We start from the raw sequence: 115,343 nt of genomic DNA on the forward strand, positions 1-115,343 counted from the left end.
GTTGAGGTTGATGAAGCCGATGTTGAAGTAAATAATGAGGCTAAAACAACAGATTCTATGGAAAAAAATGAATCTCAGTTATTGAAAGATATGCTCTTTTGGGTCGACTGGTTGCCAGTACGCATGGTTGCTTTTGGTTATATGCTGGTAGGACACTTCTCAAAAGCCATGCCGGTATGGTTAGAAAATTTATTTGATATCAACAAGCAGCCCAACCAAATATTGATTAGCGTTGCGCAAAAGTCTGAAGACTTTATGGTTGACCCTGATGACTGTACTGCGGAACCTTGTTTATTAGTGAGGTTGGCAAAGCGGACTCTGTTGTTATGTCTAGCTGTTATAGCGGTATTAATATTAACAGGTATCCTTAACTAATCTCTTTTTTAAACTTTTTGGATGGCACCTCGTGACATCCTTTTTCAAGTACTGAGCCAACCACATAGTGATATTTTTGCATAAGCGTTAGTATCACTATTAATTTGAACGTGTTCAATCACCAGTAAAATATTACCCTGCCTTTTTAAAGCGCGTCTTTCTTTTTGATTTTCGCTTAAAAGGCACTTTGGGTAATTGCTCAAAAGACTGTTGTTCCAAGCCTCCCTTTAATCGTGCAGTTGGCATTTTGGCCATTTTGGCATACCTGTCCTTTGACTCTGCTAAAATTCGTAATTCACCGATAAACGTACTGTTCTTGGTGTTTGCCAACTAGTTGGTAAACCGTAACTCGCGCTCTTTAATGGCGAAGTTACCGCTATGGTATTATCTTCATCGTCCCACATTTCATCCACTTGGGTAACACTGGCTGAATTTAACAGGTTGAATACTTCGACACGTAAAATAACAGTAGAGTCGTCTAAGTCAAACTGATAGCTAGCAGACACATCAAGGGTCATCACACTGTCGGTCCGACCTTTTGAACCGCGGGGTACTAATTGTCCTTGGGCGTAAAACGATTCAGCGCTATAGGCTTGTGCACTTTCATCCGTTGGGTGATAACCAAATGCGTTTACAGGCCGACCCGATTGATAACTGAAATTAGCCGCTAAGTTTAATTGCTCAGTGATTTGATACGCCCCGTATATCTTAACTTGATGACGGCGGTCGTTGGGTAAATCACCGTAGGAGCCATCCATTAGACCCGGCAGGTCATATTGTGGCGTTATTCCAGTATTGATGCGAGTGTTGTCTTGGCGGTTGTCTGAGCGAACTAAGCCTTCATAATTACCTTTTGACTTCGACCAAGTATACGTGGCATTTAACATCCACAGTCCGTCCCATGCATGTTCAAGTGAAAAACTCATCGCCGTATATGTGCGCTCGGGCTCTGCGTAGCCTAAGTCGGCGGCTGAAATAGTATATTCTTGATATTGGAGTGGCCCGTCATCGTCTGGGTTCGCCTTGATGGTCACATCCTGCCCTGGGTTGGCCAATATATAGTAATGAAACCCCGAACATTGGGTACAACTGGCATTAAATTCTCGCTCAAGATAACGATTAAAGCCCGCGTCTACGCTTATATCTTCAACCGCCATAGCTAAATTACGGTAAGTACCTTCAACAGTCAGCAGCCAGTTGTCTGTGACGGGCATTTTAAAACCAATATTAACGTTGTCAGACGTCATTGGTTTTAAATCTTTATCGGCAATGTCGTAGTTTTCAGGAGGAGACCCATAATGATAATAGTCAAAGTGATAGATTGGAGTGCTAAGATTGGGGATTTGTAAAATCGGATCGGCGAAGCCATCAAAGGCATAATAATCTTGCCTGTAGGTTTCACTCCCTCCGAGTCGCAAGTTAGCATTCATTGGAATAGGTGAGTAAAAGCGACCAGCATTTAGCCAAAGTCGCGTTCGGCCATCTGCTGATAAGTCATAAGTTAGGCCCAAACGTGGCGCCCAATGGTTATCCATGGTTGAGAAGTTTTCTCCGACTCCATCAGCATTTTTGAAGGAGTCGCTGCGCAACCCAAAGTTTACTGTTAACAGGTCGGTGGCTTGCCATTTGTCTTCAAGGTAGTAGGCGATATTTTCCGACTCATAGCTACCGCCCGATTCATATTGACGGTGACGGACTTGCCTGAATTGGGGGGTGTCGGGATCGGTATAATCGTCGACGTAAAGTAAGTAATAAGCGCCACCCGAGTTGATGGTACGCTGGTTTGCTGTTAATTTCTCGGCGTCGAGTCCAAAACTTAACTCGTGACTACCGAGCGTCCAATTAATATCAACACGAATAGTCTGGCGTTCATCGTCTCCTTCATCAATTAGAAAATTAAGAAATTGGCCCTGTTTAACAAACTCTCCGGCACTTTCATAAAGGTAATACACCACAGGGTTGTCATCCAGTTCATTTTTACTGGTACGTTCAGCTTCATGGACACCATACTGGACGCTTAACGCGAAATCATCGGTGATAATCGAGGTATATTTTAGCGTCCAATTTGTGCCTCCCGTGTAGTCAACCCCATTGTGCGACTCTATCGTGTCGCCATGGGGGCTGACGATTTGGGTGGCGTTATTACTGCTATCGGAAAACAGCGTGAATTCCAGCAGATTGTTATCGGTAATATAGCCGTCGAGCTTCATTCCCCAATACGGATCTTCTTCCGTGACTTGATATCGGGCTTTATTATTCGGCCCCGGATTAATCGGATCGCTCGCAAAATTACTATACTCCACTTTTCTAGGGTTGAATAAAACATAGAAAAATAGCTGATCTTCAATCAATGCACCCGACGCCCAAAGATTAGTGTCTATATTTGAGTATTCACTGGCCCGATTGTCAATAAAATATGAGCCATCCGCTAACGTAACTGATGGGGACGACTCTCGAAGAAAATCAGGTTCATAATTCAGGTTTATACCCGCCTTAAATTCGTTACTCCCCGATTTTGTTTCAGCGTTGATCATGCCACCGTGATAACGGCCGTATTGAGCGGAATAACCATCGGTTATAACCTCGACAGACTCGAACATATCAAAAGGTACAGTCGCAAAACCGGTATTATTTCTAACATTGGTGATATTAAGGCCATTGACATAAAACACATTTTCAGCGACAGAGGCGCCATTAATAGCGGGTAAATTTCCAAACGCGGTGTCGCCTTTTACGGTACCTGGTGTGAGCATTATCACGTCGGTGAGTGAACGACCTATTGGAATTTTATTGTTGACCAAGTTATTTGTTGATTGGTCTAATGCATCGACTACCTTATTACTAGATCCGTCTTTTGTGACCGAAGAGAGAGTCTGTTTTGCATGTTTGTTGATCATTTTGCTGGCGATGATATTATTTGCGAATGCAGAACTATGACAGACTATTGTAAAGGCCATTGTAACGGCCACCGTAACTAGGTTTTTATTAAACTCTTTCATTTACGATCCCTATAATTTGAGCTTATTTGTCTTTGATTTGTACTTACTTACGGAGCTTGAGAAAGTACTAAGACTATTATTATTAACTATTAACTCTAGTTTGCATTATGGGTATTTATTGTGCAAGTCTCTATTTTTTAATAAATATTTGACTAACCCTTTTACTGTTTTTGTAGTATTAAAATTTCCCCAGTATGATCTTCCATTATAACGGTGAGGCCTAACTTTGCTGTAATATCCAATAATATAGTTAACTACTGAGTTTTCAGCTTCAAAAAATGAGCGATAACCCGTTGTTGGTATTCATTGTTTTTTAAACGTCTAAAAACCCTTTCATTGAGCTATTATCGCAACAGTTTCCACGACGACTCATTGCTCATTTTATCAGCTCTCCATGAGTGTCAAATTAATATTCGCACTTCATTTCATTGCTTTAGTCAGTAATGATATTATTGATATAGTCATAGCAAGATAGGGTTAAAATTAAATACAGATACTTAATAAACTAACGAGTCTACTCTAGACAATTAGCTTTAATAGATGATTTTTATGTTGCTCGCTTTCTATTTCTTTTTTTAGTAAATCTTCTTGGGGTATTGGATTGGGGCAAATCAGTAAATGCAATATCTTTAACTTCAAGGATGAGTTGTTGTAAGTTTTTTTCAACACCTTTAATAAAGAACTGGTAGTTGAGTGTTTTATTACTTATTGATTCTAGCTGTGACTCCCATAGTGCTGTCATGTCAGGCTGGGAGATTTGAACGGGTAAAGAGGTAATGAGTTTTTTCCCAATCTCTGTTGCTCTTATATCCTTTCCTTTTCTCACTAAAAATTGACGCTTAAACAGGAGTTCTATAATACCAGCACGTGTTGCCTCCGTACCTAGTCCATCAGTATCTCTTAGTAACTTTTTTATTTCAGCATTCGTCACATAACGAGCTATGCCGGTAAGGGCACCTAATATCGTTGCATCAGTAAAGTATTTAGGTGGGCTAGTATTTTTTTCTACAAGCTCGCCATGTAAACAATGCACGCAATCACCCGCTATAACATTGGGTAACTTAATCGCAGAAAATTCGGAATTATCTTTACTTTTATTAGAGCTAGGAAATAAATCTTTCCAGCCATTTTTAATGATATCTTTTTGCTTACTGATAAATAAACCACCATCAATAATAGTGTCTATTTGCTTGTCCATATATTCAAAATTTGAATAAAATTGTGCAATATACTGCCGAGATATTATTTCATAAATTTTAGCTTCATCATTTGATAGTGCGCCAGTTGGGGTGTTTTTAGCTGTGGGTATAATAGCATGATGAGCACTGACTTTTTTATTGTTCCAAGCTCTACTTCTTATCTTTAAATCTGCATTTTTTAACATATCGGCTAATTTCTCAGATACGTTACTCATAGCGTTGGTTACGGCAGGTACATCATTGAGGTGTTCGGTCGGTAAGTATTGGCAATCTGATCTAGGGTAAGTTATTAATTTGTGCTTTTCATAAAGTTGCTGACAGATATCTAATACTTGCTTTGCACTCATACCAAAAGCTTTAGCGGCTGATATTTGTAAGCCAGATAAACTGAAAGGTAATGGTGCTACTTGCTGTTTTTTATCCTGTGTAACCTTTTCAATTTTTGCCGGTTTGTCATTAATACGATTGACTACATTTTCAGCTAGCTTTTTTGATAATATGCGTTTCTCTTCATCCATGAAAGGCTCACAAGCCTTACTTGGCTTCCACTTACCCTGATACTTTTCACCGTTTTTTGTCGTGATATGAGCAAGTACTTCATAAAAAGGCTTTGAGATGAAATTTTCTATTTCAATATCTCGGTTTACCACTAAACCTAATATCGGAGTCTGTACCCGACCAATTGATAATACGCCTTGATAGCCTGATTTCTGCCCTTGTAAAGTACAAAGACGAGTCATATTTAAGCCATAAAGCCAATCAGCTCTAGCTCTTGATAATGCTGAAACAGCAAGAGGGATATAATTTTTATTAGGTTTTAAGTTATCTACCGCTTTTTTAACCGCATTAAAATTCATATCGGTTATTAGACACCTCAAAGCATTATCTATTTTGGATTTAGATGCTCCGCTAAAGCTAATCGCTTCATCAACTAATATTTGACCTTCACGATCCACATCACCAGAATTTACGATGGTATCAGCTTGTTTTATTAGCCTTTTTATAACGGTCAGTTGTTTTCGAGTTTTTGGTTTTGGTTTTAACTTCCATTGCTCAGGAATTATGGGTAAATGTTCAACTACCCATTTTTTATATTTAATATCGTAATCCTCAGGTGGAGCTTGTTCTAATAAATGTCCTATGCACCAGGTAACGACATCGCCATTACCTGCTTCTATATAACCATCATTTTTTTTATGAGGTTTAGGTAGTACGTCTACAATTGCTCTTGCTAAGCTAGGTTTTTCTGCAATAAATAATTTCATAAATATTAAGCCTGGTCTAACAGAGGGTTGTGATTGTCAAACAGAGTCAAGAACAAGCTCTTTTTTTGTATGTATTTGTCAATAATAGTGAGGCTTTTTTTCAACGTTTTTAGCTTGGTAACTGCGTCAAGCTTATATCGTGATAATATGACCTTGTTTATTGAATTATATAATAAAAATATAGTGTCAAACTTATGGTGATTGATTGTTACATCATTGCCGAGCGCTATATAGCCTTGTTGACTTTTATGGGGGTTGGGTAAAGCTGCCGCAATGGCACGTCCTAAACTTGGCTTTTCGGCAATATATAGTTTCAATAGAATTTCCAAGGGTTCAATACAGACCATTAGAATAAGCTTAGCACAATAACTGGTTTTTTATACAGTACTCATTCTCGGTTATAGTCAAATTGTTTCATCCGTAACTAGGTTTAGTTAGGAAGCGGCCCACTCATTCACTATGTGGTGAGTAGGTCATTATCACAGCGGTAGGATAAAAGTAGTTTTACTTGTCTTTAGGTAAATATTTAAAGCCGTGGATCATTGAAGAAACAATAGAATGTTTTTCACGTCGTTCAGCAAAAAATACGGCTAAAATATGTAGTGGGATCAACAGCAACAAAAAGTAAAAGCTATAAACGTGAGCAGTTATAAAAGGCTTTCTTACATTACGCATTTCTTTATAAGCATCTGCATCAACATTTTCTTTACTGTAGGGCTTAATTAAGGCTACTTGGCTTTTATCTTGAGCTATGCTGCTAGCAAAGTATTGCCCAAAAGGAGGATAATAAATGTCAGTACCCGCGATCACTAAACCTGAAATCATCTGAATAGAAAGACTTAACATTAAAGCGCCAACCATAAGTTTCCCCAGTGGACTATGACCTTTAAATGTCTTATTTTTATCTTTTTTGAAATCGGCTAGTTCTTGTTTAAAGACTTTATTAAAAGGCAGTGTTTGTCCCCAACGTTCATATCCTTTACCAATAAAACCAAGAATAATTCTAAAAATTAAATTTGCAGCAAAAACATAGCCCACACATACATGTATTGTTTTAAGCAGTATTTTACCTTCTGTTGAGATACCTAGATCTTTACCAAAATAAATAACGCTACCAATAACAATAAGCAAAAGTACTGACAAGACATTCAACCAATGAAATAAACGAATGTTTCTACTCCAAACAAAAGTTTTTACTATAGTGGAAGTGATATTTACTGGGTTATCTTGCATGATGATGACTCTTTTTATTTGTTAACATTTTGTCTGTTATTTTAATAATAACCGAAATATTTATCCGCTTCTAACACTAAGTGATAGTTATTTGGATTAATGGTTACAAGATATCTTAAAGTAGCTGTGTGTCTTTTCAATTAAGCGGCGTTATTTTAGTTTACTGATGATTACCTAGCAGATAATTTAATTTAATTTTCCGCAAGTGTCAGCGTTTTTCAAGATAAGTTCCTGTAAACTAGCCAAACAGCCGTAAAATAATTCTGTGTATTATAGTATGTATTATGGACACCCATTTAATATTTATTCACTTGTTGAAGGAAATGCAGCGAATAAATAACCAAGGAAATTTAGCATGAAGAAAATTGTCTTATATAGTATGAGTAACTGCCCTCATTGTGACACGGCGAAAGCGTACTTAGATAAAAACAACATTGCTTATCGTTTATGTAATGTAAAAACAGCCGCGGGACAAAAAGAGTTTCGCAGAGCAAACTTTAGATCCGTACCGGTAATAAAGATTGGTGAAGAGTATCTGCAAGGATTTAAAGTGGCGGCTTTTAAAGCGCTTTACGAGGATTAATATTGGTTAATATATCGCTGATGATACAATTTTATGGCTTTAACTCGTTTTAAAAAAAGGTCTATGTTAAGGTTGAAATACTTACATGAATTAACAAGATCATTAATTACGGATGTGTAATGAAATTTGATTTTTATCGGTTTTTTTCGGTTGTTGTTATTATCTTTTTTTTTTCCTGTAGTCAATCACAGGCAAATAGTAGTGGCCAATTAGCGGTAGAACAAACCGATGAGCTAAATCGCTTATTGAACATGGATGAAGAAATACGCCAACAACCTCTGCAATCTTATCAACAATTATTAAACGCAGAAAAATCTTTTTCAACTATGCCAAAACTACAACAATCTTGGTGGTTGTTACGTAAAGCTCAAGCAGAAAATTTACTCTATTTTTATGAAGACTTTAATAAGACCATCGCACAAGCCGTAGCGCTTATCGACGACAAAACCCCATTAAAAATTCAAAGTCACCTTTATATTTATCAGGGGTTAATTTATCGTCGCCATGCTCAGTATGCAGATTCTGTACTTATTCTTCGAAAGGCTATGTCTATAGCAAAAAAAAATAATTTAACTTACCTTTTTATCCTTGCTAAACAAGAGCTTGCTTTTACAAAAAGTATCACTGAACTCTTCGAACTGTCATTGAATGAAATGCAAGAAGCTTACTTAGATGCTTATTCACTAAAAGAACACTTTCTAATTGCTGTTATCAATGAAACCTACGGTGCTATTTATGGCTATATGGACGATTATGAAAAATCGATAGAATATTACCAAAAAGCATTAAATACCTATGAACGTTTAAATTATCCAGCTCATGTTTCAGAGGCTATTTACGGCATTGCTATAACCTATCGATATTGGCAAAAATATGATTTGGCGATTCGCTACTTTGAGCTATATCAAGAAAAAATTGCCTATACCCCTAACACTGAAATTTCTTTTTTTTCAGCGTACGGTTTAGGTATGACACTGGCCGAAAAAGGCGATTGTGTTAAAGCTATCGATGTTATTAATCATGCTCTAACGTTAAATGGCTTGATTGATTATAATGCCGAATTATATAAGCAACAGGTTCACTGTTTTATTATCTTGGGTGAGTTAGAACAAGCGCAGGCATCGTTGACTAAAGCTGAAAATATATTCATGTCTTTACCTGAATTAGTCGGCACTAAGTGGCAATTAGAAGTTATAAAGCTCGGCTCAGAGCTTGCTCACGCAAGAAATAATGACAGTGAAGCTTTTCAATTATCTCGACAGTATTATCAAAAATACAATGAGTTATTGGTCAAAAATTCCAGCACACGATTAACTACAGCGCGCGCTGCGATGGAAAATGAGCGAAAATATGTTGAACAAGCACTTACCCTGCAACGAAAAAAGGTCGCCGCTTTAGAAAATGATTCCTATCATCAACAAAAATTACAGAACCTTTATCTACTGATTTTTATGTTATGTGCCGGCGTGGTTGTCATTATCGTGATAACCATTCAGTATAAAAATAATAAGAAAATGTATGCACTGTCAATTAAAGACCCATTATCAAATTTATATAACCGCCGCTATATTTTTGAGTACTTATCGAACTACCTGAACGATGTCTTAGTCGAAAAAACTGAACTTTCGGTGATTTTATTTGATATTGATGACTTTAAAATGGTCAATGATAAGTTTGGTCATCCTGTTGGTGATAAAGTTATTAAAAAAATAGCTGATCTTTGTCATGATGTCTTTCGTAATGGAGATGTCATTGGCCGTGTTGGCGGAGAAGAATTCTTATGTATTTTACCTCGTACCGACGAAAAGCAATGTAAAGTAATTGCTGAACGTTTTTTAAAAAAAATAAGTCAGCAAGTTTTCCAAGTCGAGCCAAGTTTACAGTTAACCGTAAGTATCGGTATAGCAACCTTGTCTCAACTTAGCCCAACGAGTGAAATGTTATACCTACATGCCGATGCTGCCCTTTACCAGGCAAAGCATAACGGTAAAAATAATGTGGTTATATATCAATAGAAAGCCATTATCTCATATGAATAATACAACACCGTTCGCCGTTCAAGCTATTATATTATTACAGAATTATATAAAACAGCTTGGCTTTACTCCTGTAATTCACTTTGAATTAGAAGGTTGTTATCAGCTCGATAGTAAAATAAAAAGATTTTCACTAGATTATCAAAGAATTAATCGTCAGTTAACGCATGCAGGAATTGACGGAGAATTAGTGCCAGAGTATTGGTATAGTCAGTGGGAGTATGTTTCTTTATTTAATGGCCAGTCGCCGTTAAAAGAGGCTAATAATTTAAGCCAAGCGTTACACCTTTTACCTCGTTTTTTTGCCGAACAAGGCATAAGTAAAACATTAATCAAACCGGTTGTTTGGTCTGGTGATAAAGGCAAGTTAGCCAGTGGTAGTGGTGATATTTTCACCACAGAAACACGGGCAGTGCATATCCCTAATGCTGTTCAAATGAATATTAGTGCGCTTGATAGTGAAGGTAAAAACATTATTATTGAACGCGGCTTTGGTGAATATTTACAGCAATGCTTTCTTGATACTAGTTTAAATTGTTGTTTGATTTATTTACCTGAAGAAGAAGCTTTTGAGCGACTAGCATTAAAAACTAAATACGGTTTAGCGGCTGAGTTATGTTCACCCGTGGATATTTCAGGCGGACACCAAGGCAGTATTGCCTTGTATAAAGAAGTGGGTAAACATAATCAAGCGATGGGCGAAGAGCCGGTACTTTATAATCACAAAAATGAAGTACTAGTTAAGCGACAAAATTGGCAAAAAACTGCTCGTATCGAGCACAGAATTGGTGCTTCAAGTATGCAATACAATGCTTATTTTAATATTATTTACTCTTTATTGAACTTAATTGACGCGCTTGAAGTATATAAGGTGGATAACTGTCGCAAATTGCTCCGTAAAGAAGTTCATCATCAAAATTTACCTTTTTCATTGTATGATAATACAGAGCAAGAAAAATTGGGCGCAATATCACTATTTGCAAATGATCACTGGTTAAGCGAAAGTTTAAATAAGCTATCGGGTCAATTTATAAATGGTGAGCAAATATCAGGGCAGTTGCAGTTAGGTGACAAATTAAAGCAAATGATTTTAGCGCCGTATCAACAAAAACTTATTCTCACTCATACATCATAATTAATTTAAAAATAAAATATGACTCTTATTAATAATCAAAATATTACCCCGCAGCTTAATGGTTTATCTATAGATGATAAACGCGCCGAGCTAAAAAGCTACTTCCATAATACTTGGACGACTTACGAGTCGTTGTTTGCTTTAATCAACAAAGATGAAGCCTATTATTTACGGCCTGAGACTTTACGCCATCCACTTATTTTTTATTTTGGCCATACGGCTACCTTCTTTATTAATAAATTACTTTTGGGTAAGTACATTAATAAGCGTGTTAATACCAAGTTAGAAGCTGTTTGCGCTGTTGGTGTTGATGAAATGAGCTGGGATGATCTCAACAGTGAACATTACGACTGGCCTAATGTTGATGAAGTAAGAGAATACCGTCAACAAGTTTTCACTGTGGTTAATAACCTTATTGATACCATGGAAATTAGCTTACCTATCAAACAAGATTCGTTAGCTTGGGTGATATTGATGGGTTGTGAGCATGAACGCATCCATCTTGAGACTTCATCAGTTATTATGCGCATGTTACCGCTAGATTGTTTAACACAGCCATCTGAAGTAGCGGGACAATGGACAAGTTGTGCTAATTTTTCAACGGCTCCAACGAACGAGTTACTACCTGTTACAGAACAATCTATTGTATTAGGGAAAAAGTTAACCGATGAAACTTACGGCTGGGACAACGAATATGGTGAGTTATCTGTTGAGGTTAGTGCCTTTTCAGCGTCAAAATATTTAGTCTCTAATCAAGAGTTTTTAGCTTTTATCGATGCAGGTGGTTACAAAAAACCACATTATTGGAGCGAAGAAGGGCAAAAGTGGCTAAGTTTCACTAAAGCTGAAATGCCGCGTTTTTGGCGAAAAAATAACGATGAATACGTGCAGCGTAACTTACTTAATGAAATGCCTTTACCTTTGAATTGGCCTGCAGAAGTGAACTACTTAGAAGCGAAAGCTTTCTGTCATTGGAAAAGTGAACAAACTCAAAAAAATATTGCTATGCCTACTGAAGCACAGTGGCATTGTCTAATCAATAATGCCAGCGATAATGAAGAACAAGTATTAGGTAATATAAACTTAGCCCGTTACGCTTCTTCATGCCCGATTGATGAATTTTCAACAGGGGATTTTTATGATGTTATTGGCAATGTATGGCAATGGAATGAGTCAGCAATAGATGGTTATGAGGGATTTAAAGTTCATCCACTTTATGATGATTTTTCTACGCCAACCTTTGATGGTAAACATAACTTAATTAAAGGCGGTTCATGGATTTCTACCGGCAACGAAACCATTCCGTCATCTCGTTATGCTTTTCGTCGTCACTTTACTCAGCATGCTGGTTTTCGTTATGTTGAAAATATCGATGGCAAAATACCATTAACGCCGGTTAATCGATATGAAACTGATCGTGAAGTTTGTCAGCAACTCGAAAGTCATTATGGTGATCAACATTTAAGTGTTGAAAACTATTCACAACAAGTTAGCCAATTATTGCTTAATAAAGTACGAGCTCTGGGCATTAATACCGACAAGTTATTGAACTTAGGTTGTAGTGTTGGACGAACCGCTTTTGAGTTGTCAGAGCATTTTCAGCATATTGATGCGGTAGATTTTTCTGCGCGTTATATTCAATTTGGTGTGCAACTTCAACAACAGAAAACACTCCGTTACACCAACGTTATTTCTGGTGACATACAGAGTTTTCACGAGGTGTCTCTTAAGGCCTTAGCGCTAAACAACAACGCTGACCATATTGTTTTTAGTCAGGGTGATGCGAGCAATTTAAAACCCATTTTTAACGGTTATGATGCGATTTTAGTTGAGCATGCGCTAGAAAAGAGTTATCAACCTAAACAGTTGTTAGCCACACTGTCTAAGCGACTTAATAAACAAGGTTTACTTTTTGTATTAACCGACCATCAATACTCAGCGAAACACACTGAAAAAGAAAACTGGTTGGGTGGGCTTAAAGTCAATGGTGAAAATGTTATTGGCTTTGATGGTTTACAGGAAAAACTAGCAGAAGAGTTTACTTTTTTAGACGCACAGCCATTAACGCGTGTGATTAAGCAAAATCAATGCACTTTCACCGTAACCACCACCGAAATGTCGATTTGGCAGCGGAAAATATAGCAAGGATGAAAAATATTTTACCGGCACATATCGCCTTTGGCCAACAGCTTGCAGAAAATCAAAAGGTCACAATTAAGCACAATTTGAGTAACTCTTGCGGACAGTCGTTGTCCGCAGCACAATTGTGTCTACTCGGTGAAACGAGTCTTGATAATCTACTGGGTGACCAAGCGTTATCCTATGCGTCGATAAGTGGCAGCCATTATTTGCGATCACTTATTGCCGGTTTTCATCAAGACTATAATCATCATCAAGTTGAGTTAACTGCTGACAATGTTCTAATTTTTTGCGGCGCTCAAGAGGCGTTGTCAGCTATTTACCAAACAGTACTTAGCGAAAATGAACGAACGCAAGGTAATACAGTTGAGCAACAAGCAGCGATTGAAATTGTTGTTATTACACCTTGCTATCCCTCTCTAGTGACGATGGCAGAGCAGATGGGGATTAAAGTAAGGTGCCTTACGGTTGATTTTCAACAAAACTGGCAAATTAACCAAGCGGCACTTTTAGACCTAGTAAACGAAAATACCCGACTAATTGTCTTGAATTCTCCCCATAATCCCAGTGGTAGCATAATAGACACTCAATTTTCGGAGCAAATATTAGCCATTGCAAAACAGTTCAATTGTTACCTTTTAGCCGATGATGTCTCTCAAGCGAGTAACTATAATGATCTTAAATTAGCTCATCGCTATTTAGATTATGATCGCACGATTGTTGTCTCGGTATTATCGAAAAGTTTTGGTTTGGCGGGGCTACGTATTGGTTGGGCAGTGTCTAAGGATAAATCACTGCTAAAAAAATTATTAGCGGTAAAAGCTCAAGGCTCAATTTGTACTTCAATCGTTGATGAAAAGCTGGCAGAGCTTGCTTTAGAAAACCATGTTGAAATCATCAGTAAAAATAATCTTATTATCAAAAATAATATCGCTTTATTTCAGCAGTTTATCGACAAAAACCAGTTGCATTTTAGTTGGTGCCCTCCTCAGGCAGGCTTACTAACATTAGTGAAGTGCCATAGTGATTTACCCATGCTTGAATGGGCAGAGCAACTCGCCGAACAAGCGGGAATATTCGCTTACCCATCATGCCTATTTGGGCTTACTGGGCCATATTTTCGTTTAGGGCTGGGTGCAAAAAACTTTTCAATGATACTGGAATCATTACAAGGGTTTGTTGATAGTCGCTTATCGTTGACTGTGAATTGAAAGTTGGATTGAAAGCTTAATTAATTTATTTTTGCTATGAACCTATTAATTAGTAGCCGCATTCTCCATTGCTAAGAAAGTTGACGATAACTCGAGAATCAAGCCTAAAAGCTGCAAAGGCGATAGCGTTTTAACGGCTGATCTAGGTATAAATTAATTTACCATCCTCACCAGCAACTATATCTCTGGTTATTTCTTTTGTCAGTCCTATCAGCGCTTATAAGTAGAAGTAGATCATAAAAAAGTGACATGCCGCGCCACCTAAAACAAATAAATGCCAAATAGCATGGTTGAAATGTATACGCTTTTGCACATAAAAAATAACCCCTAAACAATAAATAATACCGCCAAGAGCAAGTAGTGTTAAAGCTTGATTTGATAATTTGTCATTTAGCTGTTCAATAATGGTTATAGATATTAGTCCCATACCTAAGTAAGTGATCAGCGAGGTTTTTTTATAGCGGTGACCAAATTTCATTTTAAAAAACACCCCTAATATAGCCATACTCCAGATAATTGTCAGCATAATAGTACCGAGTTGGTCGTTTAAGGCAATCATCATTAAAGGGGTGTAAGTTCCTGCGATTAACAAGTAAATAGCACAATGGTCGAGTAATTTAAAAAGCCTTTTTTTGTCAGGATCTTGAAAGGCATGGTAAAAAGTTGAAGCGGTGAATAATAAAACCAAACTAGCACCGTACACGGCATAACTCACTATTTTTACTAATGAGTTATCAGTAAAAGCTGCAGTGAGTAGCATGTAACAAGCCATAACAGACAATATTGCGCCAAGAGCATGAGTCAAGGTGTTGGCTATTTCTTCATTTTTGCTGTAACTAGCTTGGCTTGTCATTTGTTATCCTGTTATTTTTCATTGTTTCTTTAAATTTGATTTCAGTGTACACGTGTAAGCTGAGATTGAATAATAACAGAAAAAACAATTGAAACAAGAGGTCAGACCAATGAATTTAAGGTATAAAAAAAGAGCTTAGTTAAGCTCTTGATTAGATGAAAAATAGTAAAGTTACTTTCTCAACGAATAATTGGAGAAGGGTAAATTTTAATGAAAAACGCTACAAAGCTAACTCAATCACCATAGCTTTGAGTTCTTCTTTGGAAATTGAATTATTATGATTAACATCAAATTTATTAAAAATACTCTCACACATACGGATGCCTTTATCTTGCAAAAGACAGTCAATTAATTCAACAAATTCACTTCGACTAATCGCACCGTCTTTATCTTCATCAAAAAATTCAAATAGTTCATCAACCCACTGATTAATGTCCATCAGTTATCCTTATTAGTAGTATTACATCTACTAAATACTTTATCTTTTATTGTGCTATTTGTGAATGATTAATTGCAACATTGCGTTAATAAGCGTGATTTATTATCTACTAGCGTAAAGTTTCTACACAGCACAAGTATCAAAGCTACATTTTCTAGTAAGTAGAGTATATACTTTAACATATTTAATCATGACTAAATAAAATGACTATTATTAGGCAAGAAACAAAAACACGAATGAGCCGCATCGTTAAGCACAATGGTGTTATTTATTTATGTGGACAAGTTTGTAAAGATGCGAGCCAAGGCATTGAAGAACAAACACGTTCAATGTTAGATAAAGTTGATGAATTACTTGAACAAGCAGGTAGCGACAATAAACATATTCTATCGGCAACTATTTATATAAAAGATATGAATGATTTTTCAAAAATGAATGAAATTTGGGATAATTGGATCCCTCAGGGGTTCGCTCCTGCAAGAGCTTGTGTCAAAGCTTCAATGGCAAGAAATGAATTACTTATTGAAATATCGGTAATAGCGGCCGAAATATAGTTATTTTTTAAACTTGTTCTCTAACATTTTTAATATATTAATCTACACTTCATTAGGTTAGCTTGCCTGTAAACGAATCGATTTTAATAAAAAAATTTTAATAAAACATAAGCACGTAAAAACATAAGCACGTAAAAATATAAACTCTAAGGTGGATAATATGAAAAGTAAAATAGCGGTACTAGCGCTTGCTAGTAGCTTTATTTCCTATACGGCTCAAGCAGATATCAATTTAAGTGGTTTTGCTTCAATAACAGGTGGTATCACTACATCGAGTGATGAAACACTGTATGGCTTTAATGATACTTTTGACTTTAAAAATGGTTCATTACTTGCCATTCAAGCATCAAGTAACATAGGTGAAGGCCTTGATATTACTGCACAAATTGTTTCTCGCGGTGAGAATGATTGGGATACTGAATTTGAGTGGGCCTACGTTAGCTATAACGTAAATGATAAATTTAGGGTTTTGGCTGGGCGTCAACGAGCACCTTTCTTTATGTACTCAGACTTTTTAGATGTTTCGTATGCCTACCCGTGGATAACACCACCAAAAGGTGTTTACGATTTAATTTTTAATACTTTTGACGGTCTTAGCGGCATATACAGCAGTACTCTTGGAGAATTTGATACGACTTACCACTTTATTGCGGGTAATAACTCCGATGAAATCGAAGTCTTTGGTGAAAAATCATCACCTAACATGGATAATATCTTAGGTGGCGCTGCAACCTTTAATAGAGATTGGCTAACCTTGAGAGCAGCTTATTTTAATGCTGATGTATCAATTCCTTCAACAGGGTTAGATGGACTTGCTAATAATTGGAATGCCTTTGGTTACGCTGCATTTGCAGACAATACTAGTATTTTTGAAGACAAAGCAACGTTCACTGAACTTGGCTTTCAAATTGACTATGAAGGCATCTTAGTTGTCGGCGAATATACTACGCTTAAAATAGATAATACGTTATTAGGTGAAGAAGAGTCTTATTATGTGATGCTAGGTAAGCGCTTTGATAATTACTTAGTACACGTTACTTACGGTGTTGATGAAGACACTGCGGCGAACGATTTTACTAGCGTTATACCGTCTGGAACTCCTCTTGATGCTTTAAAAGTACCAACACAAGATGTTATAGCTAGTCAAAAAAATGATTCAAGCTATGTTACTGTTGGTTTACGTTGGGATTTTCATAGCTCTGCATCATTAAAGTTTGAATATACCGGTTTTAATGATGACCTTAATGGTGCTAATGATGCTGGTTTATTCCGCACTTCACTTGTTACTGTTTTTTAGGGGATTGATGATGAAATATATAAAAGTCACTGCGATCTTACTTTCAATAGGCTTTAGTTTAACGGCTTCTGCCGATATTGCTGTTATTGTGAATCCGGCTAATTCTAGTGCGCTTACCGACAGAGACATATCTCGGATTTTTTTAGGTAAAAATAAGAAATTTACTAACGGTGCTTCTGTCATGGCAGCCAATTTAAAAGATGAAAGTCCCGCTCGAGAAGAGTTTGAAAGCAAAGTGTTGCAAAAGACTAGCTACCAAGTTAAATCTTATTGGGCTAAGCTAATTTTCTCTGGTAAGGCGAAACCTTTAGCAGAATTTGACAATGATGCCGATGTGTTAAGTTTTGTTGCTGATAACCCTGATGCTATTGGCTATATCGATGCTGCTAATGTCAGTGATAAAGTTAAAGTGATTAAAACCTTTTAAGTAACTCTGTTATTATAAAACGAGTATCAACAGTGATTTTCAATTGACTGTTGATACTCGTTTTTTTAATTCATTTATTTAATAGGTATTTCTTGTGTCATCTCTTGTTAACTCACTCAAGCAAATCTTTGGTTTTTATGCCTTTCGTGATGGACAGCAGCAAACGATTGAACAGCTCCTCAATAGCCAATCTTCTCTCGCTATATTTCCGACTGGCTCAGGTAAATCATTATGCTATCAATTAGCGGCTATAGAACTACCTCACTTAACTATTGTTGTTTCTCCCTTGCTGGCGCTAATGAAAGATCAATTAGCCTTTTTAGCGACGAAAAATATAGCAGCGGCAAGTATCGATTCAACATTAACGCCACAGCAAAATCAGCAAGTCATGGCGGATACGCGTTCAGGTAAAATAAAAATTCTTATGGTGTCGGTTGAGCGTTTTAAAAATGAGCGTTTTCGCCAATTTATTGAGTCTGTGAATGTATCTATGTTGGTTGTTGATGAGGCACATTGTATTTCTGAATGGGGGCATAACTTTCGACCCGATTATTTAAAACTCCCTAACTATCGCCAAGAACTCAACATTCCGCTGGTGCTTTTGTTGACCGCCACAGCGACCAAAAAAGTCAAGCAAGATATGGCCACTAAATTCGCTATCTTACCAGAGCACATCGTACAAACAGGCTTTTATCGTCAAAATTTAGATTTGTCGGTGTTAGCGGTTTCAACAAAAGATAAAAATCAACAATTGCTAACAAGTATCGCTGATCAAACCGGTTGTGGCATTGTATATGTGACTTTACAGCAAAGTGCTGAATATGTGGCAAACTTTTTGACGCAACAAGGTTTGAATGCGCAACCTTATCACGCCGGATTTATAAGTGAAAAACGACAGAAAATTCAAGAAGATTTTATGTCGGGAAAAGTACAAATCATCGTGGCTACTATTGCTTTTGGCATGGGCATAGATAAAGCAGATATCCGCTTTGTTATTCATTATGATTTACCCAAGTCAATTGAAAATTACAGCCAGGAAATTGGCCGAGCAGGGCGTGATGGTTTAGCATCAAATTGCATTACCTTGGCAAATTTAGATGGGCTAAATACCGTTGAAAATTTTGTTTTTGGTGATACACCCGAACTGAGTGGTATTGAATGTGTTATAAAAAACATTCAACAAGAATGCCAAAATGATCGCTGGGAATTACAAGGTTTATCGCTGTCAAATGCCAGTAATATCCGCCAATTACCCATGAGAACCTTACTTGTTCAGTTAGAGCTGCAAGGTGTTATTAAACCACTATTTTCATATTTTGCCGATTTTAAATATAAATTCACCACCAATAAAGACGAAGTGTTAAATTTATTTGAAGGTGAGCGCAAAGATTTTCTTGCGACTATTTTTAAATACAGCGGCTTTAAAAAAGTATGGGGAGAGCCAGACTTTGATGCACTATTTCAGCATTATGGCTGTGACCGTGGCCGAGTGATTGTGGCTTTGGAATACCTACAAGAGAAGCAATTAATCACCTTGGAAACAAAAAAAATCACTGAAGTATTTAGTGTTAACAAGGCCTTATTGTCAGCTAATATACTTGCTAAGTCACTACATGATTATTTTGTCGAAAAAGAAGAAAAAGAAATAAAACGTATTGCGACACTGGTGCGCTTCTTTGAATTATCCTCTTGCCTAAGTCGAAATTTATCCTTGTACTTTAATGATAAAAACACCCCTGAAAATTGTGGACATTGTTCAGTATGCCGTGGAAACGTTGCTAAGCTAAGTTACTCACAAGAAAGTATTCTGCCAGATGACACTGCGATAGTTGACATGCTAACGGCACTTATTGAACATATGTCGACCAAGCACAAAGGTGTTTTATCTTTAGAAACGATGTGCCGATTTTTAACTGGATTAACCGTGCCGCTTTTTAGCCGTAATAAAATAAAACAGTTATCTGGTTTTGGCTGTTGTGAAAATATTCGCTATCAAGAAGTGCGTGAAAAAGTGATCAGTGTGATGAATATTTAGCGGTAAATAATTAATAAAAAAGCGAAATATAAGTACTTATATTTCGCTTTTTATTTTTCAAACTCAGTATATATGAGGATTAGTCGTGGTTGTGGCCACAACCCCCTTCACCATGGACATGTCCATGTTTCAATTCATCTTCTGTGGCATCACGGACTTCTAAAATTTCTACATCAAACTTTAAATCAATGCCTGCCAAAGGGTGATTTCCGTCAACGGTTATTTCATCATCGGTGACATCTATAACAATAACTGTTTGCTCACCATCATCAGTCGTTGCACGTAATTGTGAACCAACCGCAAGATCTTCAACACTTTCGAACATACTTTTTGGTACGGTTTGTACAAACTCATCGTGGCGATCGCCATAAGCATTTTCAGCGCTAACTGCGACTTCGAATTTATCATCAACAACATGATCTGTTAAAGCATCTTCTAAGCCCGGAATGAGATAACCTGTACCGTGAATGATAGATAAAGGGCTGTGATCATAAGAGCTGTCGATGAGTGTATCTTCGCTGTCGGATACGGCATAGTGTAAAACGACAACTTTGTTTTCTGAAATTTTCATGATATGTCCTAAATTTTAAATAAATGTAACTCGCGACTATTCCGCTAAGTTATAAGGCAATTCTACTAAGCTTAATGCTGAGTTTTCGTGGTTTTTAATCCGTAAGTTTGTGGTGCTATCGATATCACTGGCTAAAACAGCCTGTAGATAATAAATGCCATCATCACTAATGTAGCTCGCTAAGATGTCACCAGCTTTACGCCAGTTTGCACCTAACTGTTGCTCAATAATATCACCTGCTTGCAAGGTTATTAACTCATTATTTGCTGATTTACTCTTTAACGAAAATAAAGCGCGTTTGTTTTTTCCTAAATACTGCATTCGAGCAACAGTCTCTTGTCCTAAGTAACAGCCTTTAGTAAAGCTTATGCCGTGAATTGCTTGTAAATTCAACATTTGTGGCACATAAGAAGCAACTGTTTCTGGTGCTAGTAAAGGAAAACCTTCATTAATTTCGATTAAATTCCACAGCGCTTGAGAATAAGTGACTAAGGCAAAGTCATTAATAATTTTTTCAGCAGTCTTCGCCTCATCAATTATAAGATAACGTTTTAATTTTCCTGCGAGGTAGACAATAGTGGTACTACCGACTTGTAAAACCGGTGTTAAACTATTAGGTAATTCAACAAACTGTTGATGGAGTATTTCTGTTGCCTTTTTTCCTGCAACCGCATAAAAAGCTAAATCTGTGGCTTGTTCAATGGTTACTTTGGCAAATACGCCAAATTTTTTCAGTTCGGCTAATGATTGGCTAATACTGGTTTTAGGTTGTAAAAGTAAATGAATATTTAGACGATTTATCAATCTAAATACTGAAAAAACTTTACCTTTAGCGTCGCAATGACCACCCAATAATAAATTATTATCTGTCAGTGTATTTACATCACAAGTCACTTGTCCTTGTAGGTATTTACTTTGTTCTGCTCCATGTACAGCAATTGCACCATATTCAGCTAAACTAATGATACAAGCATCAGGAAGGTTATCGTAACTAGGTAAGGTATTTTCAACAGAGATTGTCATAATTAAATTAGCATTTTTGTTTTATTGATAGCTTAAATAATGAGGACTTTCTTGTGAAATTCAAGGTGTATATGATATTCGTTAGTTTATTTTTCTAGATCTGATAAACAATATTGTAATGGCAAATGACTTTGTTAGAATAAGCCTAAATTTTATTTTACTGGGTGTTACATGTCTTTAACTGATAATAAACCGCGTTTAAGATGGGCTTGCCGTCGTGGAATGCTCGAATTAGATATACTTTTTATGCCTTTCGTTGAAGAGGCTTATGATTTGCTCTCAGAAAAAGAGAAGCTAGTTTTTGAACGTTTACTGGAAGAGCAAGATCCGGAATTATTTGCTTGGTTTATGGGGCATCAAGTTTGTGAAGACAAAGAACTCAACGCCATGGTGCAACTTATCCTTAAACGAGTTAAAGTTTAATATAGTTGTTGAGCATACGCATAATAAATTTAATTTTATGCGAATGTTCTATACTGAACCTAACAGTTTTACTCTTGATATAATGGGTGAATGCCAGTTTTCGGCTAAAGGTAAAAGACAGTTAAGCGCGTCTAGTCGTATTGGTTTTTGGGGGTGTTGGTTGGTCTTTGAAGATAATTTACCAGCACAAGTTATCTGGCTGAAAAATCATTTTTTAAAAAACTGTCTCGCGCAACTGAATTTACCCAGCTACTTTATTTTCAAAACGAGTTTGTCTGCTAAACATTATTCAAGGTTATGCCGTGTTATCGTCAAGTTAAATAACCCAACTTAGGGTGATTAAACCTTTGATAACTCAGCATAACACTTAATATTAAGGACGTAGAATAGTTGGGGTTGCTACCTGACTTAATTCAGGATAATCAAGCGTGTAGTGCAAACCACGGCTTTCTTTACGTTCCATCGCACATCTAATAATTAATTCAGCTACTTGTACTAAGTTTCTTAATTCTAATAAATTATTACTGACTCGAAAATTTTGATAGTAATCTTCTATTTCTCTTTGCAATAACTCAACACGGTGCAGCGCTCTTTCTAAACGTTTTGTTGTTCTGACAATACCGACATAGTCCCACATAAATAATCGCAGCTCATGCCAGTTATGTTGTATAACAACTTCTTCATCAGAATTTGTCACGCGACTTTCATCCCAAGCGGGTAACGCAACAATACTCTGTTGACGGTCAATTTTTTGTTCTATGTCTAATGCCGCCGCGCGAGCAAACACTAGGCATTCTAATAACGAATTACTCGCCATACGATTAGCGCCATGTAAACCGGTATAAGCGACTTCGCCAATAGCATACAAGCTCTCGATATCTGTTTTACCTTGCTTATTAATCATTACACCACCACAAGTGTAATGGGCAGCAGGTACAACGGGCATAGGTTGTTTGGTAATATCGATGCCTAAAGATTGAGTTTTTTCATAGATATTAGGGAAGTGTTGCTTAATAAAATCAGCAGGTTTGTGGCTGATATCTAAATACATACAATCAGCGCCGAGGCGTTTCATTTCAAAATCAATAGCGCGGGCAACAATATCTCGAGGTGCAAGTTCGGCGCGTTCATCGAAGCTTGGCATAAATCGACTGCCGTCAGGGCGACGTAAAATAGCCCCTTCGCCGCGTAATGCTTCCGTTAACAAAAAATTTCCTGCATCAGGATGGAATAAACATGTCGGGTGAAATTGGTTAAACTCCATATTAGCGACACGGCATCCTGCTCGCCACGCCATTGCTATACCATCACCGCTGGCAACATCAGGATTTGAAGTATATTGGTAGACCTTACTTGCACCACCCGTCGCTAAAATGGTTTTACGGGCAAATATACGTTCAACGCATTCGCTATTTCGGTTCCAAATGTAGGCACCAATGCAGCGCTTTTGCTGGTTATTGGTATCGTTTGGTTGTTCACAGACTAAATCAACAGCATTGTAGCGTTCAAAGATTCGAATACGGGGATGATTTTTAACTTGGTCGACTAACGTGGTTTGAATGGCTTGACCTGTGGCGTCAGCAGAATGAAGAATTCTGCGATGGCTATGACCCCCTTCACGGGTTAGATGGTAACGTAACTCACCTTTTTCATCTTCTTCTTGATCAAAGTCAACACCTTGGCCAATTAGCCATTCCAAACATGCTCGCGCATTTTCAGCGGTAAATTGCACTATTTCTTGGTCACACAAGCCTGCACCAGCAATTAAAGTGTCATTTACATGAGCAGCAACACTGTCATTCTCATCAAAAACAGCAGCGACACCCCCTTGGGCGTAAAAGGTTGAACCTTCATTAACCAAGGATTTGCTGAGTACAACGATATCGGCATTATTTGCTAAATGTAAAGCAAGCGTTAAACCCGCGGCACCGCTACCAATAATTAATACGTCACAGTTGTGTTGTTTGTTCATAAAGTTATGATTTTAATGTATTCTACATATAGCAGGAATCTTAACGGTTATTCACCTGTGGTAACAGATAAAATGGGCTGTATTTAGAAATAAACACGAAATTTGGATAGTTTTATGATTTATTTTAATTTTTTTCGAACTTTTTCAAACTAGTGTAGTCCTACTTGATGTGTTTACCATGAGCCAAATGTTGAACCGGATTTTAGAAGTAAGTAATAATTAGGAGTATTGGCTCAGATGAGCGAAATAAACGTTGACCAAAAATTGGTTGAACGAGTACAACGCGGAGATAAAAATGCTTTTAACCTTCTGGTGACAAAGTATCAGCATAAAGTAGCAAATTTAGTGTCGCGTTATGTAAAAAATCACAGTGATGTACCCGATATAGTTCAAGAAGCATTTATTAAGGCATACAGAGCTTTACCTAATTTTAGAGGGGATAGTGCTTTTTATACTTGGCTTTATCGTATAGCCGTTAATTGCGCAAAGAACCATATGGTGGCGAGTAATCGAAAACCACCGGGCTCTGATATAGAAGTAGAAGATGCTGAAATTTATGATTCAGGTGAAGCTTTGCGAGAAAATGCTTCTCCTGAAAAGTTATTATTAACCAATGAAATCAAAAAAGTTATTTTTGATACCATTGAACAACTACCCAATGATTTGCGAACGGCAATTAACCTTCGAGAGTTAGAAGGGTTAAGTTACGAAGAAATAGCACATATTATGGATTGTCCTGTTGGGACTGTCCGTTCGAGAATATTTAGAGCTCGAGACGCGGTAGATAAAAAAATTAGGCCATTATTACAAAGCTAGCTATTAAGAGTAGATTTTTGGTATAGAAGATAAAATTAATTTAATTCACACGAATGTAAGTGTTAATTTTTAAGGTGTATATATGAGTGAAGGTAAGTTTGAAACAGTGTCATCTTGTGTTGATAATTTTCAACATAATGATAAAACGTTTGATGATATTATCAACGATGAACATTTGTCGACTACTTGGGATCGTTATCATTTAATTGGAGATGTTTTACGTAATGACACTCCTGATGTTTTACAACTTGATTTATCTGCTGAAATAGCAAAAGCGATTGCCGCTGAGCCGACCGTTTTGGCACCGAAAACGACTAATGTTTTCATGCTTAAGTTAAAAAATAAAGTGGTCGAGTTTGCTAAACCCTTTGGCCAATTAGCGATTGCTGCTTCAGCCGCAGGTTTAATGGTTTTAGGTGTACAAAGTAATGTTGCACAAAATAATGAAACTATTTTACCTAGCCAAATAGTAAAAACTATTCCTATGGCAGGTTTCGCTGAACCGGTAAGCTTGAACTTTCAAGAACCAGACAGAGCTTCACAAAAGCAAGCTTTTATTGATCAACAACGTCGTTTTCATGCTTTGCTGTCTGATCACCAACAACAAATTAAATTAGGTTCACTGACAGTTGATACCACAAATACAGACAATGAAAGTGAAACAACTAGCATTGACAACAAAAAGGCAAATAAAAGTAATTAATGAAATTCTTAAGTTATGTTTTACTGCTGTTAAGCATCAGCTTTTCCGCGGTTGGTGAAGAAAGTGAGTCGGCAAAAGTTTGGCTCGAACGTTTATCTAGCGCATTAAATAAACTTAATTTTAGTACGTCTTTTGTTGTTGTAAAAAATAATCAAGCTCAGCCATATCACTGGTTTCATGGTGTCGATGAAAGTGGTAAAGAACTTGAGATACTTTCTTTACTCAATGGACCGCGTCGCGATATTTTACGCAAAGGCAACGTAGTTAGCTATATCGAACCTGAACTGCCTCCTTATTCAGTAACTTCTCAACAAATTAGTGGTCCTATTCCTGCTATTTTAGCGGGAGATATTTCTCGCTTAGAAAATATTTATGATTTTATTTCTGTTGGCCGAAGTCGTGTATTAGGCCGACCTGCACAATTGATCAGAATAGAAGCAAAAAATACCCACCGTTATGCCTATTGGCTTTGGTTAGACCAACAATCAAGTATGCTATTAAAGTTGTCTATTGTGACGAAACAAGGCCAACAATTAGAGCAGATTCAGTTTACGCATCTTGAAATTACAGAAAAACCTTCAGAAAGTGTCTTACAGTTAAATGAGACTGAACTTCCTGTGCTAGTTGATATTCCTGAAGAATACCAACAGCAAGAACTGCAATGGGATGTTAACTGGTTGCCAGAGGGCTTTACGCAAATTAACGCTAATCGACATAAAATATCACTAACAAAACAACCAGTTGAATTTATGCTGTTGAGTGATGGCTTAGTAGATATTTCAATTTATGTTAATGGTAGTCAAGAAAAACAACGCAATGCGGACTTTGTTATGGATGGAGCTACTTTGGTGTTAAACCAAGTGAGTGATGGTATTGAAGTGAGCATTGTCGGAAAAATACCGTTTAAAACAGCGAAAGCTATTGCCGACGCTATCACGATAAAGCCACCTCAAAAACCATGATTGAAGAAAACGCTACTGTTGTTGCCATAGAATTAACGGCGGATAAAAATGCCGGTCTAACCGCTATGCATAAAGTGACCGTGGAAAGCCAAATCAAATCAAGCTGCAGTGGCTGTAAACAGGTTGATAACTGTGGTAGTGGTCAAGTGGCTAAAGCTTTTCCACAAGCCAAACTTAGCTTAGAATTAGAAACTGAATTAGCGGTAAAAGTTGGTGACACTGTGGTCTTGGGTTTATCAGATAAGCATTTACTATTAACCGCTTGGCAAGTTTATCTATGGCCATTGTTGGGGCTAGTCATCGCGTCAGCATTTGGCCAATGGTTGGTTGAAAATAGCATATTTAGCCACGAGTTATTTGCGATAGCGTTAGGTGTATTGGGCGGATACATAGGTTTTTCGCTCGCGAGACACCAACAAAAACGTGGTAAATATTGTAATTTGTTAATCCCCAAAATTCTCCGTATACATAACTCGATGATTAATATTGTCGAAATTACTGATTAAAATTTTTGCGACTGATTCTGTGTCCAGTACAAGTCTTTAAAGTAGACGCTTCTGCGTAATAGATATTAGCCATTAAAGAACTATTATTTGCTACTAATGCCTAGTAATTTACCTATTTTAGACTTGCTTAAACCTCTATCTCGAAGTAGAACGGCTATATACACAAGTTAACACAACATAAAGATAGCCCCAGCGCGCTAAATTCGCTAAAATCTCACCCTATTGAATTAACCACAGCATTATTTGAACTTCCATTTATGAAAAATATACGTAACTTTTCAATTATCGCCCATATCGATCATGGTAAATCTACACTTTCTGATCGCTTGATCCAACATTGTGGTGGCTTACAAGAACGTGAAATGGAAGCACAAGTCCTAGATTCTATGGACATTGAGCGCGAGCGCGGCATCACGATCAAAGCGCAAAGTGTTACGCTTGATTACCTAGCCAAAGATGGTGAGACGTATCAGCTTAACTTTATCGATACGCCAGGTCATGTTGATTTTTCTTATGAAGTTTCGCGTTCACTTGCTTCTTGTGAAGGTGCCTTGCTTGTTGTGGATGCCGGACAAGGGGTTGAAGCACAAACCGTTGCCAACTGTTATACCGCCCTTGAAATGGATCTAGAAGTTATCCCAATTTTAAATAAAATTGATTTACCTCAAGCGGATCCAGATCGCGTCAGCGAAGAAATTGAAGATATCATTGGTATTGATGCGACAGGCGCAGTGCAGTGTTCTGCAAAAACTGGCTTAGGTATCGAAGATGTTTTAGAAACTATCGTTGCCAATATCCCGGCACCAACTGGCGATCCTACGGGTAACTTACAAGCCTTGATCATTGATTCTTGGTTTGATAATTACCAAGGCGTTGTTTCATTAGTGCGTGTGATGAATGGCGAAGTGAAAAAAGGCGATAAAATGGTGGTCATGTCGACAGGACAAGTTCACCAAATTGATAAAGTCGGAATATTCACACCAAAACAAAAAGAAACGGGTATTTTAAGAACCGGTGAAGTTGGTTTTATTATTGCTGGTATTAAAGAAATACATGGCGCGCCAGTGGGCGACACTATTACCATTCATAAAAAAGAAGCTGCAAAAGCGCTTGCCGGTTTCAAAAAAGTTCAACCGCAAGTTTATGCTGGGATTTTCCCAATAAGTTCTGATGACTACGAAAATTTCCGTGATGCGTTGAACAAATTAAGCTTAAACGATGCTTCTTTGTTTTTTGAGCCAGAAAACTCATCTGCGCTTGGCTTTGGCTTTCGTATTGGTTTCCTTGGTATGTTGCATATGGAGATTGTTCAAGAGCGTTTAGCACGTGAATATGACCTTGACCTTATTACAACAGCTCCTACGGTTAACTATGAAATTGCTTGTACCAACGGTGACGTTATATCTATTGATAACCCTGGCGATTTACCGGCTATCAACAGTATTGACGAAATTCGTGAACCTATCGTTGAAGCCAATATCTTAGTACCCCAAGAACACTTAGGTAATGTTATTACTTTATGTATTGAAAAACGTGGTGTGCAAAAAGATATTATTTATCACGGAAAACAAGTAGCGGTAAGATATGAGCTACCTATGGCTGAAGTGGTCATGGACTTTTTTGATAAGTTAAAGTCAACGAGTCGTGGTTATGCTTCACTAGATTATAACTTTATCCGCTTCGAAGCTGCCGACATGGTGCGCGTTGATGTGATGATTAATGGCGATCGCGTTGATGCTTTAGCAATGATCACCCACAGAGGTAACTCGGTTGCACGTGGCCGTATGCTCGTCGATAAATTAAAAGAACTTATTCATCGTCAAATGTTTGATATTGCGATTCAAGCGGCGATTGGTAATAACGTTATTGCCCGTACTACCGTTAAACAACTACGAAAAAATGTTACGGCAAAATGTTATGGTGGTGATATTTCTCGTAAGAAAAAACTACTGCAAAAACAAAAAGATGGTAAAAAACGTATGAAGCAAGTTGGTAACGTTGAAGTACCGCAAGAAGCGTTTTTAGCTGTACTTAAATTAGAAAGTTAGTAGGGAAGTTATGGCTGTTTATTTTTCAATATTTCTCGTTATTATTACTAGTATCACTGGCATTGTTTGGTTAGCTGATAAGTTTTATTTAGCGCCGCAACGTAAATTAAAATTAGCTGACGCTCAAGCCCAATGTCAAGAAGTATTGCCAGCTGAGGTTATCGCTAAATTAGCAGAGCCTTCAGCAATTGTTGATACGTCGGTACAAATATTTCCGGTTATCGCTTTTGTTTTGATTTTACGTTCTTTTTTATGGGAACCGTTTCAAATACCTTCGGGCTCTATGATGCCGACATTACTTGATGGAGATTTTATTTTAGTCAATAAATTTGTTTATGGATTACGCGATCCAGTTGCACGTAATAAATTTATTGAGATCGGGCTACCAGAACGTGGCGATGTGGTGGTATTTAAATATCCACAAGACCCAAAGATTGATTATATTAAGCGTGTTATTGGTTTGCCTGGCGATAGAATTATTTATCGTAACAAATCCATATATATCAAGCCTGCTTGTCAAGAAAGTGACGTTAAATGTCCAGACTTTGAGCAAGTAATCAACACCTTTAAAAAAGAAGATGAGTCACCTGACGGTTCATATGGCCTGAGTCGTTACACAGCTGATATGCCAAACAAGACACATGATATTTTAATGGATAATCAAATACTGCCACGCACGCAGCATTTTTATCAACAGAAAAATACCCAACGCGATGAGTTCTTTGTACCTGAAGGTCATTATTATGTGATGGGTGATAACCGTGACAATAGTCTTGATGGACGCTTTTGGGGATTCGTACCCGAAGAAAATCTTGTTGGCGAAGCCGTAGCAATTTGGATGAGTTTTGATTTTGATCGTGACGAAGATAGTTTTTTACCAAAGTGGATACCGACTAATGTCAGGTTTTCACGTTTGGGTGGAATAAACTAATCGTGAAAAGCTCAGCAGTCGCACTAACTAGACTCAGTAAAAAGTTAGGATACACCTTTAATGATAATGACTTATTGCTTCAAGCATTAACACACCGAAGTGCTAAAGGAACTCATAACGAACGTTTAGAGTTTCTTGGCGACTCCATTCTTGGTTTTGTCATTGCTGAAGTACTTTATCAGCAATTTCCTTCTCATGACGAAGGAGATTTAACACGCATGCGTTCGAGCCTTGTGCGAGGTGTTACCTTAGCTGAAATTGGCCGAGGCTTTAATTTAGGCGATTACTTAATTTTAGGCCCAGGTGAATTAAAAAGTGGGGGACATCGTCGAGATTCAATTTTAGAAGATGCCGTTGAAGCGATTATCGGTGCTGTTTATTTAGATTCAGATAACGACACGACTAAAGCATTAGTGCTTAGCTGGTTTGCTGAACGACTAGACATTATTAAACCCGGTAACGAACAAAAAGATCCTAAAACACGTTTACAAGAATATTTACAAGCACGTAAAATTGCTTTACCACTTTATGAAGTCATTCACACCAGTGGTCAGTCTCATAATCAACAGTTTACTGTGCGATGTACAACCAAGGTGATAAACACCGAAGTGGTCACTAAAGGCACTAGCCGTCGTAAAGCCGAACAAGCCGCAGCGCAACAAGTACTCGCGCTCATTTTTGATAAAAAATAACTCAGCGAAATATTATCATGACAAGTGAAAATAAACATTGTGGCTTAATTGCTATTGTCGGTCGTCCTAATGTTGGTAAATCAACATTGCTTAACAGCTTGTTAGGTCAAAAAATTAGTATCACCTCACGCAAGCCACAAACGACACGCCATCGTATTTTAGGAATTTTAACAGAAGAAAATAAACAAGCGGTATTAGTTGATACTCCTGGTTTGCATTCTGATGAGAAACGCGCGATTAATCGCTTAATGAATCGTGCTGCAAGTAGTTCAATAGCAGAAGTTGAATTAGTGGTTTTCTTGGTTGAAGGAACACATTGGACAACTGATGATGAACTTGTGCTTAGCAAGATAAAAAAATCTGGCGCACGTTGTATCTTAGTGATTAATAAAATCGATAATGTCCAAGATAAGGAATCATTATTACCTCACTTGCAGAAATTAGGCGAGAAGCACAACTTTAGTGATATCGTACCTATCTCTGCAGCGAAAGGCGATAACGTTGATACCATTCGTCAACTTTGTCTTAGTTCACTGCCTGAAGGTGATTTCTGGTTCCCAGATGATTATGTTACTGACCGTTCAAGTCGTTTTATGGCTTCTGAAATTATTCGTGAAAAACTTATTCGTTTCACCGGTGATGAATTGCCTTATTCAACAACGGTTGAAGTTGAACAATTTAAAATGGACGAAAAGGGTATCATCCATATTAATGCGCTAATTTTAGTTGAACGAAAAAGTCAAAAGCGTATGGTTATAGGTAATGGTGGAGAGCGACTTAAAACAATTGGTCAAGAAGCTCGTCGTGATATGGAAGCGCTTTTTGAACAGAAAGTGTTTCTTGAAACTTGGGTGAAAGTGAAATCTGGCTGGGCTGATGATGAACGTGCACTGCGTAGTTTAGGCTATGGGGATGAATATTCAGGTTAGACTTCGAACCGTCTACTGGACTAAAAATAATGGAAGAATTTGAGCAAAGTGCTTTTTTATTGCATTCACGACCCTATCGTGAAAATCAAATATTGCTTGAATTCTTAACCGCTCAACAAGGAAAAGTGTCTGCTATTTCTTATTTAGGTAAGTCCTTAAAATCTAATAAAAAAGCTTTATTACAACCTTTCTCTCCACTAAAAATTGTTTTGAAAGGTCAAGGCAGCCTCAAGTATTTACAACGTGTCGAACCCGAAAGAAAATCCTACCAGCTCAGTGGTAATTACCTCTACAGTGGCTTTTACCTTAATGAGTTACAAGTGCGTCTACTGGGTGAACATATCCCTTATGACGAACTTTTTTGTCAATATCAACAAAGCATTGAACAATTATCGGAACAACGTTCAATTGAATTTATATTGAGAAATTTTGAAAATAGATTACTAGAAGAATTAGGGTTAACTATTGATTATTCGCCGATATTTTCAGAAAATAATAATCGTTATCATTATTTCCCTGAACAAGGTTTTGTCCCGATAATAAGCAAGCAGGTACAGACTGGTTATAATGCTGAGCATTTAAAAGCGATAGCCGAAGAAGATTTATCATCTAAAGACGTAATGCAAACGTATAAAGTGCTGATGCGGCAAATTATTAATCATTTACTTGATGGTAAACCACTAAATAGCCGGAAATTATTTACAAAAAATTCATAAATTTAAGAGATATAAAAATGAGCGAACTATTATTAGGCGTTAATGTTGACCATATTGCTACCTTACGAGAAGCAAGGGGCACAAATTATCCTGATCCAGTCTATGCTGCATCAGTAGCAGAGCACGCTGGAGCCGATGGCATTACCGTCCATTTACGTGAAGACCGCCGTCATATTCAAGACCGTGATATCTATGTACTAAAGCAAACATTGCATACCCGAATGAATTTTGAAATGGCGGTTACTGATGAAATGTTGGCCATAGCCTGTGAGGTTAAACCGGTATTTTGTTGTCTAGTCCCTGAAAAACGTGAAGAATTGACGACTGAAGGCGGCTTAGACGTTGTTGGTAATTTTGATAAAATTAGCCGTGCAGTTTCACAACTAACTGCAGCAGGTATAGAAACAAGTTTATTTATTGATGCTGATAAAAGCCAAATTGATGCTGCTATTGCAAGTAAAGCTCCTTATATTGAAATTCATACCGGCCATTACGCTGATGCAAAAAATGAACAAGATCAAAAAATTGAATTGATCCGTTTAATTGAAGGCATTAAATATGCGCATGCCAATGGTTTGAAAGTTAATGCTGGGCACGGCTTAAATTACTTTAATGTTAAACCTATTGCGGCAATTGAAGAGATAATCGAACTCAACATTGGTCATGCTATTATTGCTCGAGCGGTGATTGACGGATTAGACAAGGCTATTCGCGATATGAAACAGCTAATGAGAGAAGCGCGTAGTTAACTTTTAGAGCACAGCGCTTAGACCCTACCCGGCAGAGCTAATAAAGTTCTGCCTTATTTAACGAAGTGAAGCTAAATTAAATGTTAAGACAACATTTATCTAGCGCTTAAAAAAGTGATTCATTATGTCTGTAGTTGGCATCGGTACTGATATTATTGAAATAAGCCGTATAGAAAAAATGGCGATTAAGGTGCGAGACCGATTAGCGCTTCGTGTGTTAACGCCAATAGAATATGAAAAATACCAATCGTTAAAAACCCCTGCATTATATTTAGCCAAGCGCTGGGCAGGAAAAGAAGCCGCATCTAAAGCGCTTGGTACCGGCATAGCCAACGGGGTTTCATTTCAAAATTTTGAAATAAAATCATTAGCTTCTGGTCAGCCACAACTACTACTAAGTGGTCGTGCAGCAGAGCTAGCAACTGAATTAGGGGCTGAAAACTGGCACATTTCGCTCTCTGACGAAGCATTATATGCTACCGCGTTCGTAGTACTTTCTCGCTAGTTAACGCAATAATAAAATCTTTGTTGGTAAAATCTGTTCTATACTTACGTTAGGCACCGCTGTTTATCTGGGCTATATTGATACAATGACGTTAGTATTTATTTAACGGGTGGGTAAGTTATGCAACAACAAAAGCAACCTTTCAATGAGAGAAGGCACGAATCTCCTGAGCATTCAGTTTGGTGGGAGAAGCTGACACTCGCTCAAAAATTTTCAGCAGGTAGTCTTGGTAAGTTTGGCTATGAATTGCTTTTTATACGTAATAATAATGGACGTAGCATTGCTGTATTATCAAATAATAGTGGTACTGTTATCATTACCGAAGATGGTGAAATTGACGGTTCACCCGATATCACTATTCGTTAACGTATCTATTTAAAGGCTCCTTAGTCCGCCAATAGCAATTTATTTTGCTTTTTTTTAACTTGAAAATGACAGCGTTGTCATTATTGGGTTTCAATGTTAATCTTATTAGTAGACAATTATCTTTTTTCATTTTAATGGAAATTTAATAAGGCGTATTCGACTTTAGTTGAGTAGTCGCACTAATTAACTTCCTATATGATGTTGTCACTGTTTTAAAAATAACCTCAAAATCTATTAGTGCTTAGATGAATATCAATAGCATTTAAGCAATAATCAACTTGATATAATATCAAGTCAGCAATGAAGGACTCAACATGAAAGAATTGAAAAGCTGTTATCCAGTTTTAGAACAAGCTAAAGCACACACTCATATTGATAGTGCAACATACGATGCGATGTACAAGCAATCGATTGAACAACCTGATGTATTTTGGGGTGAGCAAGCTGAAAAATTTCTTGATTGGTATAAACCTTGGGACAGTGTCAGTGATGTTGACTTGAAAACGGCTGATATTAAATGGTTTTCTGGTGGTAAATTAAATGTAAGTTATAACTGTATTGATCGTCACTTAGCTACTAAAGCCAATGATACAGCTATCATTTGGGAAGGCGATGATCCCAGCGACGACAAAAAAATTACTTATCAAGAATTACATGATCATGTTTGTCGTTTAGCGAACTTATTAAAAGCACGTGGTGTTAAAAAAGGTGATCGGGTTTGTATCTATATGCCGATGATCCCTGAAGTGGGTTATGCCATGTTAGCCTGTGCTCGGATTGGCGCGGTACATTCTGTTGTCTTTGGTGGTTTCTCAACTGAAGCTATACGCTCACGAGTTGCTGATGCTGATTGCCAAGTTGTTATCACTTCTGATGAAAGCTTACGTGGCGGTCGTGTTATTCCACTGAAAGTGAATGTTGATGAAGCTGTTGCCGAATGCCCCAATGTACATACGGTTATTGTTGTTGCTCGTACCGGTGGTGATGTCGCATGGAATGACAAAATAGACATCAGTTATGAAGAAGAAGTTGCCAAGCAATCAGCCGTTTGTGAACCAGAGGTCATGGATGCAGAAGATCCATTGTTCATTCTTTATACATCAGGTTCAACAGGCACACCAAAAGGTGTTTTACATACCTGTGGTGGTTATTCGCTCTATGCCGCGATGACTCATAAATATGTTTTTGACTATAAAGATGGCGAAATTTATTGGTGTACAGCAGATGCAGGTTGGATCACTGGTCACTCTTATATTTTCTATGGCCCGTTAGCTAACGGTGCAACTACACTAGTATTTGAAGGGGTACCTACTTACCCCGATGCTGGACGTTTCTGGCAAATATGTGAAAAACATAAAGTTAATATTTTTTATACTGCACCTACTGCGATAAGAGCCTTGATGAGTATTGGCGACGATTTAGTCCATCAATCAGATCTTTCATCGTTGCGTTTACTCGGTACGGTTGGCGAGCCTATTAATCCTGAAGCTTGGCATTGGTATTATGAAGTGGTTGGCAAGTCTAACTGTCCTATTGTTGATACTTGGTGGCAAACAGAAACTGGGGGTATTTTAATTACTTCATTACCCGGTGCTGTTGATATGAAACCAGGTGCAGCAGGTAAACCCTTTTTTGGTGTTCAGCCAGCATTGTTTGATAAAGAAGGTAATACACTTGCAGGTGCTGACCAAGGTTTGTTAATGATAACGGGTAGTTGGCCTGGGCAGTTACGCACAGTTTATGGCGATCATGATCGTTTTTATCAAACCTATTTAAGCCAATATCCTGGTAATTATTTTACTGGAGATGGTGCACGTCGTGATGAAGACGGATTTTATTGGATCACCGGGCGTGTTGATGATGTCCTTAATGTTTCGGGCCATCGTTTAGGTACTGCTGAAATCGAAAGTGCTTTAGTGCTTCATCCTGCTGTAGCTGAAGCTGCTGTTGTTGGTTATCCGCATGAAATTAAAGGCCAAGGTGTTTATGCTTATGTGACTTTAATGGCTAGTGCCAGTGAATCACCAGAGTTACTGAAAGAATTAACTGAGTTTGTTGCTAAAGAGTTAGGCCGTTTTGCAAAACCTGATTATATTCAGTATGCACCTGGCTTGCCAAAAACACGTTCTGGTAAAATAATGCGTCGCATCTTACGTAAAATTGCTGAAAACGATATTGATACCTTAGGGGATACATCGACCTTGGCAGATCCTAGCGTTGTAGAAAACTTAATAAGTAATCGAATTGTTCACGCTAGTTAGTCACTAACAAGCACTTAATTAAAAGCGCCTTAGGGCGCTTTTAATGTTTTTATTGGCGGGAAAGTGGCTTGAATACGTGCACTGATCTCGTCATTAGAACATGCTGCGAAAGGCCATGCTTGATTCACCCTTGGACGCTTCGCTCTGTATTCTAAATAGCCAAAGTTGTGAACAGTTACCTTCTTTACCGTCTCGGTAAATGCTCCTACGTTACTCTACTTCCTATGTCCATTTAGTCACGGCACCACGTTATACCGTTCACCCTCAACATAACCTAGAATAAAAACACTAAAACTACTGTACCTTCAAAAAAAACCCCTGTAAGATATTGTGTACAAACAGAGTAAATAATTCTTTACGATATGGCGATTAGCGGAACTATTATGAAAAACCAACAACATCGATATTATTACTAGCCCTTCTTTTGCTAAGTCACACTTAGTTCTTTTGTTCTATATTTACTTTAATAAACAATATTGCGATAAATGGAAAATACAATGTCTAACTCATTACCGAACGTTCAACCTAGTAAAGGTCCTCACATAAAAACCCTTAACGATATTCATGTCAATTCAGAAGATGTATTAATAACGCCTGATCAATTAAGAGATGAACTCCCCTTGTCAGAAAGTGGACGTAATTTCGTTAAAGCTGCCCGCAAGGTGATCGCTGACATTATTCATAAAAAAGATCATCGCTTACTCGTTATTTCAGGTCCTTGTTCTGTACATGATCTCGAGGCCGCTAAAGAATATGCCCAAAAGTTAAAAGCCTTACATGATAAGCATCAAGACAGCCTTTATATTGTTATGCGTGTTTACTTTGAAAAGCCTCGCACCACCGTTGGATGGAAAGGTTTAATAAACGATCCTCATATGGATGGTACCTTTGATGTTGAAACCGGTTTGCGTAAAGCTCGAGAATTATTGATTTACTTAACTGATTTAGGTTTGCCATTAGCCACCGAAGCGCTTGACCCCATTAGCCCGCAATACTTGGCTGAACTTTTTAGCTGGTCGGCGATTGGCGCCAGAACAACTGAGTCGCAAACACATAGAGAAATGGCGTCAGGTCTTTCTATGCCTATTGGTTTTAAAAATGGCACCAATGGTAGCCTAGATGTAGCTATTAATGCTTTGCAGTCAGCAGCGTCTTCACATCGCTTTATGGGAATAAACCGTCAAGGACAAGTATCATTGATTAAAACTTCTGGAAACCCTGATGGTCATGTTATTTTACGTGGTGGTAAGAAACCTAATTATGATGCTGCTAATGTTGCGTTATGTGAGAAAGAATTGAGTGTACAAGGTTTAGAGCCTGGTATTGTTATCGATTGTTCGCACGGTAATTCAAATAAAGATTACCGTCGCCAGCCATTGGTGGCAGAAAATGTATTTGACCAAATAATTGAAGGTAATAAATCAATTATTGGTATAATGTTAGAAAGTCATATAAATGCAGGTAACCAAAGCACTAATGGCCCGAAAGAGTCATTAAAGTATGGTGTTTCAGTCACTGATGCGTGTATTGATTTTAATGATACGGCACTTTTATTAGCAAATGCGACCGATAAACTTAATGGTGTTTTAAAGAAGCGTTTATCTTAAATCAGTATGAAGGCGAGTACGCGAAACGTAAATGAGTAAATTAATGGATAAGAAAAGTATTGCTCCTCAGTTAACCGCATTGAGAAATGAGATTGATGAGATAGATACTCAATTAGTCGAGCTATTAGCCAAGCGCCGCAGAGTTACCACTAAAGTGGGAGAGCTAAAAAGCCGAGTTGGTATGCCAATTTATGCGCCTGACCGAGAAGCTCAATTACTGACTATGCGACGTCAACAGGCGATGGAGGCAGGCGTGTCTCCAGAATTAATTGAAGATATTTTAAGACGGCTAATGAGTGACTCTTACATCAGTCAAGATGCGAGTGGCTATCAATGTGTCAATACAGAGAGTGGTAAAATAGTTGTTATCGGTGGTAACGGACAGTTAGGTAAAGTGTTTGTTGATTTATTTGAGCGCTCTGGTTATCAGGTAGCCGTTCTTGAACAAGATGACTGGCCAAATAGTGACAATATCCTTGCCCAAGCCGGTGTCGTTATTGTTGCTGTACCTATTCGCTTAACATCAATGATCATTCAAAAGCTTTCTTGTTTACCCAAAACATGCATTTTAGCTGATGTGACTAGCGTAAAAGAAATGCCACTTTATGAAATGATGAAAGTTCATCAAGGACCGGTTGTTGGTTTACACCCAATGTTTGGACCTGATGTGTCAGGGTTAATCAAACAAACAATTATTACTTGCGAAGGGCGTTTACCCGAGCAATATAATTGGTTGCTGAAACAATTTCAGGTTTGGGGAGCAAAGATTTATCCCGTCGATGCGTCGGCGCACGATCAAGCAATGTCTATGGTTCAAGTTATGAGACATTTTTCAACAATTGCTTACGGTTATCACTTAATGACTGAAGGGGCTGACATTTCTCAACTTGTTGAAATGAGTTCGCCTATTTATCGTTTAGAGTTAATTATGGTTGGTCGTTTATTTGCTCAAGATCCTGTGCTTTATACTGATATCATTTTTTCAAATCAAGATAATGTCGCGATGATGAAACGTTTCGCTTATCGGTTTCTAGAGTTGTTAGAAGATGTTGAAATGGGTGATAAAGATGCTTTTGTTACCATGTTTAGCCAAGTCTCCGATTGGTTTGGTGATTATGCTGATATCTTTTTACAAGAAAGCAAAGTCATGTTATTAAAAGCTAACGAATTAAAAAAACATTAAACATTACCGTGCTACTAAAAAATTGCTAAACAGCTAGGTTGCAGTCGCACGGATATAACATAAGCAGAGTCGCAATGATAAAAGTCCTACTCACAGTATTCACTATAGCTTTTTGCCATCTATTGTCATTATCAGTTCACGCGGAGGATAATAATGGCTTTGCCTTAGGTGTGATCAGTGAAGCTAGATTGTTGAGTGACTTTAGTGCTTTTAATAAAAACTTCAATGAGTCTTTAATTACTGAGCAAGAAAAAGAAATTGTTGCGCAGTGGCCTGAATCGTTAAAAATAGACATTTATTTTGCGACTTGGTGTCATGACAGTGAACGTGAAGTGCCTAAACTACTTAAATTACTGCAAGGCAATAAGCAAATTAGTGCGACACTTATTGCACTCGATTACCAAAAAGAAGACCCACAGCAATTAGCCAAAGAAAATAATGTCAAATACACGCCAACTATCGTTGTTTATCGAGATGAAAGTAAAACCGAAGAGCTGGGGCGAATTATTGAAAGGCCCAATACTAGTTTAGTTGCCGATATTAATCAGCTGTTACTTGATTAGCCTTTGAATATTCATAGCCTTTCAGGTCCTGCTATCAGCTTTAACCTGGTCACCTTTACCGAAGCGCTAACGCCTATATTTAACCTTAAGTAAGTCATTGAGCCAATAACCCTAGCGGTGTCACTTTTTTTTTAAAGCTAAAGTATTATCAAATAATTATTAGTGCTCAATGTTAGGCTTTTTATTAAAAACTTCTGGTGCTTGATTAATGACATTATCAATGTGTTCAAAGAATTCAAAAAATTCAGGTTCTAAGTCATCGATAGTGACACCACTTTTCAGTTCTGTTTCTATCTGATGAACAACACGTCCTAGGCTGGGTACACCCGAGTAACAGCAAGCACCGTTAAGCTTATGAATAAGTACTTTTAATTGCTCAACATCTTGCGAGGTCAATGCTTCAGAAATATTCAGTTTTGTTTCAGGCAGGCTTTGCACTAAACCTTTAAACATCTCTTTGGCAAGTTCTTCTTTATTGCCTGCTCGTTTTAATGCTAAAGGCCAGTCAATTACTTGATGGTTTCGTCGGTGCATAATCGTTGCGTTGTTAGTATCAAAAGCTTGTTGATTTAAATCTGTGTTATCGATATTTTTATTTTTCATTGTTTTAATATTTTGTGGCTGTGTTAAATCACAATATTCATAAATACAGTGACGTAACATAGCTTCGTCAATAGGCTTAGTCATATAAGAGTCAAAGCCCAGTTTCAACAGTTTATCTTTTTCTTCTTTAAGGGCATGGGCGGTTACTGCGATCACGGGAGTATTGTCATTAAAAGTGATTGCTTTAATGCTTTTTAGCGCGGAGATGCCATCCATTATCGGCATTTGAATATCCATGAATATCATTGCAAATTTTTCATGTTTACAAATATCTACCGCTTCTTGGCCATTGACGACAGTAGTAACCTCATTGACTTGTTCGAGTAAAAGTTCATTAATAAGCTTTAAATTGGCTTCATTATCGTCAACCGCCAAAATTTTAACTGGAATTTTATTGTCTTCTGACGTTGATCTCACGATATCTAGCAGGTGATTTCTCGGTAACAGTACCTTATTTAATCGCTCTGGCGTAATGGGTTTACTTAAACAGCTTTTCGCTCCACAAGCGATCAATGCTTCCTGTAAATTTGGCGAGTTACTGTTAATCGCTAAATGAATTTGAGTCACGTTTTTTGAGAGTGTGACGATAAGCTCTTTTAGCTCAACTAACGCTGTCGGCGTTATATCATGACTTATTAGAGCAAAATCAAAATGTACCTTTTCATTCAATAAATCGTTAACTTGTACTAAGTTTTGGACCGGATGAACAGCCAAGTTCCAATCGGTAAGAATTTCGCTGGTCGCAATACGGCTATGCGTATGAGGTTCAAAATAAAGAACACTTTTACCTGCTAACTCATGATTATCAAAAATATTATCAATAGAGATAGGATTTACTTCACAACGAAAAGTAAACCAAAATGTTGAACCTTGACCTTGCTCGGTAGAAAAACCCATATTGCCGTTCATTTCAGTGACTAAGCGTTGAGAAATAACTAAGCCTAATCCTGTGCCACCATAAAGCCGCGTAACACTTTTATCAGCTTGACCAAAAGCCTCAAAAATAGTTTTCTGTTGCTCATGGTTCATACCAATACCAGTATCTTTAATTGTTACTTTTAAAACCGCAATATTATTTTCAATGCGTTCGCTGTCGACATCAATATCAACAGAACCTTTGTCAGTGAATTTCATGGCGTTGCTGGTCAGGTTGATCAATACCTGCTTAATTCGCATAGCATCACCAATGAGAGCATCAGGTAATTGCGGATTAACACGTAAAGATAACTCAATATTTTTCTTATGAGATGTTGGCGCAAGCAATGTTAATGTTTCCTCGACCGCTGCTCGCATCGAGAAAGGAATGTTTTCGATAACCATTTTTCCAGCGTCTAATTTCGAAAAATCTAAAATATCATTAATAATGGCTAACAAGTTAGCTGAGGATCGCTCTATGGTTTGTAAATAATCGCGCTGGGTAATAGTCAGCGGTGTCTTTAATACCTGGCGAGTAAAACCAATAACACCATTAAGTGGTGTGCGCAGTTCGTGACTCATATTGGCTAAAAATTCTGATTTAACTTTATTCGCTTCTTGTGCTTTTCGTTTAGCGATATCAAGTTCAACGTTTTGTATTTCAAATTGCTCTAAACTTTCTCGTAAATCGGTCGTGGCTTGATCTATGCTGCCTTGCATTTCTTCTTGGTAATCACCTAATGATTGTGCCATCGCATTGACACCGTTTTTCAAAAAGTTTAATTCACCAATTAATTGTCCTGTGACTCGACTCTCTAGTTTTCCTTCTCTAATACGATCAACGGCAAGTACCATAGCGTCTATTGGACGCGTAAAGTTTTTAATCAATCGATAAGAGAAAAATGCACTAAAAACACTGCCAAGCAAGACAATAAGAAAAGAAAATAGCATCTGGTCTTGTTGTTTTAAACGTATATTACTGCTGTCAATCTGCATAGCAATATAGCCAATATTATCTTGAGACATTGAGCGAGTTGCCTCATTTATCAAAGTTTCATTAATAATAGGACTATGAAAAATAAAATCATCACCATTTTTAGAGAAAATAGTGCTGTTGGGAATAACTTGCCCTGCTTTTAGACGTAATAAATTGGCGTCACCGTGGTAAGAGCTGGTGACAAAAACTTGGTTATCTTTAGTAAAAACAGCAATACTTTTGATAATTGATGATTGACTGCGATGGGTGAAATTCATCAGATTACGCAGTTGAACACGATCTTTGTTTAACATACCTAAAGAGCTAGCAATTGCTAGGGGTTCAATAATACTTTGAGAGCGCTGCGTTAAAAACGTATTTAATTCGTCATAACGGCTATATGAAAAATAGCTAGCTATCGAGAAAGCGATCAAAGTGGTTGGCACTATGGTAAGTAAAATTACCCAATCTTTCAGACTTATTTTATGCATTATCTGCTGAACTTTAGTGTAAAATCATGACATTGAATAACCTTATCATGGCATATCGTCATATAAATTTATAGCACTTAACAGGTATATTTCGTTATGGCGAATTTTTTTAAAGCAACAGCTAAAAAACAAGAACTAGGTCAAGAAGTTAGTATCAAGGTTACTCGTCTTGATATTAACGGCTGTGGCGTAGGTTTACACAATAAAAAGCCTATATTTATTGATGGTGCTTTACCTGATGAAGTTGTAAAAGTGAAGGTTATTGAACAAAAAAACAAATATAGTCGTGGCAAGTTAATTGACGTATCCGTTGCTAATAAACGGCGTGTTGCCGCTAAGTGCCAGCACTTTCTCAGTTGTGGCGGCTGTGATTTACAGCATTTAGCCATTAGTACTCAGCTTGATTTTAAGCAGCAGAAGGTCAGTGATTTATTTTCGCGAAGCAACCACGAGCAGTCACTTCCTTGGCAAGCGCCTATCGTCAGCCAGCCTTGGCATTATCGCCGCAAGGCGCGTATTGGTGTGCAGTATAATAAAGCAGGCCAAGCCATTATTGGTTTTAGACAACGGGGCAGCAATCAGCTGATTAATATTAAAAGTTGCCCTGTACTTATCGAGCCGGTAAATAATATCTTTTTACCCTTAAGAACATTACTAAAAAAATTATCAGGTAAAAATGCTATCGGTCATATTGAAGTTATTGCCACAGAAAAAGTGACGGTAGTCGTGCGCCAGTTAGAGCCGCTGACCAAGCAAGATAAAAGTCACTGGCAAGCATTCAGTGATGATTTTTCTTGTGATGTTCTCTTTGACTTAGGTAAAGAGGTAGTAACGCTCGATAAAGCGACTTTAACTAGTTTGCACTATAGTTTAGCTGACAATATTGTTATTTCTTTTAGTAGCGACAACTTTATTCAGGTTAACCACCAAGTTAATAAAAGCATGATAAATCAAGCCATTCAATGGTTAAACTTGACCGAGCAAGATATTGTTTTAGATTTATTTTGTGGTTTAGGTAATTTTAGCTTACCAATAGCTAAAAAAGTTGCGCAAGTTGTAGGTATTGAAGGTGTTGAACTTATGGTCAGCAACGCGCATAAAAACGCTTTGCAAAATGGTTTAAGTAATTGTGAGTTTTATCAAGCTGACTTAAATAGTCATTGGAAAGAGGAAGCTTGGGCAAATAAAAAATATACTAAGCTGCTATTAGATCCCGCGCGTGCTGGCGCTTATCAAGCGTTACAACAATTAGTACATTTAAATATTAATAGCGTGCTATATGTCAGTTGTGATCCGGCAACCTTAGCCAAAGATAGTGAATTATTGCTAGCACAGGGTTATCGCATTGAAAAAATATCCTTAATGGATATGTTTTCTCAAACAAAGCATATTGAGACTATGGTATTGTTTGTGAAGTAGACATTCATTTTTTTTCTAAAATTTAGTAGGTTATTTTTATGGTTTCGGTACGTAAATCTCATCAAATATCGGAAATAAATTTTGAGCAATGGTTAAGTTCATTGGAGCTTAGTGAACAAAAAAATCAAGCACTTGAAAAGCTTTGGCAGCAAGTCAGTGATTTTTATGTTGACCAGCAAGAATGCCAGACTAAGTCTTTAGAGATGGTTGAGATCCTCGCCAGTTTGAATTTAGATCGCGATTCTTTATGTGCTGCATTTTTACTGCCGTTATATGAATACCAATGCATATCATTAGAATATATAGAAGAAAACTTTTCTAAGAAAATTCTAAATTTATGTAATGGCGTTAGCCAAATGCAAGCGATAAAGACATTACAGCAAGGCCAGTCTAATCAAGTGTCGGCCAATCAAGTTGATAATATTCGTAAGATGTTAGTTGCCATGGTTGACGATGTTCGTGCTGTTGTTATTAAACTTGCCGAGCGAGTCTGTTACTTAAGGCTGGTAAAAAATGCCGATGAAGAAACGCGAGTTTTAGCTGCCAAAGAAACCGCCAATATTTATGCACCTCTCGCTAATAGACTAGGCATTGGTCAATTAAAATGGGAGCTTGAAGATATTTCCTTTCGCTACCTTCATCCCAAGGTGTACAAAAATATAGCCCAACAATTAGATGAAAAACGCTTAGACCGTGAACAATATATGGCTAATTTTGTGAGTAATCTTAGTGGGCAATTACAAGATTTAAATATTGCCGGTGAAGTGTATGGTCGGCCCAAGCATATTTTTAGCATTTGGAAAAAAATGCAGCAAAAATCGCTTGGTTTTGAACAACTTTTTGATGTTAGAGCCGTGAGGGTTGTTGTTGATAAACTTCAAGATTGTTATGGCGCATTAGGTATAGTTCATACCAGTTGGCAGCATTTACCTAACGAATTTGATGATTATGTCGCCACACCAAAACCTAATGGTTATCAATCGATTCATACGGTTGTATTAGGTCCAGAAGGCAAATCAGTAGAAGTACAAATAAGAACTCAGCAAATGCACGATGATGCAGAAATGGGTGTTGCGGCTCATTGGCGTTATAAAGAAGGCAGCACTGGCAGTAAGAACACGGATAAAAAAACTGGTTTTGATGAAAAAGTTAGCTGGCTAAGAAAAATTTTACAATGGCAAGATGACGTCAGCGAAAGTGGCGATTTACTCGATGAATTACGTAGTCAGGTCTTTGAAGACCGTATTTATGTATTTACACCTAACGGCGATGTTATTGATTTACCTGCTGGCTCTACACCTTTAGATTTTGCTTACTATATTCATTCAAATGTAGGTCATTGTTGCATCGGCGCGAAAGTCTCTGGACGGATTGTACCTTTTACTTACCGCTTAAAAACAGGCGATCAAGTCGAAGTGTTAACCAGTAAAACACCTAATCCAAGTCGTGATTGGTTAAACCCTAATCTGCATTATACCCATGCACCTAGAACACGGTCAAAAATTCAACATTTTTTTAGATTACTCGACCGTGATAAACATATTGCCATAGGTAAAGAACAGTTAGAGACAGAATTATCTAAAATCGATTTGACCGAGACTGATTTAATGTCAGCGAGTAGGCGCTTTAATATAAAATCGATTGATGATTTATATGCAGCTATTGGCTCAGGTAATGCCCGTTTAATGCAAGTGATTAATCATTTGCAATATCATGACGAGAAAAACAAACCACCGGTAGATCTTGACCCACAAAGTTTGGTCAAACCTCAACAGGCACAACAAAAATCTCAAACCGATGCTAATGGCATTACGGTATCGGGTGTCGGTAATTTATTAACGCATATGGCAAAATGTTGTCATCCGGTGCCAGGCGATGATATTGCTGGCTTTATTACTCAGGGACGGGGTATCTCGGTGCATCGCAATGATTGTGACCAATTAGCGAATTCGTTAGTTCAGCAACCTGAACGAGAAGTAGAAGTACAATGGGGTGAGCAGAATCAACAGAGCTATCTAGCAACAGTGAAAGTTATAGCGAGTGACCGTCAAGGTTTAGTGCGTGATATTTCTACGATTGTTTCCAATGAACGGGTCAGTATTGTTGGCATGGAAAGCCGTTCTGATCCAAGCAAGCAAACAGTCGCTATGTTGTTAAATATTGAAATTCCAAATAATGAAATATTAGGACGTTTAATTGGCAAATTACTTCAACTTGATGATGTATTAGAAGTTAAGCGACTCTAGTTGTATTTTATCTACCTTATGGAAAATGTATAAATATGTTAACTGAACAAGCCTCAATGAATAAGCTACGTTGGATCATGACCGAGTTACGCGACCCTAAAACAGGGTGCCCGTGGGATATCAAGCAAGACTTTGCTTCGATAGTACCGCATACCATTGAAGAAGCCTACGAAGTTGCTGATGCGGTCATTGACGCTGTTGAACAGCAAGACTTCTCAGAATTAGAAAAAGAATTAGGTGACTTGTTATTTCAGATTGTTTTCTATAGTCAGCTCGGGCAAGAACAAAAACAATTTGATTTTGACAGTGTCGTCGCGGCCATTTGTGAGAAACTCATTCGTCGACACCCTCATGTCTTTGGCGATAAAAATCTAACATCTGATGCAGAGATTAATGCCAATTGGGAAAATGAAAAAGCGCAAGAAAGACAACAAAAAAACCTCAACGAACACATCAGTATTTTAGCCGATATTCCGCGAAATTTACCCGCACTTTCTCAAGCCGCTAAAATTCAAAAACGCTGCGCACATGCTGGTTTTGACTGGCATAACATTGAAGATGTCTTTGCTAAGGTTGTCGAAGAAGTCGAAGAAGTTCATCTTGAAATTGAGCAAAATAATCCGCAAGCGCTCGCTGAAGAATTAGGTGACTTAATGTTTGCCGTTGTCAATCTTTGTCGCCATGCCAAACAAGACCCTGAGCAGTTATTACGCCAAGCAAATCAGAAATTTACAAAACGGTTTCATGGTGTTGAAAAACAAGTGGCAAGCTCTGGCGTAGAATTTGAACAACATTCGCTAGAAAAACTTGAAGAATATTGGCAACAAGTCAAACTTGATGAGAAACAACGATGAAAGAAAATCTTCCCCAATTAGCCGACTGTCTACTCGCACTAGATAATAATATTGCTACGCTAACCTTTAATCGCCATGACGTACGTAATGCGCTAACAAGTACCGCAATTGCTGATGATATTGTTACCACCGTCGAGTGGGTTAATAAAACGGCTGATGTGGCTGTGCTGATTATTACCGGTGCCGGCTCTGCGTTTTCATCGGGGGGAAATATTAAAGATATGGCTGAACGTGGTGGTGATTTTGCTGGTGATGTACAAGAACTTGAAGCTCGTTATCGTCAAGGAATTCAGCGCATTCCACTAGCATTACATAAATGTGAAGTCCCTATTATTGCTGCTGTTAATGGTGCAGCAATCGGTGCCGGTTTCGATGTTGCTAATATGTGTGATATCCGAATAGCCTCAACAAAAGCTAAGTTTGGCGAAACATTTGCTAATTTAGGTCTTATTCCAGGGGATGGTGGTGCATGGTTTATGCAGCGAGTTATTGGTTATCAAAAAGCCGCGGAGTTAACTTTTACAGGCAGAATAATTAATGCCGATGAAGCGAAAGAAATGGGGGTGGTGTTAAATGTTGTTGATGCTGAGTGTTTAATGGATAACGTTATGGCTTTAGCAAATGATATTGCCAGTAAACCAACGGCGGCAATGCGTTTAACTAAGCGGTTAATGAAAATGGCACAACGTACCGACTTACCAGACTTTCTTGATATTTGTGCGGTATTTCAAGGAATGTGTCATAACAACCCTGAGCATTTAGACGCGGTAAACGTGATGATGGAAAAGCTGGCTAAATAAAGGAGCGTTCCCCTTTAACACCGATGTGAACAGCATATAAGGTTGATACATATTGATATAGTAGAAAACAGGATGTCTGATAACAGACATCCTGGACTTAATACTGTTGCAAATTACGACTCTGCAATATCGGCATTATGATAAACGTTTTGTACATCATCACAATCATCTAACATAGCGATAAATTTCTCGAAATTTGCTGTGTCATCTTCACCGGTAATTTCAGTGTAGGTTTGCGGTACCCAAGTGATTTCTTCAACTTCTAAATCAAACTCTGGCATTGAATTAGCAAATTCAGTTTTTATTTTGAAAAACTCAGTATGTGGTGCATAAACAGTAATGATACCGTCTTCAAGTTCAACATCTGTTACATCAATGTCAGCCATCATTAAGGTTTCTAATACAGTTTCATCATCTTCGCCTTGAAAAGCAAAGACAGCTTGATGATTAAACATATGAGAAACGGTGCCCGATGAACCAATTTTAGAATAGGTCTTGGTAAAACATTGGCGAACATCTTTAATCGTTCTATTACCGTTATCCGTTAAACAATCAATAATAACCATACAGTTACCTGGACCAAAACCTTCATACCTTGCGGCAACAAAATCTTCGCCTCCAGCGCCTGATGCTTTCTTTATTGCATTTTCAATGACGTGAGTAGGTACTTGATCTTTTTTAGCTCTATCGATTAAGCCACGTAGTGTTAGGTTACCATCTGGGTCAACACCGCCTTCTTTGGCACTTACATAAATTGCTTTACCGTATTTTGAATAAACTTTAGTTTTTGCGCCTGCTGTTTTCGCCATTGATAATTTGCGATTTTGGTATGCTCTGCCCATCTGAATGCATCTCGTCGTTCTTAATAAATTGATGGGCTAGATTCTACCCGCTGAAGTCAATTTTGACTAGCCTGTAGTGAATTAATCATCGATATTTTTATTTTGAACGCCATTAAATCATAGCTAAGGGACTTGAACTCTTGGTTAATTAGTGGAGCAAAATATTGCTAAAGATAAACTGACATGATTTTAGTAAAACCTTAAATAACTTCTGTCAGTAATAACAGTGAATATTGTCAGCCATTTAAATGAAATAGACACTAAGGTAATCTTTTTTTATTATCTTCATTGGAAAGTGTTATTTTTTTAGTAGTGTTTCTGCTTTTGCGCCAAGGTAAACATATAGGCCTAAACCAACAAGTAGGCCAACTGAAGTAGCCATCATAGCAACAGCATTAACTAAATATTCAGGGGAGCCAAGTACTGACTTAAACATTAGCAATAAAGCTTCTATTGAAACGGCAATTAAGATAGTGGCAATAAATCGAGTTATTGTTCGTCTTGTTGAACTATGGCGTAATATATCTTTTTGCATTAACACTTCTTCTTCTATCGTTGTTTTGCCTAAGTCGAAAATGGCCAGTGCTAAGGTCAGAAAAATAATAATACCAAAAGGTTTTATTTGTAGATCTTCAGGGGTTGGTGAGAGTAATAAATTAACTATTTCGCTACCGGCAGAATATAAAAGAATACCGACAATAAAGAATAGTCCAACGACAATACATGAATAGACACTGACGAAAAAAGGATGGAATTTTTTTCTTTTTACATCCCCCATTAAAAATTCAATGGCTTGAGCTAAGTTAATATCAATCACCAATACACCAATAACATCACCATTTTTATTAGCATATTTCATTGATGTAGAAATACATAGATTATGGCTAGAGGTTGATAAATAAGGCTCAGTAACAATGATGGTATTATTTTTATCTGCCTTTATATAATAGGGGCGATAAGAGCGGTCTATCCCAAGGCCTTCGGCAATACTTTTATTTATATTATTCTTCTTAGAAATATTTTTACTACTTTGAACGCCATCGCTATCTAAAGTGAACATCAACTCAATAAAAGGGTAATGTTTAGTTAGCCAGAGCATTGAAGTTTGTAGCAGGGTTTCGTCTTTAAAAAAGTTTTCATCAAAGGCTCCTGCGACGATTGACGCCATAAGTTCATGAATAGCATTGTGATATTCATGATATCTATCTATTACACTTATATAATTCATTAAACTCTACTTTGATGATAAATATTATTTAGGGGGGAGTAGCAAGTTGAATAGGGTTAACCTACAGGTGTTTATATTATGAATAAGCTGGGTGGGAAAGTAGCAACGCCATTGATATCCTGAAATATTTAGCGATTTCTGCTTGCGCTGCTACCGTTTATTAAATAAGCCATTCATTTACCTTGGTTGTCGAATTTCGTTAAAATTTTGGCTATTCTCTGTTTCTTCAATATCCCACTGACTCACAGATAAGTGCTTGATGTTAATGAGTAAACTGGTAAAAGATGAAATGCTATTTAGCATGCGTTTGATCATGATATATCTCCTGAAATCTAGTGTTAAGTTATTGATTAATCTGCAATCAGTGGTGAGGTTTCTGAAAGTGATGCCAATCGATATGCTTTTTGCTTGATAATTTTTAAGTTACCTAACGTAATTGTGTTTTCATCAATTAATATCGCTTGGTTTAAATCAGCTAGGGCACCGCTAATATCATTGTTTTTGTACCTTGAAATACCACGATTACTGTAACTTAATGACTTAAGGTAAAGTCCAATGGTGTTATTTAAGTTCATGGCCTCAATACTGTCGATTGCCGCAGTACATGCTAACTCTGACTGTTCTGCATTATCAGCTTGCAAATAGGCAACACATAAACTCATATGGCTGTTATACGAACTTTCATCTTGATGGCGTTTGGTGAGTTTCTTAATGCTTTTATTAAAATTGCCTTTAACAATATCTTGAGTACCTCTGGCATCTTTAACTACCGCAACTTTTAATGCGGTGTCACTTTCAAAAGCTGATACAGGGTTACTTACTAGTAAAGTTATCAATAATGGGGTTAATAAAGCTAATGTAGTTTTCATTTTTTTTCTCTCTATTTAAAAGCGCATCCGGTTGATGCAGGTCTACTATAGAAATTTTCATTTCGCGAGACAAACGATTAAAATCGACGTATTGAGTGAATAAATTTCATCTATCATTGGCATCGTTATTCGTTGTTATTGGCGAAGGTTTCTTTAACCCAGTCAGCAAATAAAGTTAGCTCAGTTTTATTTTCCATATTTTCATGTTGGATCAAATAGTATTTGTCATTGGTATTGAGTTCTTCATCGAAGAGTTTTACTAATAACTGTTCAGTAAACCATGTTTTACTGATTGGAAGAGGCACTAATGCTATGCCCATTCCTTGTTGAGCCGCTCGTGCAACGCCAAACATACTGTCAAACTGTATAATTTGTTTTGGATCAAAATCATTAATATTGACGTTGTCGGCCCATTGATGCCATGACCAAGGACGAGAGCGGTGTAAAATCAGTGGGGTATTTCTTAATGCCGAAGTCCCCATGCTTTTAAGTTTTTTATAAAGTTTTTTATTACAAGCTGGGGTATAACGCACAGGGAATAATTCATGAACAATACTCGCATTTGGCTTGCCATTCGCCAATACTATCGATAAATCAGCAATTTGTGAGGGTTCACTGCCTGATTTTATCGTTTCTAATTGTAAGTTTATTTCTGGATTTTTTTCAGACCATGTACTTAACTGAGGAATAAATAACTCACTGGCAAAAAACTCAGGCAAACTAATGACAATAGTTTTATTTTGTTGATTATGAGTGAACTCCGAAATTGTTGATTCAAGCTGATGAATTATCGGTTGAATAGATTGATAAAACTGTTTCCCTGAACTGGTTAGCTCTATTGAACGTGTTCCTCTTTTAAAGAGGTCAAAACCTAATTGTTCCTCTAGCTGTTTTATTTGATGGCTAACCGCTGAAGGTGTTAAAAACAATTGTGCGGCAGCATGTTTGAAGCTTAAACATTTTGAAGCCACGCAGAATGACCGTAAACCACGGATGGGTGTTTGAATAGGCATGTGAGTAAAATAAATTGATGAAGACAAATAGTAATAGCAATAGTTATACCGAAATGTAACTCATTGATATTATTGTTAATACGATTTTTATAAAACGGCCGTTTTTTTCGGTTTGCACCATGTTGGTTCATTTGCACTATAAGAACAATCTGTTTATAGAATTATAAGCAGAAAAAAAGGACATCAATGATGTCCTTAAATGTAGCAGTTTAGCAATACAAACAGGTGTTTTTAAAGAATCTATAAATTATTATTAGAGCGACTCAACAAACAACTGCATCGTAAATTGATTTATTAGGCACAGCAAACGAGATAAATTCATTCGATGGATCAATATTTTTCACCTATAAAATTAAATGGGAATAAATCATGCTATTAAAAAGGTATTTTTTACCCATCAACATAGTGTAATCAAGGGCGTTGTAAAATTATTAGCAAGTGTCAGTATTCAGTATAATTGAGATCAATAATGCTCATTCATTAGAAATTTATTCGCTAGGCACAGTAAGTAAGATCCATCTTATAAAAGTCAGCTTATTTAATCGCCTAGCTAAAAAAAAGCTAAAAAAAAAGGACATCAAATGATGTCCTTAAAATGAAACAATTTAACAATATAAGCAGTACTATTAAAGAATCGGGGAAGATTCAAAATACAAATGCATCGTAAATTGATTCGTCAGTCACAGCAAACGAGATAAATTCATCTGATAGGTTAACTTTTTTCATCTATCAATTTTTATACAATTAATAAGTGTTTTCGGGCTTATAGCCCTTATGGTATTCGCAACTTACGCGCTTTATTTACATTATAGATTGTTGCAGGTTATGTTCAGTTAATGACGCTATGACTACTGATAAATTAAACGTTAATATAAAATTTTTATATATTGATGATCAATATTTTGATTGGTACGTATTTTACTATGGTGTTAAAAAATTAAAAAAATGATTTAAAGGTCGAGGTAATAATGAAAAGTTTCGAAGTGAATTTTGATGGTTTAGTGGGGCCAACCCATAATTATGCGGGGCTTTCTGAGGGGAATGTTGCCTCATTATCAAATACTAATAACAGCTCAAACCCTAAAGAAGCAGCCTTGCAAGGTTTGAAAAAAATGAAAGCGTTGCACGATATGGGGTTAAAACAAGGCGTATTTGCTCCTCAAGAACGTCCTGACCTCTATACGCTTAAAAGATTGGGCTTTCACGGCAGCGATGCGCAAATATTGTCAGCAGCTTATAAAGCTTCGCCAACACTACTCGCCGCTTGTTGTTCTGCATCAACGATGTGGACAGCCAATGCAGCAACCGTTTCACCATCAGCGGATACGGTTGATAAAAAGGTCCATTTTACCTCAGCTAATTTAGCGAATAAGTTTCATCGTTCACTCGAACCTGAAACGACCAGTAAAATCCTTAAAGCTATGTTCAACGATGATAAGTATTTTCAGCATCATCAGCACCTTAACGATAATGAACACTTTGGTGATGAAGGGGCTGCTAACCATACGCGATTATGTGAAGGCTATGGAGATACTGGTGTAGAGATCTTTACTTATGGTCGCTATGCTTTTAATCGAAATAAACCAGCACCCGTTAAGTTTCCTGCTCGTCAAACGTTGGAGGCGAGTCAGGCGATCGCAAGATTACATGGCCTTTCTGAAGATAAAGCTGTTTTTGTTCAACAAAACCCCGATATTATCGATCAAGGTGTTTTTCATAATGACGTGATTGCCGTCGGTAACCAGAATGTTTTTCTTTACCATGAGCAAGCATATTTAAATACGGCAGAATTCAAAGCCGAAGTCACTCGAAAGTATAACGGCGATAAACTGCACTTTCTTGAAGTTTCAACCGAGCAAGTGTCGATTGAAGCAGCGGTTAATACGTATTTATTTAATACTCAAATTGTCACATTAGCTGATAATTCTATGGCTATTATTGCCCCGATGCATTGTCGGGAAAATAGTCAGGTTAATCATTACCTACAAACATTAATTGCTGGTGATAACCCAATAAATCATGTTGAGTTTTTTGATGTCAATGAAAGTATGAAAAATGGTGGTGGTCCGGCATGTTTACGCCTAAGAGTTGCGCTCACCGAGCAAGAGTTACTTGGGGTTAATCCTGACTGCTTGCTAACACCAGCATTATATAACCGATTAGTGACTTGGGTTAATCGTCATTATCGCGACAAATTAGTCATAGATGATTTACGAGACCCACAATTAATTATTGAGTCACGCACGGCATTAGATGAACTTTCACAAATCTTATCTTTAGGTGCAGTTTATCGTTTTCAACAATAATTATATACTTGCACAATAAGTGACTTTGAGCAGCCGTTTTTAACTAGAAACGTGCTGCTTTTAGTTAACCTAGGTATTTAAGACACAAATAGCTGATGCCAGCGATTAATGGTAAATAGACAAGCCTAATTCTTCTGCAATACCTTCTACTAACTTCATACCAACAACAGAATTACCAAAACTGTTTAACGGTGGGCTCCATGTACAGATCACGCCATAATTTGGCACGATAGCAATTAAACCACCACCCACACCACTTTTAGCTGGTAAACCGACAGAAAAAGCGAACTCACCAGATTGATCATACATACCACTGGTTGACAATATTGCATTAACGCGATGTGCATCTTTTGGACTACAAATAACCCGTTTCGTTAATGGGTCGACACCTTTGTTGGCTAAAAATAGTAAGCTTTGCGCGAGCTGCTCGCAACTCATGCTAATTGAACACTGAGTAAAATAATGGCTGAGTACATCTGGAATTTCGGCTTCAATATTACCAAAGCTTTTCATTAAGTAGGCTAGGGCGGCATTACGATTACCATGGGTGAATTCAGATTGATAAACTTCAAGGTCAACGCGAATGTCTTCATTATTTGCTAGCTTCCTAACAAAGCCTAAAAAAGCCAACTTACTTGCTGAGTAATGACTGGTTAATACGTCAGCCACTAATAAAGCACCCGCATTTATTACCGGATTTCTGGGGATACCTTTTTCCCACTCCAACTGAATAATAGAATTGAAAGGTTGACCTGAGGGCTCCATTCTTACGCGTTGCCACAAAGAATCACCTAGGCGATTCATCGCCATTACTAAACCAAATATTTTTGAAATACTTTGAATAGAAAAAGCGTGCTGATAATCACCGGCGCCAACTATTTTTCCGTCAATGGTCGCGACTGCTATGCCGGCAAAGTCGGCTTTTACACTAGCAAGAGCAGGAATATAATCGGCTACAGCACCCTCGACAAAGCTATCACGGTAAGAAAGCAGTAATGCGTTTAGCTTACCTTGTAAGTCAACTATGTTGTTTTTCATATAATGGCTCGATGTTAAAAGTGCAGAGGCGCTATTATGCACAAAATAAATGCGAGATGTTGCCTTAAAGAGACTTATTTAACGCTTTGATCTTAAATAAGTACTCAACAATTAATGAGCTAATCATGCACTTTAGCTTTTTCTTGAGTTTATAAAATATCAATAATCATTGATTATGGGCACAAGATTATTCATCTGTGCAATTTGAAAAAAATTTCATAATGCAACGTAAATTTAAAGATAAATAAGTGGTGTGAAAATAATAGAAAAATTATTTTTTATAATTTATTGGTTTTAATGGCCTTAGTGATATTACCCGCATTGAAATATCCTTTGCCGTTACTAAGCCAATAGCCACGGGGTAACTGAACCGTCAACATGGGGTATTTTGCTTTAGGCCTTGTCGTCCTAGTCACACGCCGATTTAACTTTTAGTATTGATGATTTTTATCGCATCATTAATACTAAAAGCCCTATTTTTATGATGTTTTATTATTTTTATTCATCCAAAACGTAAGTTTTTGGTGGAGTTTATTGATATCAATGGGTTTAGCCAGGTAGTCGTTCATACCGGCACTTAAACACCTTTCTTTATCTCCTTTCATCGCATTGGCAGTCATAGCGATAATCGCAATATCTTGGTGCGCTTTCCCTGCCTCTCCGGCTCGGATAGCTTTAGTTGTTTGATAGCCATCCATTTCAGGCATCTGACAGTCCATCAAAATTAAATCGTAACTAGACGAGTTTAGTTTTTCTAGCGCGTGAATACCATTTACGGCTATGTCGGCGCTTAACGTTAATTTGGTTAGAATTTTAGTGGCAACAATTTGATTTATTCTGTTGTCTTCCACCAAAAGTATTTTTTTAAAGGATAAGTTAACCGGGTTAATTGCGATGTCTGGCTCAGCACTGTCAGTAATATCATTTTCTGGTTTTTGATAAACTAAATAAAAGGAAAAGCAGCTACCTTTATTTAAGGTGCTTTTTATATCTATATCTCCGGACATAAGTTCACATAACTGTTTTACAATCGTTAAACCTAAACCTGTACCGCCATATTTTCGAGTGGTTGAATTATCAGCTTGAGAAAATGGAGTGAAAATATTCTGCTGCTGTTCTTCTGAAAGGCCTATACCTGTGTCACTGACTTTACACGAGAAGTTAAGTTGTTCTTTATTTATTTCTGTCAGTTCAACTTCAAGGTCAATAGTGCCTTGTTCAGTAAACTTAATGGCATTACTTAGCAGATTAATCAGTATTTGTTTAAGTCTTGTAGGATCGCCAATAACGGTCTTTTGTGAAAGTGACATCGACCTAATGTTAAGTACTAATGATTTTTTTTCAGCAAGTGCATTCATTATTATGACGACTTCGTTAATAATATCAGTGACATTAAAATGAATACTTTCTATTGCTAGTTTTCCTGATTCAATTTTAGAGTAGTCTAAAATACTATTAATTAAGGTCAACAATGATTCAGAGCTCGAATTTACCAAATTAATATATTCTTTTTGTTCATCGTTTAGTGGCGTGTTAGATAATAAACTCAGCATACCCACCACACCATTCATCGGTGTTCTAATTTCGTGACTCATATTTGCTAAAAACATGCTTTTTGCTTTAGTTGCCTGTTCAGCCCTTTTTTGTGATAGAACCAGCTGTTGATTTAATTGTTGTGACTGTAGTAATAAATCATTGGTTTGTTTGTTTTTTAATTGAAATATAGTCGCCGATTTCATTAGATGACCTATCTCATCTTTGCGATTAACGTTAAGTTCAAGCTTTTCATTAATTATTTTATTTTCAGCAAGTGCATTAAATACTTGAGTTACTTTTTCTATTGGAAATATAAGTCTTTTCAAAATATAGACAGTAATAAGACTGGTCAGGAAAATACCAAGAATAAACATAATATTGCCACGAATAACAGACTCTTCAACTAGGGTGTTCAGCTGAGCGTTACTTGAATCAAGATGGGTTAAAGCAACTTCACTTAAATTTTTTGCTAAATATAAAAATTCGTTAGCAGAGCCAGACATAACCACATTGACTAAGTAATTATAATTTCGGGTTACTTGCGTCAACAAATTAAAGTCACTAGATAAAGCGGTTAATGTTGAAGTAAAGCCATCGATATTGAGTGGCGCTGCGGTACTTTCTACTTGGCTAAAAATAGACTGAAAGTTGGTAATATTCTCAGTATTAGGTCGTATAAAATATTGATAAGCCGAAAGTTGTAAGGCCGAAGTCAGATCTGCAAGTTTCTTGGTTGTTACATGAGTCGTTTGAATAGATTGGTTAAGATGAATACCATTAGAGACCTCATCGGTGATGGTATTTAGATGGCTTAGGTGAGTTACTATGGTTTTATTAAATAATTCACTTTTTTTATCGATGAGTAAGACAACCGAATCAAAGTTTTCTCGATAAGCTTTTAAGTGATCACGCATACTCTCTATCGCGACTTGCTGATCGGTGCCAATGTTATTTTTTTCGATAAAGAGCGAGGTTATAGCTAATTTCCCTGTTACCGAACTCATCATGTCATTTAATCGTTTTAATACTGAAGAAGCTTGATTTTCTTTATAAATAAGCACATTGCGCTGTAAATCTAAAACATCTTTCTCTAATGCTTTAACCTGAACGACTCCATCAACTATTTCTTGATTAGAGGCTAAGCCCGTTACTAATCGTTTTTGGTTCTGATACGAAACAGTCTCTTGGCCGATAAAAAGTAAAATAATGAGGGCGAGCGAAAGCATCAATTGTGTTTTTAAACTTCGAAACATTACTGGCACCCTTGAGTTTGAATGCTTATTATATTGGCATAAAAATTTGATTGTTTAAGCATTAATAAATTCATACCACTTTTGCAGGCTATAGTCATAGGTTGGCATAACAGTATTCCAAACAGCAACATTGCTAAATCGTTTTTCATAACTGCCCCCGCGACGAATATTTCCTTTATAAACAGATACTTTATTATCAGTACCTTTTAAGTCGATCGCGGCGGGTTTTCCGTCATACCAGTAATCCCACTCTTGCGGAGAAAGGTAGCGAGCAGTACGCTCAGGGTTTGAAATATAATAGCCTTGTCTGGCAATGTAAGCACCTGGCCAACCAGACAGCCACCAATTCATATAATCATAGGCTGCGTCTTTTACCTTGCCAGTTGTCGCCTTAGATAAACACATGACTCCGTGCCAACCGCGATAACCCTCTTTAGGTGCTGCGTAAGTTACCGGTACATTCATGCCGTTTAGTGAGGCTACAGCAGGAGAAAACATGCTTTCTATCACCACACGACCCGATTTCATAAATTGAATCGACTCAGGCACCGAAGTCCATAAACCACTGAAGTGACCTGCTTGTTTCAAGCCTATTAATATACCAAAAAGTTTGTCTAATTCTGGCTTGGTCATGGCGCCAATATTATTAAATGACATTAGATTCTTAGCTTGTGCGGCGAGAGCTAAGTCAAAAAGACCTATGGTCGGCGCATTGATAATACCGACACGGCCACTGTATTTTTCATCTAATAGCCAGCCCCAACTTTCAGTCTCGTAAGGTATGCCTTTTTTAATAAAGTCAGTGTTGTAGCCAAAAGAGTCAACATTATGCACATAGGGTAAGAAACTTAAATCGTTGGTATGGTTTTCGCCTAATTGATTGTTTTTTTGTACGTGTAATATTTTATAAGGTGCATCGCCGTCACCGAGTTTCGCCGACTGCGTTATTTTTCCTGTTTTACTTAGGTTATTAATTTCATCCCAATGGGTTATTCTTCTTTTGTCTATCGATTGAATAGCACCAGAGCGCCAAAGCACATTAATACTGTTTGACCATTGCTCATAGAGATCAAATGACTGAGGAAACATTGACGCTTTTTGTAAAACTGCAGCGCTACCTTTAGGCTCAAATATCAAATTTATCCCTAGGTCTTCCATCGCTTTTTGTCGTAATTCTTCTTGTAATGTTACATGCGTACCCAAAATGCGTAAGGTCACCTTATTGCGCGCAAATACATAGGGCGCTTTGGCAATGGCTATGGTTGCCGCGCCGCCTAAGGCTATTTTCTTAATCACGCTTCTACGAGACTTATCCATTTGATTTTTCGCATATAATTTATTTGATATATCGAGTATAGATAATTAATCAAAATAATCTATTACGAATAGCACAATATTTACTTTTTAGTTAAAAATTTAAGCTACGCTCGTTAAGTGATTTTTTACCGCTGTAATAAAGCTATTAATATCTGCTTTACTAATATCTAAGTGAGTTACCAAACGCATGTTTTCACTGGGGGATATTAGAATTTTTTTTGTTTTTAGCGCGTTAGCCATGGTATTAATATCGATAGAACTGTCGACTTTTACAAAGACCATATTAGTGGTGACTTGCTCTACATTAACAGTAAACCCGCTTATTTTATTAAGTTGCTCTGCCAAGTAATAAGCATTTTCGTGGTCAACTTTAAGTTTTTCAACATTTTCGGTTAACGCTATTTTAGCTGCTGCACAGAGAATACCGGCTTGACGCATTCCGCCACCCAGTACTTTTCGCCATCTTCTTGCCTGCTTTATGATTTGCGTTGAACCTAGTAGTAATGAGCCAATTGGTGCGCCTAAGCCTTTAGATAAACAAATCGACATGCTATCAAAATATTGGGCTATCTCAGTGATATCTACGTCTAATGCGGTCGCAGCGTTATATACGCGCGCGCCATCTAAATGCAAACTTAATTGATGCTTATTAACAAACTCGCGCAGTTCTGCTAAATAGTGTAGCGGCAGTACTTTACCATTTATGGTATTTTCAATGCTAACCAGTTTTGTGTGAGCAAAATGTGAATCATCGGGTTTAATCGCTTGGGCAAGCTTAATTAAGCAAAGGGTGCCATCTTTCTCATTTTCTATCGGTTGCGGTTGAATTGAACCTAGTACTGCCGCGCCACCACCTTCAAATTTGTAGTTGTGGGCTTGTTGGCCACACAAATACTCGTCGCCTCGCTGACAGTGTGCCATTAAGGCGAGTAGATTTGCTTGTGTCCCTGAGCTACAAAAGAGTGCAGCATCAAAGCCATGACGTTTGGCAGACCATTGCTCTAATTCATTTACTGTTGGGTCGTCACCATAAACATCATCACCAACCTCTGCCTGCGACATTGCATTGCGCATTTTCAAGGAGGGTCTTGTTACGGTGTCAGAGCGAAAATCAATCATGTTAAATCCAAGTAAAATATTAATAGCAAGAAAGTATAAACGGTTATGCCGCCCTAAATATAGGTAATTAACACCATTTTAAAAAAGACATACATTGATAATTTTTTTTATTAAATACCAGATAAAAATCAATCATATTAATCTTTAATTGATCGCTATAAAATCCTATTTTATATGAATATTTTCCTTGGAATAGTCATTGAACTAATATGACTTTATTGTCGTATATCTTAATATTATTCTTATTATCCATTAAATAGAGGTTTTTATGTTGTTAAAACGTACCACCATCTCAGTTGTTTTAGGCGCTATGCTTGCTAGCACAACGGTATTGGCAGAAACAATAACTTTTGCAGATTCTGTTTCAACGGTTGCAGATACCTTAGTTATCTTTCACACAAAAGAGGGGAAAAATAGTGATTTCTCTGCATTCGATAAGGAAAGTCAAGGTCACTTAAGTAGAGCTGTGAAAGCAGAAGATTTCAGCAGTGAGTACGGTAGCTTTTTACAAGTTGTTGCACCTTATGGTTTACATTATGAGCGTGTGTTAATTGTTGGAACAGGCCCACAAGCACAACTGAGTAAAGATAAGTTGACCGCTTTGGGCGGTAACTTATTGGCTAAGTTAGACACTAAATTAACTCAGGTTATTAAAGTATCAACTGATGATTTAGTGTCTAGCAATACTGCCGCATCTTTATTGGCACATGGTGTAAGTTTACGTGCTCATCGTTTTGAGCAGTATCACAATGAAAAGCGTAGTGAAAAAACGTTTATGTTTGATGTTGAAAATGGCAAGCAAGCTCAAGCAGCGTATGCCCCATTAGCTAATATCGAGCAAGGTGTCTTTTTAGCGCGAGATTTAACCAGTGAAGTTCCCACTGAGATGACACCTGTTGCTTTTGCTAATGCGGCAAAAGAGTTAAAAAAACTCGGTGTTGAAATAAAAGTGTTAACGCCTAAACAGATTAAAAAATTAGGTATGGGAGCACTTGAGGCTGTTGGCCGTGGTAGTAAAGAAGGGTCACGTTTAGTTGTTGCCCATTATCAAGGTAACGATGAGGCACCGATCGCTTTAGTGGGAAAAGGTATTACCTTTGACTCTGGTGGCTATAGCATTAAAACCGGCGCATCTATTGCCCGAATGAAGTCGGATATGGCCGGTGCAGCTGCAGCGTTAGGGACTATTAAGGGACTTGCTTTAAATAAAGCTAAAGTGAATGTTGTTGCTGTCATGGGGATGGCGGCTAATATGGTCTCTCAATTTTCTATAGCACCCGGTGATGTTGTTAAAACAGCAGAAGGGCTAACGGTTGAGGTGGTTAATACAGATGCAGAAGGGCGCTTGGTTTTATCTGATGCACTCTGGTATGCGCGTCAATACTACAAGCCAGAAATTATGATAGATTTAGCCACTTTAACGGGCTCAAAAGTTCGAGCATTAGGTGATCGTTATGCTGGTTTATTCTCAGATGACGAAGCGTTAGTTACCGAATTAACCTTTGCAGGTAAACAAGTGAATGAAAATTTATGGCGATTACCGCTAGGGTATAAAGATATGCTTGAAACGGACATTGCTGATTTAAAGAATACCGGTTCAGGTGGGCCAGGTGCAACCACAGCAGCTAGTTTTCTCCAGCACTTTGTTGGCGATGTTCGATGGGCTCATCTTGATATTGCCGGTAATGCGCTTAGCAGTAAAGCAAAAGATGAAGTACCCACCGGCGGTACAGGTTTTGGGGTGAGGTTATTGTCTGAATGGTTAATGACTAAAGAAAAATAGTACAGGGTTATTAACTGAGCAATACAAAAATTGACTTTATTGAAAATAGACGGAGTAGGTCGAGGGTTAGCCACTTACATCCGTCTATAATTAATCGGTAGTTAGGAGGTTATTTCTCACCGTTTAATATTTTTTCTAACGTTAAATCTGTTAATTTCATGGTACTTTTTACCACATAGAACATAATTGCAATTAGCATCACCATTGAAGGTACGGCAATCACGGGATAACTTAACAGTGTCATTTCGCCAAGTTGCTCATTAAACTCTACTGTGCCAGCGGGGCTAATAACAATCCATTTAGCTAATAGGTAATTCATAGTGGCAGAAAAAACAAAGGTTGAAGCTAAAAGATGATTTGCCCACTGAATTCTTGCTTTAAACTGATCAGTTTTGTTTTTGCTTGCTAGCGTTTGATAGATTAAATCTAAATTAAATAACAGTGGATTTAACAATATTTTAGCAATTAAGGGTTTTCCCCAAAAACCAGATATCAGCACAACTATGCCGATAACAGATGGAATGGCAGCTTCTTTGATAGCGAGCCATTCAACGTCCAGTTCAAATAAACCTATGCCACCCGTTAACAAGGTACTGAAAAATCCTAATAAGGAAATAAAATTCATCGACTTGTTTTTAATAAAATCATACAAGCCATAACCGAGTGGAAACAATAAGGCAAAAATTAAGGCCGGTACAGTGCCTAAATACTCATCTGTCGAAAGTTTCATTAAAATAATCGATGGAATAGCAATATTATATAGGAGTTCTAAAAAGGTATTCGGGCGTTTAACAGGTGTTTGAATTGGCATTATATTTCATATTTAGGCACAACTGACCATCGCCAGTTTATTTAAGTCTGCCGACATTTTATCTAATAATAGCTAAAATGTCATATTATAATCTGCTAGTGCTCGCAAGCTTTACATTTACTGGCAAGCACTATCCATTATTCACTCCAAGTGCTGTTAATTAATGTGGCCTTATCGATGTGATGTTCACTAAGTAATGCAGCTAATTCTGATTTACATGAACCACAGTTTGTGCCACATTTTAACCCCTCTCCTAATTGTTCAACAGAACTACAGCCGCCTTTAATTGCGCCTACAATGTCTTTTTCACCAATATTAAAACAGCTGCAAATTTGTTTACCTTTGGAGAACTCTTCACTTGAAGTCCCTGCGAGTAAAGATTTAATATTAGCTTCGCTTAGAGATGACTGACCAAAAGCATAATTAAGCCATGCGCTTTCAATACGGGGCTGTGTTGTTGACACATAACACAAGAAAACTAATTTATTGGCTTGTAAGCAAATAATGTAAGAGGTGCCTGCTTGGCTAAATTGGTGCCACTCACCAGATATATGGCTGCTTGTTTGACACCAATTTAAAAGGTCACTTTCAAGTTCAATATTAGCAAATTGATAACTAAGGCCATAATGGGTGCGTGCTTTATTCCAAAAGTCATTACTCATTTGGCATTGCACGATAAATTCTTCGCTAAGATGAAGTTGACCAAACTGGACAAAGTCTGTTTTGCTTAATGCGATCGCGCCATGCTTCATTTCAGGTTGACCAGAAAACGGGTCGGTAATGCTCTCATATAAGTTGTTAACATTTGCGCTAGACGCAAATTGCTTATTCCAATGAATAGGCATAAAACATTCATTAGAACGCTGGTTTTTATCTAACTTTGCATGCACTTTTGCTTGCCCAGTGTTTGATGCAATATTGACTATCTCATCATCTACTATGCTTAATCTCGCCGCGTCATCAGGATTAATATAAAGGTAACATTTATCGGTATGAGCGGTGAGCTGAGGGGATTTGCCTGTTCGAGACATCGTATGCCATTGATCTCTTAATCGACCACTGTTTAACCTAAAGGGAAATTTAGCGGATAATTTTTGAGTTGGCTGGCGTGGCGTAATAGGAAAAAAGACAGCTTTACCTGAAGGGGTAGAAAAATTACCCTCTTCATAAACACGTTTTTTACCTTCAGGATAGGTATCATTAACTGGCCATTGTAGAGGCTTTAAACGGTTATACTGTTTTGGAGTAATGGCTGAAAATGCAGAGATATCAAAGACTCGTTTGCAATTGTTTTCAAAACCTGACAGTTGAGCGAACTCTCTAAATACCTCACTAACGTGTGAATAGTTAAAGCCTGAAAAACCCATGGCCGTGGCAACGTCCGCAATAATTTGCCAGTCGTGCTTTGCTTGTCCGCTCGGAGCTATAGCATTAGTTTGGCGCGAAATTCGGCGCTCTGAGTTGGTAACGGTACCGTTTTTTTCTAGCCATGGCGTTGCCGGTAGTTTTACATCAGCAAAGTCTAACGTATCATTGTTTTCAGCACAGTCTGAGACCACAACATATTCACATTTATTTAATGCTTGGGCTATTTTTTTAACGTTGGGCAAGCTTACCATCGGGTTAGTTGCCATTATCCAGACCGCTTTTATTTTACCTTCATCGATAGCGTCAAACAGATCAACCGCCTTATAACCTGCTTTAACAGCGATAGTGGGGGATTGCCAAAAACGTTGCACTGTTGAGCGGTGTTCAGGGTTTTCAATATCCATATGAGCGGCTAATTGATTAGACAAACCTCCCACTTCTCTACCGCCCATAGCGTTGGGTTGACCTGTGATAGAAAAAGGCCCACAACCGTCTTTGGCTATTTTTCCGGTGGCTAAATGACAATTAATAATGCTTTGACACTTATCAGTGCCTGAGTTTGACTGGTTGATGCCCATTGAATAAAAGCTGAGTACTTTTTCAGTGTCGGCAAATAATTGATAGACACTGGCAAGGGTTTGTTGGTCAAGATCGCAATAGGCTGATACTTCAGCGAGTGACCATTTTTTTGCTGCTAATAAAGCTTGTTCGAAACCTTGGGTATGCTGTGCAATATAGTCATTATTTAAGCCATTGTTAGCGCTTAAGTAGTTTAAAAGACCGTTAAAAAATGCGGCGTCAGTGCCTGGCTTTATCGGTAAAAAATAATCAGCTATTTGACAGGTTGCGGTTTTACGCGGGTCAATAACCACAATTTTCATCGCTGGATTACGTTTTTTAGCACGTTCAATACGTTGAAATAATACCGGATGGGTCCAAGCGGCATTAGAGCCGGTAACTAATAAAAGCTCTGTACTGTCTAAATCGTCATAGCTACATGGTACAACGTCCTCACCGAAACTGCGCTTATAAGCGGCAACCGCTGAAGACATGCAAAGGCGTGAATTGGTATCTATATTGGCTGAACCTATATAGCCTTTCATTAATTTATTCGCCAGATAATAATCTTCAGTCAGTAGCTGTCCTGAGACATAAAAAGCCACGGCATCAGCGCCATGCTCTTTAATAATTTGTGTAAATTTATCGGCAACATGATTTGTCGCTGTTGACCAATCAACCGTTTTATTATTTATTTGTGGCTCAAGTAAGCGGTTGGTTAAATCTGTGGTGGCTAATAAATTGGTACCTTTAACACACAGTTGTCCAAAGTTGGCTGGGTGCTCTATGGTGCCGACTAATGCACTGGCCTTGCCATTGTTAACCGTAATATCAATACCACAACCTACACCACAGTATGCACAAGTTGATTGAACAATATGTGATGATTGAGAACAACTCATAAAATTTACCTTTAAAACAGAGAATGATATACAGCCCGCTTTATATGGGATGTTTTGTTTATTTATTTATGTTCGAATTTTATTCGATGACATTTATACAAATATCTTGTTTAACTTTCACAGCACGGCTTGCAAATTCTGCCTCAGCCAGACTTTTCAATAAAGCGCTACAACCGCCACATCCGCTACTGGCTTTAGTACAAATTTTAATATCATCTAGGGTATAAGCTCCTTGATCGATTGAGCTGATAATATTGCTTTTTGTGACCTGATGACATGAACAAATAATCGCGCTATCAGGTAGTGCACCAACGTCTAATGTTGGCTTTTCACCTGATGAAGGCAATATCAGCGTTTCTGGTGATTCAGGTAAATCTATGGCATTAAGCATATATTGCAATAACGTGTCGTATTCACGGGTATCACCAATTAATACTGCGCCAAGCATTTTGCTTTTGTCACTAGAGATAACAATTTTCTTGTAAACGCCAGCCGGTTGATTTTGATAGGTATAGGTTATTGCCCCGGTTGTTTTTGCGTGAGCGTCACCTATTGAGCCTACTTCAACACCCATGAGTTTCAATTTGGTACTCATATCGGCACCGGTAAACAAGGTTTGTTCACCCATAATATGTTTTGCCGCCACTTTGGCCATCTGATAACCCGGCGCCACTAAACCAAAAATAAAGTTGTTCCAGAGGGCACATTCACCAATAGCATAGATATTTTCATCTGAGGTTTGGCAGTGGTTATTAATCACAATACCGCCTCGTTCCCCCATTTCAAGTGCGAATGATTTAGCTAGATTGTCATAAGGGCGAATACCAGCGGAGAATAAAATAAGGTCAGCTTCTAGCTCGGTATTATCACTAAAACAAAGCTTGTAACGACAGGTTTTGCCGTCTTCAATTACGCTGGTGGCTTTTGATGTATGCACCTCAACACCCAAAGCTTCAATTTTTTCTTTTAATAAGCGACCGCCACCAGCATCAATTTGCACCCCCATTAATTGTGGCGCAAATTCAACGACATGGGTTTTTAAGCCTAAGTGGCTTAGCGCATTTGCAGCTTCAAGGCCGAGTAAACCACCGCCGATAACCACCCCCACTTTACTGACCTTTGCGCTGGCCTGAATCTTATCTAAGTCATCTATGGTGCGATAAACCAAACAATGCTCGCGGTCTTTTCCTGGAATAGGCGGTACAAAAGGATAAGAGCCAGTGGCTAAGATGAGTTTGTCATAAGCGATAACTTGGCCGTTTTGCGTGACAACATGCTTATTGCTGCGGTCGATATCAACAACTTTGGCATTAGTTTGAAAATTTACCGTCCAATCTTGGTAAGTTTTTTCGTCAGCCATGGCCAGATCTGCCGCTGTTTTACCGCTAAAGTATGTTGAAAGGTGAACACGGTCATAAGCAAGGCGAGGCTCTGCTGACAAAACGGTTATCTCAATGGCTTGAGCAGCTGTGTTCATTTGAGCCAATTGCTCAACAAAATGGTGACCGACCATGCCGTTACCGACCACGACAACTTTTTGTTTCTCTATGATTTGTTGGTTACTTGAGCTAATTTTATTTACCTGCTGCAATAGTGATATGGGTTTACAATTTGTGATAACGCTTAACAAACCTGTAGAGCGTTATCATTATAAGTGTGTTTGGAGAGCTAAAAATTTGCACTTACCCAAAGCCAAATTTTATCTGTATCAACTTTACCTGCAGTAGAATCGCCTGCTGAGTAAGCCGCATATTTTAAGCCTGCCTTATAATTCTTAGCGAATTTTTTCGCGTAAACGGCATTAATTTCGCTGCCTAAATCATCAACCGTATTGGTTGATTCATCAGCAGAATAATCATGAATTGTCACTGTCCAACCGCCGCCGAATGCTTTACCTGACACAGAGGCATAAAGATCAACCAAGCCTTCTTTTGGTGTGCCTAAAAACTGATCTGTCCAACCATTGAATTTATGCAGTGTCGCCAGGGGTGTTGAAAACCCAACCATTGAATCATCACTGCCTAGAACTTCTGCACCTAATTTAAGAGTTACAGCATCAAAGCTATAGCCGCCTTCTATGGCCATATAGCTTGCAGAGTAGTCAGTTGCACCGCTTTCTGAATCTTGAGTAGCAAATTCGGCTGAATATGAAAACTTGTCTTTTTTACCGTTAAAACTCACCCCGAAAGTATCTAAGCTATTAGCTGTTCCTTCATCAACTTCTAAGAGATAGCTGTAAACGGTTAGTTTGCCATAACTCGTTTTGTAGGCGAGGTTAAGTAAATGGTCTTTTGCATTAAAATCTTTTTCATTGGAAAAAATACGATTACGTTTATTAATGTAGCTATAGCTCATTTTTACATTGTCTAATGCGTCATAAGTTATGGTCGCGGCATCAAATGTTTGTCTATCTTGACGCCATCCTACATGCCCAACATAACGATGATTATCTAAGGTCAGTACTTGGCGACCGACTTTAGCGGTGATCCCATCTTTTTTGTATTGCACATAAGCTTGGTCTAATTCAGTCGTTTCTGGATCGGCAATAACAGAATATTCAGTATTATTGCCCACGGCATCGTTATACCTGTTAATACCCGCTACTTGGCGTGAGTCTTCAAATTCAACAACTGCGGTAAAATTATTGTAGCTAGCACTGGTGTAATTTAGACGAGTTCTTAGCGTTAACGCTGAGGCATCTTTTTTGGTATTGTCTTGATCAACTTTTTCATATCGCAAGTTTAAATCTATACTGGCTTTAGCTTTAGTCTCGCTATTTGCGGTTGCTGAAGCACTGGCACTTGCTAACAAAACCACTGCCGTAATTTTTGAGAATGTATGAACGTTTTTCATGGTTTATCCCTTAAAGTTTTTTTAAATTATTTTTATAATTTTTCAATTTAGCGAAATGTATTAAGCAACACTGGACGTCTTTTGTTTTACTTGAGCTTTTTCAGTTGATTTAGCCGATTTAGCTGTGGGAATAACTTCAACCTTTCTTTGTTTTTCATACAAAAAAGTTAAAACAGCTGAGCGTAAACGGTTATATTCAACATCTTCTGCTAGCGCTAAACGGTTTCTTGGATGAGGTAAGTTGACGTCTAATATTTCGCCTATTGTCGCGGCTGGCCCGTTGGTCATCATGACAATGCGATCTGATAATAAAACAGCTTCATCTACGTCATGGGTGATCATGATGACGGTGTTGTTAAGCTTTTGCTGAATTTCCATTAATGAGTCTTGCATATGAGCTCGCGTTAAAGCGTCGAGCGCACCAAAAGGTTCATCCATCAAAAGTACTTCTGGTTTCATTGCTAAAGCTCTGGCAATACCAATACGTTGTTTCATACCGCCTGAAATTTCATCAGGACGCTTGTCTTTTGCATGATCCATATGAACTAAACGTAAGTTATGTTCGATCCATTCTTTCATTTCGCTTGAAGACATTTTATTTTTGAAGACTTGTTTTACCGCTAACTCAATATTTTGATAGGCGGTTAACCAAGGCAATAATGAATGGTTTTGAAAAACAACAGCACGTTCAGGGCCGGGTTCTGTTACTTCTTTGTTATTTAATAATACGCCACCTAATGTTGCTCTGTGCAAACAGGCAACAATATTCAATACGGTTGATTTACCACAACCTGAATGACCTATAAGTGAAATGAATTCACCTTTTTTTATTTGTAAATCAACACCCTTTAACGCGGTAAAATCACCTTTAGGGGTTGGAAATACCATATCTACTTTGCTGATGTCTAAAATAATGCTCATGTGATTTCCTTAATCCTATATTGGCTAAAGTTGTGCGCTTGATTTGTCCCAAGACAATATTCTTTGCAGTTGCAGCATGGTTCTATCAAGCATGTAGCCAATAAGGCCTATGGTTAATACTGCGGTCATAATGCGACTAAGAGATTGTGAGCTGCCGTTTTGGAATTCATCCCAAACGAACTTTCCTAACCCTGGATTTTGTGCCAGCATTTCAGCCGCAATAAGTACCATCCAAGCAATACCTAATGACATTCTCATGCCAGTAAAAATGGCAGGAATGGAAGCAGGTAAAACAATTTTTTGAATATGCACGTGTTTAGGCAGGCTTAATACTTTACTGACATTCACCCAGTCTTGATTTATTGAAGCCACACCAAAAGAAGTGTTGATGACCATAGGCCAAAGACTACATAAAGTTACTGTGATTAAAGAGGTGATAAAAGATTTAGCAAACATAGGATCAGGAGATACATAAAGTGCACTGACTACCATGGTTACTATCGGTAGCCAAGCCAAAGGAGATACGGGTTTAAAAATTTGTATAATAGGGTTTATTGCCGTATTTAAATTTTTACTTAAACCAATGGCAATACCTAAGGGAATAGCAACAACAGCAGCCACTAAAAAGCCACTAATTACCGTCACTAAACTGGTGAATATTTGGTCTAAAAATGTTTCTTTACCGGTATAAACTCGTATTTTAGCTTGATAGCTTGGATCTTTTGCCATTCGCACTTTATTTCGTTCGTCCTGGCGAATATAAAAAGCATCTTCTTTGGCGCGTTCAGCATTATGTTCATCAATTAAATTAACTACTTGAGTAGCCACTGCACTGGGGCCAGGGAATTTTCCGAGCGAAGTATCAATGCTACTTGCCGTAAACGACCATAGCAGCATAAAACAGAAGATACCGGCCATAGGTAATATCAACGCTTGTGCCTTTTCTGAAATAAAGGACCCGATTATTTTGTTATTGCTCATTGGCACAATACCTAATGTTTTTTTATTAATTACAGCAGTCATTTTTGCTCTCCTTTATGCGCTGCCAGTTAATGGACAGCGCATAACTACTCAGTAAAGTACTGGCTAAAATACGACAAGGTTCTAAAGTTTGTCACCGGCTTTTAGGCCAATTTTAAACTTGTTTATATAGGCGTTTGGTTGAGTACCGTCATAAACAATGTTGTCAATAAAGTGTTTTTGAGGAGCACGGAAACCGTCTTCACCGACTAAGTCTGAAAAGTCGCTTTTAGACAATAACTTGTCATCAACTAATGATTGCGCTGCAGCCATGTAAATATCAGGACGATAAACTTGTGCGGCAATATCTTTGTACCAACTATCAGGTTTGTCATCGCTAATTTGTCCCCAACGACGCATTTGTGTTAAATACCAAATAGCATCAGAGTAGTAAGGATAAGTGGCGTTGTAGCGAAAGAATACGTTGAAGTCAGGTACTGAACGCACATCGCCTTTTTCGTACTCGAAAGTCCCTGTCATGCTGTTTGCGATAACGTCGTAATCAGCACCAACATAGTTCGATTGAGATAAAATTTTCACTGCTTCTGGACGGTTAGCATTATTGTTTTCGTCTAACCATTTAGCGGCACGAATCAATGCGCGTGTTAAACGAATGGTGGTATTTGGGTATTTTTCAGCAAAGGCTTTAGTAATACCAAATACTTTTTCCGGGTTGTTCTTCCAAATTTCATAATCGGTAACGACCGGCACACCAATGCCTTTAAATACGGCTTGTTGGTTCCAAGGTTCACCTACACAATAACCATAAATAGTGCCGGCTTCCATTGTGGCTGGCATTTGTGGAGGAGGCGTTACTGACAACAGCACTTGTGCGTCAATCTTTCCTGATGTATCACCTTTATGAGGAGCGTAAAATCCAGGATGAATATCACCAGCCGCTAACCAATAGCGTAACTCGTAGTTATGTGTCGACACTGGAAACACCATACCCATGTTGAAAGGTTTGCCTTCATCAAGATACTTTTCTACAACAGGCTTTAAGGCATCAGCTTTAATAGGATGAACAGGTCTTCCATCGGCTTGCTTAGGAATATTGACCTTCATTTGCTTCCAAATTTCATTAGAAACAGTAATCGCATTGCCATTTAAGTCCATTGAAAAAGGCGTGATGATTTCAGCTTTAGTCCCGTAACCAATCGTTGCTGCAATGGGTTGGCCAGCAAGCATGTGAGCACCGTCTAATCGACCATCTATAACGCCATCAAGTAATACTTTCCAGTTAGCTTGAGATTCAATCGTGACGTATAAGCCTTCATCTTCAAAAAATCCTTTCTCATAAGCAATAGCGATAGGGGCCATATCGGTTAATTTAATAAAACCAAATTTAAGTTCTTCTTTTTCTGGGTAGCCTAGCTCTGCTGCTTGCAAAGACGAAGTCAGTAGGGAGCCAGAAATACATAGTCCTGCAATAACAGTACGGCATAATTTTTTACATTCATTTTTTAAAGTCGTTTTCAAAATACCTTTCTCCAAATAAAAAAAGCCCACAGTACTTCGGATACAATCCGAGTACTGTGGGCTTCAATGCCAAACTAATAATGACTACGTCGTTGCAGTGCGATTAGTTTTAACGAAATAAGTTTTGAGTCAATTTTCACTTTATCGTTAAAACAACCGCTGTTGATTGAATTAACATGAAAACGCTATTAACTATAAAGCACAATTAGTGCCACCTATTAATTGTATTTAAAATCAGTAACTTACTTTGCTTTATGTTTTTTGATTAAATACTTTGCTCCAACAGTGAGAAGTATTTGCACTATTTTGGTGTCTATAGGCCTGTAGGCAGATACTTCATTTTAATAAAGGCTCTACTTATTCTTATATATTACAGCTTGATAAATATCTTCCCTGTAGATCGAAGTAATGTCTAGATCCGTTATTTGTTGTCTGTTTATGTGTCCACACGCTTGCATTAATTTGGCAATGTTTTCACCGTAATGATGTGCTGGCCTATTGAATGTGGGATCACCTAATGTCGAAAATTGTTGATAGCTTTCTACTTTACGAGGTGATGTATTGTTAAGGGTTAGGCAACTCCCCATTAATGAAGGCGCAATTACGTCGATATGTGTGTCTAAATACTTTGCACGACTCAAGAACCTCGCTGCTTCAAAGCGATTGGGAATATTTTCAAGCCATTGGCATGCTTCATATAAAGCAGATACTAAAGCAAATGTTGTTTCTGGGTGCTTAACTTGCCAATCAGACATTAATCCAAGCACCTTCTCAGGTGAATCTTCCCATAAGTCAGAAGAAGTAACACCTGTGATGCCAACACCTTCTCTAACCGCTTTAGCATTCCAAGGACTACCGACACAAAAGCCATCAAGATCCCCTGAATGCATAGATGGCACCATGTTTGAAGGAGGTACAATTAATAAATTAATGTCTGATGGATCGATATCACTATTCTTTAGCCATTCAACAAGTTGATAATGATGACAGCTATAAGGAAAAACGACAGCGAAGGTTAATTTATTACCTTCTTTTTTTCGTTGCTCTATTTCATGTCTCAATATATTGGCCGAAAATGGCATACTGATCTCATTGGTATTGTGTTGTAATAATATTTTTTGGTAGAGTTTAGTCGATAACGTGATGCCATTACCGTTACGACTCAATATCATTGGGGCAATCACGGTTGACTTTTGTCCGTGTAAACCTAAGTTACAGGCAATGGGCATAGGGGCTAACATTTGGGCGGCGTCAATAACTCCGCTATGCAATTTATCTCTTAATGTGGCCCAAGAATTTTGTTTTGTTAGGTTTACGTTAAGCCCCCATTTTTCGAAAAATCCCATTTCATGAGCAATGACTAAGGGGGCACTATCTGTTAATGGCATAAAGCCAAGGGTTATATTTTTTTTTTCAATATTAAACATAATTGATATTCTCTACAATTCTTTAAAACGTCTTTAAATATCTAAAAAATGCTAGCAACAGAAAGGATGTTTTTGGCAACATCATCCATTTTCTGGCTGTTATCCATCGCTATTTTTCGAATGAAGTGATACGCATCTATTTCAGACAGTTGTTTTGTTTCCATTAACCAACGTTTAGCTTTATCGATACTTTTCTGGCTAGACAATTTTTGTTTAGTGTCAGCAAGTTCTTGTTTTAGTCCTTGAAAAAGCTCAAATCTCGCAATAGCCACATCAATAATTGACTTCACTCTTGTTTGGTTAACTTCCCCTACCACATAAGCACTAACCCCTGATTTGACCATCTGATTAATGGTAGTATTGGCACATTGTTGTTCTGAAAAAACTACGATAGGTTTTGGGGCGAATTGAGAAATTTTATTGAGGTTTTCAAGCATATCTCTGTTTGGAGATTCTATATCAATAATGATAACGTCTGGGTTTAGCTGTTTAACATCTCTTAATAAAGGTACGCCAGAATGAGCAACATGATAGATATCATATTGCTCATTTATCAGTACGCTCATTAATACCTTTGCTTTTGCATGGTTTATTTCAGCAAGCAATACTTTTAATCCTGATGGAACATCCTGATATATCGTATTTTTATTAGGTAAAGACAAGGTTTTATTTTTCAATTTATTCAAATTAAAATTAAGAATTAAGTATATTTAAAATATTAAAGCACAATTCACACCAGAAGTTTAATTACATTTATATCAATTGGTTAGGATTGTCCTTTGATTTTTTATACTCGTTTTTATTAGTTTGTGATGCAAAGGTGCACCAAAATAACCTCTTCTAGGATTGAACTGTTTAAACACCTTAGCATGTAGAATTGGGATAATTAATCTTCGCGTATGCAGACTTTTTTTTAGCAGATGCTAAGTGAGTCATATTAGGCTTAAATTTAATGATGAATGGTAAAAAATAAAAATCCCAGCACCGTTAACTTCGCTAGGATTTTTATGAAAATAAAGGATGAAATCCTTAACCAAATATTTCTAATTTTCCATCAGTAACACGTGTTTCATAGGTCTTAATCGCTAAAGTATCATCATCTAAACAGGCTCCTGAATTTAAAACAAAGCGTTGTTTTAATAAGGGTGAAGCAACGTAAATATTACCTTTAGTTTCACCAATTAAACCGCGGTATAAAACGTTTGCTTTACCAAAGGGATCAAAGTTAGAAATAGCATAAACGGTGTCCTTGCCTACTTGGAATAAAGCCACTTGTTCTTTGTTTGCTAATAATGCACAAACACCTGAGTTTTTAATTAAATCACTGGTTGAGCAAATGGTTTGCCAGCTATTTTCTGTTGTCATTTTATTTTCCTTATTCGTAAACGTATTTATGCAGGTGTTAAATCAACGGCTTGAATTTGAACGCCATATTTTTTCTCATCACCTTGAGCGGGTCTAATTTGATCACGCTCAGTAACGAATTCGATGTTGCCATCGACAGTGTCAGAGTTAACAAACTGACGAAAACGCTTTAATTGCTCTTCACTTTCGATGGTTGTTTTCCACTCACATTGATAGGTATCAACGACATTTTGCATTTGCTTTTCTAATTCATCATTAATCCCTAAGTGATCGTCCTTAACTATTTTCTCCATGTAGGCTAAGCCGCCTTCTAGGTTTTCTAACCAGACAGAAGTACGGGTTAAACGATCTGCGGTACGCACATAAAACATTAAGTAACGATCTATATATTTCACTAAGGTTTCATCATCTAAATCAGTCGCGAATAAGTCGCCATGGCGAGGCTTCATGCCGCCATTGCCACTGACGTACAAGTTCCAGCCGTTTTCAGTAGCAATAATACCAATGTCTTTACTTTGTGCTTCAGCACACTCGCGTGTACAGCCCGAAACCGCAAACTTAATTTTATGAGGAGAACGCAAGCCCTTGTAGCGATCTTCTAAGAAAATGGCCATTGCCATGCTGTCTTGTTGGCCGTAACGACACCAAGTGCTGCCAACACAAGATTTAACCGTACGTAACGATTTGCCATAGGCATGACCAGTTTCCATACCTGCATCAATTAAGCGTTTCCATATCGCCGGTAATTGGTCAACACGTGCGCCGAATAAGTCGATACGTTGGCCGCCTGTTACTTTGGTATATAGGTTATATTCTTTAGCGACTTCACCAATAACAATTAACTTATCTGGGGTTACTTCACCGCCTGGCATACGGGGAACGACAGAATAAGTACCATCTTTTTGCATATTACCTAGAAAGACATCATTGGTGTCTTGTAGTGATACATGGTCTGGTTTTAATATGTAATCGTTCCAAACCGAAGCGAGAATAGACGCAGCTGCTGGCTTACAAATTTCACAGCCTAAACCTGAACCGTGTTTTTCTACTAAAAGGTCAAAGGTTTTAATTTGTTCTGCTTGCACAATGTGAAATAACTCAACCCGGCTGTAAGCAAAATGTTCGCAAAGGTCAGTGCTAATTTCTACCCCACGTTTTTCTAATTCGTGATCTGTTACTTTTTTCAATAAGGCGGCACAACCGCCACAGCCTGTTCCTGCTTTCGTTGAAGACTTTACTTCACCGACATCAACGGCGCCACAATCAATAGCAGCAATAATATCGCCTTTGGTGACATTCAAACATGAGCAGATAGTCGCGGTATTAGGTAAAGCATCCACGCCTAAGGTGGGTTTTTCGCCTGAGCTAGGTAAAATTAAACCGTCGGGATTTTCTGGTAATTCAATACCATTTAATGCGTATTGCAATAAGGTATCGTATTCACTGGTATCACCCACTAAAACCGCACCTATTAATTCTTTACCATTGGCACTGACCACTATTTTTTTATAAATTTGGTCAGGTTGATTTGAATAGACGTAGCTTTTACAACCTTGAGTACGGCCATGAGCATCGCCGATCGATCCCACATCCATACCCATTAATTTTAATTTAGTGCTCATATCTGCACCAGTGAACTGCTGTTCACCGCCAATAATGTTATCGGCAGCCACTTTAGCCATAGTGTAGCCTGGCGCCACTAAACCAAAAATAAAGTTATTCCACAAAGCACACTCACCAATAGCGTAAATATTTTCGTTAGAGGTTTTACAGTTGTTATCAACCACAATGCCGCCTCGCTCGCCAACCGCTAAATCAAATTCACGTGCTAAATTATCATAGGGGCGAATACCGGCTGAGAATAAGATGACGTCAGTTTCTAAATGTGTTCCATCGGCAAAATTCATTCGGTGAACACATTCTTCACCGTCGACAATTTCATTGGTGGCTTTTTGTGTATGTACCTGAACACCAATACCTTCGATCATTGAACGCAATAAAGCGCCGCCGTCTTTGTCTAATTGCACGCCCATCAATTGTGGGGCAAACTCTACAACGTGTGTCTGCAGGCCAAGTTCTTTAAGGGCGTTAGCGGCTTCTAAACCTAATAACCCCCCACCAACAACCACACCAACTTTACCCGCTTTAGCTGACGCTTGAATGTCTTCTAAATCTTGAATAGTACGATAAACCAAACAATGGTCACGTTCTTTACCTGGAATAGGGGGAACAAAGGGGTATGATCCTGTCGCCATAACTAATTTATCGTAAGCGAAAATGTCACCCGATTCAGTCGTCACGGTTTGTGCAGCTTTATTAATATTAGTGACTTTCGCGTTGGTAAAAAAATTAACGCCTATTTCGTTGTAATATGCTGGCGTAGTCATGGCTAAATCATCAGCAGTTTTTCCAGAAAAGTACTCTGATAAGTGAACGCGGTCATAAGCTAAACGGTCTTCAGCTGATAGAACGGTAATTTCATAGCCGGCATGTTTCGCCATTTCATCAACAAAGTGATGGCCAACCATGCCATTACCAACGACGACGATCTTCTGAGGTTGTGTACTCATTTTTGGAACCCTACTTCTTTAAATTACTGCTGTATTAGCAGAATTAGATAATGATTTATTATTAGCAATAAACGAACCAAGTAGTTTTTTTAATAAATTCAATTAGATAGTGGTTTGGGTGTGAGTTGTAACAGCGATTTTGCACTGCAGTGAAGGCATCAACGCACCAGAGGTGTGCATCATAATAATGAGTGATAAGTGCAAAGGGGAAGAAGTAAAGGGATAACGGGTTAATTAACTAAAGATACCATCAAGGCAATAAACAATAAGGTTGATACTAATTGCCAAAAAAAGATAGGATCACGCTTTAACAAGGGTTGGTTTTTGTATTCTTCAACGGCAGATGAACTCGGTTTATTTAAATCACTAAAAAATTCTGAAAAGGCTCTATAGCGCTGTTTTGGGTCTGCAGCCGTTGCTTTTTGAAGGCTTAAATCTAACCACAAGGGTAACTCTGGTCGAAACTGTTTAATGCTGCGATATTGCATATCGTTATAATTTTTAATAGTGACTTCAGCACGTTGCATTGGTTTGTAAGGAAGTTCACCAGATAACATTTCATAACAAATAACCCCCAATGAGAATAGGTCACTTTGATAATCAGCTTGCATATGCAATAAGGTTTCAGGTGCAATATAATTTAATGAACCGTGTGGTACTTGTTCTTTTATTGTTTCTTGGTTTTCATCAAGTGAAGCGACAAATACGGTGCCGTAATCAATCAATTTAATTTGACCATATTCATCGATCATAATATTGTCGGGCTTTAAGTCGCGGTGAACTAAATCTAAACGTTGAAATGATCGTAATGCGCCGATCACTTGTTTCATTATATCGCGGACCTGCGCAATGCTAGGTTTAGGGTTGTCATGTAACCATTCACCCAGGGTTTGCCCTTTAATGTATTCACATACATGGTATAAAAACTGGCTGTCTTTTTTAGCGGATAATACACGCATGACATTAACGTGTTTAATGCGTTCTCCCACCCAAGCTTCCCGCATAAAACCTTGTAAATAAAAGGCGTCATCTGAAAAGTTAGCAGAGGGTGCTTTTAACACATAAGGCTTATCTGTTTTAACATCGACGACTAAATACAAGTGTGAACGAATACTGGCGTGTATTATTTTTTTAACGAGATAATCATCAAGTTTCTGCCCAACTTTTAATGCTGGAGGGATCGCTTTTGAACTTAGGTCGCGTTCAATTTCTGCCAGTTTCCGATTCGGTATCGCGTCAATATAAACCAGTAAGCAGGTCACATTGTCATGACTACCGCGCTCAAGTGCGGTGGCAACAATTTTTTCAGAAAGAGCTTCTAAGTCAGACTTATTGGGTGATAACGGCAATGAATCAAAGAGTGTTTTAAAAGCAGCTTTACTAACAAAGTCATGAATACCATCACAACTTAGCATGAATAAATCTCCTGCCTGTAAATCGACTTGATAAACATCAACTTCTAAATGGCTATCAGCACCTAATGCGCGTGTTAATAAATCCTGTTGCCCTATTTGTTTACGATTATGATCACGGGTTATAATTTCTAATTGTTGCTGGCGATATTTTGTTATACGGGTATCGCCAACATGAAAAATATAACCGGTGTTTGATTTAGCAATAAGCGCTGAAAAAGTCGTTAGCCATTGAGGCGAGTCTTGATTAACTAGAGCATCAACAAATCCGCTTTGTGAATACAACCAGTTATTTAAACTGCTTAATACTTTAGCGGCAGATTTCTGTGTAGACCATGTTTCGGGCGTAGCAAGATACTCTTGAATAAATTGAGTGACCGCAAGTTGTGAAGCTTCAGCGGCTTTACTTGCGCTCGATACTCCATCTGCGATAGCCACAACCGCGCCTTTAGCGCGTAATTCAAGTTTTTTTGGCACAATAGCAGCAAAAGCGTCTTGGTTTTCTGCCTTTAAACCTTTATGAGAAAAACCACCAAAGCATAGTTGTAAATCTACAACCGTGCTTTGGAGCGTTTGCTTCTCTGTATTGATAACACTCATGTTAGCTTAGTGACCGACATTAATTAATTCAACTGTGCCATCTTCACGTACCTCAGTCATTGTGCCTTTTGGCTCTACCATAAAGAGTAATGTAATAAAGCCTACCACAGCGGTAGCGGCAATCACCATAAAGAAAGTCGAGTAATCAACCATAGTTAATACGGTTAAGTAAACCACCGCACCCACGTTACCGTAAGCGCCTGTCATACCGGCAATTTGTCCCGTTAAACGACGTTTAATTAAGGGGACTGCTGCAAATACAGCTCCTTCACCCGCTTGCACGAAAAAAGAACAAGCCATAGCTGTTACTACTGCTAGGGCTAATGGCCATTCTCCGGTGATTTCCGACATGGCAAAATAACCCGCAGCTAAACCTGCTGTTAAAATTAATAAGGTTTTCTTTCGGCCAAACTTGTCTGATAACCAACCACCACCAGGACGAGACATTAAATTCATAAATGCATAAGTAGAGGCTAACATCGCTGCGTACACCATGCTTAATTCGAATGTTTCAGCGAAGAATAATGGTAACATCGAAACAACGGCCAACTCAGAACCGAAAGTTGCAAAATAAAGCACATTTAACACAGCCACTTGCTTGAATTCGTAACGATGAATTTCTTCGACCGGTTTTGAAAATAAGTGACCGTTTACTTTAATGGTTTGTTTTAATTCAATGGCAAACAAAACCACTAAGCTAATGTAGGCAATGACGGCACTTTGTTCTGTTAATAAACTGACACCGGCAGGTGATAATTTCCAGGTGAGTAAAGCTAAAGCGCCATACATAGGAATTTTCATAATGAGTAATAAGAAGAAGTCGCCCGTTGAGGTCACTTCCATTGCACCTGTTTGTTTAGGCTTGAAATACGTTGAACCCTTAGGTGTATCCGTTACGTTTTGATACCAGACAACACTGAAAACCAAGCTTAATACACCGGTAAAAGCAACGGCGTATCTCCAGCCATCTTCACCACCAAAGGCTAACGCTAGTGTAGGTAGTGACATGGCAGCAGCGGCTGAACCAAAGTTACCCCAACCCCCATAAATGCCTTCAGCCGTCCCTAATTCGTTAGCGGGGAACCATTCAGAAACCATACGGATTCCAATAACAAAACCCGCACCAATAAAACCTATTAAGAAGCGCGAAAGTGCCGCTTGTTCAAACGTATCTGCAAGCGCAAACATAAAACAAGGGATACTACACACACCAAGCAAAACCGCGAATGTTAAGCGCGGACCGTATTTATCGGTAAGCATACCAATGACAACACGCGCTGGAATGGTTAACGCTACGTTTAATAACATTAATGTTTTTATTTCAGCTTTTGTTAGCCCTAATGAATCAGCAATAACTGACACCAAGGGAGCAAAGTTAAACCAAACAGCAAACGTAATGAAAAACGCTATCCAACTCATATGTAATGCTTTCATCTTACCTTTGAATGAAAATATATTGAGACCTTCTTGACCGCTCATGTACCACTCCTAAAATTGAGTCAATTAAATAAGCAGGTTTATTTAATACTCATCATTGATTGAGTTACGTAGAGCAAAGGTAGTGCCATCATTATTACTTTATCTATCATATTGTTTTAAAAGACTTTATTGTTATTTTTATTGTGTTGATAATTTTTGGTGCACAAGACAATGACGAATACGCACAAATAGAGTGCAAAAAAAGAGTCAGTAAACAATGCATCATTAATGAGCACTTATATTTAGCAGACACCTTTAAAAAGGAGTCAATAAAACCATTGTTGTTGAGAGAGATTAGTTAGATGAGCGCTTTATGGTTGAGTCAACAATGGTGTTGATTTGAGCTTAGGTCACCAGAAAAATGGTGACGGAACTGTCCGCTTGATTAAGTCTCAGGTGATGTTATTTAAGATATAGTGGCTTGCTGTCTAAAAGTACAAAAGCCAGTTATTAGCGTATGAATTAAGAGGGTGAAAAATTGGCTGTGCTAAAACAGAACGCCGCTTAAATCTCCTTAATGACTTATCTGGAAAATTCACAACTAGGGGTTTTCCCCCGCATAAAGTAGGGGCTGTTCCTGATGGTCTTATTTGCCAAAATCTTGTCAAATAATAGCGTAAATAAAATACACTTTTAAAGACGGGTAGATATAAAGTATGAAGACAATAATAAAGAACATGGCATTAACCATGTCAATCGCAGGTATCAGTCTTAGTGCAACCGCAGCTGCAGTCATTGGCTCTCAATTAGAGCAACAATTACAAAGTATGACAGTAACAGACAGCGCTATGGTTGTCGTTTCCTATGATCAACTTGATGCATTAACAACTACCCAGTTGCAAAGCTTATTAAACCTTGGTTTAACTCAAGGTGTACAGTTTAAATCATTACCTATCGTAGGTGTGATGGCAAACGCTAATCAGATTAATCACTTAGCGGCAATGCCAGGTGTTCGTTCGATATTCGCTAACCGTTCATTAGAATATTATAATGCTGAAGCACGTCAGATAACAGGTGTAGAAAAACTACAATCTAGCGCATTCGACAGCAACAATGGCATGAAATACACGGGTAAGGGCGTTACCGTTATTGTTAATGATTCAGGCATTGATGCAACATTAGATGATTTAGAATATGGCGTTAAAGTGATTGAAAATGTGCAAGGCGTTACCCATGCTCAAGCGCTTTCTTTAACCGGTTTTGACGGTATGTGGCTAGAAGGTCAACGTAACACTGACTTAAATGTTGGTCATGGTACACATTGTGCCGGTACTGTCGGCGGTTGGGGGACTCACTCTGGCGGCAAATACCAAGGTGCAGCACCTGGCGCTGATATTATTGGTTATGGCTCTGGCGCGGGTCTTTCTATTTTAGATGCGCTGGGCGGCTATGATTATGCTATTACCCACGTTTGGGATTTTAACTCTCCCATTCGAGTGATGAGTAACTCTTGGGGCTCTAGTGGTAAATATGACTCTGCAGGTCCAATATCTTTAGCGTCTTATAAAGCGCACAGAATGGGCATTATGTCGGTATTTGCTGCCGGTAATAGTGGTTCAGGCGAAGACACGCATAATCCATATGCTCAAATCCCATGGGGTATCTCTGTTGGTGCAAGTACCAAACAAGGCGATTTAATCGATTTTTCATCGCGTGGTAAACGTGGTGAAAACGGTGATTTTACTATGCCAGACGGTTCAGCTTGGACTTATACCAATGAAGTGACTATTGTTGCCCCAGGTGTTGATATTATTTCGACACGTGCTAAAACCAATATCGCTTCTAATGGCGGTGCCGATGATATTGGTGTGATTGAAAACGAATACTTACCATTTTACACAAGAATTTCAGGCACTTCGATGGCCGCGCCTCATGTTGCCGGTATTATTGCCTTGATGTGGGAAGCTAATCCCAATTTAACCAATCTACAAATAAAAACTATTCTTCAAGAAACAGCTACTAATATGCCAGGTTACCAATCTTGGGAAGTTGGCGCGGGTCATGTCAATGCATATGCAGCAGTTGCTGGAGCCCTAGGTTATAACGAACAAAACAGTGTAACGGTGAACAATCTCAATACCTTTAATGCCAATGCGATTATTATTGATGATGAAGCACCTGAGCCATTTAGCGTTTTATTTACCCCAGTAGGTGAACCTGAAGTCCATCTGTTTAACGTTCAAGATGATGCCGCATGGATAAGTGCTTCCTCTGAAACATTGGCCAATCTGGTTAAACTTAAATTGGAAGCTCCAGACGGTACCGTCTATTTTGGTAACTTAACAACGCCTGTGCTAAGTAGCACCATGCGAGTTTCTGCACCAGCACAAACCGGAGAATGGAAATTATCTGCCTTTGGCATCACTTCTTTATCAGGTGTACAAGCTGATCCAACAGGTACCACTAATGGTCCTGGTATTCCTGAATATATCGAAGGTGATATTTCAATTTTAACCTCAGGTGGCTACGAAGGCCTAAGCGACATTGCCGGACATCGTGCAGAAAAAGCAATTGAATTTGCGGTCAGTGAGCGTTTAGTTGATAGTAAAAACGATCAATCTTATCGTCCTGATGCTAAGTTAAGACGTAAAGAGCTGGCGCAATATTTAGTCATGGGTATGTCAATTAGGCAGCACCGTGGCTTCTTAAATGATAATAAAACCGTCTTTACAGATGTTAACGCAAAACACGCCCCCTTTGTTGATGCCGTCACAGAAACTGGCTCAGCGCTTAAAGATCGAGTACAAAACCAAGCACCTGTGATGATCTCTAATGGTGATAGTTTTCAACCACACGCTAAGGTGAATAAACAAGAGTTAGCTTATTCACTGGTACAGGCACTCGGATTAGAAAGACAAGTTAAAGACTTTAGTGGTGATATAACCGTCGAATATAACGGTGAACGTATTGCTGTTAAGGACTCAAGCGATATTAATGAAGCGCTAAAAGGTTATGTGCAGGCTGCAATAGATATGTCATTAATCGGGGTTCGTTTCGCTATTGAACAAGGACCTTATGACCTATCGCCAACCGTTGTTGCTTACTTTGAACCAGCCAGCGTTGTTAAGCGTGGAGACTATGCCATTATCATTAGTCGATTATATGATGGATACTTACGTAAATAACTGTTAACACTTAACATTTATATAATTAACATTGATAACAAAATCAACCTGACTAGGCTTGGTTTTGTTATTAGTAAAAGCACCATAGAACTTGCTAATTGACGTAGATCAACGTAGGTTCTAGCTAGAACAGTGTAAAAATAATTTGATGACATTGTCAGGTTACTACCCAGAGGACAAAATATGTTGCATATAAAAAAGCTACTTACTTTAGTACTAACATCAACAGCTATGTTGGTCAGTACAATCTCATTCGCTTCTGAATCGGTGTCAGTCAACGTACAAGGTAATAAGGTCGAGGCTGTTATTCATTTACCGGGCAACATTTCTGCCGATATGACTCTACAATTTGAAAATGCGGTTGGTTTAACGAAAGAGAGTTTAGGACTAACGGCAGAAATTATTGACGTTACCTCATTAGATTTTATTGACCGTTTACCCGATGGTTTAAATATCACTCCCTCTGCAGCATTTCCAATGATGATCACCATTGAGCCTTTGGCGAACAGTGGCTTTTCATTTTCAGGCTTAGCTTCGGTTGATTTACACACGCATAATTTAGAATATACCGCAGGTACACCGCTGCGATTCTTTAAAGCGCCACTTAATGGTGAGTTTAAAGATATCACCATGACTATGGGGGCAGGTAGCTATAGAACACGTGGTTCAACAGGGCGTTTCTCACAATTTATTATTGTTGCCGACTTACGGGCTCCGTTAGTTGTTGTCAACCAAAAGTTTAACGATTTACAAACTGCACTCAATGATTTTTCACCCAAAATAAATGCAGCGGTTTATTCTATGTTACTGCAAGATGTAAATGAAATTAATCAACTTATTTTGTCGAACAATTACCATATGGCGAGTAGTAAGCTCAATGACTTTAATCGCCGTATTAATGATAATAAAGGCATAAATATTCCTGATGTTTGGCGTTCAAGTCGAGATATTCATAATGTTGCTGGCGAGCTTATGGCTTATGCCAACACCTTACGATTCAGCTTGCGATTAATCAAATAGTATCGACAAAATAGTGTTCAATTAAGGGTGATCTTATGCCAGCTAAAATTACGATTTGTTATCCGGACCAACCAGCGATAGAAAGTTTTCTTTATGAAGATAATGGTTACCGTTTAGGACGTTCTCACGAATGTGAGTTGTTGCTTGATCACCCAACCGTTTCTCGTCAGCATGCTAAAGTTGCCCATTTAAACGAAATTTGGCAACTTGATGATGAGCGCAGCCGTAATGGCACTAAAGTTAATGGTATAGCAATTACCCATTCCACTTTAAAAGATGACGCGATTATTTCTATTGGCGAACTCGATTGCCTTTTTGAAACTAAGTCGTCAAAACAAGTTGATGCAATAATTACCCACAATGCATGGCGCTTATCGAGTAGCCAAACACCTACTTCAATACCGTTGACCGAGCATTTAAAACAAAATCTCTCTGAACAATTGCAAAATATTATTATGTTAACGGGCACTCAACGCGGTATCGTCTTACTTGGCGATACGTTAGCTTCACTTAATGTCAGTATTGCCCATGGTATGCAGCGAAATGATTTTAAACTATCAGATTTTGAAGGCAGTGTTGGCGCGATAACACGTTGTTTTGAAAGCGGACAAAACGTAGTTGCCATGGATGTTTCATGCCATGAACTGTTAAGTGCTCGTAAAAGCATCGAACTGAAACAAATTGCTGCTTTAGCCTGCATTCCACTGTTTTATGAGCATAAAGTGGTGGGAATTGTTTATACCGACAGCAAAATGTCTGATAAAGTGCTAACCGAGTTGGATATAGAAATTTTAAGCAGTATGAGCCAACAACTCGAAGCAACCGTTCAGGCGATGTTGCTGCAACAATCTATTGATTCATTGCAACTAATTCTTAATGAGAACTCGATATGGACATCTAGCGATAAAGACTGTAGTTTGCTTAATTTGTGCCACTAATACTATATCATTAGTAAAAAGGCTGTATGAGCGATTTAAAATCACCCAAGTTAACACATAGCGATGATGATCAGCTAAATGCGACTCAAATAATACCCTTGTCTAAGACGCTTGCTGCTGGAGAGTGTCTTGTTGGTCGTTTTGAAATTGAAAGTCTGCAAGGACAAGGCCGTTATGGTTTTGTTTACCGCGCCTATGATAAGCAGCTCGATACCCTTATCGCCATCAAAGTCCTCAATAAATCGCTGAGTCAAGATAAGCAAACCATTGCTGATTTTAAAAAAGAATTATTATTGGTTCGTCAATTAAGTCACCCCAATATTATCCGCGTTCATGAATACTACCAAGATGAAGATGTTCACTTCTTAACCATGGATTGGATTTCGGGTAGCAGCCTAGAAGAAGCTATCGCATCGAAATCACTCACAACGGAACAAACTTTTCAAATTATTGAGCAATTATTAGATGGCTTAGCCTTTGCTGAAAAAGCGGGCGTTACTCATAAAGATATTAAGCCTGAAAATATCATGTTAGATGAGTCAGGTCGGCTCTTTATTGCCGATTTTGGCTTGTCTGCTTTTAATAAAGAAAGTAACGCTGACCGTGTTTCAGGGACACCTTATTATGCGCCACCTGAGTATTTACAAACCGGTAAAATAAACTTAACCACTGATTTGTATGCCGCAGGTGTAGTGATCTTTCAATTATGTTGTCACGGTTTACCATTTAGTGGCCATTCGATTGATGAAATTTTACAGACTAAGTTGTTAGATAAACCTAAATTTAAGGCTGTTAAAGAAGAGTTTAACTTTCTAAAGTCATGGTCATTGGCACTCATTTCTCCGCATCCCGCATCCCGACCCACTAATATTAGCCAAGCGCAGAATCAATATATTAGTTTATTAGCAGAAAAAGATAATAAACCTATCAGCAAAAAACGGTTAATAGTGACGGTTATGTCGATGATGGTATTTTTTACCATCGCAGTGGTTTTGTTTCTGAGTCGTCAAACACCCATTAAAGCCAATGCAGTCGATCATTACGCGGTGGCGATATTGCCTTTGCAGACACAAGAGGGCGAATTTGATCAAACTTTTGCTAACTATTTGAATTACCAATTAACCGATATTAAGAATTTACGGGTGATTGAACAATCGAGATTAAGCCAGCTATTAGCGCAACTGGGTATTACGCCTCCCATTGATGACGCTAATATGGAGTTGATCTCAGACTTACTGCAGATTGACGTGCTCATTAGCCCACAAACATTTATTGCCGGTTCTGAGGCTAAAGATATTCAGTTTCAGTTGGTTTCTGTCGATGGTTTTAACATTCAACGCGAAACCTTAATAAAAGCCCCTTATAACGAGAAAGATTGGCAAGAAGTGACTCGACATTTTGTCGATAAATTTAGGCAGCGTTTAGACATAGAAGTGAATGCCGAAAAAACCATTGAGATTGAAGAAAACCCTTTGGTTGATTTATTTCCTATTAAAACACTTATTTTAAAGGGTGACTTTGAGCAGGCGCAGCAAGCGTTAAGCCAAATATTAGCGAGAGAACCTGCTTCTGCGCAAGCTTGGCTGCAACAAGGTGAATTAAACCTGACGATAGGTTTATTCATGGAAGCCGAACAGGCTTATAGCCAAGCGATAGCATTTAGCGCCACTAATTCTTATACGGCGAAACTAGCGAGTGCACGCTTAAATGATTTAGCGGGTAAAATCGAACAAGCTCAAGCCGATTATTTAAGCTTAGTGAATGCCTTTCCTTACAACACTGAACTTAAGATGATGCTATCAGAGTTCTATTTTTTAATTGAACAACATAAAAAAATGGAAGTCTTATTACAAGAAGTGGTAAAAATTGATCCAAACCATCCTAGTGCATGGTTTATGTTAGGAAGAGTGGCATTTTTACAAGGTGATTTTGAAAAAGCGTTAAATGAATATTTTGTTAAGGCACTAGTCACCGCTAAAAAACTAAAAAACCGTGTTCAAGAAGGTGAGGCGCTAAATGCCTTTGGTGTTGTTTATGAACAGTTAGGAGAAACAGAGCTTGCCTTTGATTATTATCAACAATCGTTAAAAATTAGAAGACAACTAACTAACTTAGCCGATGCAGCGACCACTATGACTAACTTAGCCGCTATGCATTTAGCGGTTGGCGAATACCAGCAGACTGAACAATACCTAACAGAAAGTTTAGCTATCTATCAGAAGTTAGACGATCAAGAGGGTCTTTCGAATACTTATAATGAGTTAGGAAAATTGGCTGAAGAGCAAGCTTCGTATCAAACGGCCTTGGAAAATTATCGCCATGCGTTAAATATTCGAGTTGAACTCAATAACTTAATGCTCCAAGCAGAGAGTATGAATAATATTGGCTTCACTTATTTTATGCTGCTTGACCCAGAACATGCCTTGGTTTATTGGCGTCAATCAGAGCAGTTATATCAGCAAGTACAGTTTCCTATTGGCATTATCCATGTACGACAAAACTTAGGGCAGATGGAACTCGCTAAGGGAAACTGGCGCAATGCCTATCACCTTTTTAACAACACTTTAACCGATGCTGAAAAACTCAATATTACCGAAGAGTCGATCGTTTCGCGTAGTTACCTAACAAAACTCGCTTTTTTACAAGGTAATTTTTATGCGAGCATTGAAGAGTTAACGTTAACTTATCAAGCGGCGGTTAAAGCTAATGACGTACGAGCTATGGCTGAATTTGGTCTATGGTTAGCCGATTGGTCATTGCAGCTTGGCGACCAAGAGCAAGCTGCTAAGCACTTAGCCAATATAAACGATATAGTTTCGCGTCATGGCAATAAAGAACATATGAGTAAATTTCAGTTCTTAAAAAGTCAGACGGTAGGGAATTTATCTACAGCTGTTATGGAAAATAAAAATAATAGGGTTTTAGATCATGCCCATCAATCTATTTATATTCGCCAATTAATTTATCAGGCAAAACAGTCTTTACATCAAGGTAACAAAGATATCAGTGCTTATTTGACACCACTGGCTAACGTTGATTTTAGCTTGCAACAATATCAGTATATTGAATATTTAGAGCTTTTAGCCGTACAGCAATATTTTTCAGGAGCTTGGCTTGATTTAAAAGCCACACTAAGGTCAGCCGATATTTTATTAAGAAAAATGGGCGATTATTGGCGCAGCTTTCAATTTGATCGTCTGCGTGCCCAATTGGCGATTGTCAATCAACAAGACCCAACAAAATATTATAAAAAAGTGACTAAAAAGCTGATGCATCTTAAGGCTAATTTACCTCCAGAATTTTCTGGTAAATTCATAGAAACTCAAGATTATTTTGAATTAAATGATTCATTAATGGAGTTATCACGCCATGACCAATAATGCCAATATTGCTAAAATGGTTGACCAACTTAATGAAAAGCAAAAACAAATATCACAACAGCTTTATTCGGGTAATGAGCAAATGCGTGGTTTGGCAAAACGCGTTTGGCGAGTACAAGAAGATGAACGCAAGCATATCGCTCGAGAATTACATGACGGAGTAGGACAACTGCTTACGGCTTTGATAAATCAGCTGCAGCAAGTTAAAAAAGGAGACGCGAGTATAGCGCTTGATGAGAGTATAGATCTTGCACGTCAAGCCTTATCAGACACTCGCGTGATTTCTCGCTTAATGCGCCCAAGAATTTTAGATGATCTTGGGCTTATTCCAGCCCTTGATTGGTTAGTGCGTATTATGGCGGAACCCGAAAAAGCGACAATTGAATTTCATCATCAAGTTGACAGTATTTTAGATAGTGATACTCAAACCCTAGCGTTTCGAGTAATACAAGAAGCGCTGACCAACGCGATTAAGCATGCACAAGCACAAAATATTATTCTCAATTTAATTGCAACTGATAATCTTTTAATGATTAAAATAAAAGATGACGGTATTGGAATGAAAGCTGATCAAGAATCTAGTCCTGAGGGCTTTGGCTTAGGCGCAATGCGCGATAGAATAAGTGCCTTCGGTGGTCAATTAACAATAAATTCGCAGCCAGGACAAGGCTGTGAAATAAAAATATTGGTAACGGGGAGGAATGGCCGATGATCCGTGTTCTTATTGCAGATGATCATACTATCTTACGTCATGGACTGGTCAGTTTATTAAGTAAAGATAATGATATTCAAGTGGTTGCTGAAGCAGCAGATGGACTTGAAGCTGTGAGTAAAGCGCTGGAATTAAAACCCACCGTTATCGTTATCGATATTAGCATGCCAGGATTGAACGGTATGGAAGCGGTTAAACGCTTAAATGGCCAACTGCCAGACACAAAAGTGTTAGTGCTAACTATGCATGAAGAACAAGAGTATGTCATTCATATGGTTAGAGCGGGTGCTTCTGGTTACTTATTAAAAGACAGTGCGAGTGACGAACTCATCGATGCGGTAAAAGCATTAGCTGCGGGGAAAACCTATTACAGCCAATACGCGGCAAGTGTGTTGGCATCACAATACAATAAGCCGGCAGAAAATTGGCAAGATCCCTACAAAAACCTGACTAATCGTGAACGTGAAGTCTTTCATTTAATCATTGAAGGTAAAACTACCAAAGAAATTGCTCGTTCATTAGATATAAGTGTTAAAACAGCAGAAAACCATCGCGGTAAAGTGCTAGATAAATTGAGCGTTGCCAACGCTGCTGAATTGGTCCGTTATGCGGCCAAAAACAACCTACTGCTATAAACAAGGTATATTAACCTCTTCCTTGTAGGGGTTTTACCTGATTATTTTAAACCTTAATGTTTGGCATGCTCGATGTATCAAAACATATAAGGTTTATTCCAATGCTAAAAACACAATTAAAAAATAAAATATTAATCGCTGGCCTTATCGGTGCAGGCTTAACTTTTATGTCGCTAAATATTGCTGCTAAATCTATCGGACCTGAACTGAAAGGTTTGATGGCGACTGCTGAAGTACATGAGGTTTTTAACGTCATCGTTACTTTCGAAGGTAAAGGAGCTATTAATGCACAACAGCTAAACGTTATTGAATCAACGGGTGTTATTGGTGGCGTAAGCTTTAAGCAGTTTCCTATTGTCGGTATAACGGCAACAAAGGCGCAAATAGAAGCTATTTATAAATCAAATAAAGTACGCTCTGTTTACTACAACGCGCCATTATCATTAGAAAATGATAGAGCAACACAAATTACCGGTGTTGACCGCTTACGTGATGACAGCTCTTTACGTAGTAACGGTATGCCATATTCTGGACGTGGTATCGGGGTTGTGGTTAATGACTCGGGTGTCGATGGCACGCACAGCGACATTAAGTTTCCTAACCACGTTGTTCAAAACGTATTGGCACAAACTAACCTACATTCGTTATCAGATATTTTACCCATAACTTACCAAGAAGATATCGCGAACAGTGATATTGCTGGTGGTCATGGTTCTCATGTTGCGGGTATTATTGGCGGCAACGGTGCGATGTCGAGTGGTAAATATCAAGGTGTTGCTCCTGGCGCAAAAATTGTTGGTTATGGCTCAGGTGCTGGTTTATTTATTTTAGACACTATCGGTGGTTTTGATTACGCTAAGACGCATCAATATGCTTATAATATTCGCGTTATTTCAAACTCCTTTGGTAGTACAAGTGATACAGGTACTGACTTTAACCCTGATCATCCAACCAATGTTGTCACTAAAACATTATCAGATGCGGGTATTATTGTCGTTTTCTCTGCGGGTAACTCAGGAAGCGGCGAAGCGACAATCACCGGTAACTTCAAAAAAGCACCTTGGGTCATTACCGTAGCAGCGGGTGATAAAGACGGTAAATTAGCTGACTTTAGTTCACGTGGTGTTAAAGGTAAGAGTGGCGAAGTTACGGTTGATGGCGAGCTTTTTCAGTGGGAAGACCGTCCTACTGTAACTGCGCCGGGTGTTGATATTATTTCAACCCGCGCTTCATTATCTAGCTTAAGTGCCTTGAGCATTGCCGATGATAGCGACGTGATGGACGCAAATCACGTACCTTATTATACTTCTATGAGTGGTACATCAATGTCAGCGCCACATGTTGCTGGTATCGTTGCCTTAATGTTAGAAGCTAACCCTGACTTAACGTGGCGTGAAGTGAAGTCAATACTACAAAAAACAGCAACCAATATGCCTGGCCGAGAAACATGGGAAGCTGGCGCCGGTTATGTCAATGCCTACGCGGCAGTACAATCAATTGTCGATGAAGATTTATCTTTTGGCAAAACAACTAAAATCAACCGTGATTTTAATGCTAAAGCGTTAACCTCAGTACAGTCAGAAGATGATATGTCTGTGCCGTTTAGTCCTGTTGGTGATAATGAAGGTGTTGTTTTGACCGTCAATGCCGAAGCTTCTATGGTGATGGTTCGAGCAAATGTTGATGATAATACGGTAGCCCTTACCTTGACTAGTCCTTCGGGCAAACGTTACGGGTCAAGTATTGCTTTACCTGTTTTAGGTCAAAACATTGCAGTGACAGCACCAGCGGAAGCGGGTAAATGGATACTTAAAGCAGGCGGTATTGGTAGTCTTTCTGGTGTTGCGCTTGACCCTGCTGGATTAACCAATGGTTATGCGGTACCTGGTGATATTGACGTAACGGTTAAGATTATAAAAACTGATGGTTATCTTGGTCTTGATGATTTGACTAACCACCCTGCTAAAGCGTTTATTGAATTCGCAGTTAGTGAAGAATTAGTCGATGCAAATGCGTTAGGTTTCGAACCAGATAATTACCTTACCCGTGAAGACCTAGCTGATTTTTTAAGCTTAGGTGCCGGTATTCGTCAATCAAATTTGGCAGCAACAAGCACATTTGCTGATGTCACAGAAAATACTACTTACACTGCTGCTATTAACGCGGCTGGTGAAAAGGGTGCCGCTTTACGAAATGGTGCACAAGATCAACATGCAGTAATGTTGACTAATGGTGATAATTTTAATCCACAAGGCTTAGTTAATCGCAATGAGTTAGCTTATTCTTTTGTACAGTCATTGGCTTTACAATCGACTGCAGAAAGCTTTACTGGTGATATTACTGCTATTTATGGCGAGCAACGTATAGCGATAGCAGACCAAACTGATATTCCACAAGCAATGAAAGGTTACGTACAATTAGCCTTAGACTTAGGAATATTAGGCGCAAGCTTTGACGTTCAACAGGGTGCTTATGATTTAGTCCCTACTATAACGGCGACCTTTAACGGTAAAACACCAGTTAGCCGCGCTGATTACGCAGTAGCCGCGACACGTTTTTTTAATAACTACCTATAGACTGAGTATCAAGGCAAATAAAGCCTATCGGGTAGCATCAGATAGGCTTTAATTACCCACTATTATTACAATATATACCAGTATCAGATTAGCTTTTTATTAGCGCAAAACATTGATGAATTATCTTTTTTAGCATTACTCATTAATATTATTTTTTGAGAATAAATAGGAATATCAAATGAAAACTAAATTTATAACAGCCAGTGTCACAAGTTTTATCTTCGCGTGTAGTTGTTTAGTTAATGTCGCATCGGCATCACTAATTACTATCGATTTTGAAAGCTTCCCTGAAAGTGATTTTAGTCAAGGTAGCGAAAACGGTTTTAATATTAGTGCTAATGGGCCAGATACTAAGATTGTAGACCCAGGGTTTAATAGCGGTAATACCGCTTTTTCTGATGGTGGCTCAACATTACTACCATCAAATTGGTTTTTCTCAACTAACGGCTTATTTACTTTTGAAAAGCTTGATATTGGTTCATTCTATAATCAGGGGGACTATGTCATTGTGACGGGGTGGCTAGGTAACGTACTTCAAGCAGAGGACAACTATAAAACGACTACCTCACAATGGAATGGTCAGTTATCAACTAAAGAAGCGATTAATTTGAAGGGTATTATGGTCGATAAAATTAGCATCTCGATGTTAAGTACCAGTAATCTTTATGGTGTTATGGATAATGTCGTAATGAATAAAGTACCAGAGCCGACCAGTTTAGCTATTTTTGCCTTAGGTATAATGGGATTAGCAGTACGACGCCTTAAGCAATAAGCGTAATGATTGTTTAGGTTGTTAACGTTTTATAAAAAACACTGATGGTAATCATCAGTGTTTTTTTATGATGTGAATTTGGGTATTAAGCCTTTAAGCTTGTTAATAGCCGAACAAGGTTATAAGTAAAGCTAATAAAATAGCTCGAATTATTCTCTGTTTTATTAAAATAATTATATTTTAATAAAACAATTCTTACTTTTCTAAGGGATCGCCCGCTGGCCAGTCAATAAACTGGCGAGTATCTGCGCACTTGACATCCCTTTAGCCTAACCTTATATTTAAAACACTTTGCCTTGAAACAATCAAGGTTGCCTAAAGAGTCTCAAGTGCAATATTTGGGCAGGCGAAGTCTCCAATATCGATTTAAAATAAACGTATAGTAAAGTGTATTACTTGCAACTTCCGGTAGTGTTATTGAATACCTTTTGCTTGAATTGCTCAACAAGGAACTATGTTAAATGGTGTCTGAACAGGATCAAAATACTACTGCGTTAGATCAATTCGAAGTAAATTCACATGATATAGAGATGTATCTCGATGTGGTTTTTAATAATCACGACGATCCTATATTCGTAAAGGATAATGAATGTCGATTGTTACTCGTTAATGATGCTTTTTGCCAGGTTTTTAACTTAACTAGAAACGAAATCATCGGAAAAACACTCGCTGAAACAGTACCTCCAAGCGAGCGTGATCATTTTTTAGCAATTGATAGGTTAGTACTGGATAAAGGGGAAGCGATTTTAAGTGAAGAAACCCTGACGATTAATGGCTCAGAAACTAGAGTTATATTAACTAGAAAGAATCGCTTCATAGATGGTAAAGGTGACTATTTTATCGTCGGTGTCATTAATGATATTACCAAACGAAAACTAGCCGAAGAAGAATTAAAACTCGCTGCCAGTGTTTTTACTCATGCCGGTGAAGGCATCATGATAACCGACGCCAAAGGGATCATTATTAATGTCAATAATACCTTTGTCACTTCAACTGGTTATAGCGCTGTTGAGGCGATTGGACAGAAGCCGAATTTTTTACAATCAGGAATACACCCTGCCGAGTTTTATAGCGAGATTTTGCAAGTGCTGCAGAGTAAAGGGGCGTGGTCTGGTGAAATATGGAACAGTCGTAAAAACGGTGAAATTCATGCTGAAATGCTTAATATTAGTTCAGTTAAAGATGTTGATGGTCAAATAAGTAACTATGTTGGCTTATTTACTGACATCACTCCAATGAAAGAACATCAAACTCAGTTAGAGCATATTGCCCATTATGACGTACTGACTAACTTACCGAATCGGGTGCTACTGGCTGACCGATTATCTCAATCTATGTTGCAGTGTAGCCGCAATATGCAAACACTCGCCGTGGTCTTTTTAGATTTAGATGGCTTTAAACTTGTTAATGATGAGCATGGTCATGATGTGGGTGATGAACTGCTGGTTGAAATTTCCATACGAATGAAAACGGCACTTCGCGAAGGTGATACTTTAGCCCGTATCGGTGGTGATGAATTTGTTGCGGTATTAACTAATTTAACAAAGGTTGAAGACTGTGAGCCGATATTAGATCGCTTGTTATTAGCCGCATCTGAGCCAGTGACCGTTAGTAACATCGTGTTAAATGTATCAACCAGTATCGGTGTAACACTTTATCCACAAGACAGCGTTGATGCTGACCAACTTATGCGCCATGCTGACCAAGCCATGTATGTGGCTAAAGAATCAGGTAAAAATCGTTATCACTTATTTGATACTGCGCAAGATGATGCGGTTAAAACACAACAGGAAAGCCTTGAGGCCATTCGCAGTGCACTCGATAACCAGCAATTTGTGCTTTATTATCAGCCCAAGGTTAATATGAAAACAGGGAAAGTGATTGGTGTTGAAGCCCTTATCCGCTGGCAACACCCTTGCAGAGGGTTATTAAATCCCATCGACTTTTTGCCTATTATTGAAAATAATCCGATGAGTATCGAAATGGGCGAATGGGTTATTGATACCGCACTAACACAAATAAGCCAATGGCAAAAATTGGGTCTCGACCTTCCAGTTAGCATTAGCGTAAATATTGCCGCGGTTCAATTACAACAGCCTGACTTTACTCAGCGATTAACAACTTTACTAGCAGCGCACCCTAATGTTAAACCTTGTTATTTAGAACTCGAGGTACTGGAAACCAGTGCCTTAGATGATGTTCATCATGTCTCAACAACCATGCTGGAGTGTATCGCATTAGGCGTAAGCTTTGCCTTAGATGATTTTGGCACGGGGTATTCCTCCTTAACTTACTTGAGACGGTTACCCGCAAACTTAATTAAGATAGATCAAAGCTTTGTTCGAGATATGCTGATCGATACCGATGATTTTGCCATTGTTGAAGGTGTTATCGCCTTGGCTAAATCATTCAAACGTGAAGTTATTGCTGAAGGTGTTGAAACGATTGAACATGGTAAGGCGCTGTTGCAACTAGGCTGTAATTTGGCACAAGGTTATGGCATAGCCAAACCTATGCCAGCGCATGATGTGCCAGCATGGGTCAACAATTGGCGACCAGATGCGAGTTGGCAACTGTAAGTACTAAATATGTACGATAAAAGACAAATTTAAAAAAATAAGTGAAAAAAATGAAGATTAACGAAATAGCAGAGAAGAACTATCTTTGGGTAGAAAAAATGGGTTGGCATAATAAAACAACGCTAGAAGCATTAGCCCTTGTTGCATCAGAAGTCGGTGAGGCTATTAATGAATGTCGGCACGAAAAACCTAGTGATGCCTTTGGCGAAGAGCTTGCCGATATTATCCTAAGAGTGCTAGATATTTCCCATTGGCAAGGAATTGATATTGAAAACGAAATTTTAAAAAAAATGAGCAAAAATGAAATCAGAGGCACTAGAGGAAGGCTTAAATAAATTAAAGACTAATACTTTTTCTAGTTACTTTCGCTGCAAGTAAACGCTGACATTTAATTTATTATAACGTGCAGTAGCAACCAAGTTGTTGCTGTTAATTTAACCTACAAAGAACATCCTCTTTTTACAAATTAAAAAATCACTACATCTTTTAACCATTCTTGCAAAACTCCCAGCAGATATTCATTTCGCTTGTGTCTTCCGCTTAGTTTAAGTCCTATTTTATTTTTAAAGCTAAAAATATTAACTCAAATAGAGCAAGTTTATCGCCATTATATGCGCCGGTAAACAACTAAACGATATCAATTTTTTTATCAGACTGATTAAAAAATTGATATTGAGTATTTCTATTAATGGCGCAGAATCTAGCAAATTTAGTTAGTGTTCATCAATAAAACTTTTTTGTTGATCACTAGTGACTAAATTTTTTAATGTATTTTAAATCGAATAAAAATCAGACAACCACTTATAAGAGCAATCATGAGTAACTTAATGGCAGGTAATGAAGTCATTTTTAGCGACGATAAATTATCAGTTTATAATTTTGGCGATAATTTTTTATCAGAAAAATCGAATATAGATAAACGCTTTTTTGAAGGCGGTACTCGTTATAGAGACGCTGTACAAATAATCGTGGCAACGGGAGAGTATTGGATATTTGACTATGGTGTAGTGGTTTTTTGGGCGGTAGCCGCAGGTGAACGTCAAGTATTAATCAACCGACTTAAGAGTGATAACACCCCTTACATTGAAAATATTGAAGAACATTTACGCTTTACTTTTTCTAATGAACTGATCATTAAAAAAGATACCATAGTACTACCTGATAACGATCCGTTGACACGTCTGGCGATAAGCCATGCGTTAGCGCAATCTAACAAGTTGATGGAATTTGAACTTCAAGCGCAAAATAAAATAATGGATTATTCTCATATTCCTGAAGAATTGGCTAAATTAGGTAAAATATCAATTAGCCAAAAAGAAATCGCTAAAATTAGAGGTACGCTACTGAGTACTAAAAGCGATATTATTTTACATTATGGATTACTTGATACCCCAGATTTTATTTGGGAATACCCTGAATATGAAGCGACTTACGAACGTATGGCGCGTTATATGGATATTCATCAACGCGTGGAATTATTATCTAAAAAGCTCTCGACCATTCATGAACTATTTGAAATGTTAGCGGCTGAACAAAAGCATCAACATTCATCATTTTTAGAATGGATTATTATCGTGTTAATTGGTATTGAGATTGTTTTGTTTCTTGTTCAAGAGTTGAAAAGTTTGGCGAGTTAACTCGCCAATTTTTATTGTTAATATTTACTTTTTTAATGTGGGTTTTAAGTTAGTCAGCAGGTAAGTTATTGAGTGAAAATAACTGACCTGCTTTGTTATACAAGCTTATGCTTAGCGGTCCAAATATGTGCCAACTCTAACGCTATTGTTGCAGCGGCTAATGCAGTAACTTCACTGTGATCATAAGAAGGAGCGACTTCCACTACGTCCATGCCAATCAGATTAATACCCACTAAACCTCTCAATATCTTCAACACTTTATCTGTGGTTAAACCACCACATACTGGCGTACCTGTACCAGGAGCAAAGGCGGGATCTAAACAATCAATATCAAAGGTTAAGTAAGTTGGTGTATCGCCAACTCTAGCTTTAATTAATGCGGTGATCTCACTGACACTCATATCATTAGCTTGCATGGCATTAATGACAGAAAAACCATGGTCTTGCTCTTTGTAATTGGTGCGAATACCGACCTGAATAGATTTATCTTTATCTATGAGATTTTCTTTAGGCGCATGATAAAACATAGTGCCATGGTCATAACAGCTACCATTGCAATAAGTATCAGTATGCGCATCGAAATGTATCAGTGCCATAGTGCCAAATTTTTTCGCATAAGCACGCAGTATCGGCAACGTAACAAAATGATCGCCGCCTAGCGATAAAATGGTTTTGTCTGCATCAAGTAACTGACCTACAGCCGTTTCAACTTGCGTACAAAAATGTGCAGAGTCTCCAGGAGAAAAAACCAAGTCGCCAGCATCAATAATTTTACAGTGTTTTAATAAGCTAAAAGGCCAAGGAAATCGCTTACCTTCCCAAGCCAAATTAATTGAAGCTTGCCTAATCGCAGTGGGGCCCATTCGAGCGCCTGAGCGCCCGGTGGTAGCCATGTCATAGGGTAAGCCTAAAACAACAATATCAGCAGCCGACTCAATGGGATTTTGCACTAAAGGCTGACGTAAGAACGTCATTGCATTTGAGTAAATTGACTCATCAACTTGATTGAAAATATTTTTCATTGTGCTTAATCTCTACAAATCTTCAAGGTAGGTGTAGCCTTGTAAGCCATCAACTAACTCTTTAAAAATTTCTTCACCTTCGCTTTTTGATAATCTAGCATCGATAAGCTCGGCATAGGTTTTTTTAAATAATTCGGCATCTAAATGTACATAATTCAGCATATCTTCTACCGTATCGCCTTCATTAATTTCAGTGATTTCTGCTTCACCGTCGTCATTGATGAATACTACCGCACTGTGAGTATCACCGAATAAATTATGCATATCACCCAAAATTTCTTGATAAGCACCCACTAAGAAAAAGCCAAGTAAATAAGGCTCATCTTCTGTCCATGCTGGCACCGGTAATGTGCTTTCAATACCCTGTCCGTCAACATAATGGTCAATAGTGCCATCGGAATCACAAGTGATATCTAATAATACCGCTCGTTTTTCATGTGATTTTTCTAAGTTACTTAAAGGTAAAACAGGAAAAACCTGATCAATTCCCCATGCATCGGGTAATGATTGAAATAAAGAAAAATTAACAAAAAATTTATCAGCAAGTTTCTCTGTTAAATCATCCATTATTGGGCGATGAAAACGATTTTTACCATCCATTAATTGATTTAATTCATAACAAACACGTAAATTAATTTGTTCAGCCCAAGCGCGTTGGGTTAAATTTAATAATCCCATCGAAAACTGGTTGTGTACTTCAGCTAAATCACTTTGGGTGTCATGATAAATTTCAATTAAGGCGCGATCATCATTACGATCATTTAGTTGCGCTAACGAACGCCACATATTACTTAATAAAATAGATTCATCAGGCGTAGGCGCTATGATATTTTCAGGTTCGTAAGACTCAGTGCCAATAACATTAGAAATAAGTACCGCATGATGTGCGGTTAATGCTCTGCCTGATTCCGAAATAATCATTGGCATAGGTTGATGATAACTTTTACAAATATCACCAATAGTATGGACGATGTTATTAGCGTACTCAGCAACACTGTAGTTCATTGAGTTATGGGATTGGCTTCGTGTACCATCATAGTCAATGGCCAAACCGCCACCAACATCCATGCATAAAATACCTGCGCCTAGGTTGCGCAGCTCGCAATAAAAACGCGCCGCCTCACTAACACCTAATCTTACATCTCTTATATTGGCTATTTGTGAGCCTAAGTGAAAATGGACAAGTTTTAAGGCGTCAAGCATGTTTTCTGCTTTAAGGACTTTTACAACGTTAAGTACTTGCGAAGCTGACAAACCAAACTTTGACTTTTCACCACCACTGGCTTGCCATTTCCCTTTGCCTTGAGAGGCTAAACGAACACGGATCCCTAAGCGAGGTTCAACATTGAGTTTCTTTGCTTCGGTTAAAATCATTTCTAATTCAGACATTTTTTCTAAAACGATATGAACTTTATGACCTAACTTTTCGCCAATTAACGCTAAACGCACATATTCTCGGTCTTTATAGCCGTTACAAACAATAACCGATGAAACTTTTTGAGCCATAGCTAAAACAGCTAATAATTCTGCTTTACTGCCTGCTTCGAGGCCAAGTTGAGTGGACTCTTTATTATTTTGGCTCGCCAAAATTTCATCAACAACTTCACGCTGTTGATTGACTTTAATAGGATAAACTAATAAATATTTTTCCTGGTAATCATAGTCTTCTATCGCCTTATTAAAAGCTTCACATAGACTGTGAATGCGATGATGAATTATTTGCGGGAAACGCACTAATGCAGGCAGTGTTAAGCCTTTATCTTCAATCATTTTAGCGATATTGATTAAATCTACTGTGTGATCCTGACGCTCAAATTTTGGCGCGACATATACATTTCCAGCATCATTAATACCGAAATAGCCCTGACTCCAGTGACGTACGTTATAGTGTGCGCGAGCGTGAGCAAGATTATCTTTGTTCATTGATTTTCCTTTACTTATTCTACTTAATAATAGAATGGCAATTCTTCATGGGTAATTAGGGCGAATTAGAATTTAACAGCCGCTTAATGTCCAACAAAAAAAATAATGATAGGTAACAATTATTATTGATGAGTGCTGGTGATAATTCAACTTGAGACCTGAATTAGTGCACTAATTGATAGGGGGAATTTAATTTGCGGGGCTAGTGCACTGATTTTGATATTCAATATTAGTGCGTTGACCCCGCAGATTATTAGCAGGTAAATATATTTAATTACTTATAAAAATGACCAACTAATCTTTTTTATGTTGGGTAATACTGTATAAATCATGGCGTCTATCACGCATGGTATGTACAGCGCCATGACTATGTAACTGTTTCAATAAATCTAGATTTACGTCTACAATAACAGTCATTTCTGAGTTAGGTGTTGCCTCTGCTTTGATGCCCGTTGTTGGAAAAGCAAAATCAGACGGCGTAAATACCGCAGATTGGGCATATTGAATATCCATATTATTTACTTTTGGCAAATTACCTACCGCACCAGCTATAGCAACATAACATTCATTTTCAATCGCTCTTGCCATTGCACAGTGACGCACACGTGTGTAGCCATTCTGGGTGTCTGTTAAGAACGGCACAAACAAGATATTCATCCCTTGGTCGGCAAGTATTCTAGAGTACTCTGGAAATTCAACATCATAACAAATCATGATACCAATTTTGCCACAGTCAGTATCAAACACCTTGAGGTTTTTACCACCCACCATAGACCAACTACGCACTTCTGCTGGCGTTAAATGAATTTTATCATAACGTTCCCATGAACCATCACGACGACACAAAAAGCCTGAGTTATAAAGATTGCCATCAACAAAAAACGGCATGCTACCGGTAATAATATTAATATTGTAACTTATCGCAAACTCGATAAATTTATCACGAATTTGTTCGGTATATTCCGATAGTCTGCGAATACTCTCTGTTAAACGTAAATGGTTAAATTCTGCCATCAAAGGTGCATTGAACAATTCAGGAAACAGCACAAAATCACTTTTATAATCGGATACGGCATCGACATAAAATTCCATTTGTTCAAATAAATCATCAATACTTTTCATTGAACGCATTTGCCATTGCACTAAACCTAAACGAACCTCTGAGCGCGGCGCATTGATAAGTTTTACCGATTTAGTATAAAAGATATTTGGCCATTCAAGTAACGTGGCATACTCCATTGATTCCCTATCGCCCGATAAGTAACCGGTTAGTAACTTGCGGACATAAAAATCATTGGCGAGTTGAAAGCTTAATACCGGATCATATAATTCTTTGATTTTTACTTTTTCAATATACTGTTTAGCGCTCATTTTATCTGAATGTTGCGCATAGTTTGGCATACGACCACCGGCTACAATAGCGCGTAAATTCAAGTTTTCACAAAGTTCTTTACGAGCATCATACAAGCGTCTAGCCAATCGTAAACCGCGATAATCAGGGTGGATAAAGACCTCTATTCCATATAAAGAGTCGCCTTTAGGATCATGATTATCAAAGGTCATATTGCTAGTGATTTCAGAATAAGTATGTTCATCACCAAAATCAGCATATTCAATTATTAATGAGAAGGCACAACCGACAACAATGCCATCAACAACTACACAGATTTGCCCATCTGGAAATTTAGTTAATAAGGCTTTAACCGTGGGTTCATTCCACGTTGCTAATTCTTTATTAAGGTAAACTGATTCACTCGCCTTGCGAAGCTCTGTCATATCTTGCAACGTTAAATGACGGACGGTAACGCTATTTGCTTCCATTTAAATTCCTAATTAATTTTGGTATTAATCATACTTTTCTCTCATCGTAGAGTGCAAAAAGACGATTATTGTGATTTGTATACCAAAAAATCAACTTATACAAGCATATTAAAAAAAATCAGAACAAAGATACAAACCAAAATACCTAAGCAGACACTCACTTAAAAAGATCTAAGCGGACACTCACTTAAAAAAGACCTAAGCTAAAATACTTAAGCAGACACTCACTTAAAATTGAGACCTAAGTTAATAGATCTAAGCAAGATCTAAGCAGACACTCACTTAAGATTGAAATCCACTTAAAATTGAACAATAACAGTCTTTGCACTAAGCTAAAATAAGGTAGCTATGTTATTTAGGATGAATGATGGCAACGCCAAGGAAGCAACAAATTAGTTTAGAAGACACCCCTTATTATCATTGTGTAGCTCGTTGTGTTCGACGGGCTTTCTTATGTGGTGAAGATAAATATTCAGGCCAAAGCTATGAACACCGTCGAGGCTGGATAGAAGACAAACTTCATTTTCTTACGCAAGTATTCGCTATCGATGTCTGTGCTTATGCTGTAATGAGTAACCATTATCATGTAGTAGTATTTATTGATGAAGCAAAAGCTAAGCAATGGAGCATGATAGAAGTTCTTGAACGTTGGCATACTTTATACAAAGGCACTTTACTGACCAAGCAATATTGTCAGGGTGAAGTCTTAGCAAAGCCATTACTTGATATAGTTAAGTCAACCGCTGAGGTTTATCGAAAACGTCTGATGAAAATTAGTTGGTTTATGGGTTATATTAATGAGGGTATTGCTAGGGCCGCTAATCAAGAAGATAACTGCACAGGTAGATTTTGGGAAGGTAGATTTAAATCACAAGCGCTATTAGACGAAGCTGCCCTTGCATCTTGTATGGCATATGTTGACTTAAATCCTATTCGAGCTAATGCCGCAGAAACACCAGAAAATTCAGAACATACCAGTGTCAAACTTCGATGTGAACAGGCAGCAAAAAGCAAACAGCCCAGCACGCTATTACCCTTTATTGGCAATCCAACAAAGGGTATGCCAAAAGGTTTACCTTTTGAACTCAAAGATTATCTTAAATTAATTGAGTTAACAGGTCGATGCATTAGAGAAGGTACATGTGGTTTCATAGAAAAAAGCCAACCTGCAATACTCAATCGATTAAATATATCCGCTGAAAATTGGTTGGTAATCACCACTGAATTTAATACCCAGTTCCATGGTGCCATTGGTCATGAAGTTGCACTGAGTGACTACTGTGAGCATCAACAGTTAAAGCGACGACAAAACTTGAGTCATTGCAACCAACTATTTTCTTAAATAGTTAATCCATAAAATATTTTCAGATTGCTAATCAGGTTTTTCCTGTGGACGAAAATTGTCGAAATATCGATGATTTAAGGAAGATACAGTTGAAAAACTGTTTTAGTACACTTTCATATGACTAAAAATCGATATGACTGACGACAGAAGATCAGTTATTAAAATATCTATGTTTTTTTGAATTAAAGTGAGTGTCTATGTTGTTTTTTTTACTTTTTATATCGGAACGAAACCTTAACATTGTTGTTAAGGTTTCGTTGCTTTCTATAGAAGGCTATTCTTAAATGCCATCAGTAGCAGCATTTTTTTGATAGCTACCGCCCCAAAAACCTATAAAATAAAAACTTAGAGCTGTTCGCTATCTGCTCTCGTGCTACTTGCTTTAGGTGCAGTTATCACTCTTTATTTTTTAACCCATTGCCCCGCGCTATTTTGGATAAAGTGGCCTGGTTGTGTTTTATCATAAGCTTTTTTACCTGCTAAAGCGGTGACTTGTTGCATGGTGATTTTATTGGTGCGCGCTAAATTCATATAAATATTTTTGCGCTTTTCGTTAACACTGGTGACTAGGCTCTTCGCGTCTGGGCTATCAATAATAAGACCTAAGTAACCATTAGACATTTCACCAACTAAACCTTGTTGTTTTGCATCGTCGAGTGAAATAGCCCAAGCGGAAAAGGCTATAGTAGAGAGCAATAGAGCGCAGCTTATTTTTTTTATGAATTTCTTTGTTAAATTTTTCATGGCGTTCCCCTAAAATATGTCGCTTTCAGCACTAAATATGTCGTCTAGTTGTTTATCTACCTTCACCTTTATTTCATGATCAATTTTCAAATTTAAATTAATGGTGATCGGTTCTTTTGCACTAACTTCTATCTTATGTGTACAAGCACTGATAATGAAAACAGTGAATAGCACGATTAGTATTTTACTCATACTTACTCCTTCTTTTTTTGTAAACCTTTGATAAGGCTTTCTTCAAAACGTTGTGTTATTGATAATGATTCAAGTAAGCCAAGCAAGTCGTAACTCAAATTCAAATTTAAATTAACATCGTTATCAATATCTGGATTTCGACCTTTTATTACCGTATTTAACTGCATGTAACCGTCGTCTGCCATAGTAACTGCGGAGGAAAGCTGATGATAATGCAAGTTTTGCAGTGCATCAAACGCCAGTTTTAGTTGACTGTTGTTTGCTTTAAGCTCTTCTACGGCTGGGTTATCAATGACCTGTATCAGTCCGTTGCTAATATTGTGCAGTTCACCTTTTTCAATAATATATTTATCACCATCAAAAGTAACGGGAAGTTGACCTGATATATTACCCGTTACAACAATACCTTGTTTTTCATCTAATGCTAATACTTGCTCTAAGTCTATACTATTAAGCTGAACATTAACTGAATGCCCATGTTCGACCGGCCATTGTATATTTGGAATAAAGAAGCTGCCCCCTAAAACATTCGCCTTAAGTTTGTTGGCTGAAAGCTGAAAGCTTTTATCGAATGTCCAGTTGGTGTTAATTGATAGCTTTGAAATAGGAGTCACAGTTTCAATTAATTCAACGGTTAGGTTTTCTTTAGCATTGGGCTGAGTCGTTATTTTTCCAGCAAGTAAGGAAAAATGTTGTTGCCAATTGAGCTCTTGCAACCAAATGCCATTGATTTCACCACTGAGTGAGGTAATTGCCACCGAAACGTTAAAGGGGGTGTTTTCAATATTGTTTAAAGCATTTATTTGACCAAAAATATTGTAATCTAATAGGCCATCAATCAATTCAACTTCAGTCGGCAATTGGATATTTAACGATAATAAGTCAGTGAGTTGTAATTTTTTGGCGGCGATAACTAGATTAGGTGACTTGACTGGGCCAGTCAAAACAATGTTGCCTAGCTTCACTCCGTCAGCACTGGCTTGAGCATTAAGCTGAATATCGTCAAAGTTGCCGTTGAGTTCACTAAAAATATTAAACGAAGTTATCTTTAGTTTTTTAGGAATATTCAGCTGTGAAACGTGATTATCGACTTTTAGTTTAATGTTTAGATTGTTGTCCTCTAACAGCGCTACGCTACCCGTTAATTTTGTTGTTAATTTTTTTAGGCTTAACAGTGCTTGAGGTTTTTGTGCAGTTGACGTTTTTGTGGTGATTTTATTGTGCGTTTGATTATTATTTTTGTCCTCAGTCATCTGTTTAAGCACCACGATATTATTTAAGGTGATTGAAGAGTCTGCTGTTAAATTAATCGTTGTTGTTTGCTCGGTTTTATTTAGTGAGCCAATTAAGTGTAAAGCAACAGGCGCAGGAGTGTATTTTGCTATGTTAACCAGCTTCAGCTGACTATCAATAACAAAACGCTCTACTGCTAATGCATAAGGTATTTGTGGGGTAGGTAAGTCAAAAGTAATATTATCAAATTTTACTTGGTGAGGTCGTGCACCGCTAAAGGCGCTTATTTCAAGATGACTAAGGTAGCCCTTACTATCGTTCAGTGTTAATCGTGCATCGCCTTGCGGTTTTATGGTTACGTGCGTTAATGGATTCTCTTCAAGTATTGACATCATTGTTGGCGATAGCCCGGCTTGGGTTAACTTCGCTAACAACTGTGGCTGACTATATTCCACTGATATTTCATTTTTTCCAACAAAGGTTAATGCGACTGTTATCTTGTCTTTAGCGGAAATTTCATTAGTCGTTTCTTTGGCGATTAAATCAAATTGACTATCGAAGTTCAGCGCACCTAATAGTTTAAACGGGCCGCTATTGCCTATGCCGTTTTCAGAAATTATCGAGATATTGCTTATTTGATTTTTCAAGCTAATAGAGCTCGCTTGATATTTCATCTGTGTGTTGAAATCACCTGAGATTTCGCTAGCCGTTAAGTTGTCTGTTAATGCTGCGGTAATAGGTAATCGATGGGCGCTTAAAAAGCTTTTTAGTAAACTTAATTTACTTGAGATCGCAATGGAAAAACCTTCTTTCTCTTGGGTTAGCTTAGCCTCAATAAACACTAGGCTTTCGGATGTTGTTAGTGTAAAAGACAAGTTATTAGCTAGTGTCGATAAATTAGCAATATATTTTGTCTCAGTTTTATTGCTAAGCGTAAACGGTGAATAGGAAAGTTTAGTGACATTTATTTTTGCCGGTAAATTAAACTGCTTAATTTGTTGTGCATAAGTTTGTAAGCTTGTTGAAAGCAATTGGCTTAAGTTTTGATTTTCTTGCTCTTTGTTTAAGAGAGCATCATCTTTTTTGGAGAATAAATGATCTGTACCTTTAATCTCTGCCAACCTTATATCAATATCAGTTATATTAAGGCTAGGGGATAGTTGCCATTGTATTATCATACCGACAATTTGAATGTTAGCCTTTGGGGTCTGTAAGCATGCCTTGTTGACCCTAATGGCCATATTACTGGTAAGGCTTACATTTAGGCAAGTCAACGCTATTTTGTCTGAATTGAATTGTGTTTTTACAAGGTAATTGATAACTGAAACTCTAGCACTGTAAGTGATAGTGAAAATAATCAGTAAGGTGATAACAGCAATTAAGATAAATTTAAGAAATCGCACTTAGGCTCCCTTGCCATAGCTACTTTTTAACTCAAGTAGAAAATATGTTAATTGCTATTAATCGCTGATGACCGTGAGTCGACCGTCTATTTATGGTCACAACTGTTAACAGGGTAGCCTAATTTTACACAATCGAACATAGCTAGTGATTGATGAATTACAGGAAAAAATAAGATTACAGGTACTTTTTACCATATCAGTAGGTGGTTTTGCTTTTCTTGAGAAGGAATGGAAGAAAGGTTGCTGACTGCCGGAGTTGAACTGCTGCATGTTAAGAGTGACTGAGTTTATCAGTAGGTGGTTTTACTTTTCTTAAGACGAAAAAAAACCTTAACATTGCTGTTAAGGTTTCGTTCCTTCCTTTCGGAATGGATGGTGCCGACTGCCGGAGTCGAACTGGCGACCTACTGATTACAAGTCAGTTGCTCTACCAACTGAGCTAAGTCGGCACACAAAGATGTGTGCGATAAATTTATTCTATTGAACTATTTATCTTGGCACCGAACAAATGTTTCTACACTATTTCTATATTAAAAAAGTAAGCAACAAATATTCAAATAGGTTGAATAGATGGTGCCTCGACCCGGAATCGAACCAGGGACACGAGGATTTTCAATCCTCTGCTCTACCGACTGAGCTATCGAGGCAGTGTCTAATCTGCTGTCTTTTCGGCTTTGCCTTGAAGACGGGGCGTATTAAACTGTTTTTCGATTTGTTCGTCAACCCTTTTTTTTAAATAAATGTTTGTTTGCTTGTTTTTTCTGCTTATTGGCGGAATAGTCAGCGTAAAATCACCATTTAATCAAAATTATCAATAAAAAAAGTTGTTGAACCCTTACTTTTTCGGTGGAACGTAACCTTCAATTTCAGGTTCTTTTCCTTCAAAAAGATAAGCAACCATAGCCGTTTCTAAAAAAGCACGGTCATTTGGCTCCATCATGTTCATTTTTTTCTCATTAATAAGCATGGTTTGTTTTTGTTGCCAGTTTTTAAATGCTTCTTGACTGATATTATCAAAAATACGTTTACCGACTTCTCCAGGATAAAGTTGAAATCCTAGTCCTTCAGCGTCTTTTTTTAAATTTTGGCAAAATATAATACGGCTCATAAGTTAATTCTCTTGTTCTAGGTTGTAAGTTGGTCTGTGCATTTATACTTTTACCACTTTAATATTCATCTGTATCTTAAAGTGGTATCGATATATAAATATCATGGCTTTAATAAGCTGATCAATTTTTGAGTTGATGCTGCTAAGCCAACCGATGCAGTTGTGGCTAAATTGTACCACTGTTGTTGGTTGTTTTCGTTGATTTCTTTTGCTGGTAATTGTTCACAATCAATCACTACTGGCGATATATCTAAATGAAAGTGACTAAAGGTATGGCGAAATTTTACTAAGGGTACAACGGACGTTTGTTTCAAGTGGAGCTTCGCTAATAATGCGGCAATCTCTTCTTCGTGCTGGACCTCTAAAAAACACCATAAACCTCCCCATATGCCACTTGGAGGACGTTTCTCTAATAATACTTGCTGGTTAATACGAGGTATCACCATAATAGTTTGTTTTTCTGGAATGGTTTTCTTTGGTTTTTTTTGTGGGTAACTACTTTGTTCATTCAGTGAAAAAGCTAAACAAGTGTCACTTAACGGGCACAGCTCACATTTAGGTTTACTGCGAGTACAAATAAGTGCGCCTAGATCCATCATCGCTTGATTAAACTCCGCAACACCTTCTTTGGGCGTTAATACCTCAGCAATCGGCCATAACGATTTTTCATACTTACTCTGACCATTATGGCCTTCAACCATATAACAACGAGCTAATACCCGTTTTACATTACCATCTAAAATAGCGTGATGCTTATTCAATGCCAAACTTAAAATTGCACCAGCCGTTGAACGACCAATACCCGGTAGAGCAATAACTTGTTCAATGTCCTCAGGAAAAGTACCTTGGTATTGCTGAGTAATTATTTTTGCTGTTTTATGTAAATTACGAGCTCGAGCGTAATAACCTAATCCTGTCCAGTGATGTAAAACGTTATCTTCATCGGCATTAGCTAAATCGGTAATTGTTGGGAAACTGTCCATAAAACGATGATAGTACGGGATAACCGTTGCTACCTGTGTTTGTTGCAGCATTATTTCAGAGATCCATACACGGTATGGGGTTTTATTGTGCTGCCAAGGTAAGTGCTTTCTGCCTTGGGCTTGATACCAGTCGAGTGTTTGCGTGGCAAAAAACTGTGCTGATTTCGGTGATATTTGAGTTTTATTTGTCATAGCGACTTAGTTTACCTAATAAACGGGCACGAATAAATGTGCATTTTTTATTGCAAAAATTTATAATGCCATTATGCTCTCGTCCATATTAATCTCGAGATTATCACTCGAAATATACTTGCTAAGATTTAAGGAATTAAAATGAAATTAAATGCTAAAAACCGTAACCGCCGTTTACGTAAAAAATTACGTGTTGATGAATACCAAGAATTAGGTTTTGACGTCGCTTTTAAATTAGCTGACGGTACGGACAATGATACGGTTGATACTTTTTTGAATAACTTTTTTAATGAAGTTATTCAACCTAATGGTTTAGGTTTTGGCGGTGAAGGCGATGTTTTATGGCATGGTATCGTTTGTACTCAAAATATCGGTAAGTGTACCGATGAACATCGTACCGCTGTAGAATCTTGGTTGAATGAAAATGGCGCTACAGCAGTAGCTGTTAGTGATCTTTACGATGTTTGGTGGGCTGAATAACTTTATTCATCATAAATGAACTTTACCCGGCATTGTCAGCATTTTTCAGTGCCATTACTTATGTACAATAAGTGCAGACTCTGAAAATTTTGGCTGCTTTGTTTAAAGCGCATTTATTTAGAATAAAACTTGGATTATATTGAAGAAATATATGGTAGATAAAACTGAAAACACCCACAAAAGCATTGAAGAAGCTGAAAAAGAAGGCAAATATATTCGCAAAGTACGTAGTTTTGTTAAGCGCGAAGGGCGATTAACAAAAGGACAAGCGAATGCATTGGAGCAATTTTGGCCAACAATGGGCTTAAACCATCTTGATGGAATGATTGATTTTGCTCACTTATTTAATAACAGCAATCCTATTATCTTAGAAATTGGTTTTGGCATGGGTAAATCTTTAGTCGAAATGGCAAAAAATGCCCCAGAACTAAATTTTGTTGGTGTTGAAGTGCATCGTCCGGGTGTTGGCGCTTGTATTTCATTAGCAGATGAAGAAGGCGTTCATAATTTAAAGGTTTTTGAACACGATGCGATAGAAGTGCTTGCTGACTGTATTCCTAATAGTTCATTAACGACCGTGCAATTGTTTTTTCCTGATCCTTGGCATAAAAAGAAGCATCATAAACGTCGAATTGTTTCGTTAGAATTTGTCGAAACTATTCGTCAAAAGCTAAAGGTGGGTGGTGTTTTTCATATGGCTACTGACTGGGAAAATTACGCAGAATGCATGATTGAAGATATGAACTCAGCGCCGGGCTATAAAAACTTAGCCACCGATGGTGACTTTGTGCCACGTCCTGATTCTCGGCCATTAACGAAATTTGAAAACCGTGGTCATAACTTAGGTCATGGCGTTTGGGATATTCAATTTAAACGCCAAGATTAATCTAGAATGAACAATTAATTTAAGTACTCTTGTTCAACGTGAAAAAGATGCTGGCTATTACGTAAGTTGCCGGTGTCTTTTAACCACTGCGTACTAATGATTTCTCGTTGCAAGGCGGCTTGCAAAATACGCACTTTATACTGCGACCAATAATAAATCGTTGCTTGTTGATGAATTTCGTTATTTGGAAAAATATCACTTCTGCTTTCTTCTAATTCGGCTAAAATATCAGCAATAACTTTTGGCTTTAACTCTTTTTCTATCTGTAGCTTAAATTTAGTGAAACGTTTTGCTTTAACTAATAACCATGCCATCCACAATATTACGGCAACAGCAAAAACAAATAAAATATCTATACTCATAACTGATTTATTCTATAAAAACATTGTGGGCATCTTATCAGTCAAACTGAATTTGGCTAAAGCTTATTTTTATTTTATAACTCGGGTATTTACAAAAATTAAACCGCTAGCCCTCTTAACTCTATGTTAGGTTAATTAAACGCTATATTGTTGCTTTTTATCGATGAGTTACTTTGCTTTTTTGTTAAGTAAAATAGCAATTAAACGCTGAACTGTGCTTGTTCATGCATCAGTAACTTTGCTTTTAAAGCTAAACCACCAGCATAACCTGTTAATTTTCCATTGGCACCTATAACACGATGGCAAGGGATAATTAAAGCGATCGGGTTTTTTCCGTTTGCTGCGCCAACCGCTCGTACGGCCTTTTCATTATTAATTTTTTTTGCTATCCATAAATAACTTTTGGTCTCACCTTGTTTGACAGTCAGCAATGCTTGCCATACTTTTTGCTGAAACGGTGTACCTTGTGGTGCAAGTGCCAAGTCGAAGACAGTACGATGACCAGAAAAATATTCTGCAAGCTGTTGAACCACTCGGGTAAAATGAGTAGGGCTCTCTGTGTCACTTTCATCAATAATCAGCGGTAAAGCGCCATCTTGAAAAGCAAGCGCCGTTAGCCCTTGGTCATTAGCGGTTAATGCGATATTGCCGTAAGGAGAAGGGGTGATAGTAAAGTACATATTTATTCCTTTGTTAAAGCATAACCCATGAAATATTGTGAGGATAAATAACTATTTTAAAGATAATTAACGATAATGCACAGCACTAAAATTGCTTCTTCAGTTAAAGCGCTAAACTAAAATAAAGCATAAGTCGTTTTATGTCAGCCATTATTTATTAGTGGCTAACTTGTTACGGTATTGTCGTGCAATAACTTTTAAAATATCACGCCAACTGATAATACCAATAGGTTGCATTTCATCATTTACAATCGGCAGACATGAAAGGTGATTGTCATGAAACATTAATACTGCGTCATTTAAACTGACTTCTGCTTTGGCTGTTGTCAGGTCTCTGTTCATGATGAGGTGTAGCTTCTTTTGTAACATTGAATGGTCACGGGGCGTTTCGTTTTTAGTGCCAATTGTTGGACTTAAATGCTTGTATATATCTCTATCGGTGACCACCCCGACAAGTTGTTTATCACAAAGTATCAAAATATGGTGAATGCTGTGTTGGTCAAATATTGCTTTTGCTTTACTTAAATCATCGTCAAGTTCTAAGGTAATTAAGTCTGTCGACATAATTTTACTTAAGCTCATCATTCTCTCCTAATATTTGATTTTTTTTTGCTCATCACGATAAACAAAACTTTGTTAATTAACAATAATCTTTTAGTCAAAACTACCTCTTTAGTGATTTATATAAAACTAATTGTTGGCTGTCACAAAAGTGTCATACAACTGTCTTATAATTCATATCGTACTAAAGTCTCCATAATTGAAGGTGTTTAAGTGGCAATTGCATTAAAATCGACTGGCCCACGTCAGTTGAAAAATACATTAGCACAATGGTTAATAACAGTAGGCGGTATAAGTGTTTTGTTTACACTGGTGCTGATCTTTTTATATTTACTCTATGTGATAAAACCTATTTTTGAGTCGGCAACAATAGAGCCTGTTGGTCAATTTGAAATCAGTACCACGGCACCCACGTTATCTGCGGGTGTTGATGAACTAAAAGAAATCGCTTTTCAAATTACTCAGCAAGGTGATATTAACTTTTATCAGCTCGTCAAAAGTGCTGCTAATGAAAAAGGTACGTTAGTACTCAGTGAAAACTTATTGAGTGATGATAAAACCTTAATTAATGTTGTTAATTCTGGTGTAGAAAAGAAACTACTCATTGATAGTGACGGCAACATGCAGCTTATTGCCGCTAAATTCTTTTCTAATTTTGATTCGGGTACACGAGAAATTATTCCTAGTGTTGCCTATCCGTTAGGAGAAGAGTCGATAGCCGTTGACGAGAGTGGCGAAGTTCTTACTGAACTTTCATTTGGTATGAATGATGAAAAAGCGGTTTTTGTTGCGTTTACACAAGACCAGCGTTTAATTAAGACTAGCTTAATTGCTGAAGATGACTTTACTTACGACAGCGCTTACGAAACTATTTATCAAGAAATTGATTTTCCTGCTGATCATGTTAACGAAATCTTAGTGACTCCTGATATGGGCTTAGCTTTTGTTCGTAGTGATGATCAAGTCTTTGTTTTTGATCTTACCGATGAAGATGACGTTGAACTTAAAGCCACAATTATTCCCTCTTTAGAACAAACCAGAAGCAAACCCCATCATGTTACAGCAATGGCATTACTTTCTGGTAGTAGCTCAATCTTATTAGGTAGCAGTGCGGGTAAAGTTACACAATGGTTTGAAGTGGCTACTGACGATGGTCGTCAATTTAAAAATGTTCGTAGCTTTAACGTTAGTGATACAGAAGCTGTTACTCAAATTCATACCGAACAATTTCGTAAAAGTTTCTATACTTTAACGACCTCAGGAAATATGGGGGTTTTCTACACCACCAGTGAAGCTGATTTATGGCGTGGTCAACTAACAACTACCGAACCTAGCGTATTTGCAATTTCTCCTCGTGCTGATGGTTTAGTCGTGATTGACGAAAATCAGCTAAAAATATTCAGCGTTGAAAATGAACATCCCGAAGTGACTTGGAGCGCTTTGTGGGAAGAAGTTTGGTATGAAGGTTACCCAGAGCCCGAGTATATTTGGCAGTCAACTTCCGGTTCAGATGATTTCGAAGGTAAATTTTCTTTAGTACCCATTTCATTTGGTACCATGAAAGCGGCCATGTACGCGATGTTATTTGCTGTGCCTATTGCGTTAAGTGCTGCTATTTACACCGCTTACTTTATGACCCCTGGTATGCGCCGAAAAGTTAAGCCAACAATTGAGTTAATGGAAGCATTGCCAACAGTTATCTTAGGGTTCTTGGCGGGTTTATGGTTAGCGCCAATAATCGAAAATTATTTGCCAGCAATCGCAATGCTATTAATTATGTTACCGCTTTCAGTCTTTGTAACTGCATTTGCTTGGCATAAACTGCCTAAAGATATGAAAAATACTATTCCTGAAACATGGGCGCCGATCATACTTGTTCCTGTCTTGTTAATTGCCGGTGGTAGTGCATTTTTGTTATCTCCTTTCTTTGAAACCTTGTTTTTTGGTGGCGATGTTCGTCAGTATATTACTAACGACCTCGGTATTGACTTTGACCAACGTAATTCATTAGTGGTTGGTTTAGCGATGGGATTTGCCGTTATACCGACCATTTTTTCTATGGCAGAAGATGCAATATTTAGTGTACCTAAACATTTAACCAGTGGTTCACTCGCTTTGGGGGCTACACAATGGCAAACGCTTGCGAAAGTTGTTTTGTTAACCGCTAGTCCAGGTATTTTTTCTGCAGTGATGATGGGCTTAGGCCGTGCAGTAGGCGAAACCATGATAGTGCTGATGGCGACGGGTAATACCCCAATTTTAGATTGGAGTATCTTCCAAGGTATGCGTACCTTAGCAGCAAATATTGCTGTAGAAATGCCAGAATCCGAGGTAGGGAGTTCGCATTATCGAATT

At 37.9% G+C, this 115,343-nt stretch carries 90 protein-coding genes, 2 tRNA genes and 3 pseudogenes (2 of these 95 running past the window's edge); 49 read left to right on the top strand and 46 right to left on the bottom strand.

The annotated features are described in order from the left end of the window. Positions 1 to 375: the final stretch of a beta-lactamase regulator AmpE gene (gene ampE, locus H4J56_RS02345; RefSeq protein ID WP_182258803.1), read on the top strand. Its footprint begins 555 nt before the window's first position; 375 of the gene's 930 nt are visible here — the last part of the coding sequence; its start codon lies off the left edge, out of view; the stop codon is at positions 373 to 375. Between the two features lie 281 nt (positions 376 to 656). Here ampE and H4J56_RS02350 read toward each other — a convergent pair whose 3' ends face one another. The 5 genes and pseudogenes from H4J56_RS02350 to H4J56_RS02360 form a co-directional block, all read right to left on the bottom strand. Next, on the bottom strand, positions 657 to 3,374 hold the full coding sequence (locus H4J56_RS02350) for a TonB-dependent siderophore receptor (RefSeq protein WP_182258804.1): 2,718 nt from the start codon (positions 3,372 to 3,374) through the stop codon (positions 657 to 659). A 204-nt stretch (positions 3,375 to 3,578) separates the two neighbouring features. Further along, a pseudogene (locus tag H4J56_RS19970) lies at positions 3,579 to 3,750 on the bottom strand (IS3 family transposase); the annotation flags it as partial. Positions 3,751 to 3,921: 171 nt separating this feature from the next. After that, complete coding sequence (locus tag H4J56_RS02355) at positions 3,922 to 5,838, bottom strand: DNA topoisomerase III (protein WP_182258805.1); 1,917 nt, start codon at positions 5,836 to 5,838, stop codon at positions 3,922 to 3,924. A 215-nt stretch (positions 5,839 to 6,053) separates the two neighbouring features. Continuing rightward, positions 6,054 to 6,155: pseudogene (locus H4J56_RS19975) on the bottom strand (DNA topoisomerase III); the annotation flags it as partial. A 187-nt stretch (positions 6,156 to 6,342) separates the two neighbouring features. Then, positions 6,343 to 7,071, bottom strand: coding sequence for a cytochrome b/b6 domain-containing protein (locus H4J56_RS02360; protein ID WP_182258806.1), 729 nt, complete (start codon positions 7,069 to 7,071; stop codon positions 6,343 to 6,345). A 355-nt stretch (positions 7,072 to 7,426) separates the two neighbouring features. Here H4J56_RS02360 and H4J56_RS02365 point away from each other — a divergent pair, with 355 nt between their 5' ends. From H4J56_RS02365 to H4J56_RS02385, 5 genes are all read left to right on the top strand, one after another. Continuing rightward, complete coding sequence (locus H4J56_RS02365; protein ID WP_070374757.1) at positions 7,427 to 7,654, top strand: glutaredoxin family protein; 228 nt, start codon at positions 7,427 to 7,429, stop codon at positions 7,652 to 7,654. Positions 7,655 to 7,773: 119 nt separating this feature from the next. Continuing rightward, positions 7,774 to 9,669: a tetratricopeptide repeat-containing diguanylate cyclase gene (locus H4J56_RS02370; protein WP_182213346.1), complete on the top strand. Its 1,896-nt coding sequence runs from the start codon at positions 7,774 to 7,776 to the stop codon at positions 9,667 to 9,669. A 16-nt stretch (positions 9,670 to 9,685) separates the two neighbouring features. Next, entirely contained in the window at positions 9,686 to 10,825 is a 1,140-nt protein-coding gene (locus H4J56_RS02375) for a hypothetical protein (RefSeq protein WP_182258807.1), read from the top strand. An 18-nt stretch (positions 10,826 to 10,843) separates the two neighbouring features. After that, positions 10,844 to 12,967, top strand: coding sequence for a 5-histidylcysteine sulfoxide synthase (gene ovoA / locus H4J56_RS02380; protein WP_182258808.1), 2,124 nt, complete (start codon positions 10,844 to 10,846; stop codon positions 12,965 to 12,967). Positions 12,968 to 12,972: 5 nt separating this feature from the next. Continuing rightward, positions 12,973 to 14,175: a pyridoxal phosphate-dependent aminotransferase gene (locus tag H4J56_RS02385; RefSeq protein ID WP_182258809.1), complete on the top strand. Its 1,203-nt coding sequence runs from the start codon at positions 12,973 to 12,975 to the stop codon at positions 14,173 to 14,175. 217 nt (positions 14,176 to 14,392) lie between these two features. On the opposite strand, the gene H4J56_RS02390 is transcribed toward H4J56_RS02385, so the two are convergent. Together H4J56_RS02390 and H4J56_RS02395 are read right to left on the bottom strand one after the other, a co-directional pair. Beyond that, entirely contained in the window at positions 14,393 to 15,028 is a 636-nt protein-coding gene (locus tag H4J56_RS02390; RefSeq protein ID WP_182244229.1) for a hemolysin III family protein, read from the bottom strand. Between the two features lie 220 nt (positions 15,029 to 15,248). Beyond that, complete coding sequence (locus H4J56_RS02395; protein ID WP_070374752.1) at positions 15,249 to 15,467, bottom strand: EF-hand domain-containing protein; 219 nt, start codon at positions 15,465 to 15,467, stop codon at positions 15,249 to 15,251. Between the two features lie 203 nt (positions 15,468 to 15,670). Between H4J56_RS02395 and H4J56_RS02400 the strand changes: the two genes are divergently transcribed. The 4 genes from H4J56_RS02400 to H4J56_RS02415 all read left to right on the top strand — a co-directional run bounded on the left by H4J56_RS02400 (position 15,671) and on the right by H4J56_RS02415 (position 19,780). Then, positions 15,671 to 16,021: a RidA family protein gene (locus H4J56_RS02400; protein ID WP_182213355.1), complete on the top strand. Its 351-nt coding sequence runs from the start codon at positions 15,671 to 15,673 to the stop codon at positions 16,019 to 16,021. A gap of 160 nt (positions 16,022 to 16,181) precedes the next feature. Continuing rightward, a complete protein-coding gene (locus H4J56_RS02405; protein ID WP_182258810.1) occupies positions 16,182 to 17,318 on the top strand; it encodes a hypothetical protein in 1,137 nt (378 codons plus the stop codon). A 10-nt stretch (positions 17,319 to 17,328) separates the two neighbouring features. Further along, positions 17,329 to 17,745 carry a phosphate ABC transporter substrate-binding protein gene (locus H4J56_RS02410; RefSeq protein WP_259367996.1) on the top strand — a complete coding sequence of 139 codons (417 nt, stop codon included), beginning with the start codon at positions 17,329 to 17,331 and terminating at the stop codon, positions 17,743 to 17,745. A 94-nt stretch (positions 17,746 to 17,839) separates the two neighbouring features. Next, positions 17,840 to 19,780 (top strand): ATP-dependent DNA helicase RecQ, encoded by a 1,941-nt coding sequence (locus H4J56_RS02415; protein ID WP_182258811.1) that lies wholly within the window; start codon positions 17,840 to 17,842, stop codon positions 19,778 to 19,780. Between the two features lie 79 nt (positions 19,781 to 19,859). Here H4J56_RS02415 and H4J56_RS02420 read toward each other — a convergent pair whose 3' ends face one another. Next, positions 19,860 to 20,351, bottom strand: coding sequence for a peptidylprolyl isomerase (locus H4J56_RS02420; protein WP_070374747.1), 492 nt, complete (start codon positions 20,349 to 20,351; stop codon positions 19,860 to 19,862). Between the two features lie 36 nt (positions 20,352 to 20,387). Continuing rightward, positions 20,388 to 21,374, bottom strand: coding sequence for a tRNA-modifying protein YgfZ (gene ygfZ, locus H4J56_RS02425; RefSeq protein ID WP_182250719.1), 987 nt, complete (start codon positions 21,372 to 21,374; stop codon positions 20,388 to 20,390). A 171-nt stretch (positions 21,375 to 21,545) separates the two neighbouring features. On the opposite strand from ygfZ, the gene H4J56_RS02430 reads away from it, so the two are divergent. Both H4J56_RS02430 and H4J56_RS02435 read left to right on the top strand, forming a co-directional pair. Beyond that, the gene (locus H4J56_RS02430) at positions 21,546 to 21,797 is read left to right on the top strand and encodes a succinate dehydrogenase assembly factor 2 (protein ID WP_070374745.1); all 252 of its coding nucleotides are present in this window, start codon (positions 21,546 to 21,548) and stop codon (positions 21,795 to 21,797) included. A 43-nt stretch (positions 21,798 to 21,840) separates the two neighbouring features. After that, positions 21,841 to 22,131, top strand: coding sequence for a hypothetical protein (locus H4J56_RS02435; RefSeq protein WP_182258812.1), 291 nt, complete (start codon positions 21,841 to 21,843; stop codon positions 22,129 to 22,131). 39 nt (positions 22,132 to 22,170) lie between these two features. Here H4J56_RS02435 and nadB read toward each other — a convergent pair whose 3' ends face one another. Beyond that, on the bottom strand, positions 22,171 to 23,769 hold the full coding sequence (gene nadB, locus H4J56_RS02440) for an L-aspartate oxidase (protein WP_182213364.1): 1,599 nt from the start codon (positions 23,767 to 23,769) through the stop codon (positions 22,171 to 22,173). 237 nt (positions 23,770 to 24,006) lie between these two features. Here nadB and rpoE point away from each other — a divergent pair, with 237 nt between their 5' ends. The 16 genes from rpoE (at position 24,007) to H4J56_RS02520 (ending at position 39,306) form a co-directional block, all read left to right on the top strand. Then, positions 24,007 to 24,585 carry an RNA polymerase sigma factor RpoE gene (gene rpoE, locus H4J56_RS02445; RefSeq protein WP_146797811.1) on the top strand — a complete coding sequence of 193 codons (579 nt, stop codon included), beginning with the start codon at positions 24,007 to 24,009 and terminating at the stop codon, positions 24,583 to 24,585. 82 nt (positions 24,586 to 24,667) lie between these two features. Further along, a complete protein-coding gene (locus H4J56_RS02450; protein WP_182213368.1) occupies positions 24,668 to 25,288 on the top strand; it encodes a sigma-E factor negative regulatory protein in 621 nt (206 codons plus the stop codon). After that, a complete protein-coding gene (locus H4J56_RS02455; protein WP_182213370.1) occupies positions 25,288 to 26,250 on the top strand; it encodes a MucB/RseB C-terminal domain-containing protein in 963 nt (320 codons plus the stop codon). The genes H4J56_RS02450 and H4J56_RS02455 overlap by 1 nt, the downstream gene beginning before the upstream one ends. Further along, the gene (locus H4J56_RS02460) at positions 26,247 to 26,756 is read left to right on the top strand and encodes a SoxR reducing system RseC family protein (protein ID WP_182258813.1); all 510 of its coding nucleotides are present in this window, start codon (positions 26,247 to 26,249) and stop codon (positions 26,754 to 26,756) included. Before H4J56_RS02455 ends, H4J56_RS02460 begins: the two co-directional genes overlap by 4 nt. A 257-nt stretch (positions 26,757 to 27,013) precedes the next feature. Then, positions 27,014 to 28,804, top strand: a complete 1,791-nt coding sequence (gene lepA / locus H4J56_RS02465) for a translation elongation factor 4 (protein WP_182213373.1) — start codon at positions 27,014 to 27,016, stop codon at positions 28,802 to 28,804. 10 nt (positions 28,805 to 28,814) lie between these two features. Then, positions 28,815 to 29,735 carry a signal peptidase I gene (gene lepB / locus H4J56_RS02470; protein WP_182213375.1) on the top strand — a complete coding sequence of 307 codons (921 nt, stop codon included), beginning with the start codon at positions 28,815 to 28,817 and terminating at the stop codon, positions 29,733 to 29,735. Positions 29,736 to 29,737: 2 nt separating this feature from the next. After that, on the top strand, positions 29,738 to 30,427 hold the full coding sequence (gene rnc / locus H4J56_RS02475) for a ribonuclease III (RefSeq protein WP_182213377.1): 690 nt from the start codon (positions 29,738 to 29,740) through the stop codon (positions 30,425 to 30,427). A gap of 17 nt (positions 30,428 to 30,444) precedes the next feature. Then, complete coding sequence (gene era, locus H4J56_RS02480) at positions 30,445 to 31,356, top strand: GTPase Era (RefSeq protein WP_070374735.1); 912 nt, start codon at positions 30,445 to 30,447, stop codon at positions 31,354 to 31,356. 29 nt (positions 31,357 to 31,385) lie between these two features. After that, positions 31,386 to 32,072, top strand: coding sequence for a DNA repair protein RecO (gene recO, locus H4J56_RS02485; protein ID WP_182213379.1), 687 nt, complete (start codon positions 31,386 to 31,388; stop codon positions 32,070 to 32,072). A 17-nt stretch (positions 32,073 to 32,089) separates the two neighbouring features. Further along, positions 32,090 to 32,821 (top strand): pyridoxine 5'-phosphate synthase, encoded by a 732-nt coding sequence (gene pdxJ, locus H4J56_RS02490; RefSeq protein WP_182213381.1) that lies wholly within the window; start codon positions 32,090 to 32,092, stop codon positions 32,819 to 32,821. Between the two features lie 124 nt (positions 32,822 to 32,945). After that, positions 32,946 to 33,326, top strand: coding sequence for a holo-ACP synthase (gene acpS / locus H4J56_RS02495; RefSeq protein ID WP_070374732.1), 381 nt, complete (start codon positions 32,946 to 32,948; stop codon positions 33,324 to 33,326). A 120-nt stretch (positions 33,327 to 33,446) separates the two neighbouring features. Further along, positions 33,447 to 33,692: a hypothetical protein gene (locus tag H4J56_RS02500; RefSeq protein ID WP_182213382.1), complete on the top strand. Its 246-nt coding sequence runs from the start codon at positions 33,447 to 33,449 to the stop codon at positions 33,690 to 33,692. A 314-nt stretch (positions 33,693 to 34,006) separates the two neighbouring features. Next, positions 34,007 to 35,953, top strand: coding sequence for an acetate--CoA ligase (acs, locus tag H4J56_RS02505; protein ID WP_182213384.1), 1,947 nt, complete (start codon positions 34,007 to 34,009; stop codon positions 35,951 to 35,953). A gap of 497 nt (positions 35,954 to 36,450) precedes the next feature. Further along, entirely contained in the window at positions 36,451 to 37,560 is a 1,110-nt protein-coding gene (locus tag H4J56_RS02510; protein ID WP_182213385.1) for a 3-deoxy-7-phosphoheptulonate synthase, read from the top strand. Positions 37,561 to 37,591: 31 nt separating this feature from the next. After that, entirely contained in the window at positions 37,592 to 38,743 is a 1,152-nt protein-coding gene (gene tyrA, locus H4J56_RS02515; RefSeq protein ID WP_259364806.1) for a bifunctional chorismate mutase/prephenate dehydrogenase, read from the top strand. Between the two features lie 74 nt (positions 38,744 to 38,817). Beyond that, entirely contained in the window at positions 38,818 to 39,306 is a 489-nt protein-coding gene (locus tag H4J56_RS02520; protein WP_182213387.1) for a thioredoxin family protein, read from the top strand. A gap of 159 nt (positions 39,307 to 39,465) precedes the next feature. On the opposite strand, the gene barA is transcribed toward H4J56_RS02520, so the two are convergent. Beyond that, positions 39,466 to 42,291 carry a two-component sensor histidine kinase BarA gene (gene barA / locus H4J56_RS02525; protein WP_182213389.1) on the bottom strand — a complete coding sequence of 942 codons (2,826 nt, stop codon included), beginning with the start codon at positions 42,289 to 42,291 and terminating at the stop codon, positions 39,466 to 39,468. Between the two features lie 96 nt (positions 42,292 to 42,387). Between barA and rlmD the strand changes: the two genes are divergently transcribed. Genes rlmD through H4J56_RS02545 form a run of 4 tightly spaced genes read left to right on the top strand, consistent with a single transcriptional unit; the run spans position 42,388 to position 47,610 of the window. After that, entirely contained in the window at positions 42,388 to 43,710 is a 1,323-nt protein-coding gene (gene rlmD / locus H4J56_RS02530) for a 23S rRNA (uracil(1939)-C(5))-methyltransferase RlmD (RefSeq protein ID WP_182213391.1), read from the top strand. A 38-nt stretch (positions 43,711 to 43,748) separates the two neighbouring features. Beyond that, positions 43,749 to 45,956, top strand: coding sequence for a GTP diphosphokinase (gene relA, locus H4J56_RS02535; protein WP_182213392.1), 2,208 nt, complete (start codon positions 43,749 to 43,751; stop codon positions 45,954 to 45,956). A 35-nt stretch (positions 45,957 to 45,991) separates the two neighbouring features. Beyond that, positions 45,992 to 46,810: a nucleoside triphosphate pyrophosphohydrolase gene (mazG, locus tag H4J56_RS02540; RefSeq protein WP_182213394.1), complete on the top strand. Its 819-nt coding sequence runs from the start codon at positions 45,992 to 45,994 to the stop codon at positions 46,808 to 46,810. After that, positions 46,807 to 47,610, top strand: coding sequence for an enoyl-CoA hydratase-related protein (locus H4J56_RS02545; protein WP_182221109.1), 804 nt, complete (start codon positions 46,807 to 46,809; stop codon positions 47,608 to 47,610). The genes mazG and H4J56_RS02545 overlap by 4 nt, the downstream gene beginning before the upstream one ends. A 113-nt stretch (positions 47,611 to 47,723) precedes the next feature. Here H4J56_RS02545 and H4J56_RS02550 read toward each other — a convergent pair whose 3' ends face one another. The 5 genes from H4J56_RS02550 to H4J56_RS02570 form a co-directional block, all read right to left on the bottom strand. Continuing rightward, entirely contained in the window at positions 47,724 to 48,452 is a 729-nt protein-coding gene (locus tag H4J56_RS02550) for a YebC/PmpR family DNA-binding transcriptional regulator (protein ID WP_070374723.1), read from the bottom strand. 298 nt (positions 48,453 to 48,750) lie between these two features. Continuing rightward, positions 48,751 to 49,680, bottom strand: a complete 930-nt coding sequence (locus H4J56_RS02555; protein ID WP_182213396.1) for a PDC sensor domain-containing protein — start codon at positions 49,678 to 49,680, stop codon at positions 48,751 to 48,753. A 177-nt stretch (positions 49,681 to 49,857) separates the two neighbouring features. Continuing rightward, a complete protein-coding gene (locus H4J56_RS02560) occupies positions 49,858 to 49,995 on the bottom strand; it encodes a hypothetical protein (protein ID WP_157470871.1) in 138 nt (45 codons plus the stop codon). 35 nt (positions 49,996 to 50,030) lie between these two features. Then, on the bottom strand, positions 50,031 to 50,549 hold the full coding sequence (locus H4J56_RS02565; RefSeq protein WP_070374721.1) for a hypothetical protein: 519 nt from the start codon (positions 50,547 to 50,549) through the stop codon (positions 50,031 to 50,033). Positions 50,550 to 50,674: 125 nt separating this feature from the next. Continuing rightward, the gene (locus H4J56_RS02570) at positions 50,675 to 51,556 is read right to left on the bottom strand and encodes a LysR family transcriptional regulator (RefSeq protein ID WP_231907471.1); all 882 of its coding nucleotides are present in this window, start codon (positions 51,554 to 51,556) and stop codon (positions 50,675 to 50,677) included. A gap of 974 nt (positions 51,557 to 52,530) precedes the next feature. Between H4J56_RS02570 and astB the strand changes: the two genes are divergently transcribed. Then, positions 52,531 to 53,868, top strand: coding sequence for an N-succinylarginine dihydrolase (gene astB, locus H4J56_RS02575; RefSeq protein WP_182213397.1), 1,338 nt, complete (start codon positions 52,531 to 52,533; stop codon positions 53,866 to 53,868). Between the two features lie 105 nt (positions 53,869 to 53,973). On the opposite strand, the gene glsB is transcribed toward astB, so the two are convergent. The 4 genes from glsB to ltaE form a co-directional block, all read right to left on the bottom strand. Then, the gene (gene glsB, locus H4J56_RS02580) at positions 53,974 to 54,906 is read right to left on the bottom strand and encodes a glutaminase B (protein ID WP_182213398.1); all 933 of its coding nucleotides are present in this window, start codon (positions 54,904 to 54,906) and stop codon (positions 53,974 to 53,976) included. Positions 54,907 to 55,385: 479 nt separating this feature from the next. Then, on the bottom strand, positions 55,386 to 57,695 hold the full coding sequence (locus H4J56_RS02585; protein ID WP_182213399.1) for an ATP-binding protein: 2,310 nt from the start codon (positions 57,693 to 57,695) through the stop codon (positions 55,386 to 55,388). Between the two features lie 54 nt (positions 57,696 to 57,749). Continuing rightward, positions 57,750 to 59,012: a PotD/PotF family extracellular solute-binding protein gene (locus tag H4J56_RS02590; RefSeq protein WP_182213400.1), complete on the bottom strand. Its 1,263-nt coding sequence runs from the start codon at positions 59,010 to 59,012 to the stop codon at positions 57,750 to 57,752. Between the two features lie 99 nt (positions 59,013 to 59,111). After that, a complete protein-coding gene (gene ltaE / locus H4J56_RS02595; RefSeq protein ID WP_182213401.1) occupies positions 59,112 to 60,131 on the bottom strand; it encodes a low-specificity L-threonine aldolase in 1,020 nt (339 codons plus the stop codon). 268 nt (positions 60,132 to 60,399) lie between these two features. On the opposite strand from ltaE, the gene H4J56_RS02600 reads away from it, so the two are divergent. Beyond that, positions 60,400 to 61,914: a leucyl aminopeptidase gene (locus tag H4J56_RS02600; protein ID WP_404842389.1), complete on the top strand. Its 1,515-nt coding sequence runs from the start codon at positions 60,400 to 60,402 to the stop codon at positions 61,912 to 61,914. Between the two features lie 109 nt (positions 61,915 to 62,023). On the opposite strand, the gene H4J56_RS02605 is transcribed toward H4J56_RS02600, so the two are convergent. The 13 genes and pseudogenes from H4J56_RS02605 to H4J56_RS02665 all read right to left on the bottom strand — a co-directional run bounded on the left by H4J56_RS02605 (position 62,024) and on the right by H4J56_RS02665 (position 80,679). Continuing rightward, positions 62,024 to 62,725, bottom strand: coding sequence for a VC0807 family protein (locus H4J56_RS02605; protein ID WP_182213403.1), 702 nt, complete (start codon positions 62,723 to 62,725; stop codon positions 62,024 to 62,026). 137 nt (positions 62,726 to 62,862) lie between these two features. After that, entirely contained in the window at positions 62,863 to 65,553 is a 2,691-nt protein-coding gene (locus H4J56_RS02610; protein ID WP_182213404.1) for a nitrate reductase, read from the bottom strand. A 97-nt stretch (positions 65,554 to 65,650) separates the two neighbouring features. Then, positions 65,651 to 67,105, bottom strand: a pseudogene (nirB, locus tag H4J56_RS02615) (nitrite reductase large subunit NirB); the annotation flags it as partial. 116 nt (positions 67,106 to 67,221) lie between these two features. Further along, positions 67,222 to 68,406 carry an alginate export family protein gene (locus H4J56_RS02620; RefSeq protein WP_182213406.1) on the bottom strand — a complete coding sequence of 395 codons (1,185 nt, stop codon included), beginning with the start codon at positions 68,404 to 68,406 and terminating at the stop codon, positions 67,222 to 67,224. Positions 68,407 to 68,466: 60 nt separating this feature from the next. Then, a complete protein-coding gene (locus H4J56_RS02625; RefSeq protein WP_182213408.1) occupies positions 68,467 to 69,327 on the bottom strand; it encodes an ABC transporter ATP-binding protein in 861 nt (286 codons plus the stop codon). 24 nt (positions 69,328 to 69,351) lie between these two features. Next, entirely contained in the window at positions 69,352 to 70,308 is a 957-nt protein-coding gene (locus H4J56_RS02630) for an ABC transporter permease (protein ID WP_259364858.1), read from the bottom strand. Positions 70,309 to 70,431: 123 nt separating this feature from the next. Further along, a complete protein-coding gene (locus H4J56_RS02635; RefSeq protein ID WP_182213585.1) occupies positions 70,432 to 71,778 on the bottom strand; it encodes a CmpA/NrtA family ABC transporter substrate-binding protein in 1,347 nt (448 codons plus the stop codon). A gap of 401 nt (positions 71,779 to 72,179) precedes the next feature. Next, entirely contained in the window at positions 72,180 to 73,253 is a 1,074-nt protein-coding gene (locus tag H4J56_RS02640) for a CmpA/NrtA family ABC transporter substrate-binding protein (protein WP_182213412.1), read from the bottom strand. 41 nt (positions 73,254 to 73,294) lie between these two features. Beyond that, entirely contained in the window at positions 73,295 to 73,930 is a 636-nt protein-coding gene (locus H4J56_RS02645; RefSeq protein ID WP_259366313.1) for an ANTAR domain-containing response regulator, read from the bottom strand. Between the two features lie 352 nt (positions 73,931 to 74,282). Further along, positions 74,283 to 74,618: a nitrite reductase small subunit NirD gene (gene nirD, locus H4J56_RS02650; protein WP_182202631.1), complete on the bottom strand. Its 336-nt coding sequence runs from the start codon at positions 74,616 to 74,618 to the stop codon at positions 74,283 to 74,285. 26 nt (positions 74,619 to 74,644) lie between these two features. Further along, entirely contained in the window at positions 74,645 to 77,188 is a 2,544-nt protein-coding gene (gene nirB / locus H4J56_RS02655) for a nitrite reductase large subunit NirB (protein ID WP_182213414.1), read from the bottom strand. 230 nt (positions 77,189 to 77,418) lie between these two features. Further along, positions 77,419 to 79,200 carry a bifunctional protein-serine/threonine kinase/phosphatase gene (locus H4J56_RS02660; RefSeq protein ID WP_182213416.1) on the bottom strand — a complete coding sequence of 594 codons (1,782 nt, stop codon included), beginning with the start codon at positions 79,198 to 79,200 and terminating at the stop codon, positions 77,419 to 77,421. A gap of 6 nt (positions 79,201 to 79,206) precedes the next feature. Continuing rightward, a complete protein-coding gene (locus H4J56_RS02665) occupies positions 79,207 to 80,679 on the bottom strand; it encodes a NarK family nitrate/nitrite MFS transporter (RefSeq protein WP_182213418.1) in 1,473 nt (490 codons plus the stop codon). Between the two features lie 656 nt (positions 80,680 to 81,335). Between H4J56_RS02665 and H4J56_RS02670 the strand changes: the two genes are divergently transcribed. The 11 genes from H4J56_RS02670 (at position 81,336) to H4J56_RS02720 (ending at position 98,053) form a co-directional block, all read left to right on the top strand. After that, complete coding sequence (locus tag H4J56_RS02670) at positions 81,336 to 83,804, top strand: S8 family serine peptidase (RefSeq protein ID WP_182213419.1); 2,469 nt, start codon at positions 81,336 to 81,338, stop codon at positions 83,802 to 83,804. A gap of 183 nt (positions 83,805 to 83,987) precedes the next feature. Next, entirely contained in the window at positions 83,988 to 84,824 is an 837-nt protein-coding gene (locus H4J56_RS02675) for a DUF6689 family protein (protein ID WP_182213421.1), read from the top strand. A 35-nt stretch (positions 84,825 to 84,859) separates the two neighbouring features. Beyond that, positions 84,860 to 85,762: an FHA domain-containing protein gene (locus H4J56_RS02680; RefSeq protein ID WP_182221099.1), complete on the top strand. Its 903-nt coding sequence runs from the start codon at positions 84,860 to 84,862 to the stop codon at positions 85,760 to 85,762. Between the two features lie 26 nt (positions 85,763 to 85,788). Next, positions 85,789 to 89,142, top strand: coding sequence for a serine/threonine-protein kinase (locus tag H4J56_RS02685; RefSeq protein WP_182258814.1), 3,354 nt, complete (start codon positions 85,789 to 85,791; stop codon positions 89,140 to 89,142). Further along, the gene (locus H4J56_RS02690) at positions 89,132 to 89,854 is read left to right on the top strand and encodes a sensor histidine kinase (protein WP_182221097.1); all 723 of its coding nucleotides are present in this window, start codon (positions 89,132 to 89,134) and stop codon (positions 89,852 to 89,854) included. Before H4J56_RS02685 ends, H4J56_RS02690 begins: the two co-directional genes overlap by 11 nt. Further along, positions 89,851 to 90,489, top strand: coding sequence for a response regulator transcription factor (locus H4J56_RS02695; protein WP_182213428.1), 639 nt, complete (start codon positions 89,851 to 89,853; stop codon positions 90,487 to 90,489). The genes H4J56_RS02690 and H4J56_RS02695 overlap by 4 nt, the downstream gene beginning before the upstream one ends. A 101-nt stretch (positions 90,490 to 90,590) precedes the next feature. After that, positions 90,591 to 93,065: a S8 family serine peptidase gene (locus H4J56_RS02700; protein WP_182258815.1), complete on the top strand. Its 2,475-nt coding sequence runs from the start codon at positions 90,591 to 90,593 to the stop codon at positions 93,063 to 93,065. 178 nt (positions 93,066 to 93,243) lie between these two features. Continuing rightward, positions 93,244 to 93,837, top strand: a complete 594-nt coding sequence (locus H4J56_RS02705; RefSeq protein ID WP_182221095.1) for a PEP-CTERM sorting domain-containing protein — start codon at positions 93,244 to 93,246, stop codon at positions 93,835 to 93,837. Between the two features lie 461 nt (positions 93,838 to 94,298). Beyond that, on the top strand, positions 94,299 to 96,416 hold the full coding sequence (locus H4J56_RS02710; RefSeq protein ID WP_182258816.1) for a bifunctional diguanylate cyclase/phosphodiesterase: 2,118 nt from the start codon (positions 94,299 to 94,301) through the stop codon (positions 96,414 to 96,416). A 50-nt stretch (positions 96,417 to 96,466) separates the two neighbouring features. Then, the gene (locus tag H4J56_RS02715) at positions 96,467 to 96,751 is read left to right on the top strand and encodes a MazG nucleotide pyrophosphohydrolase domain-containing protein (protein ID WP_070374689.1); all 285 of its coding nucleotides are present in this window, start codon (positions 96,467 to 96,469) and stop codon (positions 96,749 to 96,751) included. Positions 96,752 to 97,231: 480 nt separating this feature from the next. Beyond that, positions 97,232 to 98,053: an RMD1 family protein gene (locus tag H4J56_RS02720; RefSeq protein ID WP_259366312.1), complete on the top strand. Its 822-nt coding sequence runs from the start codon at positions 97,232 to 97,234 to the stop codon at positions 98,051 to 98,053. Between the two features lie 95 nt (positions 98,054 to 98,148). Here the strand turns inward: H4J56_RS02720 and speB are convergent, their stop codons facing one another. The 3 genes from speB to H4J56_RS02735 all read right to left on the bottom strand — a co-directional run bounded on the left by speB (position 98,149) and on the right by H4J56_RS02735 (position 102,819). Continuing rightward, positions 98,149 to 99,075, bottom strand: coding sequence for an agmatinase (speB, locus tag H4J56_RS02725; RefSeq protein ID WP_182221093.1), 927 nt, complete (start codon positions 99,073 to 99,075; stop codon positions 98,149 to 98,151). 12 nt (positions 99,076 to 99,087) lie between these two features. Continuing rightward, positions 99,088 to 100,998, bottom strand: coding sequence for a biosynthetic arginine decarboxylase (gene speA / locus H4J56_RS02730; RefSeq protein WP_182213454.1), 1,911 nt, complete (start codon positions 100,996 to 100,998; stop codon positions 99,088 to 99,090). 294 nt (positions 100,999 to 101,292) lie between these two features. Then, positions 101,293 to 102,819 carry a carbon-nitrogen hydrolase family protein gene (locus H4J56_RS02735; protein WP_182213456.1) on the bottom strand — a complete coding sequence of 509 codons (1,527 nt, stop codon included), beginning with the start codon at positions 102,817 to 102,819 and terminating at the stop codon, positions 101,293 to 101,295. A gap of 367 nt (positions 102,820 to 103,186) precedes the next feature. On the opposite strand from H4J56_RS02735, the gene H4J56_RS02740 reads away from it, so the two are divergent. Further along, positions 103,187 to 104,161: a transposase gene (locus H4J56_RS02740; protein WP_182250704.1), complete on the top strand. Its 975-nt coding sequence runs from the start codon at positions 103,187 to 103,189 to the stop codon at positions 104,159 to 104,161. Positions 104,162 to 104,566: 405 nt separating this feature from the next. Here H4J56_RS02740 and H4J56_RS02745 read toward each other — a convergent pair whose 3' ends face one another. From H4J56_RS02745 to mutY, 7 genes are all read right to left on the bottom strand, one after another. Beyond that, a complete protein-coding gene (locus tag H4J56_RS02745) occupies positions 104,567 to 104,908 on the bottom strand; it encodes a YdbL family protein (RefSeq protein ID WP_182250703.1) in 342 nt (113 codons plus the stop codon). Between the two features lie 9 nt (positions 104,909 to 104,917). Next, a complete protein-coding gene (locus tag H4J56_RS02750) occupies positions 104,918 to 105,100 on the bottom strand; it encodes a YnbE family lipoprotein (RefSeq protein WP_182213460.1) in 183 nt (60 codons plus the stop codon). 2 nt (positions 105,101 to 105,102) lie between these two features. Further along, complete coding sequence (locus H4J56_RS19870) at positions 105,103 to 107,736, bottom strand: YdbH domain-containing protein (RefSeq protein WP_182258817.1); 2,634 nt, start codon at positions 107,734 to 107,736, stop codon at positions 105,103 to 105,105. Between the two features lie 373 nt (positions 107,737 to 108,109). Next, positions 108,110 to 108,185, bottom strand: a tRNA-Thr gene (locus H4J56_RS02760). Between the two features lie 122 nt (positions 108,186 to 108,307). Further along, positions 108,308 to 108,383: transfer RNA gene (locus tag H4J56_RS02765), tRNA-Phe, on the bottom strand. Positions 108,384 to 108,571: 188 nt separating this feature from the next. After that, positions 108,572 to 108,844 carry an oxidative damage protection protein gene (locus H4J56_RS02770; RefSeq protein ID WP_070374680.1) on the bottom strand — a complete coding sequence of 91 codons (273 nt, stop codon included), beginning with the start codon at positions 108,842 to 108,844 and terminating at the stop codon, positions 108,572 to 108,574. A gap of 101 nt (positions 108,845 to 108,945) precedes the next feature. Then, positions 108,946 to 110,019: an A/G-specific adenine glycosylase gene (mutY, locus tag H4J56_RS02775; RefSeq protein ID WP_182250701.1), complete on the bottom strand. Its 1,074-nt coding sequence runs from the start codon at positions 110,017 to 110,019 to the stop codon at positions 108,946 to 108,948. Between the two features lie 141 nt (positions 110,020 to 110,160). Between mutY and H4J56_RS02780 the strand changes: the two genes are divergently transcribed. Next, positions 110,161 to 110,499: a 50S ribosome-binding protein YggL gene (locus tag H4J56_RS02780; protein WP_182176192.1), complete on the top strand. Its 339-nt coding sequence runs from the start codon at positions 110,161 to 110,163 to the stop codon at positions 110,497 to 110,499. Between the two features lie 151 nt (positions 110,500 to 110,650). Beyond that, on the top strand, positions 110,651 to 111,385 hold the full coding sequence (gene trmB, locus H4J56_RS02785) for a tRNA (guanosine(46)-N7)-methyltransferase TrmB (RefSeq protein WP_182213466.1): 735 nt from the start codon (positions 110,651 to 110,653) through the stop codon (positions 111,383 to 111,385). A 14-nt stretch (positions 111,386 to 111,399) separates the two neighbouring features. Here the strand turns inward: trmB and H4J56_RS02790 are convergent, their stop codons facing one another. From H4J56_RS02790 to H4J56_RS02800, 3 genes are all read right to left on the bottom strand, one after another. Beyond that, a complete protein-coding gene (locus tag H4J56_RS02790; RefSeq protein WP_220465200.1) occupies positions 111,400 to 111,747 on the bottom strand; it encodes a hypothetical protein in 348 nt (115 codons plus the stop codon). 200 nt (positions 111,748 to 111,947) lie between these two features. Beyond that, on the bottom strand, positions 111,948 to 112,427 hold the full coding sequence (locus tag H4J56_RS02795) for a methylated-DNA--[protein]-cysteine S-methyltransferase (RefSeq protein ID WP_182250700.1): 480 nt from the start codon (positions 112,425 to 112,427) through the stop codon (positions 111,948 to 111,950). 150 nt (positions 112,428 to 112,577) lie between these two features. Next, on the bottom strand, positions 112,578 to 113,009 hold the full coding sequence (locus H4J56_RS02800; protein ID WP_182213469.1) for a CBS domain-containing protein: 432 nt from the start codon (positions 113,007 to 113,009) through the stop codon (positions 112,578 to 112,580). Between the two features lie 192 nt (positions 113,010 to 113,201). On the opposite strand from H4J56_RS02800, the gene H4J56_RS02805 reads away from it, so the two are divergent. Further along, positions 113,202 to 115,343, top strand: the 5' portion of a protein-coding gene (locus H4J56_RS02805; protein ID WP_310733584.1) for an ABC transporter permease subunit. It continues 102 nt past the right edge of the window; 2,142 of the gene's 2,244 nt are visible here — the first part of the coding sequence; its start codon is at positions 113,202 to 113,204; its stop codon lies off the right edge, out of view.

The organism is Colwellia sp. BRX8-4, from assembly GCF_014077345.1.
Lineage (GTDB): Bacteria > Pseudomonadota > Gammaproteobacteria > Enterobacterales > Alteromonadaceae > Colwellia_A.

What these genes read in the sequence shown, in the direction of transcription:
- H4J56_RS02350 (WP_182258804.1), bottom strand. Translation starts at nt 3,374, where the DNA reads ATGAAAGAGTTTAATAAAAACCTAGTTACGGTGGCCGTTACAATGGCC.
- H4J56_RS02355 (WP_182258805.1), bottom strand. Translation starts at nt 5,838, where the DNA reads ATGAAATTATTTATTGCAGAAAAACCTAGCTTAGCAAGAGCAATTGTA.
- H4J56_RS02360 (WP_182258806.1), bottom strand. Translation starts at nt 7,071, where the DNA reads ATGCAAGATAACCCAGTAAATATCACTTCCACTATAGTAAAAACTTTT.
- H4J56_RS02365 (WP_070374757.1), top strand. Translation starts at nt 7,427, where the DNA reads ATGAAGAAAATTGTCTTATATAGTATGAGTAACTGCCCTCATTGTGAC.
- H4J56_RS02370 (WP_182213346.1), top strand. Translation starts at nt 7,774, where the DNA reads ATGAAATTTGATTTTTATCGGTTTTTTTCGGTTGTTGTTATTATCTTT.
- H4J56_RS02375 (WP_182258807.1), top strand. Translation starts at nt 9,686, where the DNA reads ATGAATAATACAACACCGTTCGCCGTTCAAGCTATTATATTATTACAG.
- ovoA (WP_182258808.1), top strand. Translation starts at nt 10,844, where the DNA reads ATGACTCTTATTAATAATCAAAATATTACCCCGCAGCTTAATGGTTTA.
- H4J56_RS02385 (WP_182258809.1), top strand. Translation starts at nt 12,973, where the DNA reads ATGAAAAATATTTTACCGGCACATATCGCCTTTGGCCAACAGCTTGCA.
- H4J56_RS02390 (WP_182244229.1), bottom strand. Translation starts at nt 15,028, where the DNA reads ATGACAAGCCAAGCTAGTTACAGCAAAAATGAAGAAATAGCCAACACC.
- H4J56_RS02395 (WP_070374752.1), bottom strand. Translation starts at nt 15,467, where the DNA reads ATGGACATTAATCAGTGGGTTGATGAACTATTTGAATTTTTTGATGAA.
- H4J56_RS02400 (WP_182213355.1), top strand. Translation starts at nt 15,671, where the DNA reads ATGACTATTATTAGGCAAGAAACAAAAACACGAATGAGCCGCATCGTT.
- H4J56_RS02405 (WP_182258810.1), top strand. Translation starts at nt 16,182, where the DNA reads ATGAAAAGTAAAATAGCGGTACTAGCGCTTGCTAGTAGCTTTATTTCC.
- H4J56_RS02410 (WP_259367996.1), top strand. Translation starts at nt 17,329, where the DNA reads ATGAAATATATAAAAGTCACTGCGATCTTACTTTCAATAGGCTTTAGT.
- H4J56_RS02420 (WP_070374747.1), bottom strand. Translation starts at nt 20,351, where the DNA reads ATGAAAATTTCAGAAAACAAAGTTGTCGTTTTACACTATGCCGTATCC.
- ygfZ (WP_182250719.1), bottom strand. Translation starts at nt 21,374, where the DNA reads ATGACAATCTCTGTTGAAAATACCTTACCTAGTTACGATAACCTTCCT.
- H4J56_RS02430 (WP_070374745.1), top strand. Translation starts at nt 21,546, where the DNA reads ATGTCTTTAACTGATAATAAACCGCGTTTAAGATGGGCTTGCCGTCGT.
- H4J56_RS02435 (WP_182258812.1), top strand. Translation starts at nt 21,841, where the DNA reads ATGTTCTATACTGAACCTAACAGTTTTACTCTTGATATAATGGGTGAA.
- nadB (WP_182213364.1), bottom strand. Translation starts at nt 23,769, where the DNA reads ATGAACAAACAACACAACTGTGACGTATTAATTATTGGTAGCGGTGCC.
- rpoE (WP_146797811.1), top strand. Translation starts at nt 24,007, where the DNA reads ATGAGCGAAATAAACGTTGACCAAAAATTGGTTGAACGAGTACAACGC.
- H4J56_RS02450 (WP_182213368.1), top strand. Translation starts at nt 24,668, where the DNA reads ATGAGTGAAGGTAAGTTTGAAACAGTGTCATCTTGTGTTGATAATTTT.
- H4J56_RS02455 (WP_182213370.1), top strand. Translation starts at nt 25,288, where the DNA reads ATGAAATTCTTAAGTTATGTTTTACTGCTGTTAAGCATCAGCTTTTCC.
- H4J56_RS02460 (WP_182258813.1), top strand. Translation starts at nt 26,247, where the DNA reads ATGATTGAAGAAAACGCTACTGTTGTTGCCATAGAATTAACGGCGGAT.
- lepA (WP_182213373.1), top strand. Translation starts at nt 27,014, where the DNA reads ATGAAAAATATACGTAACTTTTCAATTATCGCCCATATCGATCATGGT.
- lepB (WP_182213375.1), top strand. Translation starts at nt 28,815, where the DNA reads ATGGCTGTTTATTTTTCAATATTTCTCGTTATTATTACTAGTATCACT.
- era (WP_070374735.1), top strand. Translation starts at nt 30,445, where the DNA reads ATGACAAGTGAAAATAAACATTGTGGCTTAATTGCTATTGTCGGTCGT.
- recO (WP_182213379.1), top strand. Translation starts at nt 31,386, where the DNA reads ATGGAAGAATTTGAGCAAAGTGCTTTTTTATTGCATTCACGACCCTAT.
- pdxJ (WP_182213381.1), top strand. Translation starts at nt 32,090, where the DNA reads ATGAGCGAACTATTATTAGGCGTTAATGTTGACCATATTGCTACCTTA.
- acpS (WP_070374732.1), top strand. Translation starts at nt 32,946, where the DNA reads ATGTCTGTAGTTGGCATCGGTACTGATATTATTGAAATAAGCCGTATA.
- H4J56_RS02500 (WP_182213382.1), top strand. Translation starts at nt 33,447, where the DNA reads ATGCAACAACAAAAGCAACCTTTCAATGAGAGAAGGCACGAATCTCCT.
- acs (WP_182213384.1), top strand. Translation starts at nt 34,007, where the DNA reads ATGAAAGAATTGAAAAGCTGTTATCCAGTTTTAGAACAAGCTAAAGCA.
- H4J56_RS02510 (WP_182213385.1), top strand. Translation starts at nt 36,451, where the DNA reads ATGTCTAACTCATTACCGAACGTTCAACCTAGTAAAGGTCCTCACATA.
- tyrA (WP_259364806.1), top strand. Translation starts at nt 37,592, where the DNA reads ATGAGTAAATTAATGGATAAGAAAAGTATTGCTCCTCAGTTAACCGCA.
- H4J56_RS02520 (WP_182213387.1), top strand. Translation starts at nt 38,818, where the DNA reads ATGATAAAAGTCCTACTCACAGTATTCACTATAGCTTTTTGCCATCTA.
- barA (WP_182213389.1), bottom strand. Translation starts at nt 42,291, where the DNA reads ATGCATAAAATAAGTCTGAAAGATTGGGTAATTTTACTTACCATAGTG.
- rlmD (WP_182213391.1), top strand. Translation starts at nt 42,388, where the DNA reads ATGGCGAATTTTTTTAAAGCAACAGCTAAAAAACAAGAACTAGGTCAA.
- relA (WP_182213392.1), top strand. Translation starts at nt 43,749, where the DNA reads ATGGTTTCGGTACGTAAATCTCATCAAATATCGGAAATAAATTTTGAG.
- mazG (WP_182213394.1), top strand. Translation starts at nt 45,992, where the DNA reads ATGTTAACTGAACAAGCCTCAATGAATAAGCTACGTTGGATCATGACC.
- H4J56_RS02545 (WP_182221109.1), top strand. Translation starts at nt 46,807, where the DNA reads ATGAAAGAAAATCTTCCCCAATTAGCCGACTGTCTACTCGCACTAGAT.
- H4J56_RS02550 (WP_070374723.1), bottom strand. Translation starts at nt 48,452, where the DNA reads ATGGGCAGAGCATACCAAAATCGCAAATTATCAATGGCGAAAACAGCA.
- H4J56_RS02555 (WP_182213396.1), bottom strand. Translation starts at nt 49,680, where the DNA reads ATGAATTATATAAGTGTAATAGATAGATATCATGAATATCACAATGCT.
- H4J56_RS02560 (WP_157470871.1), bottom strand. Translation starts at nt 49,995, where the DNA reads ATGATCAAACGCATGCTAAATAGCATTTCATCTTTTACCAGTTTACTC.
- H4J56_RS02565 (WP_070374721.1), bottom strand. Translation starts at nt 50,549, where the DNA reads ATGAAAACTACATTAGCTTTATTAACCCCATTATTGATAACTTTACTA.
- astB (WP_182213397.1), top strand. Translation starts at nt 52,531, where the DNA reads ATGAAAAGTTTCGAAGTGAATTTTGATGGTTTAGTGGGGCCAACCCAT.
- glsB (WP_182213398.1), bottom strand. Translation starts at nt 54,906, where the DNA reads ATGAAAAACAACATAGTTGACTTACAAGGTAAGCTAAACGCATTACTG.
- H4J56_RS02585 (WP_182213399.1), bottom strand. Translation starts at nt 57,695, where the DNA reads ATGTTTCGAAGTTTAAAAACACAATTGATGCTTTCGCTCGCCCTCATT.
- H4J56_RS02590 (WP_182213400.1), bottom strand. Translation starts at nt 59,012, where the DNA reads ATGGATAAGTCTCGTAGAAGCGTGATTAAGAAAATAGCCTTAGGCGGC.
- ltaE (WP_182213401.1), bottom strand. Translation starts at nt 60,131, where the DNA reads ATGATTGATTTTCGCTCTGACACCGTAACAAGACCCTCCTTGAAAATG.
- H4J56_RS02600 (WP_404842389.1), top strand. Translation starts at nt 60,400, where the DNA reads ATGTTGTTAAAACGTACCACCATCTCAGTTGTTTTAGGCGCTATGCTT.
- H4J56_RS02605 (WP_182213403.1), bottom strand. Translation starts at nt 62,725, where the DNA reads ATGCCAATTCAAACACCTGTTAAACGCCCGAATACCTTTTTAGAACTC.
- H4J56_RS02610 (WP_182213404.1), bottom strand. Translation starts at nt 65,553, where the DNA reads ATGAGTTGTTCTCAATCATCACATATTGTTCAATCAACTTGTGCATAC.
- H4J56_RS02620 (WP_182213406.1), bottom strand. Translation starts at nt 68,406, where the DNA reads ATGAAAAACGTTCATACATTCTCAAAAATTACGGCAGTGGTTTTGTTA.
- H4J56_RS02625 (WP_182213408.1), bottom strand. Translation starts at nt 69,327, where the DNA reads ATGAGCATTATTTTAGACATCAGCAAAGTAGATATGGTATTTCCAACC.
- H4J56_RS02630 (WP_259364858.1), bottom strand. Translation starts at nt 70,308, where the DNA reads ATGAGCAATAACAAAATAATCGGGTCCTTTATTTCAGAAAAGGCACAA.
- H4J56_RS02640 (WP_182213412.1), bottom strand. Translation starts at nt 73,253, where the DNA reads ATGTTTAATATTGAAAAAAAAAATATAACCCTTGGCTTTATGCCATTA.
- nirD (WP_182202631.1), bottom strand. Translation starts at nt 74,618, where the DNA reads ATGACAACAGAAAATAGCTGGCAAACCATTTGCTCAACCAGTGATTTA.
- nirB (WP_182213414.1), bottom strand. Translation starts at nt 77,188, where the DNA reads ATGAGTACACAACCTCAGAAGATCGTCGTCGTTGGTAATGGCATGGTT.
- H4J56_RS02660 (WP_182213416.1), bottom strand. Translation starts at nt 79,200, where the DNA reads ATGAGTGTTATCAATACAGAGAAGCAAACGCTCCAAAGCACGGTTGTA.
- H4J56_RS02665 (WP_182213418.1), bottom strand. Translation starts at nt 80,679, where the DNA reads ATGAGCGGTCAAGAAGGTCTCAATATATTTTCATTCAAAGGTAAGATG.
- H4J56_RS02670 (WP_182213419.1), top strand. Translation starts at nt 81,336, where the DNA reads ATGAAGACAATAATAAAGAACATGGCATTAACCATGTCAATCGCAGGT.
- H4J56_RS02675 (WP_182213421.1), top strand. Translation starts at nt 83,988, where the DNA reads ATGTTGCATATAAAAAAGCTACTTACTTTAGTACTAACATCAACAGCT.
- H4J56_RS02680 (WP_182221099.1), top strand. Translation starts at nt 84,860, where the DNA reads ATGCCAGCTAAAATTACGATTTGTTATCCGGACCAACCAGCGATAGAA.
- H4J56_RS02685 (WP_182258814.1), top strand. Translation starts at nt 85,789, where the DNA reads ATGAGCGATTTAAAATCACCCAAGTTAACACATAGCGATGATGATCAG.
- H4J56_RS02690 (WP_182221097.1), top strand. Translation starts at nt 89,132, where the DNA reads ATGACCAATAATGCCAATATTGCTAAAATGGTTGACCAACTTAATGAA.
- H4J56_RS02695 (WP_182213428.1), top strand. Translation starts at nt 89,851, where the DNA reads ATGATCCGTGTTCTTATTGCAGATGATCATACTATCTTACGTCATGGA.
- H4J56_RS02700 (WP_182258815.1), top strand. Translation starts at nt 90,591, where the DNA reads ATGCTAAAAACACAATTAAAAAATAAAATATTAATCGCTGGCCTTATC.
- H4J56_RS02705 (WP_182221095.1), top strand. Translation starts at nt 93,244, where the DNA reads ATGAAAACTAAATTTATAACAGCCAGTGTCACAAGTTTTATCTTCGCG.
- H4J56_RS02710 (WP_182258816.1), top strand. Translation starts at nt 94,299, where the DNA reads ATGGTGTCTGAACAGGATCAAAATACTACTGCGTTAGATCAATTCGAA.
- H4J56_RS02715 (WP_070374689.1), top strand. Translation starts at nt 96,467, where the DNA reads ATGAAGATTAACGAAATAGCAGAGAAGAACTATCTTTGGGTAGAAAAA.
- H4J56_RS02720 (WP_259366312.1), top strand. Translation starts at nt 97,232, where the DNA reads ATGAGTAACTTAATGGCAGGTAATGAAGTCATTTTTAGCGACGATAAA.
- speB (WP_182221093.1), bottom strand. Translation starts at nt 99,075, where the DNA reads ATGAAAAATATTTTCAATCAAGTTGATGAGTCAATTTACTCAAATGCA.
- speA (WP_182213454.1), bottom strand. Translation starts at nt 100,998, where the DNA reads ATGAACAAAGATAATCTTGCTCACGCTCGCGCACACTATAACGTACGT.
- H4J56_RS02735 (WP_182213456.1), bottom strand. Translation starts at nt 102,819, where the DNA reads ATGGAAGCAAATAGCGTTACCGTCCGTCATTTAACGTTGCAAGATATG.
- H4J56_RS02740 (WP_182250704.1), top strand. Translation starts at nt 103,187, where the DNA reads ATGGCAACGCCAAGGAAGCAACAAATTAGTTTAGAAGACACCCCTTAT.
- H4J56_RS02745 (WP_182250703.1), bottom strand. Translation starts at nt 104,908, where the DNA reads ATGAAAAATTTAACAAAGAAATTCATAAAAAAAATAAGCTGCGCTCTA.
- H4J56_RS02750 (WP_182213460.1), bottom strand. Translation starts at nt 105,100, where the DNA reads ATGAGTAAAATACTAATCGTGCTATTCACTGTTTTCATTATCAGTGCT.
- H4J56_RS02770 (WP_070374680.1), bottom strand. Translation starts at nt 108,844, where the DNA reads ATGAGCCGTATTATATTTTGCCAAAATTTAAAAAAAGACGCTGAAGGA.
- mutY (WP_182250701.1), bottom strand. Translation starts at nt 110,019, where the DNA reads ATGACAAATAAAACTCAAATATCACCGAAATCAGCACAGTTTTTTGCC.
- H4J56_RS02780 (WP_182176192.1), top strand. Translation starts at nt 110,161, where the DNA reads ATGAAATTAAATGCTAAAAACCGTAACCGCCGTTTACGTAAAAAATTA.
- trmB (WP_182213466.1), top strand. Translation starts at nt 110,651, where the DNA reads ATGGTAGATAAAACTGAAAACACCCACAAAAGCATTGAAGAAGCTGAA.
- H4J56_RS02790 (WP_220465200.1), bottom strand. Translation starts at nt 111,747, where the DNA reads ATGAGTATAGATATTTTATTTGTTTTTGCTGTTGCCGTAATATTGTGG.
- H4J56_RS02795 (WP_182250700.1), bottom strand. Translation starts at nt 112,427, where the DNA reads ATGTACTTTACTATCACCCCTTCTCCTTACGGCAATATCGCATTAACC.
- H4J56_RS02800 (WP_182213469.1), bottom strand. Translation starts at nt 113,009, where the DNA reads ATGAGCTTAAGTAAAATTATGTCGACAGACTTAATTACCTTAGAACTT.